The sequence below is a fragment of the Thiomicrorhabdus immobilis genome (assembly GCF_021654855.1).
In the GTDB taxonomy this organism is placed as follows: Bacteria; Pseudomonadota; Gammaproteobacteria; order Thiomicrospirales; family Thiomicrospiraceae; genus Thiomicrorhabdus; species Thiomicrorhabdus immobilis.
In genome coordinates, this window is record NZ_AP024202.1 from 346,028 (window position 1) to 461,370 (window position 115,343).

A 115,343-nucleotide genomic window follows, 5' to 3' on the forward strand; every position below is an offset into this window, starting at 1 on the left:
CTTACATCAGCATTTACTTATTCTTACTCGGTTTGTTTCAAGAAAATTGGATAATAAAATGTTATTAGGAAATAAAGTCAGTGTATTTGGTGGGACAGGTTTTGTAGGCAGAGCCGTGGTTAATGAACTGTCAAAAGCCGGTTATGAGATCAAAGTAGTGGTTCGTCGTCCTGAGCGTTTTAGAGAGTTTTTACTCTATCCTAATACCACTTTGCACACCTTAGAATCTTTTGATAATGCAGCGCAGTTAACTGCCGCAGTGAAAGGTGCGGATATCGTGATTAATTTGATAACCGACCGCTCCACAGGTACGGAGATGATCGAGCAAGCGGATTTGACGGCAGTTACCCAAAAAATCAAATCGGCGACTGAGTCTGCTGGTGTGAAACGTGTATTGAGTTTATCGCAAATTGGTGCCAGTACCGATGCTCCAAATTCTGATTGGTTTGGTATCTTGGGTGAGGTGGGTAACCTAATGCACAATGTAGCATCGGCCAAGGTGACTATCTTGAAACCAAGTTTGTTGATTGGAGCTGGAGATGACACCACCGCCCGTTTTGTCACACAACTGAACCGTATGGATTTATTGATGGTCGCCCAATCAAACACTGTTGTGCAGCCATTATGGATCAAGGATTTTGCCCAGGCCGCAGTGGCTATCATTAAAGATGAATCGACTTTTGATAAGAAGTTGGAGATGGTCGGTGAAGAGCGTTTGACTATGAAGCAGTTGGGTGAGCTGGTCGCGGAATTGATGCAGAAAGATGCGATTGTTTTCCCTATGTGCAAGTTAAACGCCAAACTTATGGCGGCTTTCGGTGCGTTTGCTCCGATTGCTTCGGTTTCAAAGTCACAGCTATTGATGTTGTCCAAAGACATGGTGAGTGACGCTGACTTTGAAACGCAGTTTGGTTTTGCACCAAGTAGTTTAGAGTGGGCGATTTCAACTTATGCATCACCGCATGATATCCGTGAACGTTATAATTTCTATCGCAAAGAAGCCGGAAGGGATGTCAAAGAGTTGGTGTAACTCTTTTTCAAATAAAAAGTTAAGATTAAAAAACCGTCAACAAGACGGTTTTTTGGTTTTAGGCTATGATGTTTTGGAAAGATTGGGCGATAAATTTCATATTCAATAAATTTAGGTTGGCAATTCATGCAGATTTTTTTGGTGGGTGGTGCAGTTAGGGATGCGCTGTTAGGCGGTAAGGCTTACGACCGTGATTGGGTAGTGGTAGGTGCGACACCAGAACAGATGTTGGCGCAAGGCTATCAACAGGTGGGTAAAGATTTTCCGGTATTTCTGCATCCTGAAACTAAAGAGGAATATGCGTTAGCCCGAACCGAGCGTAAAGCCGGTGTCGGTTATCATGGCTTTGAGGTGTTTGCCGATCCAAATGTAACTCTTGAAGAGGATTTGATTCGCCGCGACTTGACCATTAATGCGATGGCTCAAGATACTGAGGGTAAGGTAATCGACCCTTATTCAGGCCTGGAAGATTTGCAAAACCGTATTTTAAGGCACGTTTCAGATGCGTTTGCCGAAGATCCGTTAAGGGTGTTAAGGGTCGCACGCTTTGCAGCTAAACTTGCACCTTATGGTTTTGAGTTGGCGCCAGAAACTCAGACGCTGATGACCGATATGGTGGCTTCGGGTGAGCTGGAGGATTTAACTCCTGAACGGGTTTGGCAAGAGGTTTTCAAAGCCTTAGGTACGCAAAAGCCGAGTGTGTTTTTTGAGGTTTTGGATAAGGTCGGTGCGGTAGAGGTGTTGTTCCCCGAGTTGTATAACTTGCACGGGGTTACCCAGCCGATAAAACATCACCCTGAAGGCGATGTTTGGATTCACACCATGATGGTGTTGGATGCCGCTGCTAAATTATCCCCCTTAGAAGAGGTTCGGTTTGCGGCTTTGGTGCACGATTTGGGTAAAGGCATTACCCCTAAAGAGCTTTGGCCAAGCCATAAGGGGCACGAAAAAGCTGGAGTGCCGTTGGTTCAGGCCTTAGGTTCACGATACAGGTTGCCGAAAAAGCTGCAAATCATGGCGGAAAAGGTGACGGAGTATCATGGTTTGATTCACCAGGGGTTAAACTCGGAAGGGTTGCCTCACCTTAAACCTCAGACTTTTCTAAAGGTGCTAAAGGCTTGTACGGCCTTAAAAAACCCTGAAGGCTTTAAAGATATTTTATTGGCTTGTGAGGCCGATGCCAAAGGCCGTTTGGGTTTTGAAGAGCAATTTTATCGACAAGCCCCTTTTTGGTTGGGGGTTTTAGATGCCGCTTTACGAATCAATAACCAAGAGATTTTAGCCACCGGTGTGCAAGGAGCAGAAATCGCCGAGGCGATTGAGCAAGCCAGAGTCGAGCGAATTAAAGCCTTTATTCACACTTATTCGTCGAAATAACAAAATATTAAGGTTAAACTTTACCAGTCCCACCAGGCCTGGTAAGTTGCTTGAAAGCCGCTTATGTAATGACACTTAACTTTGAAAGAGTAAAACCATGTTTCAAAAACTAAAACGCCGTCTGATTCCCGTTTTGATTATTGCGGCCGCGATTGTCTTGTTTGTCTATATGAAATCGACCAAACCTGTGCAAAAGCCGGTCAACGTGCAAGAGAAGGTATGGATGGTGGAGAGCATGAAGGCTCAGTTTGAAGACCTTTCCCCAGTACAAACCTTGTATGGCAAGGTTGAGTCCAATGCGTTGGTTGCGGCTTCCGCTCCTGTGGCGGGGGTGATTGAGCAGGTGTTGGTCAAGGAGGGGCAAAATGTCGTTAAAGGTCAGGCTTTGGTTGCAATCAGTCAGGCGGATTTGATGATTCCGCTTGCTCAAGCGAAAGCCGAGGTGGCCAACGCCACAGCGCAACTTAAATTACAGAAATTGACTAATGAAGCCAACCAGCAGCGTTATGAGCATGAATCAAAGGTTTTGAAGTTGAAGCAGGTTGCGGTAACACGTGCCCAGCAATTGATGTCTAAGAATTTAGCGTCACAATCGTCGGTAGACGCAGCCAATGAGGCTTTGGTTAGACAAGAATATGTGGTGGTGGGTGCTAAGTTGGCGGTGCAGGAGAATCAATTGAAAATCAGCCAAACCCAAGCCGCTTTGGATAAGGCAAAAGCCGCTTTACAGCAAGCTGAACTGAATGTGAAACGTGGTCAATTGATTGCACCTTATGATGCCCGTATCGCCCAAGTGAATGTGAGTGAGGGTTCGCGTGTGAATGCGGGTGTGGTGATGGTGAGTTTTTATGCCTTGGATAGCCTTGAATTACGCGCTAAATTGCCGGTTTCGCAGTTGCCTGGTGTCACTAAGGCGTTGCAGCAGAATATCCCGTTACATGCTTATTACCAAACCGCTGATTCAGAAGAGCGATTCAAACTGTTACGTTTGGCGGGCGAAGCCTCTACCAGTGGTGTGGATGCATTTTTTGCGTTGCCCAAGTCGTTGTCTGAACTTCGTCCTGGCGAACTTATGGAAGTGAATTTAAAGGGTGTGGCGCAGAATAATGTGGTTGCAGTGCCTTACAGTGCTATCTATGGCAGCAACCGTCTGTATTTGATTGTGGATGGGCGTTTACAGTCGCATACGGTCGAGATGAAAGGTGAAGTGTTGCGTGCTGGGCGTTTGTGGGCATTGGTCAAACCGGATTTTGCCGAAGGTTCAAAAATTTGTTTGACCCATTTGCCAAATGCAACAACCGGGTTAAAGGTCTCTGAGGTGGTTCAATGAGCCAGTTTGAATCTCTAGAGAGGGATGATAAGGATATCCATCCAAAGGAAAAAGCCTTTAAATCCAGTGGTATCATCGGGATGTTTGCCCGCCATAAAGTGGCGCCGAACCTGTTGATGTTGATTATGATCCTTTCCGGAATTGTCGCATTGATGAAATTGAATGTGCAGTTCTTTCCCTCGTTTGAATTGGACTACGCTTCGGTTCGTGTTATTTGGCCAGGAGCCAATGCTCAGGATGTGGAGAAAAGCATCACTGATCCAGTTGAGCGTGTCTTGCGAAACCTGGATAACCTTGATGAGATGACCTCGACCTCATCGCTTGGGATTTCCTCGATATCTTTGAAGTTCAAAGAAGGTACCGATATGATCGAGGCGATCGATCAAATCAATCAGCGGGTCGGAGAGTTAAGGAATTTACCGCAAGATTCACAAAAGCCGATTATAGAACGTGTGGTTCGTTATGAGTCTATCGCCCGTATATTATTGGTTTCTGATAAAGGTAGCCTGGAAGAACTGCGTCCTTTGGCGAGAAGTTTTGAGCGGCAGTTATTGGATGCGGGGATTGATAAGGTCAATTTTAAAGGGCTTCCTGAAGAGGAGATGGCGGTTGAAATCCCCCAGGCCGCTTTGGAACAGCATAATTTAACTTTGGAGTCGATTGGTAATCAGTTAGCCGGCATGAGTCGTGATTATCCTGCAGGCTCGGTGGGTGACAGTGATAGCGTCAGAGACTTACGCGCCTTGGAGCAAAAGCGAGATGAAGTCGCTTTTGAGCAAATGCCGTTGGTGGTCAATGACTCCGAAAACCTCTCATTGGGTGATATTGGGCAAATTGAGCGGCGCCCAATCAAGGATGCGCCTTATCTGACGGTCGAGGGTTCGACCGCGATAGAAATGCAGTTGATGCGCTCTGAGAGCGGCGATACCTTGAAATCTTCTAAGATTATGCAAAACTGGTTGCTGGATGCCAAAGCGCAGTTGCCGGAAGGGGTGCATTTACAAGTCTATGACGAAACTTGGTCGTTAGTGAATCAACGGATTATGTTGCTGGTCAATAATGGTGTTGGCGGCTTGCTGTTGGTTGTTTTGATTCTGTATATCTTTATGAATGGACGGGTGGCCTTTTGGGTTGCGGTGGGAATTCCTGTCTCCTTTATGGCCACCTTGATGATTATGTATTTGGCAGGCGGTTCCATCAATATGGTGAGTCTGTTCGGTCTGATTATGGCTTTGGGAATCATCGTTGATGATGCCATCGTGGTCGGTGAAGATGCATTATCCCATCATGAGATGGGTGAGCCGGATTTACAGGCGGCTGAAGGTGGTGCTCATCGAATGTTAGGCCCGGTTACCGCGTCTTCATTAACCACGGTGGCAGCATTTTTGCCTCTGATGATGATTGGTGGCGAGATGGGGAATATCTTATTTGCGATTCCTTTGGTGATTATTGCGGTAATCTTTGCGTCATTGATTGAAAGTTTTACCATCCTTCCTGGGCATTTGAAACATGCGCTTAAAGGCGTGAAAAAAGCCGAGCCGGGTTCGATTCGTTACCGTTTAGAACATGCTATCGACCATTTTAGGCATCATCAATTCAGAAACGTCATCCGTTGGGTGTTGAAGAATCGTTCAATTACTTTGGCGACGACTTTGGCGTTGATGATTTTTGTGGTCAGTCTATTGGCAGGAGGTAGACTTGGTTTTGTGTTCTTCCCTTCACCCGAGTCCACTAAAATTAATGCCGATGTGCGTTTTGTGGCAGGTACACCAAGTTCGGTTTCAGCAGATTATGTGGATAGACTGTATGCCGCTCTGATTAAGACCGAGCAGGAGTTGGAGCCTGGGATTTTAAAGGCGGTGATTGTCCACTACAATGAAACCACCAGTCAGCCTGGCGCGAACTACGGTGGTATCAATATCGAGTTGGTTGAACCGGATTTACGCTCAACACGTAATGCCGCATTTATTAAAGCTTGGCAGAAAAACGCCGGTAATGCACCAGGCCTGGACACGTTGACGATTGCTTCGCCAAGAAATGGTCCGCCGGGAAGTGATGTGGATATCCGCTTAACCGGTGCTGATCCAATGACATTGAAGCAGGCCTCTTTGGATTTACAGCAGGTCTTGGGGCAAATCCAAGGGGTGAGCGGTGTGCGTGATGACCTTCCTTTTGGGCGTGATCAGTTGATTTACCGTTTGACACCGCAAGGTGAAGCGCTTGGCTTCACTTATGTTTCCTTGGGGCGTCAATTGTCGGATGCTTTCTCGGGTCGTTTGGTGCAGATTTTTACCGATGGTGAAGATGAAGTCGAGGTGCGTGTTCAATATCCAAAATCGGAGCAGGTCTCTTTAGCAACTATCAATAAAATGCAGGTGGTTTCGCCAGCCGGTGAACGGGTATCGTTGAATACCGTGGCAAATTGGACGACCCAACGGGGCTTTGACGCGATTCGTCATGTCGATGGACAACTTGCGGTCACGGTTTTGGGTGATGTCGATTCCAATGCCAATAACCCTAATGCCATTTTGGGCTCTTTACAGCAAACGGCTTTACCTGAATTGGAAGCACAATATGGTATCAGTTACTCTCTAGAAGGGCAGAATGCACGCCAAGCTGAGGCGATGGCGGATATGAAAATCGGTCTTTTGATTGGCTTGTCGATGATTTATATTGTGTTGGCTTGGGTGTTTGGTTCTTACGGTTGGCCTTTGGTGGTGATGATGGCGATACCGTTTGGATTGGTGGGTGCGATTCTCGGTCACTGGTGGATGGGGCTGGATATGACGATTCTTTCTTTATTCGGTTTTTTTGGTTTATCGGGTATCGTGGTGAACGATTCGATTATTCTGGTCAGTTTTTACAAGAGCTTGCGGGCAAGTGGTGTCGCAATCAATAAAGCTTTGGAAGAGGCGGCTGTGCAAAGAGTGCGGGCGGTATTGCTAACCTCTTTAACCACCATTGCCGGTTTAACACCGTTGTTGTTTGAAACGTCTTTGCAAGCCCAGTTCTTAATACCGATGGCAACCGCAATTGCGTTTGGTTTAATGTTTTCTACTTTCTTGATTTTATTGGTGTTGCCGGCAATGCTTTCAATTTATGAGCATTTTTTAGAAAAACGCCAGCAGAACAATAAACTCTTTCGTGAAGAAAAATCTGCCAGTGCTTAATCATGCCAGTGACTGATGTTATCTGGTTGTAATCAGATTTTAATGTTTATGTAACCCAGGTTTATCCTGGGTTTTTTATATTGCTTGGGTTCGAGAGCAAAAGAAGGTTTGACAGTTTGAAAGCACTCCGTATCGGTTTTTCTGTTTTAGTTTGTCCGAATCAAGGTGTTTGATATCAATTATCTGTTCGAAAAAAGCAATGAATAGATAAGAAAACTTGATGATTTTGTCATTTTAAGAGAGAATAATCGTCCAAATTTATATTGCGGCTATTTTTGTAAGGAATTTTCAATCAGTTGATGGTGTTAAGTAACCCGCTGATTGTTAGGCAAATTTAGGCGGCAAGTACCGAATTTTTAAAATAGTTGAGGAAGTTGTATGGCAACTCGTAGAGATCTAGCAAATGCTATCCGTGCGTTAAGTATGGATGCAGTTCAAAAAGCAAATTCTGGTCACCCTGGTGCACCGATGGGTATGGCGGATATCGCTGAAGTTCTGTGGAATAGCCACATGAAATTCAATCCGACAAACTCTAAGTGGGCAGATCGCGATCGTTTTGTACTTTCAAACGGTCACGGCTCAATGCTTATGTATTCTCTATTGCACCTTTCTGGTTATGACCTAAGCATGGACGATATCAAGCAGTTCCGTCAGTTACACGCTAAAACAGCGGGTCACCCAGAGTATGGTTATGCTGAAGGTATTGAAACTACAACTGGTCCTTTAGGTCAGGGTATCACTAACGCGGTTGGTATGGCGATTGCAGAGCGTACTTTAGCGGCACAGTTCAACAAGCCTGGTCACGAAATCGTAGACCACAACACTTATGTGTTCATGGGTGATGGTTGTTTAATGGAAGGCCTTTCTCACGAAGCGTGTGCAATGGCTGGTACTTTAGGTCTTGGTAAGTTAATCGCTTTCTGGGATGACAACGACATCTCTATCGATGGTAACATCGGTGACTGGATGGAAAAAGGCGTTCCTGGACGTTTCGTTTCTTATGACTGGCACGTTATTCCTAACGTTGATGGTCACGATGCTGATGCAATCAATGCGGCAATCGAAGAAGCTAAGAAAGTAACAGACAAGCCTACGCTTATCTGTACTAAGACGGTTATCGGTTTCGGTTCTCCTAACAAGTGTGGAACTTACTCTTGTCACGGTGCACCTTTAGGTGATGAAGAAATCGCTCTAGCTCGTAAAGAACTTGGTTGGACTGCAGGTCCATTCGAAATTCCAGAAGATATCTATGCTGGTTGGGATCACAAAGCACAAGGTGCTAAAGATGAAGCGGCTTGGAATGAAAAATTTGCAGCTTATAAAGCGGCTTATCCAGCAGAAGCGGCTGAATTCGAACGTCGTATGGCGGGTGAATTACCAGCTAACTTCGAAGTAGATATGGATGCGTTCATCGCTAAGACTCAGGCTGAAATGCCTAAGATTGCTTCTCGTCAAGCTTCACAGAAAACAATCGAAGAACTAGGTAACCTATTACCAGAGATGTTCGGTGGTTCTGCTGACTTGACTGGTTCTAACTTAACCAACTGGTCTAAGATGGTTAAAGTGAACAAAGAGAACGCGAACGGTAACTACCTATCTTGGGGTGTACGTGAATTCGGTATGGCTCACATGATGAACGGTATGGTTCTTCATGGTGGTTTCAAAGTGTTCGGTGGAACTTTCTTCATGTTCATGGAGTTCATGCGTAACGCCTTACGTATGTCTGCATTGATGAAAATCGGTACTATCTATGTTTACACTCACGACTCTATCGGTCTAGGTGAAGATGGTCCTACTCACCAGCCTGTTGAGCAGTTAGCGACAATGCGTGTTATCCCTAACTTCCAAACTTGGCGTGGTTGTGATGCGGTTGAGTCTGCTGTTTCTTGGAAACGTGCAATCATGCGTAGTGATGCTCCGACTGCATTGGTATTCTCTCGTCAGGCTCTTGAGCCAATGGAGCGTACACCTGAGCAAGTTAAGAACATCGAAAAAGGTGGTTATGTACTGAAAGATTGTGAAGGTACACCTGATATCATCTTTATCGCGACGGGTTCTGAAGTGGGTCTAGCGGTTGAATCTGCAGCGACAATGAGCGAAAAAGTTCGTATCGTTTCTATGCCTTGTACCGATGCTTATGACGAGCAAGATCAAGCGTATAAGGATTCTGTTCTTATCCCTGGTGTTAAGCGTGTTGCAATCGAAGCGGGTGTGGCTGATGGTTGGTATAAATATGTTGGTCTTGAAGGTGGTACGGTTTGTATGTCTACTTTCGGTGAATCAGCACCAGCTGACGAGCTATTCAAAGAGTTCGGTTTCACAGTAGAGAACGTTGTTGCTACAGCGAAAAAAGTATTAGGTAAATAATCCATTAGCCATCATTAAAAGATGGCTAAGTTGTTTACTGGATAGATCTTTAAATTTTTTATTAAGTCAGGCCTGGTAATTATTTAGCAGGCCTGGTAACAATTGGAGTAAAACTCAATGACTATTAAAGTTGGTATTAACGGTTTCGGCCGTATCGGTCGTATGGCTTTCCGTGCAGCAGCACAAGATTTTCAAAACATCGAAGTTGTTGCAATCAACGACTTACTAGATCCTGAATACCTAGCATACATGCTAAAGTATGATTCAGTACACGGACGTTTTGACGGTGAAGTTGAAGTTAAAGACGGAAACCTAGTTGTTAACGGTAAGACTATCCGTATCACAGCTGAGCGTAATCCTGCTGACCTAGCTTGGTCTGATGTAGGTGCTGATTTAGTTATCGAATGTACTGGTTTCTTCCTAACTGAAGAATCTTGTCAAGCACACATCGATGCGGGTGCTAAGAAAGTAGTTCAGTCTGCTCCTTCTAAGGATCACACTCCAATGTTCGTATACGGTGTTAACCACAACGAATATAAAGGTGAAGCAATCGTTTCTGCCGCTTCTTGTACAACTAACGGTCTAGCTCCTGTTGCTAAAGTACTTAACGATAACTTCGGTATCAAACGTGGTCTTATGACTACTGTTCACGCTGCAACAGCAACTCAGAAAACAGTTGATGGTCCTTCAATGAAAGACTGGCGTGGTGGTCGTGGTATTCTTGAGAATATCATCCCATCTTCAACAGGAGCAGCTAAAGCAGTAGGTGTAGTACTTCCTGAGCTTAACGGTAAGTTAACTGGTATGGCTTTCCGTGTACCTACTTCTGACGTTTCTGTTGTTGACTTAACAGTTGAGCTAAACAAAGAAGCTTCATATGAAGAAATCTGTGCTGCGATGAAAGCGGCTTCTGAAGGTGAAATGGCTGGTGTATTAGGTTATACAGAAGAAGCAAACGTTTCTACTGATTTCCGTGGTGATTCTCACCCATCTATCTTCGATGCTAAAGCGGGTATCGCGCTAGACTCTACTTTCGTTAAAGTGGTTGCTTGGTATGATAACGAGTATGGTTATACTTGTAACATGATGCGTGTAGTTGAACACGTAGGTAAATAATCATTGATTCATCTCATTAGCGGCTGATTTCTTCGTTGGGTTTCGGTCGTGTACTATTTGTACACTTCCTCAACCCGCCTTGAACTCAACTCGCTACTGAGCGAATCGAAGAATTATTTCTTATGTAAATTTGGGGTAGTTTTACTGCTCCAAATTAAATTTTCTTGTTTGTATTTAGCGTTGCTAAGTATAAAAAAGTAAGTTTAATTATTAATCAAATACCTTTCTGTTCGTGAAAGGTTTTTCAACCTGAAAAGAGGACTCAACATGTCTGTAATTAAGATGTCTGATCTAGATTTAGCTGGTAAACGCGTATTGATTCGTGAAGACCTAAACGTTCCAGTTAAAGACGGTAAAGTAACTTCTGATGCGCGTATCCGTGCTTCATTACCTACAATCAAAATGGCAGCTGACGCTGGTGCTAAGGTAATGTTAATGTCTCACCTTGGTCGTCCAACTGAAGGTGAATATGCTGAAGAGTTCTCTCTTGCCCCAGTTGCTGCAGACCTTTCTGCTAAACTAGGTAAAGAAGTTCGTCTAGTTAAAGATTACCTAGATGGTGGTTTTGATGTGGCTGACGGTGAAGTGGTTCTTTTAGAAAACGTTCGTTTCAACGTTGGTGAAAAGAAGAACGATGAAGAATTATCTAAAAAATACGCAGCACTTTGTGATGTGTATGTAATGGATGCTTTCGGTACAGCTCACCGTGCACAAGCTTCTACTCACGGTGCTGGTGCATTTGCTGATACAGCTTGTGCAGGTCCTTTATTAGCGGCTGAATTAGATGCTTTAGGTAAGGCTCTAAACAACCCGGCACGTCCAATGGTTGCTATCGTTGGTGGTTCTAAAGTTTCTACTAAATTGACTGTTCTAGAATCTTTATCTGAGAAAGTAGACCAGTTAGTTGTGGGTGGTGGTATTGCCAACACGTTCATCGAAGCAGCGGGTTACAATGTTGGTAAGTCTCTTTCTGAAACTGACTTAGTCCCTACTTGTAACAAACTGAATGAAATCATGAATGCTCGTGGTGCAGCGATTCCTTTAGCTTCAGACGTAGTTTGTGGTAAAGAGTTCTCTGAATCTGCAGCCGCTGAGACTAAGAACGTTTCTGAAGTAGCTGATGACGATATGATTTTTGATATCGGTCCTGATTCTGCAGCTGAACTTGCTGAAATCATCAAAAACGCGGGTACGGTTGTATGGAACGGCCCAGTAGGTGTGTTTGAGTTTGACCAGTTTGGTGAAGGGACTAAAGCGATCTCTATGGCGATTGCTGAATCTTCAGCGTTCTCTATCGCAGGTGGTGGTGATACTTTAGCGGCAATCGACAAGTACAATATTGCAGATAAAGTTTCTTACATCTCTACGGGTGGTGGTGCTTTCCTTGAGTTCCTAGAAGGTAAAGAACTACCAGCTGTGACTATGCTAGAAGCAGCTGCGGCTAAAAAATAATTCGTTCGTCGAATTTGACCAGGCCTGGTGAGTTTAAAACCCACCAGGCCTGGTTCTGTAAGCACTCTAAAATAGTTTAGGGTGTTTCATTTTAATGTAATCCTGGTTTGTTAAGATTTTCAGTTCACGAAAGAGGGTGACTCGGTAAGTAAACACCTTTGATACATCAGCCAAAGAATGGCTGTTCTGGGTATCGGAGTTTATTTTGCGAGACATCTTTTTTGGACATTAACAAACTCCAAATTTTTATAAGGTAAAAACAAAAATGCCAAGTGGTTTAAGAAGAACAAAAATTGTTGCAACTTTAGGTCCTGCTACGGATCGTGAAGGCGAATTAGAAAAAATTATTAAAGCTGGAGTTGACGTAGTACGTATCAATATGTCTCACGGCCTTCCAGAAGAGCATATCGGTCGTGCTCAAGCCGTTCGTGAAATGGCAGAAAAATTTGACAGACAAGTTGGTGTATTAGTCGACCTTCAAGGGCCTAAGATTCGTATTGCACGTTTTGCGGATGACAAAATCTTCTTAAAAGCAGGTGATAAGTTTGCGTTCGATAATGCCGTAGGCAACAACGATGGTAACCAGCATGAAGTTGGTCTGACCTATAAAAACCTTCCTTACGATGTAAAAGAAGGTGACAAGTTGCTACTTGATGATGGTCGTTTGGTCTTTCAAGTAGATAATGTTGAAGGTGAACGTGTTAATACCACAACGATTGTGGGTGGTACTTTATCGAACAATAAAGGTATCAACCTTTCCGGTGGTGGTTTATCTGCTGCGGCATTAACCGATAAAGACAAAGAAGACATTATCACCGCAGCAGAGATCAAAGCGGATTACCTAGCATTATCTTTCCCGCGTTCTGCTGAAGATGTTGAATATTGCCGTTCTTTAGCGTCAAAAGCAGGATTGAACTGCAGTATCGTTTCTAAAGTTGAACGTGCGGAAGCGGTTGCTGATGACGCGACTTTAGACGGTATTATTTTAGCATCTGACGTTATCATGATTGCTCGTGGTGACTTAGGTGTTGAAGTGGGTGATGCGCAACTTCCTGCTCTACAGAAAAAAATGATTAAGCGTGCCCGTCAGTTGAACCGTGTCACTATCACAGCGACTCAGATGATGGAAACCATGATTGAAAATGCGATTCCAACGCGTGCTGAGGTGTTTGACGTAGCTAACGCGGTTATGGATGGTACGGATGCGGTAATGCTTTCTGGTGAAACGGCTACCGGACATTCACCAAGTTTGGTTATCCAGACTATGGGTAATATCTGTCGTGAAGCTGAGAAATCTCGTACTTCTCGTGAATCTACTCACCGTATCGATGAGTCATTCACAGCGGTGGATGAAACCATCGCTATGGCGGCGATGTATTCAGCAAACCACTTTGGTGTGAAATGTATCGCAGCATTAACCGAATCCGGTAATACGGCATTGTTAATGTCACGTATCAGTTCTGGTATGCCAATCATTGCGATGACACCACACTTGGATACACGTCGTAAGGTAACTTTATTCCGCGGTGTTTACCCATCAACATTAACGTATGATGGTCTGAACGATGAAGAAGTGAAAGCGTCGATTATGGATCGTATTAAAGAATTCGGTATCGCCCAGTCTGGTGACCTGATTCTGATGACTCGTGGTGAAGTAAACGGCGCCATGGGTGGAACAAACAAAATGGAAATTGTGAAACTTCCATAAATTGTAAATTTATATAGATTTGAATAGCAATGGCCCAATCATCGGTTGAGCCATTATTTGAGTTGGCTAGCTTCTAAATTTTTGAAAAGCTTGTTAAACTACAAAGATAATATTTTTTTGAAAAACCAACTAGAGGAGTCTCGCACATGGCGATGATTACACTTCGTGAATTAATGGACTACGCAGCAGAACACAATTTTGGTATGCCTGCGTTTAACGTAAACAACATGGAACAAGTTCGTGCAATCATGCGCGCTGCTGACGCTGTAGATTCTCCAGTAATCCTTCAGGGTTCTGCTGGTGCACGTAAGTACGCTGGTGAGCCAATGCTTCGTCATATGATCGCTGCTGCGGTTGAAATGTTCCCTAACGTTCCAGTTGTAATGCACCAGGATCACGGTTCTGATGTTGGCGTATGTCTACGTGCAATCCAGTCTGGTTTTACATCGGTAATGATGGATGGTTCTTTAGAAGCGGACATGAAAACACCTGCTTCTTATGAATACAACGCTGGCATCACTGCTGAAGTTGTAAAAATCGCTCACGCTGGTGGTGTTTCTGTTGAAGGTGAACTAGGATGCCTAGGTTCTCTAGAGACTGGTAAGATGGGTGAAGAAGATGGTCACGGTTCTGATGAAGTTCTAGATCACTCTTCTCTATTGACTGATCCTGAAGAAGCGGCACAATTCGTTAAAGATACTAACGTTGACTGTTTAGCGGTAGCGGTTGGTACTTCTCACGGTGCTTACAAGTTCACTTCTAAGCCATCTGACGATGTTCTTAAAATTGACCAAATCAAGAAAATCCACGAGCGTATTCCTGATACTCACATCGTAATGCACGGTTCTTCTTCTGTTCCAGAAGAGTGGTTGGAAATCATCAACAACTACGGTGGTGATATGGGTCAAACTTACGGTGTTCCTGTTGAAGCAATCGTTGAAGGTATCAAATATGGTGTTCGTAAAGTTAACATCGATACTGACTTACGTATGGCTTCTACTGGTGCAATCCGTAAGCACCTTGCTGAAAACGCTTCTAACTTCGATCCTCGTAAATTCTACAATGCTGCAGAAAACGCGATGATGGAAATCTGTAAAGCACGTTTCGAAGCCTTTGGTTGTGCAGGTCACGGTTCTAAAATCAAGTCACTTGGTTTAGAAGAGATGCAAGCTCGTTATGCTTCTGGTTCATTGAACCAAACTGTTCGTTAATCGATAGATTGATTGGCAAGAAAAAACCCGCGTAAGCGGGTTTTTTTTTAGCTATTTTTTATATTCTGAATAGTCTAGCCATCCTCTATTGATACAAGGTTTTAATGGCATTAAATATGCTTTGTGACGCATAATAAAATACAATCATGTAGTTGAATCACTTAATTGCGAATATATAATTACGTAATGATTTGAACCTGATTAATATAGCCAATGCTCAATAGCCAATGGTTATGTTGCAGATTGATTGGCAATATAAAGCCAGCTTTTGGATTATGCTGGGTCAGTCATTGTACTTTTATCGAAGAATCATTATCAGAAGAATAATTTTTAAAACCTAAGGGACTTTCTATGTTTAAAACGATTAGAGCGAAATTGATTGCAGGCTTCTCGCTTATCACTTTGTTGATTATTCTTTCAGCGGTTTTTAGCGTCATCAATATCAATGAATCAGCAAAAGGTTTTAAGGATTACCGTGGTATGGCTAAGGCATCCTTGATTTCGAGCGGTGTACAAACCAATATGTTGATGGTTCGTATGAATCTTAAGGATTATCTACAGCATAATGTTCAAAAAGAAGTTGATGAATTTAATCAATATTACGAAAAAACAGATAGTTTCATCAAAGACGCTAAACAGATAATCACTGACCCAGAACGCAATAGAATGATTGATGAGATTGCGCAGGGCTTGGTGGCTTATCGTGAACACTTTGCCAAAGTGCAACAATTGATGACAAAGCGTGATGAGATTGTAAACAACAGTTTTGATGTGAATGGACCAAAACTAGAACAGCTGTTAACTCAAGTCATGCAAGAGTCGGCAGAAGCAGATAACAATGAAGTGGCAATTGTTACCAGTAAGGCATTAAGAAGTTTGATGTTGGGGCGTTTATATACCTCTAAATTCATTTATAACCATACTGAACAGGCGATGAATCGTGTGATGCTTGAGTTTGAAACTTTAGACAATCATATGGAGCAATTGATTAACCTTGTCGAAGATGGTGAACTTAAGGGCAAGCTGATCAAGAGTCTGGAATTGATAAATTACTATTCTGCCTCAGTGGTTGAGTTCAATGAGTTGATCAATAACTTAGATGATGTGATAAACAACAAACTGAATGTGATTGGACCGCATATCGCTAAATTAGCAGAAGATATCAAATCGTCATTGAAAGCCGATCAGGATAAAATCGGACCTGAAGTGCAAGCTAATAATGAAAATATCATTAATATCATGATAGTTTCAGCCTTGGTGGTCGCAATCATCGCCGCATTAATCGCCTTCTTCCTGCCTCGTTCGATTGCCAACGGTTTGGCTAGCATCCAAAAAGTATTGTTGAGAATCAGTAAAAGTGGCGACTTTAGCATTAGAGCGGATGCTGAACGTGAAGACGAAGTGGGTGATATGGGGCAAGCAGTCAATACCCTGCTTACCGATATGCAAAAAGCGATTAATGAAGCCAATGACGTCATTACGGCCATTTCCAAAGGGGATTTCAGTCAGCGTGTCACTGCCGAACTGAGTGGCGACTTGAATATGCTAAAAGAAGGTATCAATGGTTCTGCGGATTCCATCAACAGCACGATGACACAGTTGAGTGCTGTAATGGAATCGATGAGTCAAGGTGATTTTAACGTGATCATTAACGCCGATGTAGAAGGTCAATTTTTGCAAATGGTGCAGAACACACGTCATACCTTACAAACATTGAATGATACGATTGCAGATATCGTCAATATCATGGAATGTATGGAAAAAGGGGACTTTGACCAGCGAGTGACCATTGAAGCGCATGGTGATTTGTTACGCCTAAAAGAAGGGGTTAACAATTCGATGGATTCCATCCAGTCAGCCATGCTAGACATTACAAGAATTGTCGTAGCGCAGTCTGAAGGGGATTTGACACAGAGTATTGAAGCTGAGTATTTTGGTCAGCTAGATACATTGAAACAAGCGGTAAATACCAGCTCGAGAAAATTGGTAGAGGTGGTCAGTAAGGCGCTGGAAGCGACCAATATTGTAGGTACCGCGGCTGAGGAAGTTGCACGAGGTGCGGCTGATTTAAGTCAACGTGTCCAAGAGCAGGCCGCGGCATTGGAAGAAACTTCTGCCACTATGGATGAGATGAATTCGGCGGTACAAGGTAATACTGAAAATGCCCAACAAGCCAGTCATGTTGCCAAAGAGGTTCAAGATAAAGCCCATAAGGGGGTTGAGGTCATGACGCAAACGATTGATGCAATGGATTCCATTCAGCAATCAAGTCATAAGATAGCCGATATCGTCACCCTGATAGATGGTATCGCATTTCAAACCAATTTATTGGCCTTGAATGCAGCCGTTGAGGCCGCAAGAGCAGGTGACCATGGTCGAGGTTTTGCTGTTGTTGCAGGTGAAGTACGCGCATTGGCACAGAAATCCGCTGAAGCGGCTAAAGATATTAAAAAATTGATTGATGAGAGTGTGACGCGGATCGATGATGGGACTCGTTTGGCGGGAGAGTCAGGTGATGTGTTAACTGAAATCAATAATTCAATCGAAACCGTCTCAAAAATGATTACCCAGATTGCTGAAGCTTCCGAAGAACAAGCAAAAGGAGTCAGCCAAGTTCATCAAGCAGTGAGTCAAATCGATGATGTTACCCAGCAAAATGCCGCTTTAGTCGAAGAGACCTCAGCCGCGGCTGAGAGCATGAATGAACAGTCGGATAACTTACGCCATGAGATGGCATTTTTCCATACCGGAAAATCAGATAGTCGTGACAATGGAGGAGCGGTTGTTTTGGCAATAGCCGACACGGTGGTTGCGCCTGTTCCAGGCAAGGTATCGCAATCCAATCAACCACCAGGATTAGTAAAGCCAACATCGTCTAAGGAGAATTTATCAAAGTTAGCTGCCTCCGATTCTGATCAGGAGTGGGAAGACTTCTAATCAAAGGGTTTAGCTCTTTAGGTTAAAAAAAAGCGCCTTAAATGGCGCTTTTTTTATAAACAAAATTCTGTGTTGGAAAGGTGCGATTGGGGAAAATACGAGTGAATCGTGAATGTGATTATGACAACTATAAATGATTGTAAGCAAACCACCTAAAGTGTCTTGATATAATCCCCATCAATCTATTAATCATCATTGCTAAATCAAGCCTGCTTAACGTTTACAAGCTAACTGAATAAAAGGTTAGGGCTAAGTGGCCGATAGCTAATATTACACCCAAATGAGAGGTACACAATGGATAAGACTATCCATAATTACGAAGTTTCCCAAGGTAACTTTAACTCCATCGTTATCATGAACTCATACAAGTTACCTGTGTTTGCACTGTTTATGAGCCCGAGCATTGGTGCTTGTATTACGCTTGAAAATAATATGGCTAATTTGGCAGAAGAGTTTGCCGGGCAGTTCATATTGGCTCGAGTCGATGTTGATATGGAACCAGATTTGCGTGAAGAATACCAAATTCAAAACGTACCTACCTTGAAAATATTCAAAGATGGTCAGATGGTTCATCAAGAAGTAGGTTTGCTAAATGAACAAGAATTAGCGGACTTGATGAAAGCTCAAGGTTTTTATCGACAGTCCGATGAGATGCGTGAACAAGCGCGACAAAAACACATCTCAGGCGATACTTCGGCGGCGATTCAATTGTTAACAGAAGCGATACAGCAGGACCCAAGCAATACACGTGTTGCTATGGATATGATCCAGATTCTATTAGATATTAATATTGTTGACCAGGCGAAAACCTTATTTAACCGTTTACCGAATAAAGATAAAGAATCTGTCATAGGTAAATCATTGATTGGTCAGATTACATTTAAAGACTTGGCTGCCAATACACCAGGCCTGGTAGCTTTGGTAAATCAAGTTCAATCAGAGCCAGGAAACTTTGATGCACGTTTTGATTTAGCGCTTTGTTATGTCGCCGAACATGGTTATGAAGAAGCGATGAATCAAATCTTTGAAATCTTGGATAAAGAGCCTGGTTATAAGCAAGGTGCAGCGCAGGAGCTGGCGGTTACCATCATAAATATGCTTGAACCCAACAACCCTCAATTGGCACAGGATTCACGAAGAATTTTAAGCAATATGCTAGCTCAGTAAATGCTCATGGGTAAAAATGGCATTACTTTGAAAATTAGGATGCTTCATAAGGTTTAATTTATTATCATGGTCATGAAATAAGTAATTGATAAGCATGTTATGAATAATCCTAATGTAAAACGAAAAACCATTCTTTGTGTCGACGATACCCCTGCAAACTTGAGTTTGTTAAATGAGTCTTTAAAGAATCATTACAAACTCAAGTTGGTTAATAGCGGTAAAAAGGCGATCAGTCTATTAGAGCGTTCAGCGGACGAGAATCTTATTGATTTGATTCTATTGGATGTGATGATGCCTGAGATGGATGGCTATGAAGTGTGTAAAATGGTTAAGTCACATCCTTCATGGTGTCATATCCCAATCATATTCATAACGGCTAAGAGTTCACCTGAAGACGAACAACGAGCTTTGCGTGAAGGTGGTAGTGACTTTATTCCTAAACCGATAAATCCGGATGTGCTTTTATCGAGGATTCGTACTCATTTAGAATTAAGCGAATATCATAAAAAATTACGTGAAGATAATGCCAATCTTGAGCAAATGCTCAACGCAAGACTTTCGGATATCTATCAATTACAACAAGCCACTTTGACGGTGATGATCTCTCTTGCCGAGTTTCGTGATGAAGAAACCGGCAATCACATTAAGCGTACTCAAACCTATATTCAATTATTAGCCGAAGCGACCAACAATAGTTACCCTGATTTAGGATTGGATGAAAATTATATCAACCTTATCGTACAAGCGGCCCCTTTACATGATGTAGGAAAGATAACCACACCTGACCATATTTTGCTAAAACCGGGAAAACTGACCGCCGATGAATTTGAAATCATGAAGCAGCATGCCCAGAAGGGTGCGGATATTTTAAGAGCGGCTGCTAATGAAATGGGTTCTTATGGCGGGTTTTTGGAGGTTGCTCAAGAAATCGCCATCAGTCATCATGAAAAGTGGGATGGAAATGGTTATCCAAAAGGGCTCGCTGGTGAGAACATCCCCATAAGTGGACGTTTGATGGCAGTGGTCGATGTGTATGATGCCTTACGTTCTACACGCCCATATAAAAAAGCTTTTAGCCATCAAGAGGCCATGGAAATTATCATTCAAGGTGCAAATAAACACTTTGATGCACGTTTGGTTCAATGTTTTCAATCTATTGAACAGCAGGTGAGTGAGATTGCAGAACAGCTTAAGGATTGAGTTAATTTCAAGGATGTCTAGGTGAAACAAGAAAATGCTATAAAAAAAATTAGCTCGGATTTAAGGTTTGTTCTATACCTAACAATCATTCTTAGTCTTTTCGCAGTATGGTCGTTTGGTAAGGATTTAGTTAAACAGTATCATTTCCTGTACCACTATCAATCCATTCAGTCAGTGATTGATTTAAATAAGGCCATCTCTTTTGAAAGTGCACGTCGTTTAGTGTTGAATTTTACAAAAAACGATGAACAGTCCAAAGAGGTGGAAGCCCTTTCAAAAGAGACCGATAAACAGTATCAAAAATTCATTGAAAACAAGTATCTGTCAGAAGAAGATCGTGCAGATTTAGCCATCTTTCAACGCCACTATACCGATTATATCGCCCTGAGAGGACCGCAGAAAAAGTGCGTTGAGTACGATGAATGTTTTCAAAAACTTGAAGAACTCAGATATCGAAGCGATATCCTTCGTAAGGATTTGACCGGCCGCTATGAAAGGATGGCTTTAAAAGTTCCGATTGTTGAACGAGATGTCACCGTAAAGATGCAGCTTTTATCGCATATGATTGTATGGCGGAATGAACTCCATCGAGTTGTCTCTATTATCCGAAGCTATCAAGAAACTGCGGATCCTTTGATTTTACCTCTGCTTGAACAAGCGAATTATGAATTCAACTCTGAACAAACTTTGTTAAAACAGATGTCGGAGAGTTATACAGAAGAATTAATCCCTGAAATTCAATTGCAATTGAAGCGTTTAAAGCAAGATTTTAACGAGTTACAGGTGAACTTTACGACTCAAATTCTTGATAAAAAGATAACGGTTGCAACGGATAAGCCTTTTAGAGATGGGGTGGGCTTACCTCTTTTGAATGAAGCTGACAAGGCTATCGAGCTGTTTTACCAGCATTCATTAAAGCACTATTGCAGCCATTTTAGATACAATATTTTGATCTTGATTGCGGGAATCCTGTTAATTGTTTTTTCTTTAGTGACCGTTGTTAAGGTTACTCAAAGAGTTAGGGAAAAAGCATTATTACCCCTCCAGCAAAATGAGGCCATTTTAGCGAGTGCCGCATCCGGTATCATTCAAATCGATGCCAAAGGCATCATCAATCGAGTCAATAATAAAGCGCTTGAAATTTTCGGCTATACAGAAAAAGAGATGCTTGGCCAAAATGTCAAAATGCTCATGCCAGCCCCAGAGGCTCGGCATCATGATGGTTACATACAAAGTCAAGTAAGGACCGGCATTAACAAGATTATCGGTTCTGGTCGAGAGGTTAGAGGTGTTAAGAGTGATGGTGAAGAGTTCCCGTTACATTTAGCGATAAGCCGTATAGACCAAGAGGATGCGGTTGGCTTTATCGGTATTGTCACTGACCTTACGGAACGTGATAGCGAGCGTTTAGCCACCCAAACACGTAATAAGCTATTAAGTGCTTTGCGATTAGCCACTGAAGAATTTGTGGCCGATGCTTCTGACAGTACAGGTGTTTGGGACGACCTTCTTACCTCTTTGTTGGAGATAACGGAGAGTGAATACGGCTTTATTGGCGAGGTGGTCTATGAAGAAGATGGCAAACGCTGTTTAAAGCTACACGCCATTACCAATATCTCTTGGGATCAAGAATCTCAAGCCCTGTTTGAAAAACTCAAGTCACAGGATATGTTGTTATGTAACCGTGAGAACATGATTGGTCAAGTTATCCATTCGGAAGCAAGAATCATCAGTAATGATGTGAGCCATGACCCTCGTGCTAGTTTCATCCCTCCCGGCCACCCAGAACTAAGACGTTTTATGGGAGTTCCAATATTCCATGGTTCCGAGTTGATTGGAATGTATGGTATTGCAAATGGAAAGGACGAATATACACATGACTTGGCAGATTTTCTAGAGCCATTCAACGCCACTTGCGGTGTTATCGTTGCGGGTATGCAACAAGCTGCAAAACAGAAGGTTTTATTAAAAAACCTTGAAGTTGCCAAGCTAGAGGCAGAGTCTGCCATGGTGCTTAAGTCAGACTTTTTAGCGAATATGAGCCATGAAATCCGTACTCCAATGAACGCTATTTTAGGTTTGTCGCATCTGACTTTAAATGCAGGGCTTAATGAGAAACAGTACGATTACGTAAATAAAATTCATCGTGCGGCCAACAGTCTTTTGCATATTATCAATGATATTTTAGATTTTTCTAAAATAGAGTCCGGCAAAATGGTGTTGGAAAAAATCCCCGTCCAAATAGAAGAGATCATTGAGGATAGCCTGCTTCCTGTGCAAACATTAGCGGCTCAAAAGCATTTAGAGATTTTTGTTACCTTACCTCCAAATTTAAATCATTGTAGTCAACCGCTTCTATTAGGTGATCCGGTAAGGATTGTGCAAATCTTGATTAACCTGTTGAGTAATGCTGTTAAGTTTACCGATTCCGGTTATATCGCCTTGGAAATCGAATTGGTTCAACAGCATGAAGATGAATGGCTTATTGACTTCCATGTTCAAGACACCGGGGTTGGGATGTCGGAGTCACAAGTGGATAAATTATTTGAAGCGTTTACCCAAGCAGATGCTTCAACTACCCGTAAATACGGTGGAACCGGTCTCGGTTTAGCGATATCTAGAAATTTAGCCAGAGAGATGAGGGGTGATGTCAGCGTCACTAGTGCAGAAAATAGCGGAAGTACTTTTAGCTTACGTATTCCTTTTAGTAAAGTCGGTAAGGTTCCTGTAGGGGATTGTCCAATCATCACCGAGGTTGTCTGGGTTGTGGATGATGAGCCTATTTCGCTTAATCAGATGCAGGTTCAACTTGAAAGCTTTGAGATGAAAGTCAGAACATTTGATAATGGTCTGGCTTTGCTTGAGGCTTTAAAACAGGCTGAAGAATATCCTGACTGGTTATTTATCGATTGGATCATGCCCAATATGAACGGCTTTGAAGTGATTCAGCAGATCAAGGTTTTGTATCCTGAGCTGATCGATAGAGTTGTGATGATGTCATTTTATGATTGGAACAAGCTGCAAACCTTAGCGGAATCCAATCATGTTAAATATTGTCTGGCAAAACCGATTTTACCAAGCCATTTTTCTCGTTTGTTTTCCAAAGGTGATGAATCTGTACAAAGATTTGGTGTGGTTTCAGCCGCGAGTAATGTACCGAATTTTGAAGGGCAACGGATTCTTTTGGTTGAGGATAATCTAATCAATCAACAGATAGCGGAAGAGTTGCTCAAGCCAACCAATGCGATTATTACGGTTGCGGATAATGGCGAACAGGCTCTTTATCAGCTCACACAAGCCAATATGGTGTTTGATGCGGTATTGATGGATATACAGATGCCTGTTATGGATGGGATTGAAGCGACACGCCAGATTCGCTCTTATTCGCAGTTTGCTGAATTGCCTATCATTGCAATGACGGCCCATGCGTTTAAAGAAGAGATTGACCGCTGTATGAGTGTTGGTATGAACGCCCATGTAACCAAGCCAGTCATTCCGCAAAAGCTGTATGCAACATTAAGTGAAATGCTCAATATCACCGAGGCACTTGAGGTGATAGATGACAGTAACGATTCTGATGAAAAGCCATTGCCGCTACCGGAGGGAGAGGGTTTAAAAGTCTACGAAAGTAGACAGCTTTTAGATGTGGGAGATGAGTTTTTCGAGAAAATGTTATTCACCTTTCTTGAAACACATCAGCAAACTCCAGAACAGTTGCAACAGTTGATCTTGGCTGAAGATTGGTCTGCAGCTGAACGTGTCGCACATACATTGAAAGGACTTGCTTCAACCCTTGGGTATATTGGCTTAGAGGAACATTTACAAGAAATCGAAACATTATCGAATCAATGTTCTCTTGAGCTGGGTAAGCCGTCATCCGAAACAAAAGCGTTACTGTTAGCTAAGCTCTCGTTATTCACTCAAGCTCATAGTGATAGTTGGCAATGTTCCCAAGGGTTTATCAAGTCCTATCTTGAGTCTCGTGATCTTGATCCTAATTATGAAGCCGAACCTGCGTTTGATGAGGCTAACTGGCTTGATATAAAGACGGTTCTGATTGATTATCTGAAAGACTACGATGGCCAGGTATTGGAATATTGGAAGGAAAATTTGGCCATAATCCAGAATGCATTGGGTGAAACAGATTGTTCCAGAATCGAAGCCGCGATTGATAACTTTGAATTTGATGAAGCGATTGGGCTTTTAGAGTCGAATTAAGGTTAAGTATCTGAATAGCAGAAAATATTAACTTAGCTGACAATAAAAAACCGCCTAGATTCTGGCGGTTTTTTTATGAGTAATAAAGGGCAATTAGGTTTTTAACTATGGTTTTTTGCCGTTAAACATAGTCGCTACTATCCAACTCTTCCATATCCGTGCTGCTGAAACGACAAACGTTTACGCTAATGTAGTCGTCATAGGCGCTACCTGAAGAGACCCAGTTTTTGACCTTGTTCTCAACCGCCTGTGAAAGCACCTTTTCATTCAAAACCAGACAGAAGCCATACTTGAATCTTGGGCTTTCATTGGTTTCGACAATGACGTCGCTCCCTTCAACAAATAACTTAACCGTCGCTTCCTGACCAGGCATGGTCACAAAAGCATTGGCACCATGCTCTTTGATCAAGTTCTGTAATTGGTTGTTGAAATGCATTTTGCTGATAGGGTTGTATTGGTAGTACTCTTGGATTAGGTCTTCAGCACGTTCGATTAATGACGCTTTCAATGCATCGCTTGAATCGAAGCTTTCATCACCGAGTTCAAAAATAACATAAGCTTGTTGTGACTTCCCTAAGGTTAGTCCCTTGTCTTCGTGAATGATTAGAGCAGCACCATCTAAAATTTCCTGATAGTTTTCATCAGAAAAATCGTTTAGAGCTTGGGTAAATTGTTCTGCGTTCATGGTTTTGCATTCCTAAATGGTTTTGTAATTCGATAATTCTATCAGAATTAAAAATAAAAAAACCTTAGTCAGAGGCTGACTAAGGTTTTAGTTGAGTCAGTTGAATTGACTGAAAATATCAAGTTGTCAGGTTGGCAAACAACTGTGGCAGTTTCTCAGGCAGTTTCAAAACATCATCAACAATCGCATAACGGTTCTGTCCAAAGATATTATGAACATATTTATCCGCATACTGGTCGATCGTTAAGCAGTATGAATGAATCCCGTTACTCTGCAGCTCTTCAACCGCTTTTTTAGCATCTTGTTTAAGATACTGAGCATCTTGTTCATCGATATCAGCCGGTTCACCATCTGTGATTACCAGCAGTAGTTTTTGCTTACTGTTCTGCTGTTGTAAATAGTGTCCTGCATGACGCATTGCACCACCCATACGGGTTGATAATCCACCTTTCATACCTGCCAAACGTGCATGAACTTCAGAATCAAATGAATCATCAAACTGTTTGAAGCGCACATATTGTAAGTCATGGCGTCCATCTGATGAGAAGCCGTGTACTGCAAACTGATCCCCAATACCATTGATCGCATGCGATACTAAAATAGCAGCTTCCTGAGTGACCTCAAGGATGGTGCGATCTGTATCAGCAATGGTTTCATTGGTTGATTCAGATAAATCCAATAGGATGACCACCGATACCTCACGAGAACGAATCACGTTTTTCATGGTGATTCTTGGATCAGGTTCTTGTCCCATACGGATTGAAGTGATTGCCTCAACACACGCATTCAAATCCAGTTCATCACCATCTTCCAAACGGCGGATACGTTGTAAACCGACCGCTTGCAACTTATCAACAATCTGCTTGATACGGTGGGCAATCCCTTTATTAGCCTCTAAAATACGGTTATAAAGTTCTGGATCACCTTTTTTAGCGCGACGCTCGTACAGTGTTACCCAGTTTGGACGGTTAAGCTGAACACGGTAATCCCACTCATGATAGTGATAAGGATCAGAAACCGGTTCTATCCCTTCCATCTCATTGTAGGAGATACCATTATCTTCATACGGCATCAGTTCTGAGCCTAAAACCCAAACCTCATCATGGTCAACATCAACCAATTCGGAATCGATCTCATTGATCATTTCCATCACGGATACATGTTTACGCACCGTTTCTTGGTAACCAGATGAACCGGCTTCCATCTCCGCCCACTCTTCTGACGCCCAAACGAAACGGTTGTCATCACGGTAGCCAAAACGCTGTTTATTCAACTCGGTTAAAGAAACCCATTTATTGGTAGAAATGTTCAATACGTTATGTAATAGAATTCCTAAATCCCATGACCATTTCTCATTGTCGAGATTGTCTTCGATTTCAGCATAGAACTTGTCGGCAACAATCATCAACTGCTCATCTTGCAAATCGAAGTCTTTGTTCATCAACTTGATTGCAAGCTGCTCAAGACGATAAGCATTTGACTTAGGATCTAAATCGGTCTGCTCTTGACTCGCTCTAATGACTTTCATCCACAGGTTTCTTAGGCCTGGGAAGTTTTTAATGGCATTGTATTCAACACGGGCATCTTCAATGATTTCAATAAAGAACATCTGCTGAGGAGTCAACTGTTCCATTGAAATGGCCGCTTTACTGTACACCAGGTGTGACGCCAAGTGAGCCGCCATCGCACGATACAATTCACCACCTTTAACGTCGCCTAAATCATTCAAAGCATCCGGTAGGTGCAATGCCATGTTTTGGAAGTAGGGTTTGAAGTCTTCAAAGTCAGCCGCTGCAGGACGAATGAAAAAATCACGCGCCCAAAACGCACGTAAATAAAAGTTGATTGGTCGATGGTAGTCGATGAACAATGAACCTTTACGTTGTTGCTGGAATACGGCTTTTGAATCTTCTGATTCCAATCCAAAGTATTTGATTTGCGCAGGGAAATTACGAGCATGTGCTTGCGCTCCCCATTGCGCCCAGCGGCGTAAGCCCGACACGGTAACCTTGGTCATCATGTCGTCCATGTTTGAAAGCATCGGACGCATACCACGTGGTGTTTTAGAACCAATCTGGTAGATCAAGGCGAGATATTGTCTTGTTAAATCAATATCGTGGGTTTTTTCCGCAACCATCGGTAATGAGTCTAAAACCAGCGAAATAACTTCACCAGACATAACCGATGAAAGTTTCATGACGGTTTCATGGATATCATCCAGAATTTCATCATCCACTTTTGCAATGACTTGAGGAACCGCTTCAAGATAGCTGATAACAACATCTTGACCTTTACCAAGGTACGCAATGGCGTTGGCGTTATCCAGCCACTCTTCACGAGAGTGCTCATTCATGTAGTGAGAAGCTTCTTGGATCAGAGCGTCAAGCATGTCCTCAAGTTGAGGGATGCTTTTAATCAGTGATGCTTTGACTTCTTCTAGATCAAAACTCATAACATTATCCTTTACATTTTATGCTTGGGCCTGGTTGTTACCAGGCCTGGTAAGAGAGAATCAACTCTTATTCAAAAAATGTATCGACCGTTGTTAATAGGGTATCTAAGATATCGTCATCGTCAGTCAATGGTGTTACCAGTGCCATAGTACATGCTTTCTTAGGATCAACACCTTTATTGATTAACTGTCCTGCGTATACCAATAGACGAGTAGACATACCTTCATCTAGACCATGGCCTTTAAGATTACGTGAACGCTGTGCAATTTGAACTAGCTTTTCAGCCGTCGCCAAATCAATTCCAGCTTCTTTCGCTACGATATCTGCTTCAATCGCTTCTTCTGGGTAATCAAAGCGGAATCCACCAAAACGCTGCTTAGTTGATTGTTTTAAATCTTTCATCATTGACTGGTAGCCAGGGTTATACGAGATAACCAACTGGAAGTCAGGGTGTGCTTCAACTAATTCGCCTTTTTTATCCAAAGGTAAAATGCGACGGTGGTCTGTCAACGGGTGAATAACAACCGTAGTATCTTGACGCGCTTCAACAACCTCATCCAAGTAACAGATGGCACCGATACGTGCAGCGACTGTTAAAGGACCATCTTGCCAGCGAGTTCCGTTGATATCGATTAAGAAACGACCGACTAGATCCGAGGCAGTCATATCTTCGTTACAGGCAACGGTAATTAATGGCTTATTTAATTTATGCGCCATATATTCAACAAAACGTGATTTACCACAACCTGTCGGGCCTTTAAGCATAATCGGCATTCTTGATGCATAGCCCGATTCGAACAATTCAACTTCGTCTGCAACTGGGCGATAATAAGGTTCATCTTTAATGATGTACTGTGAAGGGTCTATTGCATTGATTTCTGACATGATCTTTTCTCCGATAACGAGATAATTACAAAAGGATTCAAACTTTTAGATTTATTCACTTTAGTGAAATGAATAAGTCTAAAGGAATGGGTGGTTAGCCAGTTTCGGGGCCGGCTAACCGGTGTTACTAATTGAGGTAAGAATTCAATTTAGTAAACTTGGTTAGAAAAGGCCTAAACTCAATTGTGTAGGCCTTTTCCGGAATTTGGATGTCACACAAGACTTGCGGCTTGTGTGACAATTCGTTAATTAACGAGGGATATTACATATCACCACGTTTAACTAACATGTTTGCACCTTGAGACTGTGCAAAGTTATCGTAACCGATTAGGCGAACGTGGTTATTTGGGTTCGCTTTGATGCAGTTATCAACTTCAGCTAGTACTGCGTCTGCAGAAGTTTCACCGAACATCGGTAATTTCCACATGTACCAGTAGTAGTCTGTAGCACGCTCTGGTTCAGAGTGTTCGATAGCTGGGTTCCAGCCTTTATCGATAATGTACTGAACTTGAGCTTTGATTTGATCCGCAGACATAGACGGAAGGTAAGAGAAAGTCTCTGCCTTACGTGACTTAGGATCTGAAACGCGTGAAGGGTAATCTTGTACACTCATTGGTATATACTCCTAATTATCAATTACTTATGCTTAACGTCAAGCTTGTCAACTGTGTCGAATTCGAACTTGATTTCTTTCCAAGTTTCCATAGCGATCTTAAGTTCTGGGCTATCTTTAGCAGCGTTAGTAAGGATGTCTTTACCTTCTTTCTCAACTTCACGGCCTTCGTTACGAGCTTGTACACAAGCTTCCAACGCAACACGGTTAGCAGCTGCACCAGCAGCGTTACCCCATGGGTGACCTAAAGTACCACCACCGAACTGAAGAACAGAGTCATCGCCGAAGATAGTAACAAGAGCAGGCATGTGCCATACGTGGATACCACCAGATGCAACTGGAATAACACCAGGCATTGCACCGAAGTCTTGGTCGAACATGATTCCACGTGAACGATCTTCAGGGATGAAAGAATCACGCATGATATCGATCCAACCTAGAGTTGCTTCACGGTCACCTTCTAACTTACCTACAACTGTACCTGAGTGTAAGTGGTCACCACCAGATAGACGTAGTGCTTTAGTTAAAACACGGAAGTGAATACCGTGGTGTGGGTTACGGTCGATTACACCGTGCATTGCGCGGTGGATGTGTAACAATAGACCGTTCTTACGGCAGTAGTTAGCAAGACCAGTGTTAGCAGTGAAACCACCAGTTAGGTAATCGTGCATGATGATTGGCGTACCAATCTCTTTAGCGAATTCAGCACGCTCATACATTTCTTCTGGAGTACCAGCAGTAACGTTCAAGTAGTGACCTTTTTTCTCACCAGTTTCAGCTTGAGCTTTCTCGATACCTTCCTGACAGAATAGGAAACGATCTCTCCAGCGCATGAATGGCTGTGAAGTTACGTTTTCATCATCTTTAGTGAAGTCAAGACCACCACGTAGACACTCATATACTGCACGACCGTAGTTCTTAGCAGAAAGACCTAGCTTAGGCTTGATAGTACAACCTAACATTGGACGACCATACTTGTCCATTTTGTCACGTTCTACTTGAATACCGTGTGGAGGTCCACCACAAGTCATAACGTATGCTAGTGGGAAACGGATATCTTCTAAACGACAAGCACGTAATGCTTTAAATCCGAATACGTTACCAACTAAAGAAGTCATTACAGAAACAACTGAACCTTCTTCAAATAGGTCAATTGGGTAAGCAATGAATGCGTAGAAACAAGTATCGTCACCAGGAACATCTTCAATTCTATACGCACGACCTTTATAATAGTCAAGGTCAGTTAACAAGTCAGTCCATACAGTTGTCCAAGTACCTGTTGAAGATTCTGCCGCAACAGCTGCTGCGATTTCTTCACGTGGTACACCATCCTGTGGAGTTACTTTAAAACATGCTAGAAAATCTGAGTCTTTTGGCTCGTAATCTGGCATCCAATATGTTTCGCGGTATTCTTTTACACCGGCATTGTAAGTCTTAGCCATGTTCTACCTCATTTAGGGTTAAATAAAACTTAAAAATCTGAAATCGTGTTTGGATTGTTAAACGCCCCGTCGTTTTCAGTTGCTGCCCATGTTATTCAGAAAGTTCTAATCTGGCAATTCATCAACTCTTATGTAAATCATAAACAAATGTATATAATAAAAACCCAGAAACTACAAATACTTACAATAGCTATGGTTATTTAAATGCATAATTTAAACGTTACAGCCCAGCAAATACGCATCTTTGAAGCGGTTGCTAGAAATCAAAGTTACACAAAAGCAGCTGAAGAATTACATCTTTCACAGCCGGCAGTTTCTATTCAAGTTAAGCGTCTTGAAGAGAATAATGATGTGAAATTAATTGAAGTTGTCGGTAAAAAATTGTTTTTGACCCGGCCTGGTGAACGTATGTTCAAGAGTTGCCAGAAGATTTTAGAAGAGCTTCAAGACTTAAACGCACATATTAAATCTGATCAGGCCAGAGTGGATGGCGAGCTTAAGATAGCGGTGGTGACTCCGGCTAAATATTTTATGCCTTATATATTGAAAGCGTTCTTAAACCGTTTCCCTGATGTCAAACCGGTTATCACGGTTATCAATCGCCGTCGTATCTTGGATGAACTAAAGCAAAACCAATATGATTTGTCGATCATGGGGCGAGTGCCTGAAAATTTGAATATGGAGGCGTTTGCATTTTTTCAAAATGAATTAGTGGTCGCGGCACCGCCAAAGCATCATTTATCAAAAGAGAAGAAGATACCTATTCAAGATATTGCCAATGAGCGCTTTTTAATGCGAGAAAAAGGTTCGGGTATTCGTGATTCAGTCATGGATAGGTTTGAAGAGAATGGTATCCATGTCGAGCCATATATGGAGTTGGGAAGTACTGAAAGTATCAAACAAGCGGTTATGGCAGGCCTGGGTATCTCTGTTTTGCCGAAACAAGCCATTCGATTGGAAACACGTTATAGACATATAGATGTGTTGGATGTTGAAGGGTTTCCAGTTACCCGTGATTGGTATGTCGCCAAGATGACTGGTAAGGCATTGACTCCGGCTTCTGAAGCTTTCCTGGATTTTCTAAAGAATGTCGATATCAATAAACTCTTGGTTATGTCCGATACCCGTTAATTTCTTGAGTTCTCTTTGGGGGGATTATGCCTGAAAAAATATCTCTACTAGCCAGAAGTGCAACCTTACGACAGCTACAGGTGTTTGAGAGTATCGCTCGACACAGTAGTTTCTCCAGAGCCGCGGAAGAATTACATCTAACCCAGCCAACCGTGTCTATGCAGGTGAAAAAACTGGTTGATTTGTTGGAGACGCCACTATTTGAACAGATTGGCCGAAAAGTCTATCTAACGGATGCGGGTAAGGTCTTATACGATTCAGCAAATGTCATTCTCAATCAATTGTCGATAGCTGAGCAAAAGATCAACCACCTCAAAGGTTTTTCTGGAGGCAGTGTCAGTTTGTCGGTTATTTCTACCGCTCAATATTTCGTGCCGAAGGTGATTCATGAGTTCACCCAATCGTACCCTGATGTCACGGTATTGTTGCGTGTGGGTAATAAAGAGACCTTGTTGGATCGAATTGCAAAAAATGTCGATGACTTTTACTTGCTTGGCCAGCCAACCGAAGAACTGAATGTTGAGTCATCTCAGTTAGCGGTCAACCCGTTGGCGTTTGTGGCCAATAGCAATCACCCTTTGGTTGGTAAAAAACTGAATATAGAAGATTTGGCGGATGAACCCTTTTTGATGCGAGAAACCGGATCCGGGATTCGTTCCCAAGTTGAAAAGGTGTTTCAGGAGTTTGAATTTCAACCGCAAATTAAAATGGTTTTAGGCGGTAATGAGGCAATCCGTTTAGGGCTGTTGCAAAATTTGGGGATTACAGTGGCTTCGGTTCCAACGTTAATGGAAGAGATCACCCAAGGAAGAATAAGTATTCTTGATGTTAAGGGGTTTCCAATTAATCGTCATTGGTATTTGGCTTATCCTCGAGGAAAGGTGCTTTCGATTGCGGCCGAGAAAATGATTGAGCTATTGAGAATCGAGGGTGAGAAGCTGAGTCAAAAAGCCTTTAATGAGTTTTAGATAAAATATCATAAAGTAAATATATTACCGTTTCATGACGTTTCTATTATTGGAATGTTTCAATCAAATTTAAAAATCCTATTGCTTATTATCTATACTAACAATCAAAATTATTGATTTGAAGTTATTGTTTCTTTCCCTATAATAGCCTCTTGTATTTCGGGGTTAAACCACAATTATATAAACAAACGTTTATGGTTTAACTATACATAAAGGGTAGTGAATTTAGTCACAAGCCCCAAAATTGAGGTAAGAAAAATGGATCAGTCTAATCGTTATGCTGACTTGTCTTTGAAAGAAGAAGATCTGATTGCAGGTCAAAACCACATTCTTGTGGCTTATACAATGGAACCAGCTGCTGGTTACGGTTACCTAGAAGTTGCAGCTCACATTGCTGCTGAATCTTCAACTGGTACTAACGTTGAAGTATGTACTACTGATGATTTCACTAAAGGTGTTGATGCGATGGTTTATCACATCGATGAAGCTGAAGGCATCATGAAAGTTGCATACCCGTTCGATCTTTTCGACCGTAACGGTATCGATGGTAAGACTATGATCGTTTCTTTCCTTACTCTTGCTATTGGTAACAACCAAGGTATGGGTGATGTTAAAAACCTTCAGATGTTTGACTTCTGGGTTCCAGAAACTAAATTACACCTATTTGACTGCCCAGCAGTAGATATCTCTAACATGTGGAAAATGCTAGGTCGTCCACAAGAGAACGGTGGTTATATCGCTGGTACTATCATCAAGCCTAAGTTAGGTCTACGTCCTGAGCCATTTGCTGACGCAGCATACCAGTTCTGGCTAGGTGGTGACTTCATCAAGAACGATGAGCCACAAGGTAACCAAACTTTCTGTCCAATGAAAAAAGTTATCCCATTAGTTGTTGACGCGATGAACCGTGCTCAAGATGAAACTGGTGAAGCGAAGCTTTTCTCAGCTAACATCACTGCAGACGATCACCACGAAATGTGCTACCGTGCAGACTACATCCTAGAAGCTTTCGGACCTAACGCTCCACAAGTTGCTTTCCTAGTTGATGGTTATGTTGGTGGTCCAGGTATGATTACTACTGCTCGTCGTAACTACGCTTCTCAGTACCTACACTATCACCGTGCAGGTCACGGAGCGATTACTTCTCCTTCTGCTAAGCGTGGTTATACTGCTTTCGTTCTTGCTAAGATCTCTCGTCTACAGGGTGCTTCTGGTATCCACGTGGGTACAATGGGCTTCGGTAAGATGGAAGGTGGTGCAGACGACCGTAACATCGCATACATGATCGAACGTGATGAAGCTCAAGGTCCAGCATTCTACCAGAAGTGGAACGGCACTAAGCCTACTACTCCTATCATCTCTGGTGGTATGAACGCTCTACGTCTACCTGGTTTCTTCGAAAACCTAGGTCACGGTAACGTAATCAACACTTCTGGTGGTGGTTCTTACGGTCACATCGATTCTCCAGCTGCTGGTGCTAAGTCTTTGGCTCAAGCATATGACTGCTGGAAGTCTGGTGCAGACCCAATCGAATATGCTAAAGAGCATAACGAATTTGCACGTGCGTTCGAATCTTTCCCTGGTGATGCAGATAAAATCTACCCAGGTTGGAGAGAGAAATTAGGTGTTCATAAATAATTGATGCCAAAGCCGCTTGATTTACGCGATGGCGGTGTTGGTTAATTGCTTCCGTTGCTCATGTACTTATGTACACTCCGCTACGGGTCAATTAACCGCCTAGCCCTCATCGCAAATCAAGCAACTTTGCCTATCAATGAGATAGTGTGAATACTTTAAAAACCTCTGCCTTCGGGCAGGGGTTTTTTTTAACACGTCATTTATTACCTACCTAAATACTAGGTTATTTACCACTATGTTTTATACATAAAATACAGTGTTAAATCACTTTCAACAAACCATTAATGTTACGGGGAACAGACATGGATATTTCACAATACAAAATTGATAATGAACCATTTTACGATGCTCAATCAAATGAAATAGAGCTTTACGAAGCAGCTTATGCAGCACGTTTGCCAGTGATGGTAAAAGGGCCAACAGGTTGTGGTAAATCACGTTTTGTTGAACACATGGCGTGGAAGCTAGGTAAGCCGATTATTACCGTATCTTGTAACGAAGATATCACCGCTTCTGATTTGGTAGGTCGTTATTTGCTGGACGCAAACGGTACTCGCTGGGTCGATGGTCCATTAACCATGGCGGCACGCTATGGTGCGATTTGTTATTTAGATGAAATCGTTGAAGCACGTCAAGACACTATGGTGGTGATTCACGCTCTGACGGATCACCGTCGTGAACTATCTTTAGATAAGAAAGGTGAGTTAATCAAAGCCCATCCAGATTTCCAATTGGTCATCTCTTACAACCCTGGTTATCAGTCTTTGATGAAAGACCTTAAGCAGTCAACTAAACAACGTTTTTGTGCTTTGGATTTTGATTACGCGGCACCGGATGTTGAAGCTCACATTCTTCAGAAAGAAGGGAATGTTGACCGAGATACCGCCAATAAGTTGGTTAAGATTGGTGAAACAGCACGTAACTTAAAAGGTCACGGTTTGGATGAAGGTATCTCGACACGTCTAATGGTATATGCTGCGACCTTAATCAATCAGGGAATTGCTCCAGTTGAGGCATGTAAGATGGCGCTGGTCCGTCCAATCACCGATGATGCGGATATTCGCGAAACGCTGGATAATGCGATTGAGATGATATTTGGTTAAGAATTAGTTTATTCATATAACCACGAAGACACGAAGACACGAAGTTTAATTAGCCTAAATAATTTTAGGGTGTCTCGTGGTTACTCTACTCAGTCTGTAAGGCTCTCCTAAAAAGTTTTATTCTTCGTGTCTTCGTGCCTTCGTGGTAATTTAGAGAAATATTATGAATGAAGAATTATTTGCCGAATACCAACATAAATTTACCTGTAAATTTCCAAAAGCGATAGAGCTTTTCCCGGATTTTATCGAGCATGCCGTTCACACCTTAAGCCCGGAAGGGGTTGAGGCGTATCTTGATGGCGCTAACTTTTTGTGCATGATCGGGCAAGGGGTTGAACCGGTCTTGGTCTATATGGAAGTGATGCCGGAAATTGCCGCACACTTTGGTAAAGGCACCAATAAAATGATAGCGGATTACAGCTATCAATTGGCTCGCAGTCCCAATAAGAAAGCCCTGATTCCTTTTTTAGCGACCCTGGGACATGTTTGCCGACGCATAGACCGAGTTGAAGACCTTCAGCAATATCTTGATATTCTTGACGAGTATGTCGATAAAACCCAAACGGTTATTCATGGGCATCACTCTATCCATGAAAGTCCTGGCATGATCGCGCTGTTGGAGAATATGCCGCAACTGATCTCAAAGCTGTGTTTGACCGGGATTCGTAACTTCATTGATTACGGTGCACGCAACTACCAGTCAAGTCCGGACCAGCAGATTGAATATTTCAGTCTAACTTCTCACGATGCGAAAAGTATCATTCAGCGTGAACGTCAAGGAACCACTTTCAAAGACGTTGAACGTCATATGGATATGCTCAAAGAATCCATGTGGAAGTGTGACCTGCCGTTTTCGGTGTTTTCAACCGCCTTTGATCAAATTCGTGTGCCTACACCGTATTTAGACGAAGATTTGATTGCCGTTCCCGATGTCTACGACGAAGAGAATGGGGTGAGTGGAAAGGACCGTTACCGCGCGATGCTTGGACATATCATGGCGCATAAGCGTTGGTCAGGTAAGTTGATGGCCGATAACTTCGCGCCACACATGCAGTTGTTTGTCTCCATTTTTGAAGACTCGCGAGTTGAATATCTGTTGATGAAAGAGTATCCGGGGTTCAAGAAACTGTTTTTAGCGTTACACCCATATCCTGAAAAAGGTGCGTGTGATGATAAAAAACAGTCCTGCTTGCGATACCGAGCGACACGCTTATCACGTGCACTATTGGATGAAAACTTTAACTCAGAGAATACTCTGATAGAAGATTTTCGTCAGCAGTTCCACGCCATTATGGAAGAGAAGGGTGAAGATTCCACCACACAAGATATGGCGATGTTGGGCACTAAATTCTATGTAAAGGCGCGCAAGCAATCTTCAGATAGTTTGCCGGATATTTTCTTCGATGATACCGAAGTCAGTTACCGCGATGATAACCGCTATATTTGGCATCATTACGAAGAGTATGATGAGGCCGATGAGATTGTACCGAATGAGTATCAGTCTGATGAGAAGGTCGTGGACACAGCTGATAGCTTGCCACCACGTCACTATGATGAGTGGGATTACCTCTCGGAAACCTACCGTCCTGATTGGGCTACGGTCTATGAACGTTTACATCCGTCAACCAGCGCCAACAAGGTGGATAAGTTGATGGAGAAGCATGAAGGGCTTGCCAAACGTTTGAAGAAAATGATTGAAATGCTCAAGCCACAAAATAAAAAGCGTATTCGTTTCCAAGAGGAAGGTGAAGAGCTTGATTTAGATGTGGCTTTACGTTCGATTATTGATTTCAAGAGTGGTCAAGCGCCAGATCCTCGTATCAACTATAGCCATACAACCGATAGTCGTAATATCGCGGTGATGTTGTTGGTGGATACTTCTCAGTCGTTGAACGAACGTAATAAGGAAACCGGACAAACTTTATTGGAGTTGTCGCAGGAAGCTTTGGCGATTACCGCCTGGACAGTTGAGCAACTTGGTGATAAATTTGCCATTGCAGGTTTCAGTTCGGATACTCGACATGAAGTGCGTTATCAACACATTAAGGGCTATTCGGAGCACTATTGCGATGATGTAAAAGCGCGTATCAGTGCTATGGAAGCTTCTTACTCAACTCGAATGGGAGCGGCGATGCGTCATGCGGCGCATTATCTGGAAGCCCAGCAAGCCGAGAAGAAATTGATGCTGATATTGACCGATGGTGAGCCGGCGGATATTGATACTAAAGATCCACAGATGTTAATTAAAGACACCCATAAAGCGGTGGAAGAGTTGCAAGGTCGTGGAATCTACTCATACTGCATTACGCTGGATCCTAAAGCGGATGAGTATGTAGAGGATATCTTCGGTAGCCAGTATACGGTTATCGACCATGTCGATAAGTTGCCTGAGCAATTACCGCAAGTGTTTATGAAGTTGACTCATTAAGGTGAACATTAATGACAAATAAAATTAGTGTACAGATGGTGTTTCACTTTAAGGGTGAGGAGCATAACCTTTCAGCCGATATTAAATTGCCTTTGCATATTGGCGACATGACGGCTTTTTATTATGCATTACCACGCAGAATCGCCGAGCGTAATGGCGTGGATACCTACTCTTATATGTTTGACATGATGGAGAGCTGCCCAATAGAAGTGGTTGCGGCTGAAGGTTATGTGGCGCGTTTTTTAGAAAACGGTCCAATTTCCATGGATGAATTTGTACAGGCCTGTAATGAGGTCACGCCTGAAATGCTGATGGCGGACATTGCTCTACGTGTGCAAGATGGTACAGATTTATCATTAGAATCCGCTCTGTTATTAGCTTATCAAATCGGAGTTTCGCAAGGCGAATCGGATTAATGGTTTATTCATCAAGCTAAACACTATAAAATGCCCTTATTACATACGGGCATTTTTTTTGCCTAAAATTCATTAAAAGAGCAAAAAAAATGTGTATTTTCATCCTCGCAATCATGGCGATATTGCTGTTCTATCTCTCGGGTTCAATCGAGCAGTATCAATTGAACGAATTGATTGATGGCATCAATATTCCGGTTAGCCAAGGGTGGGAAGTGTTGTATAGTTTATGGCCAGCAATGGGGTTTATGTTTTTTTCGGGGATATTTACCGTGCTGATTATCATGAAGTTTTGGAAGCAAACAGAAGCCAGCCAAGAAAAGTAAAGGACAAAATATGTGCGACAAATGTGACTGTAACCAAGATATTGAGCAGCTTTTTAAAAATAACCGCGAATGGGTTGATGAAATCAATGAAGCGGATCCCGATTTCTTTGAAAGCTTGGTTCACCAGCAAAAACCGGAGTATCTATGGATTGGATGTTCTGATAGCCGGGTACCGGCAAATGAACTGGTTAAGATGGATCCGGGCACTATTTTTGTACACCGTAACATTGCCAATTTGGTCAACTCATCGGACATGAATGTGTTGTCGGTCATTCAGTATGCGGTGGAAGTGTTGAAAGTTAAGCACATTATTGTCAATGGTCACTACGGTTGTGGAGGGGTTCAAGCCTCTTTCAATGAAAACAACCCCGACCTGATTGACCACTGGATTCGCCCGATTCGTAAGTATCTGGTCAGAGCCAAAAAAGAGCTCGAAGGCCTAAGTGAAGAGCAGAAACTCGACAAGCTTTGCGAAATTAATGTGAAAGAGCAAGTGCGTAATATCTGTCATATTCCAGCGGTTAAAAATGCTTGGAAAAAAGGTCAACCGCTGGCAATCCACGGTTTTATCTATGCAATCAAAGATGGCCGTTTACATAATCTTAAGGTTTCTGTCGATAACCTGGAAGATGCCGAGAAAAGGTTGTTTCGTTCTTAAAGAACCGCCACTGATCAAGGGAGCGTTATGAAGTTACTGCTTGTTGAGGATGAACCTCTGTTGGTCGAGAACCTTGAGAGTCGCTTTAAGCGGTTAGGTTATATTGTAGATAGTGCCTTAGATGGAGAGCAGGGGCTTTATCTCGCTTTAGAGCATGACTATGATTTGATTATTTTAGATTTGGGTCTGCCAAAACTACCAGGCCTGGTTGTTTTAGAAAAAATTCGCCAAGCTCAGAAAACGCTGCCTATTCTGGTCTTAACAGCACGTAACTCTTGGCAGGAACGGGTTGAGGGATTGAAAAAGGGGGCGGATGACTATTTGGGCAAGCCGTTTCATTTTGAAGAGCTGCATGCACGTATAGAAAGTCTGGCAAAACGACATCAGCCAAAAGATTCCACTATCTGTTTTCATCCGACACATCTCGCCGGTTTACAATCCGTCTGTTTAGACACCGAGGCAAAATCGTTACAAATCAATGAAACTGTCCAGCTGTTGACAGCCACGGAATTCCATCTGTTGGTTCCTCTGTTTAGCCACCCTAAACAAATATTTTCCAAACACGCTTTGCTTGAAAAAATCTCCGATAGCACACAGGAAAAAGATGAAAACCTCATCGAGGTCTATATCCGTCGTCTACGCGGTTATTTAGGTAAAGAGTCAATTCAAACCTTAAGGGGACAAGGCTATCGATTGACCTTGTCCGACACCGTTGAGGTCAACAAATGAAATCATTGCAACATCAGTTGTCTGTGTTGTTGGGATTGAGTGTCGCCGCAGTTTTCATCCTGTTTTGGTGGCTTTCATTTACGACCATCCATCAAGTTGCCGAGGAGTATGTACTTACACGTTTGAGCCATGATAGCGATGCGGTGGTCAAAAATTTGCATTTGAAGAATGGTCGATGGGTGTTGGACTTCGAACGGCTTGAGCCAATCTACTCTCAAGTGAATTCCGGGCATTATTTTGTGGTAAAGGTCGAGAAGCAAACCTTTTACTCTCCATCTTTAAACGGTTACCCGTTGTTTGTTCCAGAGTGGGATAGCCATAAATACACCGAGATGGTCTATGAAACTTTAGGTCCTTTAGTTACCGAAGGTAAGGATGTTAAGCGTTCAAAGTTATTGATTCAAGCCAGTCAGCAAAGTAAAAACAATCACCCGGTTACTATCTATATCGCCGAAGATCACTCGCCGATCCAGCAGAGCTTGAAGCGGTTTGATTGGTTGTTTGGTGGTTTTGCTTTGGTGACTCTGTTAATACTGTATTTTTTACAAAAATGGATATTACAGCGTACCTTCAAACAATTGTCCCCATTAGAGAAACAGCTCAAAGAGTTGGAGTTGACCCATCAGTTGAATATTGAGGATGTGCCATATCCTAAAGAGGTGGCGTCATTAATCGAGGCATTACGCCACGCTTTGACTCAAGCGGGCAAACAACTCAGGTCTTCACGTCAGTCTAATGCGAATTTATCACATGCATTGAAAACGCCGCTAAATTTAGCCTTTCAGCTATTGGAACAAATTAGAGAAGACACTTCGCCGGAAAAACTCAAATTGGTTGAACGTCAGGTTCAGCAACAGCTCAATAAAATCCACCAGCTGATTGAGAGGGAGTTGAAAAAAGCCCGAATCGCTTCCGACGCCCCTTTGTCGAACCGTTTTGATTGGCAAGCGGACATGGAAGAACTGATTCAATCCTTAAAGCAGCTTTATCAAGCTAAAAACCTGCAAATCGAATCGAGTTTGACCGACTTGCCTGGCTTGGTCATTGAAAAAGAAGACGGTTTTGAGTTATTCGGAAATCTCTTGGATAACGCTTGTAAATGGAGTAACAATCAAATTTGGATCGGTTTTGAAGCCGATGCAAAAAAGGTTGCTATTACGATTGAGGATGATGGGCCAGGCGTTTCCGAACAAGCGTTAACGGATATCCAGATACGAGGTTTCCGTGCCGATGAGGCCACTCCAGGGCATGGCATTGGTCTATCTATCGTTAAGGATTTGGTCGAGGCGTATTCTGCCGAAATTGAATTTGCACACTCTGCTTACGGAGGGCTCAAGGTATCGCTTATTTTTAATAATAAGTGATAATTTTTTTTCAATATTTATCCCAATTTTCAGTTTCGTTTCAGTTTCGTTTTCTAGAATCCATGTCATTATCGAATACTCTAGGAACACCTTATGAAAAACATTCATGCATATCGTCTTATTGGTCTGCTTTCAGCAGGCTTGGTATTCAGTTTCCCCGCACAAGCCAAAACCTATGCCGAGCTATTGCAAAACGTTCAGCAACAGCAACCAGAACAAGCTGCCTTACAATCCTATGGTGAATTGGAAACTACCGTGAGTCAGAGTGCGGACAGTTGGTTTGCGGGTAATGCGAATTTAGTGGTCGCCCATGAGAATGATGCTTTGACCGGTGATTTGCAAAAGCAAAAATGGCATATTGGTGCGGAAATGCCATTATGGTTGCCGGGTCAGGCACAAAGCCAACAAAATTTAGCGCGAGGTTTGGCCGATTTAAATAGTTACCAGGCCTGGTATCTCAAATGGCAAGCTTCGGGTCAGTTGCGTGACTTGGTTTGGCAATATCAAGAAAGCCAAGTCAAAGCGGATATCGCCGAGCAATCGGTGGCACAGGCACAACAACTTAATGACTTGATTGCTACCTTGGTCAAGGTGGGAGAGAAACCAAAGATCGATGCGCTTTTAGCGGATAAAGCCTTATTGAATGCGCAGGCACAACGCTTGAACTTACAAAGCATGCTCGAATCCAACCGCCAGCAATATCAATACTGGACCAACACTCAAGAGTTGCCGAGCCCATTGACAGAAACCATTGCTAAAGTGGATTTGCAAAAGCATCCAGAACTGAACCGGTTGAAAGCGCAATTGGCGGTATTGGGTGCCGAGTACCAAACAGCTAAAGCGACCGAAAAAGATAATCCGACCTTCTCATTCGGTGGCTTTCAGGAAGAAGACAAGGCGACCAGCGCCAATAACTCCCTTTACGCGCAAATCACCTATCCTTTAGGTAGTAGCCCACTTAAAAAAGTGGAAACCGCAAAGCAAAGAACCGCGTTTTTAGAAAAACAGGCGGAAGTGAAACGTTATCAGATGGTGTTAGAGAACCAACTAAAAAAGGCTAAACAGCAGATTAGCCTTGCACAGCAAAAACTCTCATTAATGCAGCAAGAGTTACAAATTGCGACACAAACCTTGCAGCTTGCCACTCAGGCCTATAAAGCCGGTGAAAGTAATATCCAAACCTTGGTGAATGCCCAACAGGACTTTTTAAACAGCAAGTTGCAACAGTCCTTGACCGAAATTGAATTGAATAAAGCCATTGCTCAACATAATCAAATTGCAGGAGACTCTCTATAATGCAAACTTCATCTCAGACCCAAGCTCATTCAGCACGCTCAGCTGCTTTTGCCAAGACGAAAGCACCGTTCTCAAAGTTGGTGTCCGCTTTGACTGTCACACTGGCATTATCGGCGAGTCTTTATCTGCCTAAGGTTCAAGCGGAAACGGCAACCATTCCCGACGTCACGTTAAATGCCGAGCAGATGGCTGCGTTATCGATAGAAACCCAGCCTGTTGAGCAAGTGGCCAGTTATCCTAGCCGTCAGTATGTCGCTCAAAGCATTGTGCCGCATAATCAAAGTTACGCTGTCACTATGCCGATTGACGGCCAAATCATGGAATTGCCGCATTTTCATGGCAGTGTGCAGCAAGGCGATGTGATTGCCCTGGTGCAAAGCCCTGAACTTTTAAAATTGCAAAGTGAGTTGATTGCTACCTTAGCGGATTTGAAAGCGCAAATGGCGGCATTGAAACGTGCCAAAACCCTGAGTCAGAGTGGTGCGGTTTCCAGTAAACAGCGCCAACAGCTGGAAGCGAGTGTGCAAAAGTTACTGCAAGTTAAGGCGCAACAGAAACAGAATTTGCTGTACATCGGTATGAATCCAAGTTCGGTTGAACAGCTTGAAAATACTCAAAAACTGCAATCGGCGGTATTTGAGATAAAAGCGCCGGTAACTGGGGAAATGTTCGATTTGCAAGCTCAGCTTGGCAAACGGTTAATGGCGCAAGAGATTGTGATCAGTATCGCTAAAATCAATCCGATTGTCATTGATGTGGATGTGCCAGTCGATGATAGGAATCCTCTTGAAGAAGGCAAACCAGTGAGTTTGGTGGGCAGTGAGAAAGTCGGTGAGATTGCGCATATCTCTGAGTTTGTCGATCCGATGACCCAGTCGATTGGGGTACATACTCGTTTTGATAATGCCGATTCGGCAATCAAGCCTGGTCAGATGTTCAAAGTGCAATTTCAGTTTGAAAAAACCGCTTTCAAATCGCAAATGGGGGCTTTAACCCGTATTGATAATGTTCCGATGGTGTTTGTAAAGCAGGGCGATAAAATCAAAGCGGTAGAGGTTGTCGTTTTACAAACCCAAAATAACCAGCTTTATTTCTTACCACGGAATGCGGCGGAATTAAATGCCCAAAGCCTGGTGGTGGTGCATGGTACTTCGAGCTTGAAGAACAGTTTGATGGCAGAGGGTGAGGAGTAACTCATGAACCGATTGATTCAGTTTTTCTTAACCCAGCGTATCTTTGTGCTACTGGTGATTTTCGCACTGGTGGCGGGTGGTTGGATGGCGTTCCAAAAAACGCCAATCGATGCCTTTCCGGATGTGTCGCCTGTTCAGGTGAAAATGATCTTTAAAGCGCCGGGGATGACGCCGACGGAAGTTGAGCAACGTGTCATCGCGCCGCTAGAGCAAGAGTTGTTAGGCATTCCAAAAGAGACCTTACTGCGTTCTTTGGCCAAATATGCGATTGCGGATATTACCTTGAATTTTGCTGAAGGTACCGATATCTATTGGGCACGCCAGCTAGTTGCCGAACGTTTGAACGGTGTCGACCTGCCTAATGGGGTAACCGGAGGTATGGCTCCGTTATCGACTCCGCTAAGTGACATCTTTATGTTTACCATTGATGGCGATACATTGAGCAATATGGAAAAACGCGATCTGTTGGATTGGGTGATTCGTCCCGCTTTGCGTTCCGTTCCCGGTGTGGCGGATGTGAATGCGCTGGGTGGGGATGTGCGTGTATTCGCCGTTAAGCCAGACTTTAACAAGCTAAGCACTTTTCAAATTTCGCTTGCCCGTCTAATCGAAGCGATTCAAACCCACAACCAAAACGATGGGGCTGGGCGTGTCAATCAAGGTGAAGAAGTGTTGTTGGTCAGAACGTTGGGTAACTTGACCAATATTGACGATATTGAAAACATCATTGTCGATTTTCAAGGCAATCGCCCAATTTACGTTAAAGATTTAGCCAAAGTGGAAGTGGATTCGCTGTACCGTAACGGTGCGGTTACCCAAAATGGCCATGAGGCGGTAGAGGGTTTGGTCATGGCGCTTAAAGGCGCAAATGCCCGTGACGTAGTTTCCGGGATTGAAACCCGTCTAGCGGATATTGAACGCGCTTTGCCAGCCGGGATTTCGCTGAATGTTTTCTATAATCGTAAGGACTTGATTTCACAAGCGATTGAAACCGTATCCGGCGCTTTGACCGAAGCGGTGGTGCTGGTGGTTCTGGTGTTGCTGGTCTTTTTAGGGAATCTGCGTGCCGCCTTGACTGTGGCTTTGATTCTGCCGTTGGCCGCCTTGTTGACCTTCATTTTAATGAATCAATTTGGCTTGTCCGCTAACTTGATGTCATTAGGAGGGCTGGCCATCGTCATCGGTATGTTGGTCGATGCCGCCGTGGTGGTGGTGGAGAACATCGTGACCCACCAAGAAAACGACCGTGCAGGCCTGCCGAAACTGCATATCATCTACCGTGCGGTACAAGAGGTTTCCGTACCGGTTATCTCGGGTATTTTGATTATTATGACGGTGTTTTTACCGCTACTGACCTTAGAAGGTTTGGAAGGTAAGTTGTTTGTACCGGTCGCTTTAACCATTATCTTTGCGTTGGGTAGTGCTTTGATTCTGTCGTTAACCATTATTCCTACCCTGGCTTCATTTATGTTGGGTAAACCAAGTCATAAAGAACCTTGGTTGATTGAGAAGTTGCTTAAGCTATATCGCCCGGTGTTGACCTGGAGTTTGGCGAACAGTAAAAAGGTGATTTCTATCGCGTTACTGGGTTTGCTGTTTGCCGGATTTGTTTATACCCAAGTGGGTAAGACTTTCATTCCGCAGATGGATGAAGGTTATATCGTGATGCAGATTGAAAAGCTTCCTGCCATCAGTCTGAAAGAGACGGTCAATACCGATAAACAGGTGCAGAAGTTTCTGTTAAAGAACATTCCAGAAATCAGCCGTATTATCGCTCGTGTCGGGTCTGATGAGTTGGGGATGGATCCGATGGGGTTGAACGATACCGACAGCTTCTTGGTGCTTAAGCCAAAAGAAGAGTGGAGAATGGAAACCAAAGAAGCTCTCATTGATGAGATTCGTACCGCGTTGGAGAACCATTTTCCAGGAGTGAACTTCGCTTTTACCCAGCCGATTCAAATGCGTGTGGATGAGATGTTGACCGGTGCGCGTGGTGATGTGGCGATTAAGGTGTTTGGGGATGACCCAGAGCAGCTGAACGAAGTCGCCAAAAAACTGGTAGAAACCATCGGTTCAATTGACGGCGCTGAAGATGTCTTTACCCCTAAAAACGAGGGTTTACGTTATTTGCAGCTTGATATCAATAAAGAGATGGCGGGCAAGTTCGGTTTGAGTGTGAACGATGTTCAAAATATCCTGCGTGCTCAGGTGAATGGCTTTGAAGCGGGAATCCTATACCAGGGTATTCGCCGTATTCCGCTGATGGTGAGGGCGCCTGAGGCCTATAAGTCATCAAAACAAGAGATGTTGCAACAGCCGATCGCTTTAGAGAACGGACAAACGGTTTTATTGAGCCAGTTGGTTGATGCCCGCGAAGTGGAAGGGCCAGTATCTATCCAGCGTGAGCAAAGCAAACGTTTTGCTGTGGTGGTCTCAAATGTTAAAGGGCGTGATTTGGTCGGTTTTGTTGAAGAGGCAAAACAGAAAGCGGCCAAAATGAATATCCCTGCAGGTTACTACTTTGAATGGAGTGGTAAGTTTGAAAACCAGCAGCGTGCCGCGGCCAAATTGGCCGTGGTGGTGCCAATCGCTTTGGTGTTGATTTTCATCATTTTATTCAGTACTTTCAAGTCGGTACCGCAGGCCGCGATGATTCTAACCAACGTGCCTTTTGCGCTGATAGGTGGGATTACCGCCCTGTGGATAACCGGTGAATATCTTTCTGTACCGGCCTCTGTGGGCTTTATCGCCCTGTTGGGTATCGCGGTGTTGAACGGTGTGGTGATGATCTCTTATTTCAACCAGTTGGCCGCGACTGGGATTTCCATTACCGAAGTGGTGGTTGAGGGGGCGATGCGTCGTTTGCGTCCGGTATTGATGACCGCGAGTATTGCCGCTTTAGGTTTGGTGCCATTGGTGTTTGCAACCGGGCCAGGCTCTGAAATTCAGCGTCCATTAGCTATCGTGGTGATTGGCGGGTTGATTTCATCCACTGTGTTGACGTTACTTATCTTGCCGATTTTCTATCGATTGTTTGGTCAAGGTACCCAGTTAAACTATCTAAAAAAAGGAGCTTAAAATGTCTGCAGTGATGTTGAAACTAGTCGTGGATGAAGGCGTTTTTTCTTCGGTATCGGATAGCTTGTTGGTTTATCCATCGGCACAGATCGCATTTAATACCTCGTCCATTCGTTCTTACAGTAACGAGCATGAGTTGGAAGGGATTAAGGAGCAGGTTGCCGGCTATTTGGCAAAGGTACAAATCGAGATTCGTACCACAGAAGATGAGTATCAAGCCATTTTAGAATACCTTAAAATGGATCATCCTCGAATGGAGTGTCAATATTGGGTTTTGCCGGTACTTGATTCTGGAAAACGTTAAAACCAAATCTTAAAGTCAAACATTAAAGCCAAATGAACAGGCCTGGTCGCTTTTAAAAGTAACCAGGCCTGGTTGTTTTAGCAATGGTGAGTTTTGTGCGCCTAATCGATGCTTAAAGAGTAAAGGGCGTAAAGAGAGTAAGGACTCTGGAGTTTAGATAAAGCCTGGAATCTCAATAAGAGTCTTTGACGGAGAAAAGGGAATATGAAAGATTGGCAGCGTAGTCCATTTGTCTAGGTCTTTTGCATGATTCTTCTCAGCAGAGAAATTCAAGATAATCGCATGGGTTTGTAGCCCGGCTTGTTCAATCGCGGCTAAGGTTAACAGCGTATGGTTGATACAACCTAGTTGGTTTTTTACCACCAAAATGACAGGCAAATCTAAGGCTGTCGCCAAATCTTTATTTAAACCATCCGAACATAATGGAGAATAAAACCCCCCAGCACCTTCAACCATTAAAATTTCATTAGCTTGTAACGTTTGGGCAGGTTGGCAGGCCTGTACTAAATCTACAGTCGATATGACCAGGCCTGCTTGTTGTATGGCGGTTTGAGGAGAAATAGGCGGTTCAAATTGATTAGGACAAATGCTTTGCAATGATTCGTTTGATTGGCAGGATTGCTGTAAGAAAAGTGCATCTTCGCACAATAAGCTGCCATCGGCTTGCTTGATACAGCCTGAAGCAATGGGTTTACGTGGTGTAACCCGGTAACCCTGTTGGATTAAGGTATGGGCTACACAACCTGCAATATAGGTTTTTCCCACATCGGTATCGGTACCCGTAATAAAAAAACCACCAGGCCTGGTGGTTTTATTTGGTGAATCATTCATCTTGAATTATAGGTTTTCCATGAGACGCGATTGCGCTTCTTGGTACTTCTCAAAAGTTTTACAGACGATTTCTTCTGGAAGTTCAGGGCCTGTCGCTGGGTTTTTATCCCAATCTAGGCTATCTAGGTAATCGCGAATATACTGCTTGTCAAAGCTCGGTGGGTTGCTGCCCACTTCATAGCTGGATGCCGGCCAAAAACGCGAACTGTCAGGCGTTAAGGCTTCATCAATCAGGTAGATAGTGCCTTCATCATCTTCACCAAATTCAAACTTGGTATCGGCGATGATGATTCCGCGTTCTAAAGCAAATTCCGCGGCGGCTTTATACAGTTTGATGCTTAAATCGCGCACCTTGTTGGATTTCTCCTCACCCATGATTTTAACCAGTTGTTCAAAGCTGATGTTTTCGTCATGGTCGCCTTGCTCCGCTTTGGTCGATGGCGTGAATAGAGGCTCAGGCAATTGAGAGGCTTGTTTTAAACCTTTAGGTAATTCGATACCACAGACACTTTGGGATTTTTTATACTCTTTCCAGCCTGAGCCCACTAAGTAACCACGTACAATCGCTTCCACCGGTAATGGCTTAAGTTTTTTGACAATCATACCGCGACCGTTTAACTGCTTAAGCTCATCCGCTGTCAGGTAGTCCGCTAGGTTCATCTCTTCAGCCAGCTGATTTGGCACGATATCTTGCATTTTTCTCATCCAAAACTGGGCTGTTTCAGTAAGGATGCGGCCTTTGCCAGGGATTGGTGTTGGTAGGATGGCATCGTAAGCTGAGATTCTATCCGTGGTGACAATGAGCATGTGCTTGTCATCAATGTCGTAGATATCTCGAACTTTACCAGAACCAATCAATGGTAGGCTCGTTAGGCTAGATTTATAAAGTGCTTGCATATTCAGTCCTATAAAATCAGGTTGATTAATCGTCTTTACGGCGATTGATAATGTAAGGGAGTTTGATGTGACCATATCGTAAGATAAGTATGGCAACAGAAAGTAAGGTAATTGTGCCTGCAATGGCAATCATTTCCCATTCGGATAACGATTTTAAGTCCAAAATAAGCAGTCGAGCTAAGGCGACGATAGCAATATAGATTGGAAAACGAATCGGTAATTTACCTGATTTTAGGTAAATGGCAATCATCGCCAAAACCTCTAGGTATAAGAACAGCAATAGCAAGTCACCCAGCGTTACCGTTCGGGCCGAAATCATATGGGTTATTTCACCCGCACCGGCAAAAATGGTCGCGATAGTGATGACAAGTAAACCAATGTATTCGACGATATGAATGACGTCGCCTAAGATTTTATCTCGCATCGGTCTTGTTTCTTGAGTTCTCATGTCGGCAAATTCAGTTTCGTCCAGTATTTCGTTATCTAGAATATCTTCTTTATTTTTACGCATAGAGTGCTCGCTATTACCGTTGTATAGATAAGGTTTTGGTAAAGATTTTTTGCCATTTTAATGGATACTGTTAAAATGCACGAATTATTTTTTAAACATTTCTATTTATAAGGTGTGTAAACATGGCTAAACAAGAAAATTGGATTGCTCCTTCAATCTTATCTGCTGACTTCGCTCAGTTAGGTAAAGACGTTAAAGACGTGATTGCTTCAGGTGCAGACGTAGTGCATTTTGATGTAATGGATAACCATTATGTTCCTAACCTAACCATCGGGCCATTAGTTTGCGAATCTTTAAAGAACTTTATGGTTGCAGAAGGTGTTAATGCACCTATCGATGCTCACTTAATGGTTAAGCCTGTTGATCGCATTATCGGTGACTTCGCTAACGCGGGTGCGGATTACATCACATTCCATCCTGAAGCTTCTGAGCACATCGATGGTTCTTTAGGGTTAATCAAAAATGCGGGTCTTAAGGCCGGTTTAGTATTCAACCCAGCCACTTCGCTGTCTTACCTTGAGCACGTGATGGATAAAATCGATATGATTTTAATCATGTCGGTAAACCCTGGTTTCGGTGGACAGTCGTTCATCGACCAAGCGTTAGAAAAACTACGTCAAGCACGTCAGTTAATTGATGCTTCTGGACGTGATATCCGTTTAGAGATCGATGGTGGTGTTAAAGTTGAGAACATCGCTGAAGTTGCTGCTGCAGGCTGTGATACGTTTGTATCTGGTTCTGGAATCTTCGGTAAGGCTAACGCATCTGATGCTAACCGTTATGACACGGTTATCAAGCAAATGCGTGATGAGCTTGCAAAAGTTAAGTAATTTTTAGAGACCTTTACAGTCGTTAATCAACGCAGGTAAAGGTTTTGTTCTTAGCTTTTCTTCCAGAACGCTGGCGCTCTCATTCGAGACGCTGGCGTTTTGTGGTTTTAGGGAAGCCAAACCCATCGAATGAATGGGGCTACATTAAGAAACTTGTGCGTAAGCTTGGGTTTCAAGGATTTAAAAAAGAGAATTATTATGGAAAAGTTTAAACCAGGATTCGTTCTAATCGATTTAGATGGAACGTTAATCGACAGTGTGCCAGATTTAGCTTACTGTGTTGATGAGATGATGAAGCAACTGGATATGCCGGTTCGTGGTGAAGATGCGGTACGTGACTGGGTAGGTAACGGGGTTCAACGCCTTACTGAACGTGCCTTAGTCAATTCGGTTGACGGTATGCCTGATCAAGACTTAATGGACAAAGCGTATCCAATCTTTTTGGAACTATATAAAGATAACAACGCAATCCGTTCAAGTGTCTACCCAGGTGTGTTGGAAGGGATCAAGTGGATGAAAGAGAATGGCTACCGTGTTGGTTGCGTGACCAATAAGGCGGAAGCGTTCACTGTACCGTTATTGAAAGACAAAGGCCTATATGATTTGTTTGAGGTTGTGGTTTCTGGTGATACTTGTGCTGAGAAAAAACCACATCCAATGCCATTGTTGCATGCGGCTAAGTTGATGGGTGTTGAGCCTGAAAATGCCTTGATGTTAGGTGATTCACAATCGGATGTTAAGGCGGCTCGCGCGGCTGGATTCCATATCTTCTGTATGACTTACGGTTATAACCATGGTGAAGATATTCGTGATTACAACCCAGATGTGGTGATGGATTCATTTATGGAACTACCAAATTATTTGGTAGCAAAATAAGCCAGCATCATCCGTTGCATCCAGTGTGTTGGTTTGAGGCTCTTCCGTGATGGAAAGCCTGAGCTAACATGCAAGATGCAATCCTTAATCAAAACAGAGAAGTTTGTACTAACAATAGGTTTAATCACAATGACTTTTTTAAAAGCCTTGTTACTAGAGATTTTTCGACCGTTATTATGTTCTTTTGCCGGCATTCGCCGCACCATCTTATTTAAGTATTTAGATTGGAAAGAACGCAAGCAATCATCAAGCAAGGCAGAACCCTAATGAGCAATGAACATTTTGCCAACCTCGCAAATCAAGGTTATACCCGTGCGCCTTTAATGCGCACGGTGCTATCTGACTATGATACGCCGTTGAGCGTTTACCATAAGTTAGCAAAAGGACCGTATTCCTATCTATTTGAATCCGTTCAAGGTGGTGATAAATGGGGGCGTTATTCCATTATCGGTTTGCCGTGCCAGACACGTATTCAAATTAAAGGTAATCAAATACAAGAGATTTGTGACGGTGAGGTGCTGCAACATCAAGTGGCAGAGGATCCGCTTGCTTGGGTAGAAGCCTATCAAAACCAGTTTAAAGTCTATAACCAACCAGGCCTGCCCGCTTTTAGCGGCGGTTTAGTCGGTTATTTTGGTTATGACACGGTACGTTATGTAGAAGAGCGTCTAAAAAACTCGACACCGCAAAAAGACGATATCGGTGCACCAGATATCGAATTATTGGTTTCTGAAGAGCTGGTGGTTTTCGATAATTTAAGTGGTCAGGTGCATGTGATTGTGCATGCCGATTTATCTAAGCCCTGTGCATATACTCAAGCCAGTACACGTCTAGATGAACTCCAGGCATTGCTAAGTTCACCTATGCCGATGCCGGTTGATGTGGCGAGCGCCGACGTGTTGACGGAAGCCGATTTTGTCTCAAGTTTCGGTGAAGAGCCATTTAAAGCGGCGGTCGCTAAAATCAAAGAGTATATTTTGGCCGGAGATGCCATGCAGGTGGTCATCTCTCAACAGATGTCGGTTGATTATATCGGTGCGCCTATCGATTTATACCGTGCCTTACGTTATCTGAATCCATCGCCGTATATGTTTTTTGTGGATATGGGCGATTTGCAGATTGTCGGCTCTTCCCCCGAGATTTTAGTGCGTCTGGAAGACAATCAAGTGACGGTTCGTCCTATTGCGGGAACGCGCCGCCGCGGTGTCACGCCTGAAAAAGATAAGGCGTTGGAAGAGGAGTTGTTAAACGATCCGAAAGAGTTGGCGGAACATCTGATGCTGATTGACTTAGGTCGTAATGATGTGGGGCGCATCGCCCAGGTCGGTTCGGTTGAACTCACTGAAAAAATGGTGGTGGAGCGTTACTCACATGTTATGCATATTGTGTCTAACGTCAATGCGCAAGCTAAACCAGGAATGAGTGCGATGGATGTTTTACGCGCGACTTTCCCTGCAGGAACGGTTTCAGGCGCACCTAAAGTCCGTGCGATGGAAATTATTGACGAGTTGGAGCCGGTTAAACGTGGTATTTACGCTGGCGCGGTGGGCTATCTTGGCTGGCATGGCAATATGGATACCGCCATCGCAATCCGTACCGCGGTGATTAAAGACAATAAGCTTTTTGTGCAAGCTGGTGCGGGTGTCGTCGCCGATTCGGTTCCACAGTTAGAGTGGGATGAAACCATGAATAAGGGCCGAGCCATTTTTAGAGCGGCACAGTTTGTGACCGAAGGTTTACAAACCCATAACCCAGACCCCGGTCATAAGTAATCACGCTGTTTATTACCTTGTACAGCCTAAATAGCCTGTCAAGGATTGAAGGAAATTTACCATGTTATTAATGATTGATAATTACGACTCTTTTACCTACAACATCGTGCAGTATTTTGGTGAGTTAGGGCAGCAGGTTGATGTGTATCGTAATGACCAAATTAGTTTGGAAGAGATTCAAACGCTGAATCCGGAGTATTTAGTGATTTCTCCAGGTCCATGTACCCCGACTGAGGCGGGGATTTCAGTAGAGGCGATTAAACATTTTGCCGGCAAAATTCCTATTATGGGTGTGTGTTTAGGGCATCAAAGTATAGGCCAAGCATTTGGTGGTGATATTGTGCGCGCAAAGCACGTTATGCATGGTAAAACCTCGCCGGTTTATCACAAAAATGAAGGCATGTTTTCCGGACTGCCAAATCCGGTGCAAACCACCCGTTACCACTCATTGGTAATTGATCAAAAGACTTTGCCGGATTGTTTGGAAGTCACCGCATGGACTCAAGATGAAAATGGTGAATTTGATGAAATCATGGGGGTGCGCCATAAGACCTTGCCGATAGAAGGTGTGCAGTTCCACCCAGAATCGATTTTGACTGAGCAAGGTCATCAAATGCTTAAAAACTTCTTGGATCAGAATAAGAAATAAATTTACCAGGCCTGGTAAGAAAGTAAATTGGAGTTGCAAATGGAATTGAAAGCCGCCTTAGAACACCTGCTCGCCAGAGAAGATTTGCATGCCGAACAAATGGAATCGGTCATGCATAAGTTGATGTCGGGTAAAGCAACTCCAGCCCAGATCGGCGCGATATTGACCGCTTTGAGAATGAAGGGCGAGAGCCTGGAGGAGATTACCTCTGCGGTGCAAGTGATGCGAAATTTGGCTACACCGGTGGATTTGGCAGATAAATCTAAACTGGTCGATACCTGTGGTACGGGCGGCGATGGCGCAAATACCTTTAATATCTCAACCGCATCAGCCTTTGTGGTCGCGGCCGCAGGTGGTACGGTCGCCAAACATGGTAATCGTTCTATCTCGAGTAAATCGGGTAGTGCCGATGTTTTAGAGGCAGCGGGGGTGGATTTGAGCCTATCGCCTGAACAAGTCGCCGAGTGCATTAATGAAACCGGTGTTGGTTTTATGTTCGCCCAGGCACATCACAGTGCTATGAAGCATGTGATTGGAGCACGCAGGGAGTTGGGTGTGCGTACCATCTTCAATATGTTGGGGCCATTAACCAATCCGGCCGGAGCGCCTTACCAAGTGATTGGGGTTTATGACAAAGCCTTGACGGTACTGTTTGCCAAGGTGTTACAAAGATTGGGTTCCAAACACGTGATGGTGGTGCATGCGGCCGACGGTTTAGACGAAATCAGTATCGCCGCTAAAACCTATGTGGCAGAGCTTAAACATGGTGAAGTCACCCAATGGGAAATTGATCCATCCGAGTATGATATGGATCACCCTAACTTAGCGGATCTATCGGTAGATTCGGCGCAAGACAGTATTAATATCATTCGTGCTGTCTTTGCCAATAACGACTCAGCGGCCAAAGATATCGTGTGCTTAAATTCAGGCGCTTCCTTATATGTGGTAGGCCTGGCCGAAACATATTCGGCCGGGGTGGATTTGGCCCGCAAGACGATTGCGGATGGACTAGCTTTAGCAAAACTAAATGAATTTATCGACAAAACCCAGTCGTTTAATCAGCGTTAAATTAAACATAAATAAAGCCACCGCATCCCGCAAGGTAAGGCTTTGGTCATAAGGATTTGACATGTTGCATATGGTCAAACGTCAAATGTACTTGATATTAGGTGGCGTGTTTTTCGTAACAGGTCTAGTTGGAATTGTTTTACCAATTTTGCCAACAACCCCATTTATGATTTTAGCGGCGGGTTGTTTTGCCAAAAGTTCTCCGCGTTTTCATCAGGCGTTACTCAATAATCGCTGGATTGGGCAAGATCTCCAGCGCTGGGAGCGTGAACACACCATGTTGCGAGCTACAAAAGTAAGGGCAACTTGGGTGATTGTGATCATGTTTTCCATCTCGATTGCGGTATTGATGGCTAAGCCCTGGTTACAATTCATTCTGATTGGCATTGCATTGGTATTGCTGTTCTTTTTATGGCGTGTGCCGGAGTGTAAAAATGAATCAGCATAACCAACATAGCCAGCATAGCAAACGAAATTTATAATTTGAAAGAACGATACACTCTGTTTGAACGGTGTTAATAAGGAAATTTTTATGAGCGGTACACCAACCATTTTGAAAAAAATCATTTTCCGTAAGCTTGAAGAGATTCAAGAGGGTTGCGAGCGCATTCCATTAAGAGAGATGAAGCAAAAAGCGATGATGGCCTCTACCACGCCAACTCGTGGATTTGCCGATGCGATGCAGGCTAAGTTGGATGCCGGCCAGTCTGCGGTGATTGCCGAAATTAAAAAAGCCTCGCCCAGCAAAGGCGTTTTGCGTGACCCGTTTGATCCAGTTGAAATCGCTAAAAGTTATGCGGCTAATGGCGCAGCTTGTTTGTCGGTGTTAACCGATAAAGATTTCTTTCAAGGTTCCAATGAGTATCTGCAACAAGTACGCGAAGCGGTGGATTTACCGATTATCCGTAAGGACTTTATTGTGGATGACTACCAAGTGTATGAAGCGAGAGTGATTGGTGCAGACTGTATATTACTGATCGCTGCGGCCATTGGTGATGCGCAAATGTATGAATTGACGCAAACCGCCTTGACGCTGGGCATGGATGTGTTGATTGAAGTGCATAATGAAGAAGAATTAGAGCGTGCCTTACGTTTGCCATTACCGATGATTGGTATTAACAACCGTGATTTACATAGTTTCGATGTCTCATTGGATACCACAATCCGTATGCTGGATAAGATTCCAGATGACCGTATCGTGATAACCGAAAGTGGAATCTTGGGGCCGGAAGACGTGAAGAAGATGCGTGAACATCACGTAAACAGTTTTTTAGTAGGTGAAGCCTTTATGCGTGCAGAAAACCCGGGAGAAAAACTGGCTGAACTTTTTGCCTAGTTATTTGCAAATGACGGTTTTAAATCTATTTTAAATTTCATTATTTATTATAAAATGACCAGGCCTGGCATGCCCTGTGACCAACTCAAGTTTGTGAGCATAGGGTAACTATTTGGTTATCAGGCCTTTTTTGTCTCAAGAATCTTTCCCATAGACAGTTTTTGTTCAATATGTTGTTGAATTTAGGAAGCTTATGTCTACCCAATCCGTTACCTTAATCTCTATTGATATGCCTGTTGTTTTGTCACGTATGCAAATTGCAGAAACACTTAACATTCAACTGCACAAAGGTATTGAAGCCTGTTATTACGCCGAGCTAGAAGAGAATCGTTATCTGTTTTTTACCGAGTTTTCGGTGTTAACGTTTATCAATTGGCCCCATCAACAAATTGTACAAACGCTCTCTTTGTTGGGGATTAAAAATGCTGAACACTTTAAAGAGAGTGTCTTGCATCAAGACTATTTGATTATGGAAGACTCTGAGGTGAATCAGGGTTCATCTGTATCAAATGATTTGATTACGTTATCTGCATTAAGCTTATGGCCTTTAATGGTTGTGGCACTGGTCGTGTCCCAAAGTGTAGGGCTTGAGCGATTTGAAGTCAAAGTAAACCACTATTTCAGTAAAGGCCGAGATATGGTGAATGATTCAGGCCGATTAGGTTGGATGAAACGCCATAAATTTGCAGACTATGCGGAAGAGATTAGTTTGCTTCGCCACGATATGGTTTTGGATTTACGTCTATTGGATAAACCTAACGTGCTTTGGGATAACGAAATTTACGAGCGTTTATATAACCGTTTAGCGGAGGCTCTCGAGTTAAGTGATCGTTTTGAGGTCGTCAGTTATAAGTTGAATACCCTTAAAGAAGACATTGGCATGATGATGGATCTGTATCATCACAAACATAGCTCTTTTTTAGAGTGGATTATCATCTGGCTGATTATGGTTGAAGTGGTCATGGGCTTTTTAGGCGTATTCGGTGTAATTGATCACTAAATAGTTGAGGTCTTGCTCGCGGTCATTTAAAAGGCTTTCAATTCTGTTTGCACTTTGTGTCAAACCGTTTAACGAGCCGGGTCAGCGAGCATGGCGGTAGAGTTATTACAACGAAACCAACCGGTAACGCTTGCTCTAGGTTGTAGGGTGGGTAAAACTTCGTGTGGCATTTGTTCACTCATGAATACCACTAATTTTCCCATCTCTGGTAACACGCGAGCGATTTCTGCATTATCCTCTTCGTTATAAATCACTAATTCTCCACCCCAGTCAGGCTGCCAATCAGGGTTAAGGTATAAAACGGATGAAACCATACGATTGGCTTGGCCTTTAAAGCTATCTAGGTGTTTCTTATAAAAATCGCCTTGTTGGTAAAGTGCATAGTGGCACTCATATTCAAATAGGCCTAAAAACAATGCCTTGTTCAATTCGTACTGGAGTTGCGCCATATACTGCAAATATTGACGTTGCACCTCTGAACTGCCATCCAGCCATTTGATTTGGTCACGACGGATTTCCTTAGCGATTTGATGTTCATCACCACGGCCAATTCCAGCAGGTTTCAACGCGCCGGCTTCATCATAACGCTCAATATCACTTAACAGTTCAGCGCACATTTGCATCGGGATGGCATCTGCTAGAGCATACCAGCCGTGCTCAACGAGATTGTCTAGCAATAAGTTCAGTGTTTCAGGAGTTAAATTCAACGCAGTTTGGCCTCATTTTAAAGTGCGCGAATTATGCGCTCAATTGACGGTTGAGGCAATCAAATTTTACAAAATCCAGGGTGAAATCCAACTCCAATTAATTTCTTTAATATCAATAGGATGGGTTATAAAAAAATAGTTGTGTTTTACGCTTTAAAATAGCTTGATTTTTATTGAAAAAAGAGAATAATACGCTCTTCCTTTTTCACACAGAAACCTTGCGTTCATCTTTTCGTATTGAATGGAAGGCAACAGAAAGAAAAATGGTTAACACCTCACGTCACTTTAATTAGGCGTGGTTGGGGTTTTACAGGCTAGCCTTTGTTTGTAGAACTAATATTAATCATTCATCCGAAACCATTTCTTTGTTCGGGTGTTTTATAAGGTACTCAAAAAATGCCACATTCAGAAAATATACTGGTCACCAGTAACGAACACTTTGAAGTTATTGAAAAAACAACGATTATCGATGACACATGGCCAACGCATGACCAAGCTGTTGAAGATCAAACATTAGATCACTTTATTACTCGTGATGGTAAAACCTTTGCTGGTACCCATATTATTGCGGATTTTTGGGGTGCATCGAATTTAGATGATCTAGCATTGATGGAAAAAGCATTGCGTGAAGGGATTGAAAAAGCCAAAGCGACTTTATTGCATATTCATTTGCACCACTTTACCCCTAATGGTGGTATTTCTGGTGTGGCCGTTTTAGCAGAATCACACATCAGTGTTCACTCTTGGCCAGAACGTAATTATGCGGCTTTTGATGTATTCATGTGTGGTGACTCTAAACCTGAGTTGGCCATTGAAGTGTTAAAAGAAGCTTTCTCACCGTCTGAAGTGAAAGTAGATAACTTACTTCGTGGTGAGGTAGTGAACGATGTCCAGTAATTATTTAGAAACGCTTTATCCCGCTTGGGGACAACAGTTCGTTATTGACGAAGTGCTGTTTGAAGTCAATACAGGGCATCAGCACCTGATTATTTTCAATAATGCCCAATGGGGCACGGTGATGGCTCTGGATGGCGTTATCCAGACCACGGAAAAAGATGAATTCGTTTACCATGAGATGATGGTGCATGTGCCGATGCTGTCTCACGGAAACGCTAAAAAAGTATTGATTATCGGCGGCGGTGACGGCGGTATTTTACGTGAAGTGTTGAAACATCAGAATGTTGAGTCTGTCACTCAAGTTGAAATTGACCAACAAGTGATTGATATGTGTATTCAGTATTTGCCAAACCATTCAGCAGGTGCTTACGATAATCCGAAAGCGAATATCGTGATTGCCGATGGTGTGGATTTTGTCAATGAATGTACAGAAAAGTTTGATGTGATTATTTCAGACTCAACTGACCCAATGGGGCCAGGTGAAGTTTTGTTTACTTCTCGTTTCTATCAAGGTATAAAAAACTGTCTGAATGAGGATGGTGTATTTGTAGCGCAAAATGGTGTGAGTTTTTTACAAACGGAAGAAGTAACAACCACTTTCAAGCGTTTATCACCTTTGTTTACTGAAGCGAGTTTTTATTGCGGTGCGGTGCCTACTTATGTAGGTGGGATAATGACATTTGCCTGGGCAACCGATAATCTAGCCCTAAAAAATGTGTCGTTGGAAACGATAGAAGCACGCTATAAAGCCGCTAATCTTTCAACACGTTTTTATACTCCTGCGGTACATAAAGGCAGTTTCGCTTTACCGCAATATGTAATGGAAGCATTAAAATAATGGATCAGCAAACTCAACAATTTGTAGAAACTTTTGCAGAACAATCTCACCCTGACGTACTTGAACAGTTTGACCGTGCAAGTTTGGAAGAGTTGGTCGCCAAGCATGAAACACCATTTATGGTGTTGGACTTGGAAGAGGTTGATTATCAGTACAAGTCTCTTCAAGCAGCCCTTCCTGGGGTTAAGTTGTTTTACGCGTTAAAGTCTTTGTCACATCCTGAACTTATCAAACGATTGAAGTCGTTAGGTAGTTATTTCGATTTGGCAACCATTGGTGAGGTTGAACTGGTCGAGTCTTTAGGGATTAAAGGTGACCAATGTATTCATACTCATCCTATTAAAAAAGACAAAGAGATCAAACGAGCTTTAGAGTTCGGTTGTAATCGTTTTGTAGTGGATAACCTTGAAGAACTTAAAAAGTTCATTCCGTATGCCGGTCAGGTTGAACTGATCATTCGTGTGAGTTTCCGTAGCCAGCAAGCGGTAGTGGACTTATCACGTAAGTTCGGTTGTGCTTTAGAAGAGCTGCCGGTGATTGTTGAGCTTGCACAACAAAACGGTATTGAAGTGGTGGGCTTGTCTTTCCATGTGGGTTCTCAGTCACTTTCGCCAATGATGCAGGTCAATGCAGTGCGTTCAAGTATTGCGGCCATGAAAGTCATGAACAGCGTTAAATGGAAGTTCTTGGATATTGGTGGAAGTTTTCCTGTTTCATACCAGGAAGACGTTTTACCCATCGCGGACTTCTGTGCTCCGGTGGTTGAGGCTTTAGCTGATTTGCCAGAAGGTGTTGAGGTTTTTGCTGAGCCTGGGCGTTTTATTTCTGCGCCGTCTATGATTGAAGTGATTTCAGTTGTGGGTAAGGCAAAGCGTGGTGCTAGAACTTGGTATTACATGGACGATGGTGTTTATGGTGGGTTTAGTGGGCAGATGTTTGACCATGCCTCTTATCCGATAGCACCGTTGAAACCGTTTGATGCTACGGGTGAGTTCTTGCCTAGCGTATTAGCCGGCCCGACCTGTGACAGTATCGATGTGATTGCGGAAGATATCGAATTACCAGAGTTGGAAATCGGTGATATCTTAATCGGTAAGCAGATGGGGGCATATACCATTGCGTCTGCAACCGAGTTCAATTATTATCCTAAGCCAAAGATTGTTGTGGTTGAGGATATTTTTGATCCGGAAACCGAAGCACTGTAACTAACCAAGGAGTGAAGAATGTCTATTTCGGTTAAATGGCAAGGTGGTAAAGCCTTCGAAGCAACCTCATCAACAGGTCATAAAGTGATGATGGATGCGTCAAAGGAAGTTGGCGGAGAAGATAAAGGGTCTCGTCCAATGGAGCTTTTATTGATGGGCTTGGGTGGCTGTTCAGGCATTGATGTCATTTTGATGCTTGAAAAAGGCAAACAAGACGTCAAGGATTGCCAGATGGAGATCACTTCTGAACGTGCCGATTCCGTGCCAGCTGTTTACACTAAAATTCATCTTCATTTTAAGGTGTTCGGTAGCGATTTAAATCAGAAAAAAGTCGCTAGAGCGGTAGAGTTGTCTGCGGAAAAATACTGTTCAGTTTCTAAAATGCTCGAAAAAACAGCGGAAATGACCCATACTTATGAAATTGTAGAAGTGTGATACGGTCTGAGTTTGTTGCCAGAGTATGAATTAAGCCCGGTTTCCCCGGGCTTTTTTGTTTTTAGATTGAGTTTTAGATACGAGGTTTTTCTATGTCTGCTGGTTTGATACATGCATTTGTCTTAGATGGTGAGGGTGGCGCTAAAAAGCTCGATTGGCAAGGCTTACAATCGTGGCAACCCGAACATGGCGAGTTATGGGTACATTTGGATTACAGTGTTTACGAAAGTAAAGAGTGGTTGATTCATGGCAGCGGGATTGACGATACGGTCGCCGATACTTTGTTGAGTGAAGAGTCTCGCCCCAGGTTTTCTCTGTTGGATGAGGGGCTTTTAATCGCTTGGCGAGGTGTAAACCATAACCCTAAATCCAATCCTGAAGACATGGTGGCGATTCGTTTATGGAGTGATGAGCATCGTGTCATTTCAACCTTGAAGCGTGAGTTGCTCGCGGTGAATGAAGTGGTCGAGATGCTGGCTCGAGGGCGAGGCCCTAAAAGCTTAAGTCAGTTGCTGATAGAAATTGCCGACCGTATTGTTTGGCGAATCGGTGATGTGGTTGATGAGTACGAAGAGCAAATGGCGGATTTAGAGGGACAGGTCATCGAGCGTGGACAATCTAATTTACGCAGTGAATTGAGTAGTTTGCGTCGTCAAGTGATTGCTTTAAAACGTTACCTTGCACCTCAAAAAGAGGCATTAATGCGCTTTTCGGTCGAGAAAATCAGCTGGCATAGTCAAGATGACCGTATCCAGTTGCGGGAAGTGGTTGACCGCATTACCCGTGAGCTTGAGGATTTGGAGGCGATCCGCGAACGTGCCGTGGTTTCACACGAAGAATTGCAGAACCGTATCAGTGAAGAGTTGAATAATCGTATGTATGTCTTATCGATTATCACCGCGATATTTTTACCTTTAGGTTTTTTAACCGGCCTGTTGGGGATCAATGTGGGTGGAATACCGGGCTCAGAGAATCCTGATGCTTTTCGTTATTTTGTATTGGGCTTGATTTCGCTAATCATTGTGCAGTTCTTGATTTTTAAATGGAAAAAGTGGTTCTAGTAGAACGGATAAAGCCTATTTGCAATAGGCTTTAATTTTGAATTAGGTTATTGGTTATTTAAGCTCAATCGGAATGTTGGCTAAATGCATAATGACTTCCATAAAAGCTTTTACCGATTTGATTGAGGCGGTTTCATTCATGGTGTGATAGCCCGTGGTTGGAATTTGAATGGTTGTACCATGAACAAGACCTTTTGAATTGGCGGTGATTCGACCTAGTTCCGTCCGTCCAATACTCATTTGCGATTGCCCTTTCATGCTGGCTTCCTGGTTGAGTGTCGTGATGTATTGGTCTTTAAATGTAAATTCGATATTCAAGGATTCACAAAGTTGCGCGACTTTTTGGGTGGTTTCCACATTAAATTCGGCATGTTCATCACGGTTACGTAATACCACCATCTGTTTATCCGCTTCTTCTCGATTACGGTAAGGGCTTGTGTCCAAAACATAAAGTTCATTGGTGGTGTTCCCAAAACGGTGAAACCACTCCAATAAATAGCGCCAGCTACCACCTGACTCTTCTTCTGCTGTAAAGAAAGCCGTGCCTTGATATCCTAGACTGAATAAATGCACCAGTATCGCAGCGGTGAGTACGTTATCGAGTTGCGCACTTAAAAACTCCTCATCCATTTTCAGCTTATCCCTAAAGCCAACCGGTGTTCCTGCAACCAGATGTTCCAACCCCTCGACTTCAAAAATCAAGTTATTACGGTGTTCGCAGATATAGGCATTATCAATGATTCCCGCGCCACGGTAAGCACCAGACCAGGGTTCATAAGCTATGACAGGGGTACCATCAAAGCGGTTCATAAGGGTCGCTTTTAGTTCGTCGCTGACCGATTTTCCAAAGAGTTCGCTCATCTGTCCGGCAATGAATGCGCCAAACTGAAACTCGTTGGGGCCTGTGCAAATCAGCCCATGACGGTCTATATGGCTTGAAAACATGGCGGTATTTGGACTGTTTCCATGAGCCACTAATAGACCTTCGTACCAGGTAACGGTCGCGCCACGTTCTTCAAGTTCGCGTTGCAGCACTCTAAAAAACGGGTGTTCGGCGCCAACAACGCAAGGTTCACGGATAAGCGATTTAAGTAGGTCAATGAATTCATCAAATTGATCGAATTGATTCATGCGAGGATGGCTCCAAAATAGTAAAAGGGCTGGTTTTATTGTTGTTCTTAAGTCTTTGACTAAGATAGAGCAATAAAAGTCACGAATGCTTTGATGAATTGTAGAGTTAATTCTGTATAAAAAGCGAGGCTTTTTATACAGAATCACAGATTATTTTGGGCTAAAGTCTGTATGACTGAATTGACCAGGCCTGCTGATAATTGTTCGAGTTGTCGTTGCGGAATATTATAGGCTGGCATGGTATAGATCAGCTTGCCAAAAGGCCTTAACCAAACGCCTTGCTCTAATGCCGCCGCTTGAATTTTTGCGCCTAAATCGTCACGTTCCAACTCCACCACCCCGATGGCTCCCAGGGTACGAACATCGGCGACTCCGTTTACCTTTTTGAGTTCGGCCAAGCTTTCTGTTAAGTGGTCGTATATACGTTGGATATTGTCTTGCCAAGGTGAGTCTAATAAGACATCAATATTGGCAATGGCGGCACGGCAGGCCAATGGATTGGCCATATAGGTTGGTCCATGTGCAAGAATGCCAGGGTTGCCGTTACTGATGGTTTCACTGATTCTGCTGGTCGCTAAGGTCGCCGCTAAAGTGATATGACCACCCGTTAAGGTTTTGCCTAAGGTCAGTATGTCTGGCGAAATGCCCGCCCATTCGCAGGCAAACAATTTTCCAGTGCGTCCAAAGCCGGTCGCGATTTCATCGGCAATCAGTAAAACTTCAAATTCGTCACATAATTCACGCAGTTGTTTTAAATAGTTGGGGCGATAGAAACGCATGCCTCCCGCACCCTGCACGATTGGTTCAATGGTGACGGCCGCTATCTCATTATGATGTTGTTCGAGTATCGATTTAAGTCCGGCAATGTCTTGATTGTCAGAAGGCTCTGAAAACCCCATTTGGGGGGCCGGAGCAAAAAAGTGTTTGCTCAATACATCGCTGAATAGATGGTGCATACCGTTTATAGGGTCGCATATCGCCATGGTGGCGAAGGTATCGCCGTGATAACCGTTTCTTACAGTCAGTAATTTATTCTTGGCAGGCCTGGTTAAACTTATCCAATATTGAATAGCCATCTTGATGGCCACTTCCATTGCAACCGAACCCGAATCGACAAAAAAGACTTTGTCCAGGCCTGTTGGAGATAGGTCTACCAGGCGTTTAGCAAGTTCTATGGCCGGTTCATGGGTAAGACCGCCAAACATGATATGAGGCATGGTATCAATCTGCTCATGCATCGCTTGTTGGATTTTTGGATGGTTGTAGCCGTGTAAAGCCGCCCACCATGATGACATGCCATCTACCACTTCTCGACCATCGGCCAAGGTAATGATTGAGCCTTGGGTTCTTATAACGCCAATGGCTTCAATAGGATTTGGCAATTTAGCATAGGGGTGCCAAATATGTTCACGATCATATTCCAGTAAGGCATTCCAATTAGGGGTGTGAGACGGGTTCATAAAATTAACGTTTTCTGTGTTTAATGTCTAAAATCGTAGAGGTATCTTACCAGGCCTGGTGGGTTAGAAATTTAACTTTTCTAAAGCGTATTGAAAACTAGATTCAAGAGGGCATTCAATGATAATCGGTTGATTGCTGTTGGGGTGGATGAACTCCAATTGTGTCGCGGCTAAATATAAACGGTGTTGTCCCAGCCACTCATTGAAGAAATGATTGTGGTGACGGTCGCCATATTTAACATCACCGATGATGGGGTGGTGGATATGGTTCATGTGGCGACGTAATTGGTGTTTACGCCCGGTTTTGGGTTTAAGTTCTATTAATGAGTAACGTTGTTGCTCATATCGACCAATCGTAAAGTCGACCGAAGTGGTGGCGAGGGTCGAATAAGCGGTTTCAGCCGATTGTGGTTCAAGCTGCTCACGTTTTAGTTTCTCCGCAATCTTGTCACGTTTATATTTCAGTGCATGGTCGATATAGCCAGATTCATTGCCCCAGCCTCTGCAAATGGCTTGGTAGGTCTTTTGGATATCATGTTGCATGAATTGGTCACTTAAATGCCTGGCGCTGGCAGGATCAAGGGCAAACAATAGAAGACCTGAAGTCGCTTTGTCTAATCGGTGAATCGGATATACCTTCTGACCGATCAAGTCACGGGTGATTTGTACCGCAAACTGAGTTTCATGTTTATCAATGGGTGAGCGATGGACTAAAAGACCTGCCGGTTTATGGATGGCAACAAGATAATCGTCTTGGTAGAGAATAGAAAAGTTGTCGATTTGACAAAAAGTTTGCATGATTATTGAACCTGAGGGAATATTTGTATGGTCGTATTATAAAAAGATTTGAATTTTATAGGTGGAAAACAAGCCATAAACTAGCTGTGCTTGCAGAGAGTGGAAAATAAATTTCCTACTTTTTTATAAAAACGATACGAATGCTTTAGATGCCTGTTTACAATTAACTTGTTGATTGTTAATATTTATTGCTCAAAAGTTGAGTTGGAAATAGGTGTGGGTGGTTTTTGTGGATTTATTTAATTTAAATATTTGTTAAATTTAGTGTTGACAGGTGTTAATAAATCTATAGAATACGCACTCACAATTTGGAGGGTTTCCCGAGCGGCCAAAGGGGGCAGACTGTAAATCTGCTGGCTCAGCCTTCGGTGGTTCGAATCCACCACCCTCCACCATATTTGCGGGTATCGTATATTGGCTATTACCTCGGCCTTCCAAGCCGATGAGAGGAGTTCGATTCTCCTTACCCGCTCCATATTTCAAAGGCTCTCTTTGTTAGTTTGTTAATTCAGATTGATGGAGAGGGCCTTTTTAATTTGCTCTCATAGCTCAGTAGGTAGAGCGCATCCATGGTAAGGATGAGGTCTCCAGTTCGATCCTGGATGAGAGCTCCAGTTTTTAATCATTGGTGTATTTATGCCTTGTGCATGGGTCGCTATTACGGAGTTTGCATCATGGCAAAAGAAAAGTTTGAACGCTCGAAACCGCACGTAAACGTTGGTACTATCGGTCACGTTGACCATGGTAAGACAACTCTAACTGCGGCATTAACAATTGTACAAGGTAAGAAATTCGGTGGAGACGTAAAAGACTACGCTTCAATCGATAACGCACCAGAAGAGCGTGAGCGTGGGATTACAATCTCAACAGCACACGTTGAGTACGAATCAGAAACTCGTCACTACGCACACGTAGACTGCCCAGGCCACGCTGACTATGTTAAAAACATGATCACTGGTGCTGCACAGATGGATGGCGCAATCCTGGTTTGTTCAGCGGCTGATGGACCAATGCCACAGACTCGTGAGCACATCCTATTATCACGTCAGGTTGGTGTACCATACATCGTTGTATACCTAAACAAAGCTGACATGGTTGATGATGAAGAGCTAATGGAATTAGTAGAAATGGAAGTTCGTGAACTTCTAGATATGTACGAATTCCCAGGTGACGACACTCCAGTAATCATGGGTTCTGCACTTAAAGCAATCGAAGGTGACCAGTCTGAAATCGGTGAACCATCAATCGGTCGTCTAATCGAAGCTCTAGATACTTATATCCCTGAGCCTACTCGTGAAACAGACAAGCCATTCCTAATGCCTGTAGAAGATATCTTCTCAATCCAGGGTCGTGGTACGGTTGCAACTGGTCGTGTTGAAACGGGTGTTGTAAAAGTGGGTGAAGAGATCGAAATCGTTGGTATTCGTCCTACTCAAACAACAACAGTAACTGGTGTTGAAATGTTCCGTAAGCTTCTAGACCAAGGTGAAGCTGGTGATAACGTTGGTATCCTATTACGTGGTACTAAGCGTGAAGACATCGAGCGTGGACAAGTTCTAGCACACAAAGGTACTGTTAAGCCACATACTAAGTTCGAAGCTGAAGTATATGTATTAGGTAAAGACGAAGGTGGACGTCACACTCCATTCTTCAACGGTTACCGTCCACAGTTCTACTTCCGTACAACTGACGTAACTGGTGCTTGTGAGCTACCAGCAGGTGTTGAAATGGTAATGCCTGGTGATAACGTACAAATGACTGTAGAGTTAATCAACCCAATCGCGATGTCAGACGGTCTACGTTTTGCAATCCGTGAAGGTGGACGTACAGTTGGTGCAGGTGTTGTTGCTAAAATTATTGAATAATTTTAAATACAAATAGCACTTGCTATAGCAAAAAAAGGGGTATATAATCCCCTTTTTTTGTGACACACTCCAGGGGTATAGCTCCAATTGGTAGAGCACCGGATTCCAAATCCGGGTGTTGGGAGTTCGAATCTCTCTACCCCTGCCATATTCCAAACGACCTGCATTTTTCTAAATGCGGGTCGTTTTCAATTTAGCTGATAGGTATATGAGTAAAGAATTAGAAAACCAAGGTAACTCGAACTCGTTAGATACGGTAAAGATGGTCTTGTCTTTATTGGTATTGGTAGGTTCTTTAGTTGGATATTACATTTTTCAAGAAATGCATCCAGTAGTTCGTGTATTAGGGGTTGTTGCGGGTGCGGCGATTGCTGTGTTTATCCTGTATCAAACCACTGTCGGTAGAAGTTGGTTTCATTACCTATCTCTTGCTAAGCGAGAAGTGCGTCAGGTTGTTTGGCCTACGCGTCCTGAAACAGTGCAGATGACGTTGATTGTCTTTGTGGTTGTTATTTTAATGGGTATCTTTTTGTGGTTAGTTGACATGTTCTTTTTATGGGCAGTTCAATTGTTAACAGGACAAGGTGGTTAAGATGGCTCAAAGATGGTATGTCGTACATGCTTATTCAGGGTATGAAAATAAAGTAAAAAAAGCGCTGGCAGAATATGTCGAGCGTGCAGGTCTTGAAGATTCTTTTGGTGAGATTTTAGTTCCATCAGAAGAAGTTGTTGAAATTCGAGATGGTAAAAAGCGTACTAGTGAACGTAAATTCTTCCCTGGTTATGTTTTAGTACAGATGGAGATGAATGAGGATTCATGGCACTTGGTTAAAAGTGTTCCTCAAGTAATGGGTTTCATCGGTGGTACTAGTGATCGCCCAGCACCGATTTCTCAAAAAGAAGTCGATCGAATTCTGCAGCGTGTAGAGACAAGTGTTGATAAACCACGTCCAAAAGTCATTTACGAGCCAGGTGAAATGGTTCGAGTTGTCGATGGTCCTTTCAAAGAATTTGAAGCGGTTATCGAGGGTGTGGATTACGACAAAAACAAATTACAAGTATCGGTATTAATCTTTGGTCGTTCAACTCCAGTTGAGCTTGAGTTTACTCAGGTAGAGAAGATTTAATATTTTTTAACCTTGGGGAGCTTAACGGCGTTATTACCCAAATAGGAGAAAGTCATGGCTAAGAAGATTCAAGCCTATATCAAGTTGCAAGTACCTGCTGGTGCTGCAAACCCTAGTCCTCCGGTTGGTCCTGCTCTAGGTCAGCACGGTGTTAACATCATGGAATTCTGTAAAGCGTTCAATGCTCAAACTCAAAGCATGGAAGCTAAGATGCCGATTCCAGTAGTAATTACTGTTTTCAGTGATAAGAGCTTCACGTTCATCACTAAGACACCTCCAGCATCAATTCTTTTGAAGAAAGCAGCTGGTATTACTAGTGGTTCTGCAGTTCCAAACGTAAATAAAGTTGGTACTGTTACTCGTGCGCAATTAGAAGAGATTGCTAACACTAAGATGAATGATTTGAATGCAAATGATTTGGATGCAGCGGTAAACATTATTGCTGGTTCTGCGCGTTCAATGGGCTTAGTGGTAGAGGGTTGATAAAATGGCAAAACTAACTAAAAAACAAAAAGCATGGGCTGATCGCGTAGATCGTAACGCTTCTTACGATATCGTTGAAGGTATTAACTTAATCAAAGATTTAGCAACTTCTAAGTTCACTGAGTCTGTTGATGTTTCAATCCGCCTAGGTATTGATCCTCGTAAATCTGACCAGGTTGTACGTGGTGCGACTGTTATGCCTAACGGTACTGGTAAAGATGTGCGTGTAGCGGTATTTACTGGTGAAGCTAACCAAGCTGCAGCAAAAGAAGCAGGTGCTGAATTTGTTGGTATGGATGAGCTAGCTGACGAAATCAAAAAAGGTATGATGGATTTTGACGTTGTTATCGCGTCTCCAGATGCTATGCGTGTTGTTGGTATGTTAGGTCAGGTTTTAGGTCCACGTGGTCTTATGCCTAACCCTAAGACAGGTACTGTTACACCAGATGTAGTTGGTGCTATCAAAAACGCTAAAGCTGGTCAGGTTCGTTTCCGTGCAGATAAAGCAGGTATTATCCATGCTGCAATCGGTACTGTTGCGTTTGATGCTGACAAGCTTAAAGAAAACTTAAATGCCTTAATGGAAGACTTAGTGAAAGCTAAACCAGCTTCAGCTAAAGGTACTTACGTTAAGAAAGTGACTATTTCATCTACAATGGGTCCAGGCCTAGTAGTTGATCAGTCATCACTATAATGATGGTTGCACCTGTTAAGGTGCAGGCATTATTTGCGAATTGGGTCTCCATGAATCCTTTAGGGTTTGATGTGAGTGCCCATCGCAGACCGTAGGCGAATGTAAAACATACATTCTTAATAGATTTAAGCCTACGTAGATGGAAGAGTGCGATGTTTACATCGTACTGTTTGGAGGTTATATGGCACTCAATATCGAAGATAAAAAGCTAGTTGTTGAAGAAGTTTCTGCTGTTATTGCTGAAGCGGGTTCAATGGTAACTGCTGAATATCGTGGGTTGACTGTAGAGCAAATGACCGATTTACGTGCTAAAGCTCGTGCCGCAAACGTTAAAGTTCGTGTTGTTAAAAACACACTTGCACGTCGCGCTGTAGCTGGCACTAAATTTGAAGACATGGCTGAGACTTTTACTGGTCCTCTAGTGTTTGCATTCTCTGGTGAAGAACTAGGTAATGCTGCTCGTGTTTTCAAGGACTTCGCTAAGACTAATGATGCATTGATTGTTAATTCATTGTCTATCGGTGAAGGTGTGATGGATGCTAGTCAGTTAGCAGCTGTTGCCGCTCTACCTACTTACGATGAAGCTGTTGCTAAACTTCTATTTGTTATGAAAGAACCTGTTGCTAAGTTGGCTCGTGCCCTTGCAGCGGTCAAAGAACAAAAAGAAGCGGAAGCAGCTTAATTTTACAAACGTAAAAACGTTTAACCCTTTTTATATATTTGGAGATTTCAAATGTCTGTATCACAAAATGATATTTTAGAAGCAGTTGCAGCTATGTCTGTAATGGAAGTTGTAGAATTAGTTTCTGCAATGGAAGAGAAATTTGGTGTATCAGCGGCAGCTATGGTTGCTTCTGGTCCTGCTGGCGATGCTGGTGCGGCTGCTGAAGAGCAAACTGAATTCGACGTAATCCTAACTGGTGCTGGTGCTAACAAAGTAGCAGCTATCAAAGCGGTTCGTGGAGCTACTGGTTTAGGTCTTAAAGAAGCTAAAGAAGCTGTAGAAAGCGCTCCTTTCACTTTGAAAGAAGGTGTTTCTAAAGAAGAAGCTGAAGCATTAGCTAACGAGCTAAAAGAAGCTGGTATCGAAGTAGAAGTTAAGTAATTTAACTTTTATAGCTGATCCACAGCATGAAATGGCTGGCGTTTTTGCGCCGGCCTTTTCGTGTTTTAGAAGTGTGTAAAAGTGTGTTAGATATTTAAACGAGTTGACACAGTTTTATGCATTACCGAACAATGCTTATTGTTCTATTGACAATCTTATCGTCGAGGTAAACGATGACCTATTCTTTAACTGAAAAGAAACGAGTTCGTAAAGATTTTGCAACTCGCCCATCTATTCTTGAAGTACCTTACTTGCTATCTTTGCAAAAAGGCTCTTTCCACGATTTTTTACAAATGGAGAAAAAGCCTGCTGAGCGTGCTCAAGTTGGTCTGCATTCTGCATTTAGTTCTGTATTTCCGATTCATGGTGTAGCTGGTACAGCGGATCTTGAGTATGTTAGCTACCATATGGGTCAGCCAGAATTTGATGTGAAGGAGTGTAAACAGCGTGGTGTGACTTATGCTGCTCCTTTACGTGTGAAAATGCGTCTTGTATTGTTTGATAAAGATGCTCCTGCTGGAAAGCGTCCTGTAAAAGATGTTAAAGAGCAAGAAGTCTATTTAGGCGATATCCCTCTGATGACGGATAACGGTACTTTTGTTATCAATGGTACAGAGCGTGTAATCGTTACTCAGCTTCACCGTTCACCTGGTGTTATCTTTGATAACGATAAGGGTAAATCTCACTCGTCTGGTAAGTTGTTATTCAATGCACGTATCATCCCTTACCGTGGTTCATGGTTAGATTTCGAATTCGATCACAATGACTGTCTGTTTACTCGTATTGACCGTCGTCGTAAATTACCGGTATCCGTGCTATTACGTGCTATGGGGTATTCGAATGAAGATATCCTTTCTAGTTTCCTAGAATCAAATACCATCAAGTTAACTAAAAAAGGTTTTGAGTTACAGTTGGTTGCTGAGCAGTTAAAAGGGCAAACAGCGGTATTCGATATCGAACATGATGGCCAGAAAATTGTTGAAGCCGGTAAGAAAATTACTGCTCGTACAGTTAAGCAAATCACAGAAGCGGGTATTAAGTCTGTAATCGTTTCTCCAGAATACCTTTTAGGTAAAGTTTTAGCTTCAGGTGTTGTTGATAAAGAATCTGGTGAATTAGTTGCTCGTACTAATGAAGTTATCACAGCGGATTTGATTGAAAGATTATCTCTGATTTCTAAATGTGAAATCAAAGTTCTTTATATTGATGAGCTAGAAAATGGACCATATATTTCAGATACATTAAATCTTGATAGCACCACGTCACAGTTGGAAGCTCAGATTGAAATTTACCGTATGATGCGTCCTGGTGAGCCACCAACAAAAGAATCGTCAGAAGCATTATTCAATAGCTTGTTCTTCGATGATAGTCGTTACGATCTATCAGCTGTTGGTCGTATGAAGCTGAACCGTCGTTTAGGTCGTAAAACCAATGAAGGTAATGTTGTTCTTGAAAAAGAAGATATTATCGATGTGTTACGTGAGTTGATTAATATTCGTAATGGTCTAAGTACCGTTGATGATATCGATACGCTTGGAAACCGTCGTATCCGTGCGGTTGGAGAGATGGCAGAGAATGCTTTCCGTGTAGGTCTTGTACGTGTTGAGCGTGCGGTTAAAGAGCGATTAAACCAAGCTGAAACAGATGGTCTTTTACCACAAGACTTAATCAACGCGAAACCAGTTTCAGCTGCGATTAAAGAGTTCTTTGGTTCAAGTCAGCTTTCACAGTTTATGGATCAGGTTAACCCGCTTTCAGAAGTTACTCACAAGCGTCGTGTATCGGCATTAGGGCCAGGTGGTCTTACTCGTGAACGTGCAGGGTTTGAGGTGCGTGATGTTCACCCAACTCATTACGGTCGAGTATGTCCTATCGAAACTCCTGAAGGACCAAACATCGGTTTGATCAACACCCTAGCTATCTATGCTAAAACCAACGAGTATGGTTTCCTAGAGACACCATATCGTAAAGTGGTTAATGGACAGGTTACGGATGAAGTTGAATATGTTTCTGCAATCGATGAAGCGCAGTATGTAATCGCTCAGGCGAGTGCAAACGTAGATGAAAACGGTAGATTTGTTGATAACCTGATTTCAGCACGTCATCAGAACGAATTCACATTGTCTTCATCTGCTGATATCAATTACATGGACGTTTCGCCTAAGCAGATCGTTTCAGTTGCGGCATCTTTGATCCCGTTCCTTGAGCACGATGATGCTAACCGTGCACTTATGGGTGCCAACATGCAACGTCAGGCTGTTCCTACTTTACGTGCTGATAAGCCGTTAGTCGGTACAGGTATTGAAAAAACAGTTGCCATCGATTCTGGGGTAACGGTTGTTGCTGAACGTGGTGGTGAAGTACTTTCTTCAGATGCGGCTCGTATTGTTGTTCGTGTTAACGCTGATGAGATTAAAGATGGTGAATCAGGTGTAGATATCTACAACCTTGTTAAATACCAGCGTTCAAACCAAAACACTTGTATCAACCAGAAACCGATCGTTAAAGCGGGTGATGTAGTTGTACGTGGTGATGTTATGGCTGATGGCCCATCTACAGATTTAGGTGAGTTGGCTCTTGGTCAGAACATGCGTATCGCATTCATGCCATGGAATGGTTATAACTTTGAGGATTCAATCCTGGTTTCTGAGCGTGTTGTTCAGGAAGACCGTTATACAACTATTCATATCGAAGAGCTGACTTGTTTAGCGCGTGATACCAAGTTAGGGCCTGAAGAAATTACGGCTGATATTCCTAACGTGGGTGAGTCTGCATTAGCGCGTTTAGATGAGTGCGGGATTGTTCACGTAGGTGCTGAAGTTAAGCAGGGCGATATCCTTGTAGGTAAGGTTACACCTAAAGGTGAAACTCAGTTAACTCCAGAAGAAAAACTATTACGTGCTATCTTTGGTGAAAAAGCATCTGATGTTAAAGATACTTCATTACGTGTTACTAAAGGTATTGAAGGAACAGTAATTGATGTTCAGGTGTTTACTCGTGAAGGTATTCAGAAAGATTCTCGTGCATTAGCGATTCAAGAAGAAGAATTGGCGAAAGTAAGAAAAGATATCGATGAGCAGTACATCATTCTTGAGGCAGATACTTTAGGCCGTATCAAAGAGATGTTGAATGGCAAAAAGTTAGTTGATGGAACTAAAGTCGACGAAGCTTTCCTTGCCGGTATCGAATCATCTAAGTGGTTCTCATTGAACGTTGATGACGCTGATGTTATGCACCAGTTGGAAATGCTTGAAGCGCAGCTAAAAGATAGCCGTAAAGCATTCAATGAAATGTTTGAAGAGAAGCGTAAGAAGCTGACTCAAGGTGATGATTTAGCTCCTGGTGTTTCTAAGATGGTTAAGGTTTATGTTGCAATCAAGCGTCGTATTCAGCCTGGTGATAAGATGGCTGGTCGCCACGGGAACAAAGGTGTTATCTCACGTATTTGTCCTGTTGAAGACATGCCTTATGATGAAACTGGACGTCCAGTAGATATCTGTCTTAACCCACTTGGTGTACCTTCACGTATGAACGTCGGTCAGATTTTGGAAGTTCACTTAGGTTTAGCGGCTGAAGGTCTTGGTACTAAGATTAACGCTATGCTACAGCAGCAGGCGGAAATCGCAGAGATTCGTGCATTCTTGGATAAGATCTACAACGAAACTCAAGGTCAATCAGTTGATTTATCACAGTTTAGCGATAATGAGATTATTGAGTTGGCAGGAAACCTTAAGAAAGGTGTTCCATTGGCTTCAGCGGTATTTGATGGTGTTTCAGAAGCGCAAATCAAGTCGCTGCTTAAGCTGGCCGACCTACCGGAATCAGGACAAATGAAATTGTTTGATGGTTTGACTGGTGAGGAATTCGACCGTCCAGTAACTGTTGGATACATGTATTACTTGAAACTTAACCACTTGGTTGATGACAAAATGCATGCTCGTTCTACAGGTCCTTATAGCCTTGTAACTCAGCAGCCATTAGGTGGTAAAGCTCAGTTCGGTGGACAGCGTTTCGGTGAGATGGAGGTGTGGGCACTTGAAGCATATGGTGCGGCATTTACCCTTCAAGAAATGCTAACAGTTAAGTCGGATGACTTGAATGGTCGTACTAGAATGTATAAAAACATTGTAGATGGTAATGAGTATATGGAACCTGGCATGCCTGAATCATTCAGCGTATTACGTAAAGAGATTCGTGCTTTAGGTATTGATATTGAGTTGGAGCAAGACTAAATGAAAGATTTATTAGGATTTCTAAAAAAACAAAACGTATCAAGTGACTTTGATGCGATTAAGGTATCACTTGCTTCACCAGAGAAAATCCGTTCTTGGTCTTATGGCGAAGTAAAAAAGCCTGAGACAATTAACTATCGTACGTTCAAGCCAGAACGTGACGGTCTTTTCTGTGCAAAAATCTTTGGGCCGATTCGTGATTTTGAATGTTTGTGTGGTAAATACAAGCGTCTTAAGCACCGTGGTGTAATTTGTGAGAAGTGTGGTGTTGAGGTAACTCAATCAAAAGTACGTCGTGAGCGTATGGGTCATATTGATCTTGCCACTTCTGTTGCACATATCTGGTTCTTGAAGTCTCTACCATCACGTATCGGTTTGATGTTGGATATGACATTAAAAGAGATTGAAGCGGTTCTTTACTTTGAAGCGTTCATGGTTGTTGATCCAGGCTTAACTCCACTTGAACCTTGGCAGTTGCTGACTGAAGAAGAATACCTTGATGCTATGGATGAGCACGGTGACGAGTTTGAAGCTCAAATGGGTGCTGAAGCAATCAAGAAAATGCTTCAGGCTATCGATTTGGAAGGTGAAGCAGAGCGTCTACGTGTTGAAATCGATAGTACTAATTCTGAAACAAAGCAGAAGAAGATTTCTAAGCGTCTTAAATTAATTGAGTCTTTTGTTCAGTCAGGTAATAAGCCTGAATGGATGATTTTAGATGTACTTCCTGTATTACCGCCTGAGTTACGTCCTTTAGTACCTCTTGACGGTGGTCGTTTTGCAACTTCGGACTTAAACGATTTATACCGTCGTGTAATCAACCGTAACAACCGTTTAAAACGTCTATTAGATTTGATGGCTCCAGATATCATCGTACGTAACGAAAAACGTATGTTGCAAGAGTCAGTGGACTCTCTATTGGATAACGGTCGTCGTGGACGTGCTGTAACTGGGACGAACAAGCGTCAGCTTAAATCTCTTGCAGACATGATTAAAGGTAAGCAAGGTCGTTTCCGTCAGAACTTACTTGGTAAGCGTGTTGACTATTCTGGTCGTTCTGTAATCGTAGTTGGTCCATCTCTACGTCTGCATCAGTGTGGTCTTCCTAAGAAGATGGCTCTTGAACTGTTCAAGCCGTTTATCTTCAGCAAGCTTCAGAAGCGTGGTGTTGCTCCAACAATCAAAGCGGCTAAGAAAATGGTAGAGCAAGGACTTCCAGAGGTGTGGGATGTTCTTGATGAAGTAATCCGTGAGCATCCGGTTCTGTTGAACCGTGCTCCAACACTTCACCGTTTAGGTATCCAGGCGTTTGAACCGGTATTGATCGAAGGTAAAGCGATCAACCTACACCCGTTAGTATGTTCTGCATTCAACGCCGACTTCGATGGTGACCAAATGGCGGTACACGTACCATTGTCATTAGAAGCTCAGCTTGAAGCACGTACATTGATGATGTCTACAAACAACTTGTTATCACCAGCTAATGGTGATCCTATCATCGTTCCTTCTCAGGACGTTGTATTAGGTTTGTATTACATCACTCGTGAGCGTATCAACTCTATCGGTGAAGGTAAGGCCTTTGCTAACTGGCAAGAAGTTCAGCGTGCAATTGACGCTAAAACAGTGCATTTACACACTAAGATCAAATTACGTATTGTTGAAACCGTAATTGATGATGAAGGTGTTGAAAGTGTATCAAGCCGTATTGTAGATACTACGGCTGGTCGTGCGTTGCTTTCTAGAATCCTGCCTAAAGGGTTAAGTTATGATTTATTGAACTTAAATCTAACCAAGAAAAATATCAGTACGGTATTAAATACTTGTTACCGTGTTTTAGGTCCTAAAGAAACGGTAATTTTTGCTGACCAACTAATGTACGCTGGTTTCAAATGGTCGACATTAGCAGGCCTATCTTTCTGTTCGGATGATATGTTGATTCCTGATTCAAAGGCTGGAATCATCGAACGTGCAGAAGCTCAGGTTGAAGAGATTCAAGGTCAGTTCTCTCAAGGTTTGGTAACTGAAGGTGAGCGCTACAACAAAGTTGTTGATATTTGGTCTCACACCAATGAACTTGTTACCAAGTCGATGATGGAAGAGTTACAGTTTGAAACTGTTACAGATGCAGAAGGAAACGAAGTTCAGCAAACCTCATTCAACTCTGTTTACATGATGGCCGACTCTGGTGCTCGTGGATCGGTAGCACAGATGCGTCAGCTTGGTGGTATGCGTGGTCTTATGGCAAAACCAGATGGTTCTATCATCGAGACACCGATTACAGCAAACTTCCGTGAAGGTTTGAACGTACTTCAGTACTTCATCTCTACACACGGTGCGCGTAAAGGTTTGGCGGATACAGCGCTTAAAACAGCTAACTCTGGTTACCTGACGCGTCGTCTAGTTGATGTTGCTCAGGATGTGGTTGTGACTGAACATGATTGCGGTACAGATTCTGGTATTCGTATGACAGCCCATGTTGAAGGTGGTGATATCATCGAGTCTTTGAAAGATCGTGTATTAGGTCGTATCACAAATCAAGATGTCGTATCTCAGTCAGGTGAATTAATTGTTGCGAAAGGACAGTTGATCGATGAAAAAGTTGCGAATCAAATCGATGAAAGTGGTGTTGATCACGTAGATGTTCGTTCTCCAATGACTTGTGAAACTAAGTTTGGTATCTGTCAGCAGTGTTATGGTCGTGATTTGGCGCGTGGACACTTGGTGAATATGGGTGAAGCCGTTGGTGTTATGGCTGCTCAGTCAATCGGTGAGCCGGGTACTCAGTTAACCATGCGTACGTTCCATATCGGTGGTACGGCATCTGGTTCTGCAGCGCAAAGCCAAATTGAGGTTAAGCATGCTGGTAAGATCAAGTGGGATAACCTAAAAGCGATTAAGAACTCTGATAACCAAATTATCGTCACTTCACGTTCTGGTGAGGTATCGGTGATTGATGAAGCGGGTCGTGAACAAGAGCGTTATAAGATTGCATACGGAACCACACTTAATGTAAGTGATGGTGGTTCAATTACTGCAGGCGATATTCTTGCTCAATGGGATCCGCATACTCACCCAGTTATCACGGAAGCGGCTGGTAGCATTGCATTCGGTAACTTCGAAGGTACGGTAGAAGAACGTGTCGATGAGTTGACTGGTTTAACAACTCGTGTTGTTAAAGATGCTAAAGAGCGTATGTCTTCAGTTAAAGAGACACGTCCTTATATCGCATTGGTTGATGAGGCGGGTGAAGCTATTTGCTTTACCGGTACTCAGACTCCAGCACTTTACTACCTACCAGAAAACAGTATTGTTGTTGTTCAAGAAGGTAGCAAGGTTGGTGCCGGTGACGTATTAGCACGTATTCCGCAAGCGTCATCGAAGAACAAAGATATTACCGGGGGTCTACCTCGAGTCGCTGACTTGTTTGAAGCGCGTCAACCAAAAGAGCCTTCAATCATGGCAGAAGTATCTGGTGTGGTAGGTTTCGGTAAAGAAACAAAAGGTAAGCAGCGTTTAGTCATCACTCAAGATAGTGGTGAACAATATGAAGCACTTATCCCTAAATGGCGTACGGTTTCAGTCTTTGAAGGTGAGCGTGTTGAGCGTGGTGATGTGGTTGTAGATGGTAATCCAAATCCACACGACATCCTACGATTATTAGGTATTGAAAAATTAGCAGAATACATTGTTGACGAAGTGCAGGATGTTTACCGTTTACAAGGTGTAAAAATCAACGATAAACACATCGAAACAATTGTTCGTCAAATGCTAAGAAAAGTTGAAGTTAAATCTTCAGGTGATACTGGTTTGATCAAAGGTGAGCAAACTGAGTACGCTAAAGTATTAGAGTTAAATGAAAAGGCTCGTGAAGAAGGTAAAGTGGAAGCAAGTTATGAACGTGTTCTTCTTGGTATCACTAAAGCTTCACTTGCAACTGAATCATTTATCTCAGCAGCGTCCTTCCAAGAAACAACTCGTGTATTAACCGAAGCTGCGGTAAGTGGTAAACGTGATACCTTGGTTGGTTTGAAAGAGAACGTAATTGTTGGTCGTCTGATTCCAGCTGGTACAGGTTTTGCCTATCACCAAGCGCGAAAAGCGGCGAGCGAAAAATCACAGGTTGAGTTGCAAGCATTTATGGGTGCAACTGAGTCTGGGGATGTTCAGCAACCAGAAGAATCTGTTGTTGAAACAGTAAATGAAGGTGAAGGGGTTGAAGCCTAATTTAAATAAATTCAAGTAGTTAATGCTTGACTTATTGACTTTAGGTCTCTAAAATCCTCTTTCCTAATTTGTGGGTCTGGTAATTTACCAGGCCTGCACTTTCGTATATGTAAGAGTTAATCTCAAATTTGGAGAATATTAATGGCTACTATTAACCAGTTGGTGCGTAAGCCGCGTAAAGATAAGCGTAAAGTTTCAAACGTTGCAGCGTTACAGGCATGTCCTCAGCGTCGTGGTGTTTGTACGCGTGTTTATACAACAACCCCTAAAAAGCCAAACTCTGCTCTGCGTAAAGTTGCGCGTGTACGTTTAACGAATGGTTATGAAGTTGCTTCCTACATTGGTGGTGAAGGTCATAACCTACAAGAGCACTCGGTAATTTTAATCCGTGGTGGTCGTGTAAAAGATTTACCTGGTGTGCGTTATCACACAGTTCGTGGTGCATTAGATTGCGCTGGCGTATCTGAGCGTAGACAAGGTCGTTCTAAGTACGGTGCGAAGCGTCCTAAAGGCTAATAAAAGCTTTTAAACATACGTTTTGCAACAATTTGTGTTCAATTTATACCGGAAGAGTTAAGAATGGCAAGAAGAAGAGAAATACCAAAACGTCAGGTTCTACCTGATCCTAAGTTTGGTGATACAACGTTAACAAAGTTTGTTAACATGATTATGGTTAGCGGTAAAAAAGCCGTTGCTGAAAAAATCGTTTATGATGCTTTAGATATTTTAGTCGAGCGTAAGAAAGGTGGCGAACAAGCTGCTTTATTAAGAGAAGCATTAGATAACATTGGTCCAATGGTTGAGGTTAAATCTCGCCGTGTAGGTGGTGCAACTTATCAGGTTCCTGTTGAAGTTCGTCCAGACCGTAAAATTGCGTTAGCGATGCGTTGGCTTGTAGAAGCTTCACGTAAGCGTAGCGAAAAAGGTATGATGCTAAGATTGGCTGGTGAGTTAGGTGACGCACTGGAAAATCGTGGTTCAGCTATCAAGAAAAAAGAAGATACCCATAGAATGGCTGAGGCTAACAAAGCCTTCTCTCATTTCCGTTGGTAATCTGAAGAGGGCCCTAATTAGGGCCTTTGTTATTTATGTTTTAACGAAAAGGTTAATAAAGTGGCACGTACAACCCCTTTAGATAGATATCGTAATATCGGTATCATGGCCCACATTGATGCGGGTAAAACAACAACTACAGAACGTATTCTGTACTATACCGGTGTGTCTCACAAAATTGGTGAGGTTCATGACGGTGGTGCGACTATGGACTGGATGGAACAAGAGCAAGAGCGTGGTATTACAATCACTTCAGCAGCGACAACTTGTCACTGGAGTGGTATGGCTAAGCAGTATCCACAGCACCGTATCAATATCATCGATACTCCAGGTCACGTTGACTTCACTATCGAAGTTGAACGTTCTCTACGTGTATTAGATGGTGCGGTAACTTGTTTCTGTTCAGTATCTGGTGTTGAGCCACAGTCTGAAACTGTATGGCGTCAAGCAGATAAATACGGTGTTCCTCGTATGGGCTTCGTTAACAAAATGGACCGTGCAGGTGCAAACTTCTTGAACGTAAACCAGATGGTTATTGATCGTTTAGGTGCTAATCCTGTTCCAATGCAGTTACCTATCGGTGCTGAAGAAACTTTCTGTGGTGTAGTTGACCTTGTGAAAATGCAAGCTATCTATTGGGCGGAAGAGAACATGGGTATGGAATATCGTTATGAAGATATCCCAGCAGACATGGTTGAGTTAGCTCAGGAATGGCGTGAAAAGATGGTTGAATCTGCTGCTGAAGCAACAGAAGAGCTAATGGATAAGTACCTTGATGAAGGTGATTTGTCTGAAGAAGATATCAAAGCTGGTATCCGTAAGCGTTGTATCGACGTTGAAATCGTTCCAATGTTCTGTGGTTCTGCATTCAAAAACAAAGGTGTTCAGACTCTGCTTGATGCTGTAATCGATTACATGCCTGCGCCAATGGATGTTCCTGCGATTCAAGGTGAACTTGAAGACGGAACTGCTGCTGAGCGTCATTCAACTGATGATGAGCCGTTTGCTTCATTAGCATTCAAAATCATGACTGACCCATATGTTGGTACTTTAACGTTCTTCCGTGTCTACTCTGGTGTGTTGACGGCAGGTAGCCCTGTTTATAACTCAACAAAAGAGAAGCGTGAGCGTATCGGTCGTATCTTACAGATGCACTCTAACTCTCGTGAAGAGATTAAAGAAGTGCGTGCTGGTGATATCGCTTGTGCGGTAGGTCTAAAAGATACGACAACGGGTGATACTTTATGTGATCCTGACAACAAGATCGTTCTTGAACGTATGGATTTCCCAGAGCCAGTTATCTCAATTGCTATCGAGCCTAAAACTAAGCCTGACCAAGAGAAAATGGGTATGGCGCTTCAGAAGTTAGCGGCAGAAGATCCTTCTTTCCGTGTACATACTGATGAAGAAACGAATCAGACTATCATCTCTGGTATGGGTGAGCTTCACCTGGATATCATTGTTGACCGTATGAAGCGTGAGTTCAAGGTTGAAGCAAATATCGGTGCTCCGCAGGTTTCTTATCGTGAAACAATCAAGACAGCGGTTGAAGCAGACGGTAAGTTTGTACGTCAGTCTGGTGGTCGTGGTCAGTATGGTCATGTTGTCTTCAAGATTGCTCCTCGTGAAGCAGGTAGTGGTTTTGAATTCATCAACTCTATCGTTGGTGGTGCGGTACCTCGTGAATATATCGGTGCTGTTGAGAAAGGTGCTAAGGCTCAGTTGGAGAATGGTGTAATCGCTGGTTTCCCACTTGTTGATGTTTCTGTTGAGTTAATCGATGGTTCATACCATGATGTTGACTCGAACGAAATGGCGTTCTCTGTAGCGGCAGGTATGGGTATCAAGAATGGTGTTGTAAAAGCGAACCCAGTAATTCTTGAGCCTATCATGAAAGTTGAAGTGACTACTCCAGAAGAATACATGGGTGATATCATCGGTGACCTTAACCGTCGTCGTGGTATGGTTTCTAGCATGGATGATATTCCTGCTGGTAAGTCTATTAAGGCTGAAGTACCATTATCAGAAATGTTTGGATATTCAAACCAGATGCGTTCATTGACTCAAGGTCGTGCAAACTACAGCATGGAGTTTTTGAAGTACAATGATGCACCTAAGAATATTCAGGATGAAATCATCGCAAGCGCCCAGAAAGGCTCTTAATCTTTATTAATTTTTATCTTGGCTTACCTTGGGGTAAGCCTTTGCTTAATATAGGTATTTTAAAATGGCAAAAGAAAAGTTTGAACGCTCGAAACCGCACGTAAACGTTGGTACTATCGGTCACGTTGACCATGGTAAGACAACTCTAACTGCGGCATTAACAATTGTACAAGGTAAGAAATTCGGTGGAGACGTAAAAGACTACGCTTCAATCGATAACGCACCAGAAGAGCGTGAGCGTGGGATTACAATCTCAACAGCACACGTTGAGTACGAATCAGAAACTCGTCACTACGCACACGTAGACTGCCCAGGCCACGCTGACTATGTTAAAAACATGATCACTGGTGCTGCACAGATGGATGGCGCAATCCTGGTTTGTTCAGCGGCTGATGGACCAATGCCACAGACTCGTGAGCACATCCTATTATCACGTCAGGTTGGTGTACCATACATCGTTGTATACCTAAACAAAGCTGACATGGTTGATGATGAAGAGCTAATGGAATTAGTAGAAATGGAAGTTCGTGAACTTCTAGATATGTACGAATTCCCAGGTGACGACACTCCAGTAATCATGGGTTCTGCACTTAAAGCAATCGAAGGTGACCAGTCTGAAATCGGTGAACCATCAATCGGTCGTCTAATCGAAGCTCTAGATACTTATATCCCTGAGCCTACTCGTGAAACAGACAAGCCATTCCTAATGCCTGTAGAAGATATCTTCTCAATCCAGGGTCGTGGTACGGTTGCAACTGGTCGTGTTGAAACGGGTGTTGTAAAAGTGGGTGAAGAGATCGAAATCGTTGGTATTCGTCCTACTCAAACAACAACAGTAACTGGTGTTGAAATGTTCCGTAAGCTTCTAGACCAAGGTGAAGCTGGTGATAACGTTGGTATCCTATTACGTGGTACTAAGCGTGAAGACATCGAGCGTGGACAAGTTCTAGCACACAAAGGTACTGTTAAGCCACATACTAAGTTCGAAGCTGAAGTATATGTATTAGGTAAAGACGAAGGTGGACGTCACACTCCATTCTTCAACGGTTACCGTCCACAGTTCTACTTCCGTACAACTGACGTAACTGGTGCTTGTGAGCTACCAGCAGGTGTTGAAATGGTAATGCCTGGTGATAACGTACAAATGACTGTAGAGTTAATCAACCCAATCGCGATGTCAGACGGTCTACGTTTTGCAATCCGTGAAGGTGGACGTACAGTTGGTGCAGGTGTTGTTGCTAAAATTATTGAATAATTTTTAGTTAACAAATTATCTGTATAAAAAAGGGAGCTTCGGCTCCCTTTTTTGTTTGTAACTAAAGGGTTGTTTTTATTTAAAATAATTGCTATAATCCGCTCCCTTAGTTTGTATGCCTTGATTTGGCGTGCTTTTCTATATTTTAAATAAATGAGAAGAATATTATGGCGACTCAAAATATTCGTATTCGCTTGAAAGCTTTTGATCATCGTTTGATTGATCAATCTGCTCGTGAAATTACGGAAACTGCAAAAAGAACTGGTGCGCAAGTACGCGGTCCAATTCCTATGCCAACTCGTAAAGAGCGTTTTACAATTTTGATCTCTCCGCATGTTAATAAAGATGCTCGTGATCAGTACGAAATTCGTACCCACAAGCGTCTGTTAGACATCGTTGATCCAACAGAAAAAACTGTTGATGCATTGATGAAGTTAGACTTAGCTGCTGGTGTAGACGTTCAATTGGAACTACGTTAATTCGTAGATAGCTGGTCATCAATCGTAATGACTCGCAACTATATAATAATGAGGTAATGATATGAGTATTGGTATCATTGGTAAGAAAATCGGAATGACTCGTGTATTTAATGACGAAGGTATTTCTACTCCTGTAACAGTAGTGGAAGTTCAGCCTAATCGTATTACACAGATTAAGACATTAGAGACTGATGGTTATTCTGCGATTCAGGTTACCACTGGATCAGTGCATGCAGGTCGCGTAAGCAAGCCTGCTGCAGGGCATTTTGCGAAAGCAGGTGTTGAAGCTGGTAAAGGGCTTTGGGAATTCCGCGCAGATGATTCTGAGATGGAAGGTCTTGAAGTTGGTTCTGAGTTAACTGTAGAGCGTTTTTCAGACATCGCTGTTGTTGACGTAACTGGTACTACTAAAGGTAAAGGTTTCCAAGGTGGTATTAAGCGTCATAACTTCAGTATGCAAGATGCTACTCACGGTAACTCTATCTCTCACCGTTCTAACGGTTCTATCGGTCAGAACCAGACTCCAGGTCGCGTTTTCAAAGGAAAGAAAATGTCTGGCCATATGGGTGATGTTAGACAAACAACACAGAACTTGGATTTAGTTAAGGTTGATGCAGAAAATGGTCTATTGTTGATCAAAGGTGCAGTACCTGGTGCTAAGAATAGTACTGTCATTGTTCGTAAAGCTGTTAAGTAAGGTGGGCATGATGGATTTAAAATTAATCGAATTAGCTTCTGGTAAAGAAAACGGCACTGTTGCTGTTTCTGATGCCTTATTTGGTGTTGACTTCAATGAAGCACTTGTTCACCAAGTAGTTACTGCATATATGAATGCAGGACGTCAAGGAACTAAGGGTCAAAAGAATCGTGCTGCCGTAAGCGGTGGTGGTGCTAAGCCTTGGAACCAAAAAGGAACTGGTCGTGCACGTGCCGGAACTATCCGTAGCCCTATTTGGGTTGGTGGTGGACGTGCGTTCCCTGGGCATAACCGTGATTTCTCACAAAAAGTAAACAAAAAAATGTACCGTGGTGCGATGCGTTCTATTTTCGCTGAACTAAACCGTACAGGACGTTTAATCGTTGTTGATGATTTCAAAGTTGATGCTCCAAAGACTAAAGAATTTAATGCAAAACTTGCACAGTTAAATATTTCTGATGCATTGGTTATCACTGAAGGTTTTGATGAATATTTGTATTTATCAGCACGTAACCTTTATGGTGCGGATGTATGTGATGTTGCGTCTATCGACCCTGTAAGCCTGATTGGTTTCCAAAACGTTGTTATGACTCAAGGTGCAGTTAAGCAGCTAGAGGAGCAATTAGCATGAATCAAGAAAGAATTCTAAAAGTATTGCTAGCACCGCATGTATCAGAAAAATCAGCGATTATGGCTGATGCGGCTGGACAGTACGTGTTTAAGGTTTTACCTTCAGCAACTAAAACAGAAGTAAAGCAAGCAGTTGAGTCTTTATTTGAAGTTAAGGTTCAGTCGGTAAATATGATTAACCTTAAAGGTAAGCGTAAAGTTTTCAAAGGTCGTCAAGGACAGCGTAATGGTGTGCGTAAAGCTATCGTTCGTTTAGCTCCTGGTCAAGACATTGACTTCGCTTCAGCTGAATAAGGAGTTCACACATGGCAATTGTAAAAAAATCTAAACCGACTTCTCCAGGTCGTCGATTTGTTGTAAGTGTTGTTGAGCCAAGTTTACATAAAGGTAAACCTCATTCAGCTTTACTAGAAAAGAAATCAAAATCAGGTGGTCGTAACAATAACGGTCGTATCACAGTTCGTCATCAAGGTGGTGGTCATAAGCAACACTACCGTATGGTTGACTTCAAGCGCTCTAAAGCTGGTGTGCCAGCAACTGTTGAGCGTTTAGAATACGATCCTAACCGTACTGCTCACATTGCATTGTTAAAATATGCTGATGGTGAGCGTGCATACATTATTGCGCCTAAGAATCTAGCTGCAGGTGATGTGGTTGAGACTGGTGAACACGTAGCAATTAAAGTTGGTAACTGTCTGCCATTACGTAATATCCCAGTTGGAACAATTGTTCACAACTTGGAAATGCGTCCTGGTAAAGGTGCTCAAATTGCACGTAGTGCTGGTTCTTCAGCTTCTATCGCTGGTAAAGATGGACAGTATGTTCTAGTTCGTCTACGTTCTGGTGAAATGCGTAAGATTCTTGCTGAATGTAAAGCAACTATCGGTGAAGTTGGTAACTCTGAACATAGCCTACGTAAGTTAGGTAAGGCTGGTGCTAAGCGCTGGCGTGGTGTTCGTCCTACTGTTCGCGGTGTTGCGATGAACCCTGTTGATCACCCGCATGGTGGTGGTGAAGGTCGTACTTCTGGTGGACGTAACCCTGTTACTCCATGGGGTGTTCCGACTAAAGGTAAGAAGACTCGTAGCAATAAACGTACTGATGGAATGATCGTACGTCGTAGAAACAAAAAATAAGGAAGGACACTGATGCCACGTTCAGTTAAAAAAGGACCTTTTGTTGATCATCACTTATATAAAAAAGTGGTAGAGGCACAAGAATCTGGTAATAAACGTCCAATTAAGACATGGTCACGTAGATCTATGATCTTACCTGATATGATCGGTTTAACAATCGCTGTTCATAACGGTAAAGAGCATATTCCTGTTTTCGTATCTGAAAACATGGTTGGCCATAAATTGGGTGAATTTTCAATGACTCGTTATTATCGCGGCCATGCTGCGGATAAGAAAGCTAAGCGCTAATAGGGGAATAATATGCAAGTAAGTGCAACACATAAATTTGCTCGTATCTCTCCACAAAAAGCTCGCTTGGTAGCAGACTTAATCCGTGGTAAAGATGTAGAGACAGCAGTTAATATTTTAGCATTCAGTGATAAGAAGGCTGCAAGCCTAATTAAAGCAGTATTAAATTCTGCAATCGCAAACGCTGAGAATAACGAAGGTGCTGATATCGATGAATTAAAAGTTACTGCAGCATATGTAAATGCTGGGCCTATCATGAAGCGTATGCGCGCTCGTGCAAAAGGTCGTGGTAACCGTATTTTAAAACGTATCAGTCACATCACTGTCACTGTTGGCGATAAGTAAGGAGAATCAGAATGGGTCAAAAAGTTCATCCTATTGGGATTCGTCTTGGAATCACAAAAGATTGGAATTCTCGTTGGTATGCGGATAGCAAAAACTATTCTGATAATTTAATCAGTGATGTTGAGATTCGTAACGAATTGAATGAGAAACTAAAGCATGCATCTGTAAGCAAGATTAATATCGAGCGTGTAGCTAATGGTGTTCGTGTAACAATCCATACAGCTCGTCCAGGTGTTGTTATTGGTAAGAAAGGTGAAGATATTGAGAAGTTAAAGCAAGCTTTAACTGCAAAAACTGGTTTACCAGTAAATATCAACATCGAAGAAATTAAAAAGCCTGAATTAGATGCTAAGTTAGTTGCTGAAAGTATTGCTCAGCAATTAGAAAAGCGTATCCAGTTCCGTCGTGCTATGAAGCGTGCTGTAGGTAATGCAATGCGTATCGGTGCTGAAGGGATCAAGGTTACTGTTTCAGGTCGTCTAAACGGTGCTGATATTGCACGTGCAGAATGGTATAGAGAAGGACGTGTTCCTCTTCACACTTTCCGTGCAGATATCGACTATGCTACTTTTGAAGCAGATACTACTTACGGTAAAATTGGCGTAAAAGTATGGATCTTTAAAGGTGAGAAGCTTGGTAAGCTTGCATTGGATGATAATAATCAATCTAAGGGCAAAAAAGGCCGTAAATAAAAGGATAACTAACTATGTTAATGCCTAAACGTACTAAATTTAGAAAAGTACACAAAGGACGTAACCGTGGTTTGGCGCAAGTCGGAAACAAAGTTAGCTTCGGTGATTTCGGTCTTAAAGCCTTAGAGCGCGGAAGAATGACTTCACGTCAGATCGAAGCTGGTCGTCGTGTTATGACTCGTCACGTTAAGCGTGGTGCAAAAATTTGGATCCGTGTATTCCCTGATAAGCCAATCACTAACAAACCTCTTGAGGTTCGTATGGGTAAAGGTAAGGGTAGTGTGGAGTATTGGGTAGCTCAAATTCAACCTGGTCGTATTCTTTTTGAGATGCAGGGTGTAAATGAGTCTTTAGCACGCGAAGCATTTGCGCTTGCAGCGGCTAAACTACCTTTTAAAACACAAGTTGTAACAAGAACGGTGATGTAAATGACTGCTAAAGAATTAAATGAAAAAACAGTTGAAGAGCTTAGAGCTGAATTGCTTAATCTTTTGAAAGAGCAATTTAATCTAAGAATGCAAAATGCAACTGGTCAGTTATCTAATTCGGCGCAATTGAAAACGACTCGTCGTACAATTGCTCGAGTTAAAACCATCATTCGTCAAAAAGTGAGTAAGTAAAGATGGCTGGTCAAGAAAGTAAAGCACGTACAATGCAAGGTGTTGTTGTTAGCAATGGTATGCAAGATTCTATCGTTGTTTCTATCGCACGTTTCATTAAGCATGCAAAATACAAAAAATTCGTTAAAAAATCTACTAAGGTTATGGCGCATGACGCTGACAACGCTTGTGGTGTTGGAGATACAGTTACTATTCAAGAAACTGCACCAATCTCTAAGAACAAGTCTTGGGCTTTAGTGAGTATCGACGAAAAAGCAAAAATCTAAGTTTTATAGCATTTCCGAAAATTATCTGTTATAATTCTCGGAATCTACTTAGCCACTTTAAAGAATAAGCCTGATTAATAGATTAGGAACTGTTCTTTTTGGTGGTTTTTGTGCTGTAAGTAATTTTTAGTTTATGGATGGAGTACCACCATGATTCAGATGCAAACTATACTTGATGTTGCTGATAACAGTGGGGCCAAACGTGTCCAATGCATCAAGGTATTAGGCGGTTCACACCGTCGTTACGCAAGTATTGGTGACGTAATAAAAGTGAGCGTAAAAGAAGCTGCGCCACGTGGAAAAGTGAAGAAAGGTGATGTTTATAACGCCGTTGTTGTTCGTACAGCTAAGGGTGTTAGACGTCAAGATGGTTCTTTGATTAAGTTTGATGGCAACGCTGCTGTAATTCTTAACGCTAAAAAAGAGCCTATCGGAACACGTATCTTCGGCCCAGTAACTCGTGAGTTACGAAACGACAAGTTTATGAAAATCGTTTCTTTAGCTCCTGAAGTTCTATAAGGAAGACGTAATGAATCGTTTAAGAAAAGGTGATGAAATTATCGTTATTACTGGTAAAGACAAGGGGAAGCGTGGTTCTGTTTCTTCTGTTCTTGCTAACGGTAAAGTTCTGGTAGATGGTATCAACCTAGTAAAGAAGCATACTAAAGCAAACCCAATGACTGGTGCGCAAGGCGGTATCGTTTCTAAAGAGATGCCTATCGATGCCTCAAATGTGGCTTTAGTTAATCCTGAAACAAATAAAGCTGACAAAGTTGGTTTTAAAGTTGAAGGTGATTCTAAAATCCGCTTCTTTAAATCTAATGGTAAAGCGGTTGACGCTTAATTAAGGGTATAAAGATGGCAAGATTACAAAAAATGTATAAAGAGCAAGTTGTTTCTAAATTAGTAGAACAATTTGGTTACAAGTCTCCAATGCAAGCTCCTAAGTTGACGAAAATCACGATCAACATGGGTGTTGGTGAAGCTATTGGCGACAAAAAAGTTTTAGATAATGCTATTTCTGATATGGAAGCTATTTCTGGTCAGAAAGCAATGAAGACTTTAGCTCGTAAATCAGTTGCTTCCTTCAAGGTCCGTGATGGATACCCTCTAGGATGTAAAGTGACTTTACGTGGTGAAAAGATGTATGAGTTTTTAGATCGTCTTATCAATATCGCGTTACCTCGTGTACGTGACTTCCGTGGTGTAAACCCGAAAGCATTTGATGGTCGTGGAAACTACAATTTAGGCCTTAAAGAGCAAATTATTTTCCCTGAAATCGAGTTTGAAAAAGTTGATAAAATCCGCGGGATGGATATTAACTTCGCAACTACTGCACAAACTAACGATGAAGCGAAAGCTCTTTTAGAAGCCTTTAACTTTCCGTTTAAGAAATAGAGGTTTCTAATGGCTAAGCAATCAATGATTATGCGTGAAGCAAAGCGCGCAAAAACAGTTGCTAAATATGCAGAGAAACGTGCTGCATTAAAAAAAGCATCTGTAGATATGTCTTTGAGTTTCGAAGAGCGTATGGATGCAATGGATAAGCTAGCAGCTCTTCCAAGAAATGCATCGCCTGTTCGTCAACGTAATCGTTGTCGTATTACAGGGCGCCCACACGGTGTTTATAGAAAATTTGGATTGTCACGTAACATGCTAAGAGAGTTAGCTATGGCAGGTGATGTTCCTGGACTAAGAAAAGCCAGTTGGTAAGGATAATTATCTATGAGTATGTCTGATCCAATTGCTGATATGTTAACTCGTATTCGTAACGGCCAAATGGCTGGTCACGCTAACGTTGTAATGCCTTCTTCTAAGTTAAAAGTAGCAGTAGCTAAAGTTTTATCTGATGAAGGTTTTATTTCTACATTCAGCATTAATGAGAATGAAGGTAAATCTGAACTTTCAGTTGACCTTAAATATTTTGATGGTAAACCAGTAATTGACATGATTAAACGTGTAAGCCGCCCAGGTCTACGTGTTTATAAAAACAAAGATGAGTTACCAAAAGTAATTGGCGGTCTTGGTATCGCTGTAATTTCAACGTCAAAAGGTATTATGACTGACCGCGATGCTCGCCAAGCTGGTATCGGTGGCGAAGTTATTTGCTACGTAGCATAAGGAAAATATTATGTCTAGAATTGCAAAAGCTCCAGTGAACTTACCTGCAGGTGTAGAAGTATCTATTGATGGTACTACTGTAACTGTTAAAGGTTCTAAAGCATCTCTAACTAAAGAGTTTCACTCTTCTGTTATTGTTAAGAACGAAGATGGCGTTGTTAACTGTTCACCTGTAGACGGTGCGGCTAATGGTTGGGCTCATGCAGGTACTGCACGTTCAATCATTAACAACATGGTTGTTGGTGTTACAGATGGTTATGAAAAGAAATTAGAGTTAGTTGGTGTTGGTTACCGTGCTAAAGCAGCAGGTAATGTGTTAGACCTAACATTAGGTTTTTCACACCCAGTTCAACATGCGTTACCTGAAGGTATCACTGTTGAAACTCCAACCCAAACTGAAATTGTTGTAAAAGGTGCAGATAAGCAAGTTGTTGGACAAGTTGCTGCTGAAATCCGTGCATATCGTCCACCAGAGCCTTATAAAGGTAAGGGTGTTAAATATGCTGGTGAGCGCATTTTACGTAAAGAAGCTAAGAAGAAATAAGGCTGAGTTGATATGGATAAGAAAACAGCCCGTCTTCGTAGAGCTAAGAAAACTCGTGGAAAAATTAACGAGCTTAAAATGCCTAGACTTTGCGTTCACCGCACGTCACAGCATATTTATGCACAGCTAATTTCAGCTACGGGTTCTGAAGTAATTGCTTCAAGCTCTACTGTACAAGCGGACGTTAAAAAAGAAATTAGTAACAGTGGTAATAAAGATGCTGCTGCTGCAGTAGGTAAAGCAATTGCTGAAAAAGCAAAAGCTGCCGGTATTACAGCTGTTGCTTTTGACCGTTCTGGTTTTAAATATCACGGACGCATCCAACAATTAGCAGAATCAGCCCGTGAAAACGGTCTTGAATTTTAATAGAAGGATTAATTATGTCTTCACGTGAATTACAAGACGGACAAGATGGTCTAATTGAGAAGTTAGTAAACGTTCGTCGTGTTGCTAAAGTTGTAAAAGGTGGTCGTGTATTCGCATTCTCAGCACTAGCAGTTGTTGGTGATGGAGAAGGTCGAGTAGGTTACGGTAGCGGTAAAGCTAACGAAGTACCAGTAGCGATCAAAAAAGCAATGGAAAAAGCACGTCGTAACATGAAAGACGTACATCTTAATAACGGTACTATCCAATACCCAATTAACTTCAAGCAAGGTGCAGCTAACATTGTTATGCTTCCTGCTTCTGAAGGTACTGGTGTTATTGCTGGTGGTGCTATGCGTGCAGTATTAGAAGCTGCAGGTGTTAAAGATGTACTTTCTAAATGTGTAGGTACTACACGTCCAGTTAACGTTGTTCGTTCTACGGTTAATGCATTAACAGGTATTTCAAGCCCTGATTATATTGCAGCTAAACGTGGTAAAACAGTTTCTGAAATTGTAGGTGAGTAAGATGTCAGATAAAAAATATGTCACAGTGACGTTGGTAAAAAGCACCATTGGTCGTTTACCTGCGCATAGAGCATGTGTATCTGGTCTTGGTCTGAGAAAGATGCACCAAACAAAAACTGTACTTGATACTCCTGAAAATCGTGGGATGATCAATAAGGTTTCCTATTTGCTTAAGGTAGAGGACGCATAAGATGCTATTAAATACTCTAAAACCTGCTGAAGGTTCTAAACCTTCTAAAAAGCGTGTAGGACGTGGTCAAGGTTCTGGCTGGGGTAAGATGGGTGGCCGTGGTCACAAAGGTCAAAAGTCTCGCTCTGGTGGTATGCCTAAGATTGGTTTTGAAGGGGGGCAAATGCCTCTTCAAAGAAGATTGCCAAAAGTTGGTTTCTCTTCAAGAAAATCTGCATACGTAACTGAGATTCGTCTAGATACATTAGCAAAAATTGATGCTGACATCATTGACGTAGCAGCGCTTAAAGCGGCTGACGTGATTGGTGAGAAAATTAAAGTTGTTAAGGTTATTAACTCAGGTGAATTAACTAAAGCAATCAAATTGTCAGGCATTAAAGCAACTGCTGGTGCTAAGGCTGCTATTGAAGCAGCTGGCGGTACAGTAGAAGCCTAATTATGAATAGTTCTATTGCATCAGGTATGGGTGATTTAAAAAACAAAATCTTTTTTGTTTTAGGGGCTCTAATCGTTTATCGATTAGGGACTCATATCCCTGTACCGTCAATTGATCCAATTGCACTTGCTGCAATGTTTGAACAGCAAAAGGGTACCATCTTAGACATGTTTAACATGTTCTCGGGTGGTGCCCTTCAGCGTTTGTCTATCTTTGCTTTGGGAATCATGCCGTATATTTCGGCTTCGATTATCATGCAGCTGCTGACAGTGGTTTCACCTACGTTAGAACAGCTAAAGAAAGAGGGCGAGCAAGGTCGTCGTAAAATAACTCAGTATACTCGTTACGGTACTGTGGTATTGGCTACCTTCCAAGCATTGGGTGTTGCTATTGCACTTGAATCTCAGAATGTGAATGGTATGTCCGTGGTAATTGATCCAGGTCTGATGTTTAGACTGACGGCAGTTATTACTCTGGTTGGTGGTACTATTTTCCTAATGTGGTTAGGAGAACAGATTACTGAGCGTGGTATCGGTAATGGTATATCTTTGATTATCTTTGCTGGTATCGTAGCTGGTTTACCGTCTGCTTTGGGTGGGACATTTGAACAGGTTAACACGGGTGCTATGCATGCGATTACAGTATTCGTACTGTTAGCTTTAGTATTTGCTGTTATCGCGTTTGTTGTCTTTGTTGAAAGAGGACAGCGACGTATTCCTGTTCACTATGCGCAAAAGATGCGTGGGCGTAAGTTATATGGTGGTCAAGAGTCACATCTGCCACTTAAACTTAACATGGCTGGAGTGATTCCTCCCATCTTTGCTTCGAGCATTATCCTGTTTCCAGCTACGCTAGGTGGTTGGTTCGGTAGTGCTGAAGGTCTAGGATGGTTGAAGGACATCGCCACGACGATGTCACCAGGCCAACCGCTTTATGTGCTTTTGTATGCAATAGCAATTATTTTCTTCTGTTTCTTTTATACAGCGATTGTTTTCAATCCTAAAGAAACTGCAGATAATTTAAGAAAATCAGGTGCCTATTTACCAGGTATCAGACCAGGTGCACAAACAGCTCGTCACATTGATAGTATTATGGGTCGCCTAACATTGGCTGGCGCTGTATATATCACTGCGGTATGTTTGTTACCAGAATTCCTTATTTTATATTGGAACGTTCCATTTTACTTTGGCGGAACTTCACTGCTAATCATTGTTATTGTTGTTATGGATTTCATGACCGCAGTACAAGCTCAGATGCAGTCAAGCCAGTACGAAGGAATGATGAAGAAAGCAAATTTAAAAGGTAAATAACTAAAAGTAGTTATATATCTGGTATTTAGGTTGGAAGACGTGTATAATTGCCCGTTTTTCAGTAGATGGAATTAAAGGGAGCGCAAAATGGCTCGTATTGCCGGCGTAAACATTCCAGTTAACAAGCATATTGTTATTGGATTGACTTCGATCTACGGGATTGGTTCTACTTCAGCTAAAACTATTTGTGAAGCTGTTAAATTAGACCCGACCACGAAGGTTCGAGAACTAACTGAAGAACAGTTAGAAGCACTTCGTTCAGAAGTAACAAATTATAAAATTGAAGGTGATCTTCGTCGTGAAGTATCTATGAACATCAAACGTTTGATGGACATGGGTTGCTACCGAGGAATTCGTCACCGTCGTAGTCTGCCTCTACGTGGACAACGTACAAAAACTAATGCACGTACTCGTAAAGGTCCTGTAAGACCTATTAAGAGATAACGCATAATTGCGAGATTAGATATGGCAAAAGCTAAAGCAAATTCGCGTGTTAAAAAGAAAGTAAAACAGGTCGTAACTGATGCAGTTGCACATGTTCATGCTAGTTTTAACAACACAATTGTGACTATCACAGATCGTCAAGGTAATGCACTTTGCTGGGCAACTTCTGGTGGTAGTGGATTCCGTGGGTCTCGTAAGAGTACTCCATTCGCTGCACAGGTTGCTGCAGAACGAGCTGGTCAAATGGCTCACGACTATGGTGTTAAGAACATGGAAGTTATGGTTAAAGGTCCTGGACCTGGCCGTGATTCTGCTGTTCGTGGTTTACATAGTGCTGGTTTCAAGATTACATCTATTGCTGATGTAACTCCGATTCCTCACAACGGTTGCCGTCCACCTAAGAAACGTCGCGTTTAATATTTGAGGTTAACATGGCTAGATATATTGGTCCAAAGTGTAAACTTGCTCGTCGTGAAGGTACTGATCTTTTCTTAAAAAGCGGTGTTCGTAGCATCGAATCTAAGTGTAAGATTGATCAACTACCTGGTCAACACGGAGCAGGTCGTAAGCGCGTAACAGAATACGGCTTACAGTTACGTGAAAAACAAAAAGTTCGTCGTATGTATGGCGTACTAGAGAAAAAATTCCGTCTTTACTATAAAGAAGCGGATCGTCGTAAAGGTTCAACAGGTGTTAACTTGTTGCAAATCCTTGAGAGCCGTTTAGATAACGTTGTTTATCGTATGGGCTTTGCTTCTACTCGTTCTGAAGCACGCCAATTGGTTTCTCATAAGGCGATTTTAGTAAACGGTCAGTCAGTAAACATTCCTTCTTATGAAGTGGCTGCTGGTGACATCGTTGCTATTAGAGAGAAATCTCGTAATCAAACTCGTATCGCTACTGCATTAGAACTTAATGCACAAGCTGGTGCTGTTAGCTGGGTTGAAGTTAACAAATCTGCGTTTGAAGGTACATTCAAGAATGTTCCTGATCGTTCAGATCTATCTGCTGATATTTCAGAAAACTTAATTGTTGAGCTTTACTCTAAGTAAACTTTGATACTACGGAGATAACTTCGAATGCAAGAGATGTTAGAACAGTTGTTAACACCGCGTTTAGTTGATATTGATAGAAAGACAGCATTCCATAGTCGTGTGACTCTAGAACCACTAGAACGTGGTTTTGGACACACTCTAGGTAATGCTTTACGTCGCATTCTATTATCATCTATGCCTGGTGCTGCTATTGTAGAAGCCCAAATTGATGGTGTTTTACACGAATACTCTTCAATTGAAGGTGTAAGAGAAGATGTTTTAGAAATTCTTTTAAACCTTAAAGAAGTTGCAGTAAAACTTAATGCTTCAAATAGTGCTGAGTTGACACTGAACAAAAAAGGTCCAGCTGTTGTACGCGCTTCGGACATCGTTCTAAATCACGATGCTGAAATCGCAAACCCTGATCATGTTATTGCACATGTTTCAGAAGGTGCAGAGTTGAACATGACTATTAAAGTTGAGACTGGTATGGGTTACCGTGCTGCTCCAACTGCAAAAGATTCGCAAATTGGTGTTCTTCGTTTAGATGCTAGTTTCAGTCCTGTTCATACAGTAAGTTACGAAGTTCAGAACGCTCGTGTTGAGCAGCGTACTGACTTAGACAAGTTAATTCTTGATGTAGTAACTGATGGAACTTTAGATCCAGAAGACGCAATTAAACAAGCGGCAACGGTTCTTCATTATCAGCTTAATGCTTTTGTTGATCTTAAGCATAAAGAAGTTGTAGCGCCGGAAGAAGAAGAGAGCGAATTCGATCCGATCTTCTTACAGCCTGTTGACGATTTAGAGTTAACAGTCCGTTCAGCTAACTGTTTGAAAGCGGAACAAATTTATTATATTGGTGATTTAGTACAGCGAGCTGAGCCTCACTTACTTAAGACTCCAAACTTAGGTAAAAAATCTCTGCAAGAGATTAAAGATGTTCTTGCACAAAGAGGTTTGAGCTTAGGTACTAAATTAGAAAACTGGCCACCAGCAAGTTTGGTAAGTAAAGAGTCAGCTTAATTATAAGGAAGCTATCATGCGTCATGGTAAGACAGGTCGTAAGTTAAATCGTAACAGCTCGCACCGTAAGGCAATGTTTAAAAACATGTCTGCTTCACTTATCGAACACGAAGTGATTCGTACTACGGTTGCTAAGGCTAAAGAACTTCGCGGAGTTGCTGAGCCTTTAATCACGCTAGCTAAACAAGACAGCGTTCATAACCGTCGTACTGCGTTTGCACGTTTAGGCGATAAAGCAGCTGTTGGTAAATTATTCAGTGAACTTGGTCCTCGTTACCAAGCTCGTCCAGGTGGATATATCCGCATTCTAAAATGTGGTTTCCGTCCAGGTGATAATGCACCAATGGCAATTGTTGAATTAGTTGACCGTCCGGTTGCTGATTCAGCTGCTGAGTAATCAGTTATAAGAAACCCGCTTCTAGCGGGTTTTTTTATACCTAAAATTTCATAGCCTTGATATGTTTGATACCCATTGCCATCTGCAAAGCCTTTTTCATGGTAGTCATTCATCCCTACCTCAAACTTCCACTTTATCATCTTTTAATTTAGCCTATTTAGACAACCCAAATAACCATTTCCTAACCGTATCGACTTCGGTAGATGACTGGTCGATATCAATGGCACTTTCAAAGCAATATAAACACATTCTAGCGGCTTTAGGGCTTCACCCTTGGTTTGTCAACTCAGAATCGATTTCTACGCTTGAAGCGCTTGAGAGGCTTGTTATCTCTGAAGCAATCTCAGCTATTGGTGAAATCGGTCTGGATTATGGTCATGGATATAAACACAATATGGAATGTCAGCTTGCTGCTTTTGGTTCACAATTACAAATGGCAGATAAATTTAAGCTTCCCACTTCATTGCATATCGTCAAAGCACACAATGATGCTTTAGCTTTGTTAAAGCGATATCAAGTCAAAGGTGTGGTCCATGGATTGGGAACCAGTATTGATATGGCTCAAAATTATATCGATTTAGGCCTAAAGATTGGTGTTAATGGGGTTTCTGTCAGAAAAAATGCGGCACGCTACCATGCATTGATAAAATATTTTGGTTTAGAGCATTTAGTACTTGAAACCGATTTTCCAAATGTTACATTACCAGGCCAGGAATTTCCGCGATTAGATGATATCCAAGTAGTGGCAAATACGATTGCCGGTATACTTAATATCACGGTTTCGGAAGTGATATCTAAAACTGATTTTAATGCACATCAATTATTTTACCCGAGACATGACGAATGACTTTTGATAACCCTCTGTATGAACGAAGCTTACTGGTATTTGAAGAAGCGGGTATGCTACAACTTTTGAACTCCCATGTATTGGTTGCCGGAGTAGGTGGTGTTGGCGGTTTTGTTATCGAAGCCTTGGCGCGTGCTGGAGTGGGTGAGTTAACGATTGTTGACCATGACAATGTTTCAGCGTCAAACAAAAACCGCCAAATTATTGCGCTTGATTCCAATTTAGGTCAAAACAAAGCTGTAGTTATGGCTGCACGTATTGCTGATATCAATCCAATCTGTAAAGTGAACATTGTGCAGTCTTTTTTAAAGCCTGAGGATATGGCTCCTCTACTAGAAACTGGTTTTGATTATATTGTCGATGCGATCGATAGCTTGAATTGCAAAGCCAATCTGGTGATTACGGCCGTTGAAAAAGGGATTCCGGTTGCTTCCAGTATGGGTGCTGGACGCAGAGTCGACCCTGCTCAGATTCAATTAGCGGATATCTCTAAAACCCATGGCTGTGCTTTAGCGCGGAATATGCGTCAACGTCTAAAAAAGCAGGGCATTAAAAAAGGGGTTATGACCGTTTTCTCCACCGAGCTACCAAAAGCCCCAGGGCCTATGGAGGAAATTGCCGGTGCACGTGGTCGTGTGGTGAATGGCACGGCGAGTTATATGCCAGGGATATTTGGCTTGATGCTTGCCGGTAAAGTCATCAATGATTTAGTCAAGATTAAATAACCCTTCAATTTACTAAAGGGTATAGTCCAGATTTATTCACTTGGTGATTAGCATTCTTTATTTCATCGGCATCTTTTAGTGCCGATATTCGCTTTCTTATTATGGGTTGGCTTTGCTCAAAAGCCATTCCGGCATGTAGCTGTTTATCATAGAGTATTTTCAATAGAATATAGTCCAAGCCCGTGAGCAGTTCAACCTTACTGGCATCATTGGCAATACTGGGATTTACCCAGTCAGAATCGTTTGGTAATCCCATTATCTGGGTAGTCTCTTCTACCACGCAAGCAACCAGTAAGCCTCTACTGAACACATGATCCAAAGGTAGGATGATTTGTGCCTCAACGATTTCATTGTGCCGATTGGTTTTGAAACTACCCATGCAGTTACTATCACGCTCTATATTCGCGACTTTGCTTGCTGTGAAACGTTTGATTACTTGGGCGTATTCATTGTCAGCAGTCAGATGAATAATCAAGTTGGGTGGCGTATCTTCGGTTGGAAAAATCGGATGTTGGGTGATTTCAGATAAGTGTCTCAGGTGAGTATTGAATAAATTCTCAACCATAGGGTTGGTTTTTACATGGTGGTATTCAAACCGGTAGTGAATCGGCTGTAGCCATTTGATGATGCGTTGGTCAGTTTTTTGATATTCATTCTTTAAGGCGATTTCATTAAACGCTTTTTGAATGTAGGCAGGGTTTTGCCAATTCAAATCCAGGTTAAGATCGGTTGTATGCTGTGCCAGCGCCACGGATGGCAAGCTGGCAACAGCAATGACCGAAAATAAGGAGAAAAAGCGCAATAAGGCGAAAACAAAGGGTTGTTGTGCAAACGATTTATTGGTTTTGTTCATCCCACCAGGCCTGGTTACTTTTACTTGGACTTCATAATCACAATAGTTTTTTCAGGTAATAACCAGTGTGTGACTCTTTGCATTCCGCCACGGTTTCAGGTGTTCCCGTGACCAAGATTTGTCCACCGCCTGAACCGCCTTCCGGTCCAAGGTCAACAATCCAGTCTGCTGTCTTAATGACATCCAGATTGTGTTCGATAATGACAATGGTGTTGCCTTGGTCACGCAGATGACGAATGACCTTCAATAACAGTTCAATATCGTGGAAATGCAAACCTGTAGTGGGTTCATCAAGAATATACAGCGTATTGCCTGTGTCACGTTTGGAAAGTTCCTTAGCCAATTTCACACGTTGTGCCTCACCACCCGATAGCGTAGTGGCACTTTGTCCAAGCTTGATATAGCCCAAGCCTACTTCCATCAGCATCTGCAGTTTACGGGCAATCACCGGGATCACGTCAAAGAAAGCGCGTGCATCTTCCACGGTCATCTCTAAAATCTCGTGAATATTTTTGCCTTTGTACTGTACTTGTAAGGTTTCACGATTATAGCGTGCGCCTTCACAGACATCACATGGCACATACACATCCGGTAAGAAGTGCATCTCCACTTTTAATACCCCATCACCCTGACAGGCTTCACAGCGACCGCCTTTAACGTTGAAGCTGAATCGGCCAGGAGTATAACCACGGGCACGTGACTCCGGTGTGGCGGAAAGCAACTCACGAATCGGTGTGAATAACCCGGTATAAGTCGCCGGGTTTGAGCGTGGAGTGCGTCCAATCGCCGATTGGTCAATGTTCACCGCCTTATCAAAATGTTCCATGCCTTTAATGGTTTTGTATGGAGCAGGGGTATGTTGGGCTCCATTTAACAAGTTGGCGGATAATTTAGACAAGGTTCCGTTGATTAAAGTGGATTTTCCTGAACCGGAAACCCCGGTGACACAAGTCAGCAGGCCTGCTGGAATGCTTAAAGTCACGTCTTTTAAGTTGTTACCGCTGGCACCGGTAATGGTAAGCCACTTGTCTTCTGTAGGTTGCAAACGTTCACCAGGCACTTCGATTTTTCGGGCACCTTTTAAAAACTGGCCGGTTAGAGAGTTAGGGTTGTTGGTGACCTCTTCTGGAGTCCCTTCGGCCATTATGCGTCCACCGTGAATCCCCGCGCCAGGGCCAATGTCCAATACATAGTCGGCGGCACGGATTGCATCTTCATCGTGCTCGACAACAATCACGGTATTGCCTAAATCACGCAGATGCGTCAGTGTCGCCAGTAGGCGGTCGTTATCACGTTGGTGTAAACCGATTGAGGGTTCATCCAATACATACATCACTCCTACCAGGCCTGCTCCAATTTGGCTGGCTAGACGAATACGTTGCGCCTCACCACCGGATAGAGTGTCGGCACTGCGGTCCAGGGTCAAATAATTCAAGCCAACATTGACCAAGAAGGTTAGGCGGTCATGTACCTCTTTAACGATCTTGCTGGCTATTTCGCCTTTGGCGCCCTCTAACTTAAGGGTGCTGAAAATCTCATGCAGTTCACCAACCGATAGAGCGGTTAAAGAGGGTAATGTTTGGTTATCCACAAAGACATTACGCGCCGCTTCATTCAGACGTGTGCCATGACAGCTCTTACACGGCGTGGTCACCCGATACTTTTCCAGTTCGTCACGTACCGCTTTGCTTTCGGTTTCCGCAAAACGGCGTTCCATATTCGGAATCACCCCTTCAAAACGGCGAGTATCGCTGTATTTACCGTGCGGTAATGGGATTTTGTCCCTGCCAGAACCAAACAGGATAATCTTTCGATGTTGTTCGCTCAAAAATTCCCAAGGTTCTTCAATATCAAAGCCATAATGGTCGGCCAAAGCCTTCAGTAAATCGTAATAGTATTTATGACGACGGTCCCAGCCACGAATCGCACCACCGGCTAAACTCAGTTCAGGATGGGTGATGACACGGTCGGCATCAAAGCTGTCGTTGATTCCTAATCCATCGCAAGTTGGACAAGCGCCATGCGGATTGTTGAACGAGAAAATGCGTGGTTCTAGCTCCGGTACGCTGTAGCCGCAATGTGGGCAGGCAAATTTTTCCGAGAACAAGAGTGCAAAATCATCCTCTTCATCCATGGGTAAAACTTGCGCCAAACCATCGGCTAAACGTAATGCGGTTTCAAAGGATTCGGCCAAACGCTGTTTGATGTCGTCACGCACCTTAAAACGATCGACAATGACTTCAATGTCATGCTTTTTGTTTTTGTCTAACTGGATTGTGCCGTCTAAATCGTAGACCTTGCCGTCGATACGCGCACGAATAAAACCCTGTGCCTGCAACTCATCTAAAAGGTGGTGATGCTCTCCCTTTTTACCACGTACAATCGGGGCGATCAGCAAGCACTTTGTTCCTTCTGGAAGGGTTAAGGTGTGGTCGACCATTTGGCTGACGGTTTGTGCTTCCAAGTCGCAGCCGTGGGTCGGGCAACGTGGCGTACCAGCACGGGCATACAATAAACGTAGGTAATCGTATATTTCGGTAACGGTTCCCACGGTAGAGCGCGGGTTGTGCGAGGTGGATTTCTGCTCGATGGAAATCGCCGGTGAAAGCCCTTCGATATGGTCCAAATCGGGTTTTTCCATTACCGATAAAAACTGACGAGCGTACGCAGAAAGGGATTCTACATAACGACGCTGGCCTTCGGCATAGATGGTGTCAAACGCCAAAGAGGATTTACCCGAGCCGGACAAGCCGGTAATGACGATTAATTTGTCTCGAGGAAGGGTAACATCGATGTTTTTTAAGTTATGGGTACGGGCACCGCGGATAACAATTTCTTCGAGCATGGGAAACGACCGTTGTAAATTTGCAAACGGCCATTATAGCAAGAATCTCTTTAGTTACGCGAGCATACTTAACCAGGCCTGGTCAGTTGTGACGGCCAGTTAGTGGGGTAATAAAATCGTGCCTGAAATCGTCACATTGATTTTACTTTCCCCAGCTTTGACTGTAGGTGCGGCCATATCCGAAGAAGCCATGACCATTTCTGAACGAGCATACATCGGTTGCGGCATATACCCATTGTTGGTATTGATATGGGTTTCTAAAATTTTATAAGAGGGCGCTTGAAAACCTTGGGCGATACGATTCGCTTGATTTCTAAAGCGGTGAATCGCTTTATCGGTAAGCTGGGCTAAAACTTGGTTTTTTAGTTGTTCCGAAACCCCGAATTGCATGGATTGATAAGCCAGGTATGGTTGGATTTTAGTCAACACTTTCACCAGGCCTGGTTTGTTTTCTAGGGTTAATACCAGGCTTTGTTGACCTCGCCAATGGCTAATAAGCTGTTTTTTATATACCGGGTAAATATTGTATTGGCTCGTTTGAGTGATGATTTCAGGGTAGGATTTTAAAGCGTTAATCGCTGCTTGCATTTGCTGGTTGATTTCATTGGCAACCGCTTGTGGTGTCGCCGCCTCTGCAACACGATTAAACGTCATGAAAATACTATCATTGGCCACTTTCTGGGTTTCGGTTATGGAGAAATTAACCTTGTTGCCAGTTGGGGCAATCGGCTCATTAGCGTGAACATTGACACTGAATAACAATGAGCTTAAAACAAAGGCTAAAACGGAATGGGCTGTTGCTGATTTGTATCGAATCATAAGATTGCTCCTTGAAGTGTGCCAGTGCGGTTTCAACATCATTGATTTCTAGAGTTGGCTTGCTGTTTTCTGAGGCTAAAAATCGAAATTCAACACTTTCTTAAGGTTGATTATAGCTCGAGTATTTGTCAAGGGTGTTATAATTTGCCGCTATTAAAATTCAGATAGATAAGTACTGAGACATATTCAAATGACTGAACAATCCAAAGCAATGAGCTCAACTGAAAGGCGTGCGGCATTTTCAATCGCGGGTATCTTTTCAACTCGAATGCTTGGCCTTTTTATGATTTTTCCGGTATTTGCACTGTTTGCAGAAGCCGAATTCAAAGACATTACCGGCTTGCAAATCGGGATTGCTATAGGTATTTATGGGTTAACCCAAGCATTTTTACAAATTCCATACGGCATGCTCTCAGATAAATACGGGCGTAAGCCGCTGATTATCGCGGGTATGTTTATCTTTATGCTGGGTTCCATTGTTTGTGCGATGGCGGACTCAATCGAAATGATGATTATTGGTCGAGCCATCCAAGGAATGGGTGCGGTGGCGGCGGTGTTAATGGCCTCGGTTGCTGATTTGGTCACCGAACAATTTAGGCTTAGAGCCATGTCCATTGTCGGTATGACAATCGGTTTATCGTTTACCTTATCTTTAGTGGCTGGACCACTGTTAGCCAGTTGGTTTGGGGTGAGAGGCATCTTTTGGGTCATTGCGCTGTTGGCGATTGTTGGCATGTTGCTGGTTAAGTTTGCCATGCCGGAGATAAAGCAACAGAGTTTTCAGCGTGAAGCCGAGGCCGATCCGAGCCAATTTAAAGAGATTTTGAAGCACCCACAATTGCTACGATTGGATTTCGGGGTGTTTGTATTGCATGCGATGTTAACCGCGATGTTTATCGTAGTACCTTTAACCATGCGTGATTCGGCTGGTTTAGAAACCCCAGAACATTGGGTAATCTATTTACCGGTGATGTTGCTGTCATTTGTCTTGATGGTACCGTTTATTATTCAGGCTGAAAGTAAAGACCGTATGAAACCGGTATTTCTCGGCGCAATTGCAACTATCACCATTATGCAATTAGGCTTTGTATTTATTCCCCCGAGTTTTTGGTCACTATTTGTTTTGCTGTTGATATTCTTCACCGCTTTTAACTTATTGGAAGCCTCGTTACCGTCTTTGGTAGTTAAATTATCACCCGCCGACAAGAAAGGAACGGCCAGCGGAGTCTATTCGACCAGCCAGTTTTTAGGTGCGGCAATCGGCGGTGCTTTAGGGGGATATTTCTATCAGCATTATGGTTATAATGGCGTGTTTGTCTTTACTGCGGTAATGGGGTCTTTATGGTTGATCAGTGCCATGAGTATGCAAAAACCACTACCTTTAAGCATTGCTTCAGTCCCCATTTATGATCTTAAGATTGAAGATGTTGAAAGTATTCAATCGCAACTGCTGGCTTATGAGGGGATTCATGAAGTGGTTGCATTGCCTGAAGAGCAAAGAGTCTATTTCAAGATAGACAGAAAACTTGTAAATGAAGTCGCTTTGATTGATTATATTGAGCAAAGTCAGAAATAACCCGATTCAACAGAATTAAATATAGAGAGAAAAATCGTTATGCGTGGTGTGAATAAAGTCATTTTGGTTGGAACTTTGGGTGCGGATCCAGAGGTTAAATATGCGGCAAATGGTAATGCGATTGCCAACCTAAGTGTAGCAACCAGTGAAGAGTGGAATGACAAGAATACTGGGCAAAAACAGCAGAAAACCGAATGGCACCGAGTGTCGATGTTTGGAAAGTTGGCTGAGATTGCCGGCCAATATCTGAAAAAGGGTTCACAAGTTTATCTGGAAGGTAAGCTACAGACACGCAAATGGCAAGATCAGAATGGTCAAGACCGTTATACGACTGAAGTTGTATTAAGCGGTTTTGACGGTACTATGCAGATGCTTGGTGGTGGTAACCGTCAAGGTGGTGATGCTTCTTTCGATCAAGGTTTTAACCAAGCGCCAATGGGTGGCATGGGTGGTCAGGCTCCGATGGGACAACCACAAGGAGGGTTCAACCAGCAGCCTAGACAACAAGCCAATCCGATGGGGCAACAAAATGTTGCACCAATGGGCGGCATGGGTGGTCAGCAACCTGCACAACCACAGCGCGCTCCAGCCTATGCGCCAAATGACTTTGACGACGATGATGTACCATTCTAACTTGTTATAAATTAATAAAGTTGATAAACGTAAATAACCCGCTAAAATAGCGGGTTTTTTGTTTTTGTCGTGTCGTTAATTATTTAACCTGTTGGCAACGGTTATTCTGGGGTTTTTGGCATGGATTTGATGTGTAAATCATGCTGGCTGAATGGGATTTCAATTTTTTCTAGAGCAAAACGTTTGTAGATTGCGCTGTTTAAGCTATCAATCACTCGACCTCTAATCTCAGGGTCATCGATCCAAACCAATAATTCAACGTGTAATCCTGATGCTCCAAAACGTCTAAAACGCACTCTTGGTTCCGGCTCTTGGCATATTTGGGTTTCTTTGGCGGCTTCGTCCATTAACACCGATTTAACCTGGTCAATGTCCGAACCATAAGCGACTTCGACAGCGACACGTGTTCTGGATTTTATATGTCTACCTGAAGATTCGTTGACGATTTTGCCGTTGGCAATAATGGCATTGGGTACATTAATTTCCAAATCATCTCGCGTTAATATTCGGGTGGAACGTAACCCAATATGTGTGACCATGCCACGTTCACCACTGTCTATCACAATATAGTCGCCTATTTTGTAGGGTGAGTCGGCCAAGATGAACACCCCGGAAAGCAAGTTGGCAATGGTATCCTTGGCCGCAAAACCCACGGCAATACCGATAATCCCGGCTGAAGCCAGCCAAGCACTCATGTCTATGTTCCAGGTAATAAAGAGCAGATACATAATGAGTAGCACCACGAGCACCGCCGAGACGTTTTCAAACAACGGCAGGGTTTGCACTCTGATGATTGAGCCTTCCTGATTACGTGAACTAAGTTGTTTTAGACTAAACTGAGATGAGCGATAAACAAATTGCCCCCATACAATCACATCGATACTTTGAAATATGCTAATCAGTTTAGAGGCTAGATTTTGATTGAGTTCAAAGACGTTTAGACTGCTGTTTAAACCAATTAATATGATTGAAACGGTAATCGGTAAGCGAATCGCATTGAAGATAAAGGTTAAGCTGGGTTTCCCCCTTTTTTGAGCGATGGCGAGAAAAGTCCATTTGATCAAATAACTAACGGTAAAGGCGATAATAATTGCCATGCTTAAGACAATCATGGCATCAATCGATGGGTGTTCAGGTGCATTAAAGAGTTGTCTGATGGCATCGAGCATAATAAATCCTTGATAAAACTTGCTAAATTTAGGGTAGATGTTTGCAAAATAGCTTTTGTATGCCGTTCTGTCAAATAGTGTTTAAGTGAAATGGAGCTGTTCAATAAAGTGACCAGGCCTGGTTGTTTTATTCAAAAAGAGTGAATCCAGTTAATTGGCTTGAGGTGGGCGAGCATAAATCCCGTGAAATGGTCACGATGACTGGCATAAACCTGCTAATCCAATCGGATTCATTTTTAAAAATGAAAAAGCCGCCTTAAATGTTTAAGGCGGCTTTTTTCTTAGGGTGTAAATTTAAACGATTGAAAATCTATTGAAAAGCTTGAATAAAACCTCAGAAAGCTCAACTTTTTTTTAGAATCGAGAGTGGATTATTTTAGGATTTCCAGTTCAACACGACGGTTTTCCGCACGACCTTCACGCGTTTTGTTGGTCGCTACAGGTTGCGTTTCGCCCATACCAACAGCTTGAATACGCTGGGCATCAATCCCTTTTTCTTCTAAAAAGGTTTTAACCGCTTTTGCTCTTGCTTCAGACAGGGTTTGGTTATAGCTTAGGCTACCTACAGAGTCGGTATGCCCGGTTACTTTAACTTGAACCTCTGAGTGCTTTTTCATGTATTCAGCATAGTCATTCAATGTCGGTTTTGCTTCTTCTTTCAGAATGGCTTTATTAAATTCAAAGAATCCACGAAACGCCGCTGGAGCATCTTCTTGAATAACCACTTCCACAACCTCTTCAACAACAACCGGTGTTGGTTTTGCAACTAAAACCGGTGCAGGCTTAGGTTCTGCCCAGCCTTCGCATTTAGGTAAAGCAACTTCTTTTGACCAGTTGATTGTGCGCACGCAGTAACCGTAGTTATCTCGTACAATCATGCCGTTAGAATCAATAACGTAAGCGGCATTCTGGTCGCCTTTGATATCGCCTTGGTAAGCCGGTAATAAAACTGGCGTAGCTGGTTCGCCCGTGGTTGAATCCGCGTCTGCTGGTTTAGCGATTGGTTGTTGCGCTTTTGCTTCACATGAAGCATTCGCTGTTTCAGCAGTCCAATTGACTGAACGGACACAACTTCCATAGTTGTCACGCACGATCTCACCATAGCTGTCGGTGACATAATTTTGGCTATCGTCCGCTTGTACTGAAGACATGGCGGATACCGTAATGATTGCGGCAATTGGAAGTAAAGCTGTTTTCATCATCAAAATCCTTATATATTTGACTGATTCATGCCGAGTCAGCTGAATTCTAAATCGGCTGTAGAAGTGAATAACCAGCACTTTTAGTGCTGTAATTGTCTTTTCAGTAAAGTAAGACTTGGCGGTTTATCGAAAAGTCACAATTTGTCTATTATTTTTAAAAACTATTAAGGTAGATTAATCTCGATTTGGATTTGCTGAACCGTCTGCTCTTTGTCACCCGCTTGAATATCGGTTTTTACCGTTACATCGCCTTTTTTAACACCCAGCATCAGTTTATGTTGCTCGTCTTTTGTACCTTGATAGTTGTAGAGAAGCTCATCTTCTTTAGTTTTTTTAGAGGTCAAGTCTTCAGGTAGAACGGATTTTTCCGATGAGGGTGGCGGTAGTGGAGAAGGTGCCGGGAGTTGTGGCCCTTCACTATCCGTCTTAGGATTTTCAATGGACTCCTCAAGAGTTGGAGATATCTCTAGGTTGAGCGGTTTTTCAGGTTGCGTTGCCGTTGATGCTTGTTTTGGGTTGACGATGGTCTTTTGCGGAGCTTCCCGATTCAGCTCGTTATGACTGTCGTTTTTTGGCGGCGTGGCCTTTTTAACGGCAGGTAAGAACACATAAATAATGGTGAGCCAGATAATGACGATTAGGGAGATAGAAATAAACGCTCTTAACCAGATTTTCATTTTTTATAAGACTCTATTTTACTTGTTTAGTGTAAATTTGATCGAGTAGTTGGTCATTGGGTACGACTAGGATTTCATCATCCACTTTAATCTCGGTGCTACTGCTGTTGATCTGTAAAACCACACCGGTCTTGCCTTGCACTGAAACCTGGTCACTGACTTGAAGATTTTCTTTAACATAGTAACTGGCGAGGATTTTTTTAAATTGAGGGGCGCTACCGATTCCAACGGCTAAAGCCACCGCTAAAGCAAAACTGGTAAAAGCCACCAAGATAATCATTTGGATTAAATTGGTATCGAAATCTAATTGCTCTAAAACTGTCAAGACGATGATTACCACCATTAGGCTGTAGATAAAGCTGGCTACAAGATTTGCCGCAGCTGGTATAAAGTTCTTTAAACTGTTTTTTAGCGCATTGCGCATAAAATGGGCGATCAACAGACCCGCGACCAAAATAATCAACGCGGCCATCAATTTAGGAATATACATGGCGATGGTGGTTAAGGTTTCTACAAAACCGGTTAGACCGATATATTCGGCAGCGGTAATTAAGGTAAAGAAAATAATCAGCCAAAAAAATAGGCCTGCCAACAACTCTGAAGCAGTCTGTTTAATGCCAATCGCGTTGAGCTTTTTGGTTAATTGAATGCGCTCTGCCGCACAATCAAATTTAAGTTTTTTAAATAGTTTTATGGCCATCTTTTTGATGAAAACGGCGATTAGATAACCGATAATTAATAATGAAATCGCCACGATAATGTCTGGAAGCACAGCTAAAAAATTGTGGTATGCATCTCCCCAGGTGTATTCAATTTGATCCTTTACCGAACTGATATTCATTTTGATTCCTTTTGGTTTGAAACGGTTTGCAATAAGCTCAAACAGGCGAGCGGGATTTTATAAATAAAGAGGATAAGCATCTCTTGAATGAGGGTTAGCCAATGCACACCTTGGATAATCATGGCGGTACGTTCTTTATGAGAATGATTTTTTTCATCAATACTCAACAGCTTTTTTAATTTGTCGTCTTCATGGGGATGGTTCATGTGCAATATTTCTCATAAAGTGTTTTAAAGCTCTCCATCGCACGGTACAATCGCATTTTTGTCGCGCTCAGCTTAATGTCTAAAATATCGGCAATTTCTTGTAAACTTAGTTCGGTGTTGAAACGCATGCTAATCATGGCTTTTTCTTGTTCATTTTGTTGATTAATACAATATTGGACACACTGTTCTTCATCATCACATGTAAACTCTTCGCTTAACTGGATATCATCCGAATAGTTTTCTAACGGCTCACTATTAACAAATGATTTTTTTTGAGCTACGGTATGACAAAGATTAAGCGCAATGCGGTATAACCAAGTAGAAAACTGAGAATCGCCCCTGAAATTTATAAGTTGCTGAAACACCCTGATAAACGTTTCTTGTGAAACCTCTTCGGCGGTTTCAGGGCAACCGAAGTAACGTAAACAAATAGCGTAAACCTTATTCTCATGGCGTTTAACCAACTCTTCAAATGCCAAAGTAACATGTGGAAGTTGTCGTTTAGCGAGAGAAGTCAGTTCATCGTCACTAAGCTCGTTTAATAGGTGATTTTCTGTTTCCATCTTCAATATGACATTTGAATTTCAATAATAGTCACAAAAGTCGTGACTTTTATGTTGTAAATAGAGTCTTAATAGCCGGTGAGCTACTTTATCCACTTAAGGAAAAAATACAATGGAAAGTTTGACTACGAGTGTAATTGTGATTGTGCTGCTTCTGATTGCCAATGGTTTCTTCGTTGCCGCAGAGTTTGCCTTGGTAAAGGTTCGTACCTTACGGGTTGAAAACTTGGCAAAAGAAGGTGGGGTGTCGGCTCGTTTAACCTTAAGGATTAAGCAAAATTTAGAGCCTTATCTAGCCGCTTGTCAGTTGGGTATTACCATGGCGTCACTTGGCTTGGGTTGGGTGGGAGAGCCAGCGGTCGCTAAGGTGCTCGAACCGTTGTTTCACTCTTTAGGCATGCCCGAAGAGATTTTGCATTTCAGTGCATTCCTGATCGGTTTCATCCTTTTTTCATCACTGCATATCGTGATTGGTGAACAGGTGCCAAAAACCTATGCGATTAGAAAGCCGGAGCCAGTATCCATGTGGGTAGCGATTCCCCTACATGGCTTTTTTATTATTAGTTATCCTTTGACTAAGGCTTTGAACTGGTCTGCTTCGAGTATTTTGCGCTCCATGGGGGTTAAAGAAGCGACTCATGAAGAGATTTTTAGCGATGAAGAGTTGAGTGAGATGATTGAGGCCTCTTCGGTTCACGGTAATTTGGACGGCAATAAGGCGGATATGATTCAAAACATGTTCTCTTTTGATAACCGTATCGTGCGTGACATTATGGTGCCACGTAGCCAAATCGACTGGATTGATATCGATAGCGACCCTGAAGAGATAAAAAAACAGATCATTGAATTGGGGCACTCACGTTTTCCGATTGTACGTGGTAATTTGGATGATATTGTCGGGATGTTGCTGGTTAAAGATTTATTGCATAGCAACTTGAATATCGAGGTGGAACGTACCTTGGATATTGAGCAACTTGCGCGCAAGAGTTTGATTCTTCCTGAATTCATGGGGTTGCAAAAAGCGTTTGATCAAATGCGCAGTGAGCGTAACCACATGGCATTGGTGGTGGATGAATATGGTGCTTTATCGGGGATTATCACCTTGGAAGATTTAATCGAAGAAATTGTCGGCGAGATTGCCGATGAACTCGATGATGAAGAGAGTTCCATTAAACGTTTAAAGTTTACCGTTGGTTTTGAAGTGAACGGTTTAACGGCGTTACACGATTTTGAAAAGCAGACCGCTTGTAAATTGAACGTGGTTCACAATGTGAGCACGCTTTCTGGCTTGATTATGTCCGAATTGAGTGAAATTCCTAAGATCGGCGATAAGATCGTGTATGAAGGTTGGGAGTTTACGGTAAAAAGTTTAGAGGGCAATCGCGCAGATAAAATATGGGCTATTATGTTGGACGATTCTCATAAGTCAGACAACGAAAAAGGGGAAGACGATGTCTAATGATTTATTTCCAGAAAATGTCGTAACGACTGAGGAGAAACTTCTTTATATCCAAGAACTTTTGGGTGAACAGCAAGAGAATCAAGTGTGTGAATTATTTAGCACACTTACCCAGCATGAGTTGTCGCATACCTTAGAATCATTTCCTTACGAACAGCGTAAGAAACTATGGGAATGTGTTCCTAATGAGATACGCGGTGCGGTTTTGGCGGATCTTTATGAAGAGGTTCGTAACAGCCTTTTGACGGGGGTTGAAGTTGCAGAAATTGCTGAAATCACCAAGGATTTGGATGCCCAAGATGCGGCTGAAATCTTAGATGGTTTAGCTGAGGAAATCGGTGCGGACGTCATCGAGCAGATGGATGAGGAACGCCGCGAAGAAGTTCAAGGGGTTCTCGCCTATGAAGAGGATGCGGTTGGGCGTTACATGCATACCGATACCGTCAGTATTCGAGAGAATGTCAAACTGGAAGTCGTACAGCGCTTTTTGCGCATGAAAGATGAAATTCAAAAAAACACCTTAGAGTTAATGGTGGTGGATGCGGATAATCGACTGGTTGGAACCTTACATGTCATTGATTTGCTCAAGAACGATCCGGATGCATTGGTGGTGGAAATTATGGAGCCTCCCGAGAGTGTGCTTGATACAATGTGCGCGATGGATGCGGCGAAATATATTCGCTCTAAAAACCACCATTTTGCGCCGGTTGTCACCGACTGTGGCGTATTGGTCGGTCAGTTAACCGCCGACGATGTTTTTGAGTTGACTTTGGAGGAATCTGAACAGACCGTGATGAATATGGCGGGTTTGGATGAGGACGAAGACTTGTTCGCTCCGGTTAAATCGAGTGTTCGTGGCAGAACGGTTTGGTTGGGTATTAATCTGGTTACCGCATTTTTAGCCGCATGGGTCATTGGAAATTTCGAAGCGGTATTATCACAAGTGGTCGCATTGGCCGTTTTAATGCCAGTGGTAGCCAGTATGGGTGGTATTGCAGGAAGTCAGACATTAACTTTAACCATTCGCGGCTTGGCCATGGGCAAAATTGGTGGTTCCAACCGTAAGTGGCTTTTCAATAAGGAGTTATGGATTGGCGTAATCAATGGCGTGGTCTGGGCTTTGGTGGTCGCGGTGATTGCCCATCTTTGGTTTGATGACGTTATGATCAGCACGGTCATCGGCTTAGCGATATTGATTAATATGGTGGCTGCAGCGGTTTCCGGTGTGGTTGTGCCACTGGTATTGAAAAAATTAGGTCAAGATCCCGCTTTGTCGGGAGCGGTTATATTAACGACGGTAACGGATGTGGTTGGATTTTTATCTTTCTTAGGATTGGCAACCATACTGATTCTGAATTAAAAGGGCTATATAATGTCTGAACGAGTTGGTTGGCGAGAGTGGGTTAAACTACCTGAATTAGGAATTAAACGTTTGAAGTGTAAGGTTGACACTGGGGCGAAAAATTCCGCTTTGCATACCTTTGATTTGTCTACTTTTGAACATGACGGTGAATTGTGGGTACGGTTTAGTATTCATATCGATGAACATGATTTGTCAAAGATTCAAACTTGTGAGGCCAAGGTCCAAGATATTAGAGATGTCACGGATTCTGGTGGAAATGTGACCAACCGATATTTTATTGAAACATTGATTGAGATAGGTGAACATAAAATTATGGCGCCGGTTTCATTGACGAGCAGGGATACGATGGCATTCAAGATGTTATTGGGGCGTACTGCTTTACGACAGGCGGGATTGGTAGTTCATCCGGCTAAATCTTATTTACAAGGAAAAAAATAATGAAAATTGCCATTTTATCTCGAGGACCAAAACTCTATTCAACACGTCGTTTGGTTGAAGCGGCTGAGGCACGTGGACATGAAGTTCGCGTTATTGATGCGTTACGTTGTTATATGAACATCAACTCGGTTCACCCAGAAATCCACTATAAAGGTGAGGTGTTAACAGGGTTCGATGCGGTTATCCCTCGTATCGGTGCTTCAGTGACTTTTTACGGTACCGCTGTATTACGTCAATTTGAGATGATGAATGTTTACCCATTAAATGAATCGGTTTCAATCAGCCGTTCTCGAGATAAATTAAGAAGTTTGCAGCTGTTGTCACGCAAAGGAATTGGCTTGCCGGTGACCGGGTTTGCACACTCTCCTGATGATGTGGATGATTTATTGAAAACGGTCGGTGGCGCGCCAGTGGTTATTAAACTGCTGGAAGGGACTCAAGGAGTTGGTGTGGTGTTGGCGGAAACCCATTCGGCCGCGTCTTCGGTAATCCAAGCGTTTAACGGCCTCAAAGCCAATATTCTTGTGCAAGAGTTCATCAAGGAAGCCGGCGGTGCCGATATCCGTTGTTTTGTGGTAGGTGGTAAGGTCATTGCCGCAATGAAACGCCAGGGGAAAGAGGGAGAATTCCGCTCCAACCTTCACCAGGGTGGTTCCGCTTCGTTAATCAAAATTACTGCGGCAGAACGAGCAACAGCGGTTAATGCCGCTAAAGCAATGGGCTTGAATGTCTGTGGTGTGGATCTACTGCGCTCCAATCACGGACCGGTCGTTATGGAGGTGAACTCTTCACCAGGCCTGGAAGGAATTGAAGGGGCAACCGGTAAAGATATCGCCGGTATGGTCATTGAGTTTATCGAGAAGAATGCCAATAAAAAAACCAATAGAACCCGTACGGTTGGTCACGGATAATTTATGCCGCAGGGTAAAGCGAATAACATTGTTCGTAAAGTGGTCCGTAACAAACCGATCACTATTGGCGACGTTACCGTCAATCCAGGCGAGCGTAAAACCATAGATTTAAAAGTCGGAAAACTCTATACCCATAGTGAATTAACCATGCCGGTTCAAGTTTGGTGCGGTAAGCAGGCGGGTCCTGTTCTGTTTATTAGTGCGGCGATTCATGGCGACGAGCTTAACGGTGTGGAGATTATTCGACGTTTGCTTAAGGTAAAATCGCTACAGCGTTTAAAAGGCACTCTGATAACGGTACCTATTGTAAACCTGCATGGTTTTATCAACCACAGCCGCTATCTACCGGATAGACGAGATTTGAATCGCAGTTTTCCAGGATCTAAATCCGGTTCGATTGCCGGACGTTTGGCCAATATTTTTCTGAATGAGATTGTTAAAAAGGCGACACACGGGATTGATTTGCATACGGGGGCGATTAACCGTACCAACCTACCTCAGATCCGTGCCGATTTAGATAATGAGATTGTGCGCTCGATGGCGGAGTCTTTTGGCTCGCCGGTCATGCTTAATTCAAACCTTCGAGATGGTTCTTTGAGAGCGGCAGCGGTCAAACAAGGCATTCCTATCTTATTATATGAAGCGGGTGAGGCTCTGCGTTTCGATGAGGTTTCGATTCGAGCGGGGGTGCAGGGCATTATCAATGTTATGCGCCATTTAGAGATGCTACAAAAATCTCGTAAGAAGACCGATAAGATTATTAAGCCGGTTGTGGCTCGTGCCAGTTTTTGGATAAGAGCGCCACAAAGTGGAATCTTTAGATCATTGGTGTCGGACGGTTACCGCGTTGAGGCGAATAAAACTTTGATTGGGGTGGTTTCAGATCCATTCGGAGAGGTTGAGGTTGAAGTCTATTCTCCGAATAGCGGTATCGTTATCGGACAAATGTGCATGCCTTTGGTCAATGAGGGTGAAGCGTTATTTCATATCGCGAAATTCGCGCGTAGTGATATTGCCGAAGGTAAGGTCGGGGAGTTCCAAGAAGAGATGCAGGACGATTCGAATCTGATGTATCCCAATGATGATATTCCGTCAATCTGATTTAACGGCTTAAGTTCTTAGGTTAAGCTTTTAGGTTAAACTCTTAGACTAAAAATAGATTAACAAAAAAGCATCAA

Annotated in this window: 111 protein-coding genes and 4 tRNA genes; 93 read left to right on the forward strand and 22 right to left on the reverse strand. The window is 42.8% G+C overall.

Annotated elements, in window-relative coordinates; genetic code table 11:
• Positions 1 to 58: 58 nt before the first annotated feature.
• The 13 genes from L6421_RS01415 to L6421_RS01475 all read left to right on the forward strand — a co-directional run bounded on the left by L6421_RS01415 (position 59) and on the right by L6421_RS01475 (position 24,283).
• Positions 59 to 1,030, forward strand: coding sequence for an NAD(P)H-binding protein (locus L6421_RS01415; RefSeq protein WP_237262196.1), 972 nt, complete (start codon positions 59 to 61; stop codon positions 1,028 to 1,030).
• A 126-nt stretch (positions 1,031 to 1,156) separates the two neighbouring features.
• A complete protein-coding gene (locus tag L6421_RS01420; RefSeq protein ID WP_237262197.1) occupies positions 1,157 to 2,407 on the forward strand; it encodes a multifunctional CCA addition/repair protein in 1,251 nt (416 codons plus the stop codon).
• A 97-nt stretch (positions 2,408 to 2,504) separates the two neighbouring features.
• Positions 2,505 to 3,737, forward strand: a complete 1,233-nt coding sequence (locus L6421_RS01425; RefSeq protein WP_237262198.1) for an efflux RND transporter periplasmic adaptor subunit — start codon at positions 2,505 to 2,507, stop codon at positions 3,735 to 3,737.
• Positions 3,734 to 6,907: an efflux RND transporter permease subunit gene (locus L6421_RS01430; protein ID WP_237262199.1), complete on the forward strand. Its 3,174-nt coding sequence runs from the start codon at positions 3,734 to 3,736 to the stop codon at positions 6,905 to 6,907. Before L6421_RS01425 ends, L6421_RS01430 begins: the two co-directional genes overlap by 4 nt.
• Positions 6,908 to 7,285: 378 nt before the next feature.
• Positions 7,286 to 9,274, forward strand: a complete 1,989-nt coding sequence (gene tkt / locus L6421_RS01435) for a transketolase (protein WP_237262200.1) — start codon at positions 7,286 to 7,288, stop codon at positions 9,272 to 9,274.
• A 117-nt stretch (positions 9,275 to 9,391) separates the two neighbouring features.
• A complete protein-coding gene (gap, locus tag L6421_RS01440; protein ID WP_237262201.1) occupies positions 9,392 to 10,390 on the forward strand; it encodes a type I glyceraldehyde-3-phosphate dehydrogenase in 999 nt (332 codons plus the stop codon).
• A 267-nt stretch (positions 10,391 to 10,657) separates the two neighbouring features.
• Positions 10,658 to 11,842, forward strand: a complete 1,185-nt coding sequence (locus tag L6421_RS01445) for a phosphoglycerate kinase (protein WP_237262202.1) — start codon at positions 10,658 to 10,660, stop codon at positions 11,840 to 11,842.
• Positions 11,843 to 12,107: 265 nt separating this feature from the next.
• Complete coding sequence (gene pyk / locus L6421_RS01450) at positions 12,108 to 13,550, forward strand: pyruvate kinase (protein ID WP_237262203.1); 1,443 nt, start codon at positions 12,108 to 12,110, stop codon at positions 13,548 to 13,550.
• 146 nt (positions 13,551 to 13,696) lie between these two features.
• The gene (fba, locus tag L6421_RS01455) at positions 13,697 to 14,761 is read left to right on the forward strand and encodes a class II fructose-bisphosphate aldolase (RefSeq protein ID WP_237262204.1); all 1,065 of its coding nucleotides are present in this window, start codon (positions 13,697 to 13,699) and stop codon (positions 14,759 to 14,761) included.
• A gap of 351 nt (positions 14,762 to 15,112) precedes the next feature.
• Positions 15,113 to 17,698, forward strand: a complete 2,586-nt coding sequence (locus L6421_RS01460) for a HAMP domain-containing methyl-accepting chemotaxis protein (RefSeq protein WP_237262205.1) — start codon at positions 15,113 to 15,115, stop codon at positions 17,696 to 17,698.
• 294 nt (positions 17,699 to 17,992) lie between these two features.
• Complete coding sequence (locus L6421_RS01465) at positions 17,993 to 18,865, forward strand: tetratricopeptide repeat protein (protein ID WP_237262206.1); 873 nt, start codon at positions 17,993 to 17,995, stop codon at positions 18,863 to 18,865.
• 99 nt (positions 18,866 to 18,964) lie between these two features.
• A complete protein-coding gene (locus L6421_RS01470; RefSeq protein WP_237262207.1) occupies positions 18,965 to 20,065 on the forward strand; it encodes an HD domain-containing phosphohydrolase in 1,101 nt (366 codons plus the stop codon).
• Positions 20,066 to 20,086: 21 nt separating this feature from the next.
• The gene (locus L6421_RS01475) at positions 20,087 to 24,283 is read left to right on the forward strand and encodes a response regulator (RefSeq protein WP_237262208.1); all 4,197 of its coding nucleotides are present in this window, start codon (positions 20,087 to 20,089) and stop codon (positions 24,281 to 24,283) included.
• Between the two features lie 121 nt (positions 24,284 to 24,404).
• Here L6421_RS01475 and L6421_RS01480 read toward each other — a convergent pair whose 3' ends face one another.
• The 5 genes from L6421_RS01480 to L6421_RS01500 all read right to left on the reverse strand — a co-directional run bounded on the left by L6421_RS01480 (position 24,405) and on the right by L6421_RS01500 (position 30,361).
• Complete coding sequence (locus tag L6421_RS01480) at positions 24,405 to 24,968, reverse strand: hypothetical protein (protein WP_237262209.1); 564 nt, start codon at positions 24,966 to 24,968, stop codon at positions 24,405 to 24,407.
• A 118-nt stretch (positions 24,969 to 25,086) separates the two neighbouring features.
• A complete protein-coding gene (locus L6421_RS01485; protein ID WP_237262210.1) occupies positions 25,087 to 27,420 on the reverse strand; it encodes a nitric oxide reductase activation protein NorD in 2,334 nt (777 codons plus the stop codon).
• A 67-nt stretch (positions 27,421 to 27,487) separates the two neighbouring features.
• Positions 27,488 to 28,306, reverse strand: a complete 819-nt coding sequence (locus L6421_RS01490) for a CbbQ/NirQ/NorQ/GpvN family protein (RefSeq protein WP_237262211.1) — start codon at positions 28,304 to 28,306, stop codon at positions 27,488 to 27,490.
• A gap of 262 nt (positions 28,307 to 28,568) precedes the next feature.
• A complete protein-coding gene (locus L6421_RS01495; protein ID WP_237262212.1) occupies positions 28,569 to 28,919 on the reverse strand; it encodes a ribulose bisphosphate carboxylase small subunit in 351 nt (116 codons plus the stop codon).
• Positions 28,920 to 28,942: 23 nt separating this feature from the next.
• Entirely contained in the window at positions 28,943 to 30,361 is a 1,419-nt protein-coding gene (locus tag L6421_RS01500) for a form I ribulose bisphosphate carboxylase large subunit (protein ID WP_237262213.1), read from the reverse strand.
• Positions 30,362 to 30,565: 204 nt separating this feature from the next.
• On the opposite strand from L6421_RS01500, the gene L6421_RS01505 reads away from it, so the two are divergent.
• From L6421_RS01505 to L6421_RS01570, 14 genes are all read left to right on the forward strand, one after another.
• Entirely contained in the window at positions 30,566 to 31,492 is a 927-nt protein-coding gene (locus L6421_RS01505) for a LysR family transcriptional regulator (RefSeq protein ID WP_237262214.1), read from the forward strand.
• A 26-nt stretch (positions 31,493 to 31,518) separates the two neighbouring features.
• Complete coding sequence (locus L6421_RS01510) at positions 31,519 to 32,460, forward strand: LysR substrate-binding domain-containing protein (RefSeq protein WP_237262215.1); 942 nt, start codon at positions 31,519 to 31,521, stop codon at positions 32,458 to 32,460.
• Positions 32,461 to 32,718: 258 nt separating this feature from the next.
• On the forward strand, positions 32,719 to 34,098 hold the full coding sequence (locus tag L6421_RS01515) for a ribulose-bisphosphate carboxylase (RefSeq protein ID WP_237262216.1): 1,380 nt from the start codon (positions 32,719 to 32,721) through the stop codon (positions 34,096 to 34,098).
• 302 nt (positions 34,099 to 34,400) lie between these two features.
• Complete coding sequence (locus L6421_RS01520) at positions 34,401 to 35,201, forward strand: CbbQ/NirQ/NorQ/GpvN family protein (RefSeq protein ID WP_237262217.1); 801 nt, start codon at positions 34,401 to 34,403, stop codon at positions 35,199 to 35,201.
• A gap of 163 nt (positions 35,202 to 35,364) precedes the next feature.
• Positions 35,365 to 37,629 carry a nitric oxide reductase activation protein NorD gene (locus tag L6421_RS01525; RefSeq protein ID WP_237262218.1) on the forward strand — a complete coding sequence of 755 codons (2,265 nt, stop codon included), beginning with the start codon at positions 35,365 to 35,367 and terminating at the stop codon, positions 37,627 to 37,629.
• 11 nt (positions 37,630 to 37,640) lie between these two features.
• On the forward strand, positions 37,641 to 38,045 hold the full coding sequence (locus L6421_RS01530) for a hypothetical protein (protein WP_237262219.1): 405 nt from the start codon (positions 37,641 to 37,643) through the stop codon (positions 38,043 to 38,045).
• Between the two features lie 89 nt (positions 38,046 to 38,134).
• The gene (locus L6421_RS01535) at positions 38,135 to 38,368 is read left to right on the forward strand and encodes a hypothetical protein (RefSeq protein ID WP_237262220.1); all 234 of its coding nucleotides are present in this window, start codon (positions 38,135 to 38,137) and stop codon (positions 38,366 to 38,368) included.
• Between the two features lie 10 nt (positions 38,369 to 38,378).
• Positions 38,379 to 39,026, forward strand: coding sequence for a carbonate dehydratase (can, locus tag L6421_RS01540; RefSeq protein WP_237262221.1), 648 nt, complete (start codon positions 38,379 to 38,381; stop codon positions 39,024 to 39,026).
• Positions 39,027 to 39,053: 27 nt separating this feature from the next.
• The gene (locus L6421_RS01545) at positions 39,054 to 39,755 is read left to right on the forward strand and encodes a response regulator transcription factor (RefSeq protein WP_237262222.1); all 702 of its coding nucleotides are present in this window, start codon (positions 39,054 to 39,056) and stop codon (positions 39,753 to 39,755) included.
• Positions 39,752 to 41,119, forward strand: a complete 1,368-nt coding sequence (locus L6421_RS01550; RefSeq protein WP_237262223.1) for an ATP-binding protein — start codon at positions 39,752 to 39,754, stop codon at positions 41,117 to 41,119. The genes L6421_RS01545 and L6421_RS01550 overlap by 4 nt, the downstream gene beginning before the upstream one ends.
• 93 nt (positions 41,120 to 41,212) lie before the next feature.
• Positions 41,213 to 42,415 carry a TolC family protein gene (locus L6421_RS01555; protein WP_237262224.1) on the forward strand — a complete coding sequence of 401 codons (1,203 nt, stop codon included), beginning with the start codon at positions 41,213 to 41,215 and terminating at the stop codon, positions 42,413 to 42,415.
• Positions 42,415 to 43,608: an efflux RND transporter periplasmic adaptor subunit gene (locus L6421_RS01560; RefSeq protein ID WP_237262225.1), complete on the forward strand. Its 1,194-nt coding sequence runs from the start codon at positions 42,415 to 42,417 to the stop codon at positions 43,606 to 43,608. The genes L6421_RS01555 and L6421_RS01560 overlap by 1 nt, the downstream gene beginning before the upstream one ends.
• Before the next feature lie 3 nt (positions 43,609 to 43,611).
• Positions 43,612 to 46,686, forward strand: a complete 3,075-nt coding sequence (locus tag L6421_RS01565) for an efflux RND transporter permease subunit (RefSeq protein WP_237262226.1) — start codon at positions 43,612 to 43,614, stop codon at positions 46,684 to 46,686.
• Position 46,687: 1 nt separating this feature from the next.
• Complete coding sequence (locus L6421_RS01570) at positions 46,688 to 46,990, forward strand: DUF3240 family protein (RefSeq protein WP_237262227.1); 303 nt, start codon at positions 46,688 to 46,690, stop codon at positions 46,988 to 46,990.
• A 153-nt stretch (positions 46,991 to 47,143) separates the two neighbouring features.
• On the opposite strand, the gene bioD is transcribed toward L6421_RS01570, so the two are convergent.
• The 3 genes from bioD to L6421_RS01585 are packed head-to-tail and all read right to left on the reverse strand — an operon-like array spanning position 47,144 to position 49,229.
• Complete coding sequence (gene bioD / locus L6421_RS01575) at positions 47,144 to 47,821, reverse strand: dethiobiotin synthase (RefSeq protein WP_237262228.1); 678 nt, start codon at positions 47,819 to 47,821, stop codon at positions 47,144 to 47,146.
• Between the two features lie 6 nt (positions 47,822 to 47,827).
• On the reverse strand, positions 47,828 to 48,718 hold the full coding sequence (locus L6421_RS01580; protein WP_237262229.1) for a phosphoribosylaminoimidazolesuccinocarboxamide synthase: 891 nt from the start codon (positions 48,716 to 48,718) through the stop codon (positions 47,828 to 47,830).
• Between the two features lie 25 nt (positions 48,719 to 48,743).
• Positions 48,744 to 49,229: a phosphate-starvation-inducible protein PsiE gene (locus L6421_RS01585; RefSeq protein ID WP_311195287.1), complete on the reverse strand. Its 486-nt coding sequence runs from the start codon at positions 49,227 to 49,229 to the stop codon at positions 48,744 to 48,746.
• Positions 49,230 to 49,351: 122 nt separating this feature from the next.
• Here L6421_RS01585 and rpe point away from each other — a divergent pair, with 122 nt between their 5' ends.
• Positions 49,352 to 50,059: a ribulose-phosphate 3-epimerase gene (gene rpe / locus L6421_RS01590; RefSeq protein ID WP_237262230.1), complete on the forward strand. Its 708-nt coding sequence runs from the start codon at positions 49,352 to 49,354 to the stop codon at positions 50,057 to 50,059.
• A 198-nt stretch (positions 50,060 to 50,257) separates the two neighbouring features.
• On the forward strand, positions 50,258 to 50,935 hold the full coding sequence (locus L6421_RS01595) for a phosphoglycolate phosphatase (RefSeq protein WP_237262231.1): 678 nt from the start codon (positions 50,258 to 50,260) through the stop codon (positions 50,933 to 50,935).
• Here L6421_RS01595 and L6421_RS01600 read toward each other — a convergent pair.
• Complete coding sequence (locus tag L6421_RS01600; RefSeq protein WP_237262232.1) at positions 50,917 to 51,129, reverse strand: hypothetical protein; 213 nt, start codon at positions 51,127 to 51,129, stop codon at positions 50,917 to 50,919. The two genes, L6421_RS01595 and L6421_RS01600, sit on opposite strands and share 19 nt — an antisense overlap.
• 72 nt (positions 51,130 to 51,201) lie before the next feature.
• Between L6421_RS01600 and trpE the strand changes: the two genes are divergently transcribed.
• The 6 genes from trpE (at position 51,202) to L6421_RS01630 (ending at position 56,760) form a co-directional block, all read left to right on the forward strand.
• Positions 51,202 to 52,707: an anthranilate synthase component I gene (gene trpE, locus L6421_RS01605; RefSeq protein ID WP_237262233.1), complete on the forward strand. Its 1,506-nt coding sequence runs from the start codon at positions 51,202 to 51,204 to the stop codon at positions 52,705 to 52,707.
• 61 nt (positions 52,708 to 52,768) lie between these two features.
• A complete protein-coding gene (locus L6421_RS01610; RefSeq protein WP_237262234.1) occupies positions 52,769 to 53,356 on the forward strand; it encodes an anthranilate synthase component II in 588 nt (195 codons plus the stop codon).
• Between the two features lie 39 nt (positions 53,357 to 53,395).
• Entirely contained in the window at positions 53,396 to 54,424 is a 1,029-nt protein-coding gene (gene trpD / locus L6421_RS01615; protein ID WP_237262235.1) for an anthranilate phosphoribosyltransferase, read from the forward strand.
• 61 nt (positions 54,425 to 54,485) lie between these two features.
• Positions 54,486 to 54,872 (forward strand): YbaN family protein, encoded by a 387-nt coding sequence (locus L6421_RS01620; protein WP_237262236.1) that lies wholly within the window; start codon positions 54,486 to 54,488, stop codon positions 54,870 to 54,872.
• An 84-nt stretch (positions 54,873 to 54,956) separates the two neighbouring features.
• Positions 54,957 to 55,760, forward strand: coding sequence for an indole-3-glycerol phosphate synthase TrpC (trpC, locus tag L6421_RS01625; RefSeq protein ID WP_237262237.1), 804 nt, complete (start codon positions 54,957 to 54,959; stop codon positions 55,758 to 55,760).
• A 193-nt stretch (positions 55,761 to 55,953) separates the two neighbouring features.
• Positions 55,954 to 56,760 carry an RMD1 family protein gene (locus L6421_RS01630; protein WP_237262238.1) on the forward strand — a complete coding sequence of 269 codons (807 nt, stop codon included), beginning with the start codon at positions 55,954 to 55,956 and terminating at the stop codon, positions 56,758 to 56,760.
• A 68-nt stretch (positions 56,761 to 56,828) separates the two neighbouring features.
• Here the strand turns inward: L6421_RS01630 and L6421_RS01635 are convergent, their stop codons facing one another.
• The gene (locus L6421_RS01635; protein ID WP_237262239.1) at positions 56,829 to 57,467 is read right to left on the reverse strand and encodes a 2OG-Fe(II) oxygenase; all 639 of its coding nucleotides are present in this window, start codon (positions 57,465 to 57,467) and stop codon (positions 56,829 to 56,831) included.
• A gap of 396 nt (positions 57,468 to 57,863) precedes the next feature.
• Between L6421_RS01635 and speD the strand changes: the two genes are divergently transcribed.
• The 5 genes from speD to L6421_RS01660 all read left to right on the forward strand — a co-directional run bounded on the left by speD (position 57,864) and on the right by L6421_RS01660 (position 61,903).
• Positions 57,864 to 58,364 carry an adenosylmethionine decarboxylase gene (gene speD, locus L6421_RS01640; protein WP_237262240.1) on the forward strand — a complete coding sequence of 167 codons (501 nt, stop codon included), beginning with the start codon at positions 57,864 to 57,866 and terminating at the stop codon, positions 58,362 to 58,364.
• Positions 58,354 to 59,202: a polyamine aminopropyltransferase gene (gene speE, locus L6421_RS01645; RefSeq protein WP_237262241.1), complete on the forward strand. Its 849-nt coding sequence runs from the start codon at positions 58,354 to 58,356 to the stop codon at positions 59,200 to 59,202. The genes speD and speE overlap by 11 nt, the downstream gene beginning before the upstream one ends.
• Positions 59,202 to 60,407, forward strand: coding sequence for a type III PLP-dependent enzyme (locus tag L6421_RS01650; protein WP_237262242.1), 1,206 nt, complete (start codon positions 59,202 to 59,204; stop codon positions 60,405 to 60,407). The genes speE and L6421_RS01650 overlap by 1 nt, the downstream gene beginning before the upstream one ends.
• Positions 60,408 to 60,425: 18 nt before the next feature.
• A complete protein-coding gene (locus L6421_RS01655) occupies positions 60,426 to 60,842 on the forward strand; it encodes an OsmC family protein (RefSeq protein WP_237262243.1) in 417 nt (138 codons plus the stop codon).
• A gap of 92 nt (positions 60,843 to 60,934) precedes the next feature.
• Positions 60,935 to 61,903: a zinc transporter ZntB gene (locus L6421_RS01660; protein WP_237262244.1), complete on the forward strand. Its 969-nt coding sequence runs from the start codon at positions 60,935 to 60,937 to the stop codon at positions 61,901 to 61,903.
• 54 nt (positions 61,904 to 61,957) lie between these two features.
• Here L6421_RS01660 and L6421_RS01665 read toward each other — a convergent pair whose 3' ends face one another.
• The 3 genes from L6421_RS01665 to L6421_RS01675 all read right to left on the reverse strand — a co-directional run bounded on the left by L6421_RS01665 (position 61,958) and on the right by L6421_RS01675 (position 65,292).
• Positions 61,958 to 63,034, reverse strand: a complete 1,077-nt coding sequence (locus L6421_RS01665) for a peptidase M42 (protein ID WP_237262245.1) — start codon at positions 63,032 to 63,034, stop codon at positions 61,958 to 61,960.
• A 143-nt stretch (positions 63,035 to 63,177) separates the two neighbouring features.
• Positions 63,178 to 64,494, reverse strand: a complete 1,317-nt coding sequence (locus L6421_RS01670) for an adenosylmethionine--8-amino-7-oxononanoate transaminase (protein ID WP_237262246.1) — start codon at positions 64,492 to 64,494, stop codon at positions 63,178 to 63,180.
• A gap of 63 nt (positions 64,495 to 64,557) precedes the next feature.
• On the reverse strand, positions 64,558 to 65,292 hold the full coding sequence (locus L6421_RS01675) for a pseudouridine synthase (protein WP_237262247.1): 735 nt from the start codon (positions 65,290 to 65,292) through the stop codon (positions 64,558 to 64,560).
• Positions 65,293 to 65,602: 310 nt separating this feature from the next.
• Between L6421_RS01675 and L6421_RS01680 the strand changes: the two genes are divergently transcribed.
• From L6421_RS01680 to L6421_RS01905, 46 genes are all read left to right on the forward strand, one after another.
• Positions 65,603 to 65,687: transfer RNA gene (locus L6421_RS01680), tRNA-Tyr, on the forward strand.
• Between the two features lie 5 nt (positions 65,688 to 65,692).
• Positions 65,693 to 65,767, forward strand: a tRNA-Gly gene (locus tag L6421_RS01685).
• Positions 65,768 to 65,830: 63 nt separating this feature from the next.
• Positions 65,831 to 65,906: transfer RNA gene (locus L6421_RS01690), tRNA-Thr, on the forward strand.
• A gap of 60 nt (positions 65,907 to 65,966) precedes the next feature.
• Positions 65,967 to 67,157 carry an elongation factor Tu gene (tuf, locus tag L6421_RS01695; RefSeq protein ID WP_237262248.1) on the forward strand — a complete coding sequence of 397 codons (1,191 nt, stop codon included), beginning with the start codon at positions 65,967 to 65,969 and terminating at the stop codon, positions 67,155 to 67,157.
• 71 nt (positions 67,158 to 67,228) lie between these two features.
• Positions 67,229 to 67,305: transfer RNA gene (locus L6421_RS01700), tRNA-Trp, on the forward strand.
• Positions 67,306 to 67,365: 60 nt separating this feature from the next.
• On the forward strand, positions 67,366 to 67,749 hold the full coding sequence (gene secE / locus L6421_RS01705; RefSeq protein WP_237262249.1) for a preprotein translocase subunit SecE: 384 nt from the start codon (positions 67,366 to 67,368) through the stop codon (positions 67,747 to 67,749).
• 1 nt (position 67,750) lies between these two features.
• Positions 67,751 to 68,284, forward strand: coding sequence for a transcription termination/antitermination protein NusG (nusG, locus tag L6421_RS01710; protein WP_237262250.1), 534 nt, complete (start codon positions 67,751 to 67,753; stop codon positions 68,282 to 68,284).
• Between the two features lie 54 nt (positions 68,285 to 68,338).
• Positions 68,339 to 68,767 carry a 50S ribosomal protein L11 gene (gene rplK / locus L6421_RS01715; RefSeq protein ID WP_237262251.1) on the forward strand — a complete coding sequence of 143 codons (429 nt, stop codon included), beginning with the start codon at positions 68,339 to 68,341 and terminating at the stop codon, positions 68,765 to 68,767.
• Between the two features lie 4 nt (positions 68,768 to 68,771).
• Positions 68,772 to 69,461 (forward strand): 50S ribosomal protein L1, encoded by a 690-nt coding sequence (rplA, locus tag L6421_RS01720; RefSeq protein ID WP_237262252.1) that lies wholly within the window; start codon positions 68,772 to 68,774, stop codon positions 69,459 to 69,461.
• 181 nt (positions 69,462 to 69,642) lie between these two features.
• Positions 69,643 to 70,143, forward strand: coding sequence for a 50S ribosomal protein L10 (rplJ, locus tag L6421_RS01725; RefSeq protein ID WP_237262253.1), 501 nt, complete (start codon positions 69,643 to 69,645; stop codon positions 70,141 to 70,143).
• Positions 70,144 to 70,194: 51 nt separating this feature from the next.
• Positions 70,195 to 70,566: a 50S ribosomal protein L7/L12 gene (gene rplL / locus L6421_RS01730; protein ID WP_237262254.1), complete on the forward strand. Its 372-nt coding sequence runs from the start codon at positions 70,195 to 70,197 to the stop codon at positions 70,564 to 70,566.
• Between the two features lie 173 nt (positions 70,567 to 70,739).
• Complete coding sequence (gene rpoB, locus L6421_RS01735; RefSeq protein WP_237262255.1) at positions 70,740 to 74,798, forward strand: DNA-directed RNA polymerase subunit beta; 4,059 nt, start codon at positions 70,740 to 70,742, stop codon at positions 74,796 to 74,798.
• Positions 74,799 to 79,022: a DNA-directed RNA polymerase subunit beta' gene (gene rpoC / locus L6421_RS01740; protein ID WP_237262256.1), complete on the forward strand. Its 4,224-nt coding sequence runs from the start codon at positions 74,799 to 74,801 to the stop codon at positions 79,020 to 79,022.
• Between the two features lie 141 nt (positions 79,023 to 79,163).
• Complete coding sequence (gene rpsL, locus L6421_RS01745) at positions 79,164 to 79,538, forward strand: 30S ribosomal protein S12 (protein ID WP_237262257.1); 375 nt, start codon at positions 79,164 to 79,166, stop codon at positions 79,536 to 79,538.
• Between the two features lie 63 nt (positions 79,539 to 79,601).
• Positions 79,602 to 80,075 (forward strand): 30S ribosomal protein S7, encoded by a 474-nt coding sequence (gene rpsG / locus L6421_RS01750; RefSeq protein ID WP_237262258.1) that lies wholly within the window; start codon positions 79,602 to 79,604, stop codon positions 80,073 to 80,075.
• Positions 80,076 to 80,135: 60 nt separating this feature from the next.
• Positions 80,136 to 82,238: an elongation factor G gene (fusA, locus tag L6421_RS01755; RefSeq protein ID WP_237262259.1), complete on the forward strand. Its 2,103-nt coding sequence runs from the start codon at positions 80,136 to 80,138 to the stop codon at positions 82,236 to 82,238.
• A 64-nt stretch (positions 82,239 to 82,302) separates the two neighbouring features.
• Positions 82,303 to 83,493: an elongation factor Tu gene (gene tuf / locus L6421_RS01760; RefSeq protein ID WP_237262248.1), complete on the forward strand. Its 1,191-nt coding sequence runs from the start codon at positions 82,303 to 82,305 to the stop codon at positions 83,491 to 83,493.
• A 167-nt stretch (positions 83,494 to 83,660) separates the two neighbouring features.
• Positions 83,661 to 83,972: a 30S ribosomal protein S10 gene (rpsJ, locus tag L6421_RS01765; RefSeq protein ID WP_029406733.1), complete on the forward strand. Its 312-nt coding sequence runs from the start codon at positions 83,661 to 83,663 to the stop codon at positions 83,970 to 83,972.
• Between the two features lie 61 nt (positions 83,973 to 84,033).
• Positions 84,034 to 84,669 carry a 50S ribosomal protein L3 gene (gene rplC / locus L6421_RS01770; RefSeq protein WP_237262260.1) on the forward strand — a complete coding sequence of 212 codons (636 nt, stop codon included), beginning with the start codon at positions 84,034 to 84,036 and terminating at the stop codon, positions 84,667 to 84,669.
• Positions 84,670 to 84,679: 10 nt separating this feature from the next.
• Complete coding sequence (rplD, locus tag L6421_RS01775) at positions 84,680 to 85,300, forward strand: 50S ribosomal protein L4 (RefSeq protein ID WP_237262261.1); 621 nt, start codon at positions 84,680 to 84,682, stop codon at positions 85,298 to 85,300.
• Positions 85,297 to 85,593 carry a 50S ribosomal protein L23 gene (rplW, locus tag L6421_RS01780; RefSeq protein ID WP_237262262.1) on the forward strand — a complete coding sequence of 99 codons (297 nt, stop codon included), beginning with the start codon at positions 85,297 to 85,299 and terminating at the stop codon, positions 85,591 to 85,593. The genes rplD and rplW overlap by 4 nt, the downstream gene beginning before the upstream one ends.
• Positions 85,594 to 85,604: 11 nt before the next feature.
• Complete coding sequence (rplB, locus tag L6421_RS01785) at positions 85,605 to 86,435, forward strand: 50S ribosomal protein L2 (protein WP_237262263.1); 831 nt, start codon at positions 85,605 to 85,607, stop codon at positions 86,433 to 86,435.
• A 12-nt stretch (positions 86,436 to 86,447) separates the two neighbouring features.
• Entirely contained in the window at positions 86,448 to 86,723 is a 276-nt protein-coding gene (rpsS, locus tag L6421_RS01790; protein ID WP_040726415.1) for a 30S ribosomal protein S19, read from the forward strand.
• A 12-nt stretch (positions 86,724 to 86,735) separates the two neighbouring features.
• Positions 86,736 to 87,068: a 50S ribosomal protein L22 gene (rplV, locus tag L6421_RS01795; protein ID WP_237262264.1), complete on the forward strand. Its 333-nt coding sequence runs from the start codon at positions 86,736 to 86,738 to the stop codon at positions 87,066 to 87,068.
• Between the two features lie 11 nt (positions 87,069 to 87,079).
• On the forward strand, positions 87,080 to 87,760 hold the full coding sequence (rpsC, locus tag L6421_RS01800; RefSeq protein ID WP_029406740.1) for a 30S ribosomal protein S3: 681 nt from the start codon (positions 87,080 to 87,082) through the stop codon (positions 87,758 to 87,760).
• A 14-nt stretch (positions 87,761 to 87,774) separates the two neighbouring features.
• On the forward strand, positions 87,775 to 88,188 hold the full coding sequence (gene rplP / locus L6421_RS01805) for a 50S ribosomal protein L16 (protein ID WP_237262265.1): 414 nt from the start codon (positions 87,775 to 87,777) through the stop codon (positions 88,186 to 88,188).
• Positions 88,189 to 88,380, forward strand: a complete 192-nt coding sequence (gene rpmC, locus L6421_RS01810; RefSeq protein WP_237262266.1) for a 50S ribosomal protein L29 — start codon at positions 88,189 to 88,191, stop codon at positions 88,378 to 88,380.
• Between the two features lie 2 nt (positions 88,381 to 88,382).
• Positions 88,383 to 88,646 (forward strand): 30S ribosomal protein S17, encoded by a 264-nt coding sequence (gene rpsQ / locus L6421_RS01815; protein WP_237262267.1) that lies wholly within the window; start codon positions 88,383 to 88,385, stop codon positions 88,644 to 88,646.
• Between the two features lie 150 nt (positions 88,647 to 88,796).
• A complete protein-coding gene (rplN, locus tag L6421_RS01820) occupies positions 88,797 to 89,165 on the forward strand; it encodes a 50S ribosomal protein L14 (RefSeq protein ID WP_237262268.1) in 369 nt (122 codons plus the stop codon).
• 10 nt (positions 89,166 to 89,175) lie between these two features.
• On the forward strand, positions 89,176 to 89,490 hold the full coding sequence (gene rplX / locus L6421_RS01825; protein ID WP_237262269.1) for a 50S ribosomal protein L24: 315 nt from the start codon (positions 89,176 to 89,178) through the stop codon (positions 89,488 to 89,490).
• A gap of 14 nt (positions 89,491 to 89,504) precedes the next feature.
• The gene (gene rplE / locus L6421_RS01830; RefSeq protein ID WP_237262270.1) at positions 89,505 to 90,044 is read left to right on the forward strand and encodes a 50S ribosomal protein L5; all 540 of its coding nucleotides are present in this window, start codon (positions 89,505 to 89,507) and stop codon (positions 90,042 to 90,044) included.
• A gap of 9 nt (positions 90,045 to 90,053) precedes the next feature.
• A complete protein-coding gene (rpsN, locus tag L6421_RS01835) occupies positions 90,054 to 90,359 on the forward strand; it encodes a 30S ribosomal protein S14 (protein ID WP_237262271.1) in 306 nt (101 codons plus the stop codon).
• Positions 90,360 to 90,371: 12 nt separating this feature from the next.
• On the forward strand, positions 90,372 to 90,767 hold the full coding sequence (rpsH, locus tag L6421_RS01840; protein WP_237262272.1) for a 30S ribosomal protein S8: 396 nt from the start codon (positions 90,372 to 90,374) through the stop codon (positions 90,765 to 90,767).
• A gap of 10 nt (positions 90,768 to 90,777) precedes the next feature.
• Positions 90,778 to 91,311: a 50S ribosomal protein L6 gene (gene rplF, locus L6421_RS01845; protein ID WP_237262273.1), complete on the forward strand. Its 534-nt coding sequence runs from the start codon at positions 90,778 to 90,780 to the stop codon at positions 91,309 to 91,311.
• Positions 91,312 to 91,323: 12 nt separating this feature from the next.
• The gene (gene rplR, locus L6421_RS01850) at positions 91,324 to 91,677 is read left to right on the forward strand and encodes a 50S ribosomal protein L18 (RefSeq protein ID WP_029406750.1); all 354 of its coding nucleotides are present in this window, start codon (positions 91,324 to 91,326) and stop codon (positions 91,675 to 91,677) included.
• Positions 91,678 to 91,691: 14 nt separating this feature from the next.
• Complete coding sequence (gene rpsE, locus L6421_RS01855) at positions 91,692 to 92,201, forward strand: 30S ribosomal protein S5 (protein ID WP_237262274.1); 510 nt, start codon at positions 91,692 to 91,694, stop codon at positions 92,199 to 92,201.
• Between the two features lies 1 nt (position 92,202).
• A complete protein-coding gene (gene rpmD, locus L6421_RS01860; protein WP_237262275.1) occupies positions 92,203 to 92,391 on the forward strand; it encodes a 50S ribosomal protein L30 in 189 nt (62 codons plus the stop codon).
• A gap of 1 nt (position 92,392) precedes the next feature.
• Complete coding sequence (gene rplO / locus L6421_RS01865) at positions 92,393 to 92,827, forward strand: 50S ribosomal protein L15 (RefSeq protein ID WP_237262276.1); 435 nt, start codon at positions 92,393 to 92,395, stop codon at positions 92,825 to 92,827.
• A gap of 2 nt (positions 92,828 to 92,829) precedes the next feature.
• A complete protein-coding gene (secY, locus tag L6421_RS01870) occupies positions 92,830 to 94,137 on the forward strand; it encodes a preprotein translocase subunit SecY (RefSeq protein WP_237262277.1) in 1,308 nt (435 codons plus the stop codon).
• Between the two features lie 87 nt (positions 94,138 to 94,224).
• Positions 94,225 to 94,581: a 30S ribosomal protein S13 gene (gene rpsM / locus L6421_RS01875; RefSeq protein WP_237262278.1), complete on the forward strand. Its 357-nt coding sequence runs from the start codon at positions 94,225 to 94,227 to the stop codon at positions 94,579 to 94,581.
• Between the two features lie 21 nt (positions 94,582 to 94,602).
• Complete coding sequence (gene rpsK / locus L6421_RS01880; RefSeq protein ID WP_040726352.1) at positions 94,603 to 94,998, forward strand: 30S ribosomal protein S11; 396 nt, start codon at positions 94,603 to 94,605, stop codon at positions 94,996 to 94,998.
• 14 nt (positions 94,999 to 95,012) lie between these two features.
• The gene (gene rpsD, locus L6421_RS01885; RefSeq protein WP_237262279.1) at positions 95,013 to 95,633 is read left to right on the forward strand and encodes a 30S ribosomal protein S4; all 621 of its coding nucleotides are present in this window, start codon (positions 95,013 to 95,015) and stop codon (positions 95,631 to 95,633) included.
• A 27-nt stretch (positions 95,634 to 95,660) separates the two neighbouring features.
• The gene (locus L6421_RS01890) at positions 95,661 to 96,641 is read left to right on the forward strand and encodes a DNA-directed RNA polymerase subunit alpha (protein WP_237262280.1); all 981 of its coding nucleotides are present in this window, start codon (positions 95,661 to 95,663) and stop codon (positions 96,639 to 96,641) included.
• Between the two features lie 16 nt (positions 96,642 to 96,657).
• Positions 96,658 to 97,038, forward strand: coding sequence for a 50S ribosomal protein L17 (gene rplQ, locus L6421_RS01895; RefSeq protein WP_237262281.1), 381 nt, complete (start codon positions 96,658 to 96,660; stop codon positions 97,036 to 97,038).
• 61 nt (positions 97,039 to 97,099) lie between these two features.
• A complete protein-coding gene (locus tag L6421_RS01900) occupies positions 97,100 to 97,885 on the forward strand; it encodes a TatD family hydrolase (RefSeq protein WP_237262282.1) in 786 nt (261 codons plus the stop codon).
• Positions 97,882 to 98,610, forward strand: a complete 729-nt coding sequence (locus L6421_RS01905) for a tRNA threonylcarbamoyladenosine dehydratase (protein WP_237262283.1) — start codon at positions 97,882 to 97,884, stop codon at positions 98,608 to 98,610. Before L6421_RS01900 ends, L6421_RS01905 begins: the two co-directional genes overlap by 4 nt.
• Before the next feature lie 4 nt (positions 98,611 to 98,614).
• On the opposite strand, the gene L6421_RS01910 is transcribed toward L6421_RS01905, so the two are convergent.
• The 3 genes from L6421_RS01910 to L6421_RS01920 form a co-directional block, all read right to left on the reverse strand.
• Entirely contained in the window at positions 98,615 to 99,463 is an 849-nt protein-coding gene (locus L6421_RS01910) for a DUF2927 domain-containing protein (protein ID WP_237262284.1), read from the reverse strand.
• Between the two features lie 37 nt (positions 99,464 to 99,500).
• On the reverse strand, positions 99,501 to 102,308 hold the full coding sequence (gene uvrA, locus L6421_RS01915) for an excinuclease ABC subunit UvrA (protein WP_237262285.1): 2,808 nt from the start codon (positions 102,306 to 102,308) through the stop codon (positions 99,501 to 99,503).
• 99 nt (positions 102,309 to 102,407) lie between these two features.
• The gene (locus tag L6421_RS01920) at positions 102,408 to 103,127 is read right to left on the reverse strand and encodes an SIMPL domain-containing protein (RefSeq protein ID WP_237262286.1); all 720 of its coding nucleotides are present in this window, start codon (positions 103,125 to 103,127) and stop codon (positions 102,408 to 102,410) included.
• Positions 103,128 to 103,317: 190 nt separating this feature from the next.
• Here L6421_RS01920 and L6421_RS01925 point away from each other — a divergent pair, with 190 nt between their 5' ends.
• Positions 103,318 to 104,703: an MFS transporter gene (locus tag L6421_RS01925; RefSeq protein ID WP_237262287.1), complete on the forward strand. Its 1,386-nt coding sequence runs from the start codon at positions 103,318 to 103,320 to the stop codon at positions 104,701 to 104,703.
• A gap of 39 nt (positions 104,704 to 104,742) precedes the next feature.
• Positions 104,743 to 105,336, forward strand: a complete 594-nt coding sequence (gene ssb / locus L6421_RS01930) for a single-stranded DNA-binding protein (protein ID WP_375540380.1) — start codon at positions 104,743 to 104,745, stop codon at positions 105,334 to 105,336.
• Between the two features lie 101 nt (positions 105,337 to 105,437).
• Here the strand turns inward: ssb and L6421_RS01935 are convergent, their stop codons facing one another.
• The 6 genes from L6421_RS01935 to L6421_RS01960 form a co-directional block, all read right to left on the reverse strand.
• Entirely contained in the window at positions 105,438 to 106,505 is a 1,068-nt protein-coding gene (locus L6421_RS01935) for a mechanosensitive ion channel family protein (protein WP_237262288.1), read from the reverse strand.
• A 371-nt stretch (positions 106,506 to 106,876) separates the two neighbouring features.
• Positions 106,877 to 107,704: an OmpA family protein gene (locus L6421_RS01940; protein WP_237262289.1), complete on the reverse strand. Its 828-nt coding sequence runs from the start codon at positions 107,702 to 107,704 to the stop codon at positions 106,877 to 106,879.
• 167 nt (positions 107,705 to 107,871) lie between these two features.
• Entirely contained in the window at positions 107,872 to 108,384 is a 513-nt protein-coding gene (locus L6421_RS01945; RefSeq protein WP_237262290.1) for a hypothetical protein, read from the reverse strand.
• 13 nt (positions 108,385 to 108,397) lie between these two features.
• A complete protein-coding gene (locus tag L6421_RS01950) occupies positions 108,398 to 109,225 on the reverse strand; it encodes a mechanosensitive ion channel family protein (protein ID WP_237262291.1) in 828 nt (275 codons plus the stop codon).
• Positions 109,222 to 109,431, reverse strand: a complete 210-nt coding sequence (locus tag L6421_RS01955; protein ID WP_237262292.1) for a hypothetical protein — start codon at positions 109,429 to 109,431, stop codon at positions 109,222 to 109,224. Before L6421_RS01955 ends, L6421_RS01950 begins: the two co-directional genes overlap by 4 nt.
• The gene (locus L6421_RS01960; RefSeq protein ID WP_237262293.1) at positions 109,428 to 109,994 is read right to left on the reverse strand and encodes an RNA polymerase sigma factor; all 567 of its coding nucleotides are present in this window, start codon (positions 109,992 to 109,994) and stop codon (positions 109,428 to 109,430) included. Before L6421_RS01960 ends, L6421_RS01955 begins: the two co-directional genes overlap by 4 nt.
• A gap of 112 nt (positions 109,995 to 110,106) precedes the next feature.
• Between L6421_RS01960 and L6421_RS01965 the strand changes: the two genes are divergently transcribed.
• The 5 genes from L6421_RS01965 to L6421_RS01985 are packed head-to-tail and all read left to right on the forward strand — an operon-like array spanning position 110,107 to position 115,266.
• Positions 110,107 to 111,453 carry a hemolysin family protein gene (locus L6421_RS01965; protein ID WP_237262294.1) on the forward strand — a complete coding sequence of 449 codons (1,347 nt, stop codon included), beginning with the start codon at positions 110,107 to 110,109 and terminating at the stop codon, positions 111,451 to 111,453.
• A complete protein-coding gene (gene mgtE, locus L6421_RS01970) occupies positions 111,446 to 112,813 on the forward strand; it encodes a magnesium transporter (protein WP_237262295.1) in 1,368 nt (455 codons plus the stop codon). The genes L6421_RS01965 and mgtE overlap by 8 nt, the downstream gene beginning before the upstream one ends.
• Before the next feature lie 12 nt (positions 112,814 to 112,825).
• Positions 112,826 to 113,254 carry an ATP-dependent zinc protease family protein gene (locus tag L6421_RS01975; protein ID WP_237262296.1) on the forward strand — a complete coding sequence of 143 codons (429 nt, stop codon included), beginning with the start codon at positions 112,826 to 112,828 and terminating at the stop codon, positions 113,252 to 113,254.
• Positions 113,254 to 114,165, forward strand: a complete 912-nt coding sequence (gene rimK, locus L6421_RS01980) for a 30S ribosomal protein S6--L-glutamate ligase (protein ID WP_237262310.1) — start codon at positions 113,254 to 113,256, stop codon at positions 114,163 to 114,165. Before L6421_RS01975 ends, rimK begins: the two co-directional genes overlap by 1 nt.
• A gap of 3 nt (positions 114,166 to 114,168) precedes the next feature.
• Positions 114,169 to 115,266: a succinylglutamate desuccinylase/aspartoacylase family protein gene (locus tag L6421_RS01985; protein ID WP_237262318.1), complete on the forward strand. Its 1,098-nt coding sequence runs from the start codon at positions 114,169 to 114,171 to the stop codon at positions 115,264 to 115,266.
• Positions 115,267 to 115,343: the final 77 nt, after the last annotated feature.

What these genes read in the sequence shown, in the direction of transcription:
- L6421_RS01415 (WP_237262196.1), top strand. Translation starts at nt 59, where the DNA reads ATGTTATTAGGAAATAAAGTCAGTGTATTTGGTGGGACAGGTTTTGTA.
- L6421_RS01420 (WP_237262197.1), top strand. Translation starts at nt 1,157, where the DNA reads ATGCAGATTTTTTTGGTGGGTGGTGCAGTTAGGGATGCGCTGTTAGGC.
- L6421_RS01425 (WP_237262198.1), top strand. Translation starts at nt 2,505, where the DNA reads ATGTTTCAAAAACTAAAACGCCGTCTGATTCCCGTTTTGATTATTGCG.
- L6421_RS01430 (WP_237262199.1), top strand. Translation starts at nt 3,734, where the DNA reads ATGAGCCAGTTTGAATCTCTAGAGAGGGATGATAAGGATATCCATCCA.
- tkt (WP_237262200.1), top strand. Translation starts at nt 7,286, where the DNA reads ATGGCAACTCGTAGAGATCTAGCAAATGCTATCCGTGCGTTAAGTATG.
- gap (WP_237262201.1), top strand. Translation starts at nt 9,392, where the DNA reads ATGACTATTAAAGTTGGTATTAACGGTTTCGGCCGTATCGGTCGTATG.
- L6421_RS01445 (WP_237262202.1), top strand. Translation starts at nt 10,658, where the DNA reads ATGTCTGTAATTAAGATGTCTGATCTAGATTTAGCTGGTAAACGCGTA.
- pyk (WP_237262203.1), top strand. Translation starts at nt 12,108, where the DNA reads ATGCCAAGTGGTTTAAGAAGAACAAAAATTGTTGCAACTTTAGGTCCT.
- fba (WP_237262204.1), top strand. Translation starts at nt 13,697, where the DNA reads ATGGCGATGATTACACTTCGTGAATTAATGGACTACGCAGCAGAACAC.
- L6421_RS01460 (WP_237262205.1), top strand. Translation starts at nt 15,113, where the DNA reads ATGTTTAAAACGATTAGAGCGAAATTGATTGCAGGCTTCTCGCTTATC.
- L6421_RS01465 (WP_237262206.1), top strand. Translation starts at nt 17,993, where the DNA reads ATGGATAAGACTATCCATAATTACGAAGTTTCCCAAGGTAACTTTAAC.
- L6421_RS01470 (WP_237262207.1), top strand. Translation starts at nt 18,965, where the DNA reads ATGAATAATCCTAATGTAAAACGAAAAACCATTCTTTGTGTCGACGAT.
- L6421_RS01480 (WP_237262209.1), bottom strand. Translation starts at nt 24,968, where the DNA reads ATGAACGCAGAACAATTTACCCAAGCTCTAAACGATTTTTCTGATGAA.
- L6421_RS01485 (WP_237262210.1), bottom strand. Translation starts at nt 27,420, where the DNA reads ATGAGTTTTGATCTAGAAGAAGTCAAAGCATCACTGATTAAAAGCATC.
- L6421_RS01490 (WP_237262211.1), bottom strand. Translation starts at nt 28,306, where the DNA reads ATGTCAGAAATCAATGCAATAGACCCTTCACAGTACATCATTAAAGAT.
- L6421_RS01495 (WP_237262212.1), bottom strand. Translation starts at nt 28,919, where the DNA reads ATGAGTGTACAAGATTACCCTTCACGCGTTTCAGATCCTAAGTCACGT.
- L6421_RS01500 (WP_237262213.1), bottom strand. Translation starts at nt 30,361, where the DNA reads ATGGCTAAGACTTACAATGCCGGTGTAAAAGAATACCGCGAAACATAT.
- L6421_RS01505 (WP_237262214.1), top strand. Translation starts at nt 30,566, where the DNA reads ATGCATAATTTAAACGTTACAGCCCAGCAAATACGCATCTTTGAAGCG.
- L6421_RS01510 (WP_237262215.1), top strand. Translation starts at nt 31,519, where the DNA reads ATGCCTGAAAAAATATCTCTACTAGCCAGAAGTGCAACCTTACGACAG.
- L6421_RS01515 (WP_237262216.1), top strand. Translation starts at nt 32,719, where the DNA reads ATGGATCAGTCTAATCGTTATGCTGACTTGTCTTTGAAAGAAGAAGAT.
- L6421_RS01520 (WP_237262217.1), top strand. Translation starts at nt 34,401, where the DNA reads ATGGATATTTCACAATACAAAATTGATAATGAACCATTTTACGATGCT.
- L6421_RS01525 (WP_237262218.1), top strand. Translation starts at nt 35,365, where the DNA reads ATGAATGAAGAATTATTTGCCGAATACCAACATAAATTTACCTGTAAA.
- L6421_RS01530 (WP_237262219.1), top strand. Translation starts at nt 37,641, where the DNA reads ATGACAAATAAAATTAGTGTACAGATGGTGTTTCACTTTAAGGGTGAG.
- L6421_RS01535 (WP_237262220.1), top strand. Translation starts at nt 38,135, where the DNA reads ATGTGTATTTTCATCCTCGCAATCATGGCGATATTGCTGTTCTATCTC.
- can (WP_237262221.1), top strand. Translation starts at nt 38,379, where the DNA reads ATGTGCGACAAATGTGACTGTAACCAAGATATTGAGCAGCTTTTTAAA.
- L6421_RS01545 (WP_237262222.1), top strand. Translation starts at nt 39,054, where the DNA reads ATGAAGTTACTGCTTGTTGAGGATGAACCTCTGTTGGTCGAGAACCTT.
- L6421_RS01550 (WP_237262223.1), top strand. Translation starts at nt 39,752, where the DNA reads ATGAAATCATTGCAACATCAGTTGTCTGTGTTGTTGGGATTGAGTGTC.
- L6421_RS01555 (WP_237262224.1), top strand. Translation starts at nt 41,213, where the DNA reads ATGAAAAACATTCATGCATATCGTCTTATTGGTCTGCTTTCAGCAGGC.
- L6421_RS01560 (WP_237262225.1), top strand. Translation starts at nt 42,415, where the DNA reads ATGCAAACTTCATCTCAGACCCAAGCTCATTCAGCACGCTCAGCTGCT.
- L6421_RS01565 (WP_237262226.1), top strand. Translation starts at nt 43,612, where the DNA reads ATGAACCGATTGATTCAGTTTTTCTTAACCCAGCGTATCTTTGTGCTA.
- L6421_RS01570 (WP_237262227.1), top strand. Translation starts at nt 46,688, where the DNA reads ATGTCTGCAGTGATGTTGAAACTAGTCGTGGATGAAGGCGTTTTTTCT.
- bioD (WP_237262228.1), bottom strand. Translation starts at nt 47,821, where the DNA reads ATGAATGATTCACCAAATAAAACCACCAGGCCTGGTGGTTTTTTTATT.
- L6421_RS01580 (WP_237262229.1), bottom strand. Translation starts at nt 48,718, where the DNA reads ATGCAAGCACTTTATAAATCTAGCCTAACGAGCCTACCATTGATTGGT.
- L6421_RS01585 (WP_311195287.1), bottom strand. Translation starts at nt 49,229, where the DNA reads ATGCGTAAAAATAAAGAAGATATTCTAGATAACGAAATACTGGACGAA.
- rpe (WP_237262230.1), top strand. Translation starts at nt 49,352, where the DNA reads ATGGCTAAACAAGAAAATTGGATTGCTCCTTCAATCTTATCTGCTGAC.
- L6421_RS01595 (WP_237262231.1), top strand. Translation starts at nt 50,258, where the DNA reads ATGGAAAAGTTTAAACCAGGATTCGTTCTAATCGATTTAGATGGAACG.
- L6421_RS01600 (WP_237262232.1), bottom strand. Translation starts at nt 51,129, where the DNA reads ATGCCGGCAAAAGAACATAATAACGGTCGAAAAATCTCTAGTAACAAG.
- trpE (WP_237262233.1), top strand. Translation starts at nt 51,202, where the DNA reads ATGAGCAATGAACATTTTGCCAACCTCGCAAATCAAGGTTATACCCGT.
- L6421_RS01610 (WP_237262234.1), top strand. Translation starts at nt 52,769, where the DNA reads ATGTTATTAATGATTGATAATTACGACTCTTTTACCTACAACATCGTG.
- trpD (WP_237262235.1), top strand. Translation starts at nt 53,396, where the DNA reads ATGGAATTGAAAGCCGCCTTAGAACACCTGCTCGCCAGAGAAGATTTG.
- L6421_RS01620 (WP_237262236.1), top strand. Translation starts at nt 54,486, where the DNA reads ATGTTGCATATGGTCAAACGTCAAATGTACTTGATATTAGGTGGCGTG.
- trpC (WP_237262237.1), top strand. Translation starts at nt 54,957, where the DNA reads ATGAGCGGTACACCAACCATTTTGAAAAAAATCATTTTCCGTAAGCTT.
- L6421_RS01630 (WP_237262238.1), top strand. Translation starts at nt 55,954, where the DNA reads ATGTCTACCCAATCCGTTACCTTAATCTCTATTGATATGCCTGTTGTT.
- speD (WP_237262240.1), top strand. Translation starts at nt 57,864, where the DNA reads ATGCCACATTCAGAAAATATACTGGTCACCAGTAACGAACACTTTGAA.
- speE (WP_237262241.1), top strand. Translation starts at nt 58,354, where the DNA reads ATGTCCAGTAATTATTTAGAAACGCTTTATCCCGCTTGGGGACAACAG.
- L6421_RS01650 (WP_237262242.1), top strand. Translation starts at nt 59,202, where the DNA reads ATGGATCAGCAAACTCAACAATTTGTAGAAACTTTTGCAGAACAATCT.
- L6421_RS01655 (WP_237262243.1), top strand. Translation starts at nt 60,426, where the DNA reads ATGTCTATTTCGGTTAAATGGCAAGGTGGTAAAGCCTTCGAAGCAACC.
- L6421_RS01660 (WP_237262244.1), top strand. Translation starts at nt 60,935, where the DNA reads ATGTCTGCTGGTTTGATACATGCATTTGTCTTAGATGGTGAGGGTGGC.
- L6421_RS01665 (WP_237262245.1), bottom strand. Translation starts at nt 63,034, where the DNA reads ATGAATCAATTCGATCAATTTGATGAATTCATTGACCTACTTAAATCG.
- L6421_RS01670 (WP_237262246.1), bottom strand. Translation starts at nt 64,494, where the DNA reads ATGAACCCGTCTCACACCCCTAATTGGAATGCCTTACTGGAATATGAT.
- L6421_RS01675 (WP_237262247.1), bottom strand. Translation starts at nt 65,292, where the DNA reads ATGCAAACTTTTTGTCAAATCGACAACTTTTCTATTCTCTACCAAGAC.
- tuf (WP_237262248.1), top strand. Translation starts at nt 65,967, where the DNA reads ATGGCAAAAGAAAAGTTTGAACGCTCGAAACCGCACGTAAACGTTGGT.
- secE (WP_237262249.1), top strand. Translation starts at nt 67,366, where the DNA reads ATGAGTAAAGAATTAGAAAACCAAGGTAACTCGAACTCGTTAGATACG.
- nusG (WP_237262250.1), top strand. Translation starts at nt 67,751, where the DNA reads ATGGCTCAAAGATGGTATGTCGTACATGCTTATTCAGGGTATGAAAAT.
- rplK (WP_237262251.1), top strand. Translation starts at nt 68,339, where the DNA reads ATGGCTAAGAAGATTCAAGCCTATATCAAGTTGCAAGTACCTGCTGGT.
- rplA (WP_237262252.1), top strand. Translation starts at nt 68,772, where the DNA reads ATGGCAAAACTAACTAAAAAACAAAAAGCATGGGCTGATCGCGTAGAT.
- rplJ (WP_237262253.1), top strand. Translation starts at nt 69,643, where the DNA reads ATGGCACTCAATATCGAAGATAAAAAGCTAGTTGTTGAAGAAGTTTCT.
- rplL (WP_237262254.1), top strand. Translation starts at nt 70,195, where the DNA reads ATGTCTGTATCACAAAATGATATTTTAGAAGCAGTTGCAGCTATGTCT.
- rpoB (WP_237262255.1), top strand. Translation starts at nt 70,740, where the DNA reads ATGACCTATTCTTTAACTGAAAAGAAACGAGTTCGTAAAGATTTTGCA.
- rpoC (WP_237262256.1), top strand. Translation starts at nt 74,799, where the DNA reads ATGAAAGATTTATTAGGATTTCTAAAAAAACAAAACGTATCAAGTGAC.
- rpsL (WP_237262257.1), top strand. Translation starts at nt 79,164, where the DNA reads ATGGCTACTATTAACCAGTTGGTGCGTAAGCCGCGTAAAGATAAGCGT.
- rpsG (WP_237262258.1), top strand. Translation starts at nt 79,602, where the DNA reads ATGGCAAGAAGAAGAGAAATACCAAAACGTCAGGTTCTACCTGATCCT.
- tuf (WP_237262248.1), top strand. Translation starts at nt 82,303, where the DNA reads ATGGCAAAAGAAAAGTTTGAACGCTCGAAACCGCACGTAAACGTTGGT.
- rpsJ (WP_029406733.1), top strand. Translation starts at nt 83,661, where the DNA reads ATGGCGACTCAAAATATTCGTATTCGCTTGAAAGCTTTTGATCATCGT.
- rplC (WP_237262260.1), top strand. Translation starts at nt 84,034, where the DNA reads ATGAGTATTGGTATCATTGGTAAGAAAATCGGAATGACTCGTGTATTT.
- rplD (WP_237262261.1), top strand. Translation starts at nt 84,680, where the DNA reads ATGGATTTAAAATTAATCGAATTAGCTTCTGGTAAAGAAAACGGCACT.
- rplW (WP_237262262.1), top strand. Translation starts at nt 85,297, where the DNA reads ATGAATCAAGAAAGAATTCTAAAAGTATTGCTAGCACCGCATGTATCA.
- rplB (WP_237262263.1), top strand. Translation starts at nt 85,605, where the DNA reads ATGGCAATTGTAAAAAAATCTAAACCGACTTCTCCAGGTCGTCGATTT.
- rpsS (WP_040726415.1), top strand. Translation starts at nt 86,448, where the DNA reads ATGCCACGTTCAGTTAAAAAAGGACCTTTTGTTGATCATCACTTATAT.
- rplV (WP_237262264.1), top strand. Translation starts at nt 86,736, where the DNA reads ATGCAAGTAAGTGCAACACATAAATTTGCTCGTATCTCTCCACAAAAA.
- rpsC (WP_029406740.1), top strand. Translation starts at nt 87,080, where the DNA reads ATGGGTCAAAAAGTTCATCCTATTGGGATTCGTCTTGGAATCACAAAA.
- rplP (WP_237262265.1), top strand. Translation starts at nt 87,775, where the DNA reads ATGTTAATGCCTAAACGTACTAAATTTAGAAAAGTACACAAAGGACGT.
- rpmC (WP_237262266.1), top strand. Translation starts at nt 88,189, where the DNA reads ATGACTGCTAAAGAATTAAATGAAAAAACAGTTGAAGAGCTTAGAGCT.
- rpsQ (WP_237262267.1), top strand. Translation starts at nt 88,383, where the DNA reads ATGGCTGGTCAAGAAAGTAAAGCACGTACAATGCAAGGTGTTGTTGTT.
- rplN (WP_237262268.1), top strand. Translation starts at nt 88,797, where the DNA reads ATGATTCAGATGCAAACTATACTTGATGTTGCTGATAACAGTGGGGCC.
- rplX (WP_237262269.1), top strand. Translation starts at nt 89,176, where the DNA reads ATGAATCGTTTAAGAAAAGGTGATGAAATTATCGTTATTACTGGTAAA.
- rplE (WP_237262270.1), top strand. Translation starts at nt 89,505, where the DNA reads ATGGCAAGATTACAAAAAATGTATAAAGAGCAAGTTGTTTCTAAATTA.
- rpsN (WP_237262271.1), top strand. Translation starts at nt 90,054, where the DNA reads ATGGCTAAGCAATCAATGATTATGCGTGAAGCAAAGCGCGCAAAAACA.
- rpsH (WP_237262272.1), top strand. Translation starts at nt 90,372, where the DNA reads ATGAGTATGTCTGATCCAATTGCTGATATGTTAACTCGTATTCGTAAC.
- rplF (WP_237262273.1), top strand. Translation starts at nt 90,778, where the DNA reads ATGTCTAGAATTGCAAAAGCTCCAGTGAACTTACCTGCAGGTGTAGAA.
- rplR (WP_029406750.1), top strand. Translation starts at nt 91,324, where the DNA reads ATGGATAAGAAAACAGCCCGTCTTCGTAGAGCTAAGAAAACTCGTGGA.
- rpsE (WP_237262274.1), top strand. Translation starts at nt 91,692, where the DNA reads ATGTCTTCACGTGAATTACAAGACGGACAAGATGGTCTAATTGAGAAG.
- rpmD (WP_237262275.1), top strand. Translation starts at nt 92,203, where the DNA reads ATGTCAGATAAAAAATATGTCACAGTGACGTTGGTAAAAAGCACCATT.
- rplO (WP_237262276.1), top strand. Translation starts at nt 92,393, where the DNA reads ATGCTATTAAATACTCTAAAACCTGCTGAAGGTTCTAAACCTTCTAAA.
- secY (WP_237262277.1), top strand. Translation starts at nt 92,830, where the DNA reads ATGAATAGTTCTATTGCATCAGGTATGGGTGATTTAAAAAACAAAATC.
- rpsM (WP_237262278.1), top strand. Translation starts at nt 94,225, where the DNA reads ATGGCTCGTATTGCCGGCGTAAACATTCCAGTTAACAAGCATATTGTT.
- rpsK (WP_040726352.1), top strand. Translation starts at nt 94,603, where the DNA reads ATGGCAAAAGCTAAAGCAAATTCGCGTGTTAAAAAGAAAGTAAAACAG.
- rpsD (WP_237262279.1), top strand. Translation starts at nt 95,013, where the DNA reads ATGGCTAGATATATTGGTCCAAAGTGTAAACTTGCTCGTCGTGAAGGT.
- L6421_RS01890 (WP_237262280.1), top strand. Translation starts at nt 95,661, where the DNA reads ATGCAAGAGATGTTAGAACAGTTGTTAACACCGCGTTTAGTTGATATT.
- rplQ (WP_237262281.1), top strand. Translation starts at nt 96,658, where the DNA reads ATGCGTCATGGTAAGACAGGTCGTAAGTTAAATCGTAACAGCTCGCAC.
- L6421_RS01900 (WP_237262282.1), top strand. Translation starts at nt 97,100, where the DNA reads ATGTTTGATACCCATTGCCATCTGCAAAGCCTTTTTCATGGTAGTCAT.
- L6421_RS01905 (WP_237262283.1), top strand. Translation starts at nt 97,882, where the DNA reads ATGACTTTTGATAACCCTCTGTATGAACGAAGCTTACTGGTATTTGAA.
- L6421_RS01910 (WP_237262284.1), bottom strand. Translation starts at nt 99,463, where the DNA reads ATGAACAAAACCAATAAATCGTTTGCACAACAACCCTTTGTTTTCGCC.
- uvrA (WP_237262285.1), bottom strand. Translation starts at nt 102,308, where the DNA reads ATGCTCGAAGAAATTGTTATCCGCGGTGCCCGTACCCATAACTTAAAA.
- L6421_RS01920 (WP_237262286.1), bottom strand. Translation starts at nt 103,127, where the DNA reads ATGATTCGATACAAATCAGCAACAGCCCATTCCGTTTTAGCCTTTGTT.
- L6421_RS01925 (WP_237262287.1), top strand. Translation starts at nt 103,318, where the DNA reads ATGACTGAACAATCCAAAGCAATGAGCTCAACTGAAAGGCGTGCGGCA.
- ssb (WP_375540380.1), top strand. Translation starts at nt 104,743, where the DNA reads ATGCGTGGTGTGAATAAAGTCATTTTGGTTGGAACTTTGGGTGCGGAT.
- L6421_RS01935 (WP_237262288.1), bottom strand. Translation starts at nt 106,505, where the DNA reads ATGCTCGATGCCATCAGACAACTCTTTAATGCACCTGAACACCCATCG.
- L6421_RS01940 (WP_237262289.1), bottom strand. Translation starts at nt 107,704, where the DNA reads ATGAAAACAGCTTTACTTCCAATTGCCGCAATCATTACGGTATCCGCC.
- L6421_RS01945 (WP_237262290.1), bottom strand. Translation starts at nt 108,384, where the DNA reads ATGAAAATCTGGTTAAGAGCGTTTATTTCTATCTCCCTAATCGTCATT.
- L6421_RS01950 (WP_237262291.1), bottom strand. Translation starts at nt 109,225, where the DNA reads ATGAATATCAGTTCGGTAAAGGATCAAATTGAATACACCTGGGGAGAT.
- L6421_RS01955 (WP_237262292.1), bottom strand. Translation starts at nt 109,431, where the DNA reads ATGAACCATCCCCATGAAGACGACAAATTAAAAAAGCTGTTGAGTATT.
- L6421_RS01960 (WP_237262293.1), bottom strand. Translation starts at nt 109,994, where the DNA reads ATGGAAACAGAAAATCACCTATTAAACGAGCTTAGTGACGATGAACTG.
- L6421_RS01965 (WP_237262294.1), top strand. Translation starts at nt 110,107, where the DNA reads ATGGAAAGTTTGACTACGAGTGTAATTGTGATTGTGCTGCTTCTGATT.
- mgtE (WP_237262295.1), top strand. Translation starts at nt 111,446, where the DNA reads ATGTCTAATGATTTATTTCCAGAAAATGTCGTAACGACTGAGGAGAAA.
- L6421_RS01975 (WP_237262296.1), top strand. Translation starts at nt 112,826, where the DNA reads ATGTCTGAACGAGTTGGTTGGCGAGAGTGGGTTAAACTACCTGAATTA.
- rimK (WP_237262310.1), top strand. Translation starts at nt 113,254, where the DNA reads ATGAAAATTGCCATTTTATCTCGAGGACCAAAACTCTATTCAACACGT.
- L6421_RS01985 (WP_237262318.1), top strand. Translation starts at nt 114,169, where the DNA reads ATGCCGCAGGGTAAAGCGAATAACATTGTTCGTAAAGTGGTCCGTAAC.